Below are 115,343 nucleotides of genomic sequence, written 5' to 3' on the forward strand. Positions count from 1 at the left end.
GGCCGTCATCGGTCCCACATACGTCACCACCGGCAGAATACCGTTCCGGATCACGTGACGAAGCATGATAGCCAGCCCGTTCAGCCCCTTGGCCCTGGCCGTCTTGATGTAATCCGAGTGCAGCACCTCCAGCATGCTGGAGCGCGTCAGGCGGGCGATAAAGGCCACGGGCTGGGCGGAAAGTGCAATGACCGGCAGCACGTAATCGAGAGGGCCGTCAAAGCCCATAACGTTAAACAGTCCTGCTTTTTCCGCGAGAACATATTGCAGCAGTGATGCCAGCACGAAGCTGGGAACGGCAATGCCCAGCACCGAGAGAATCATCGCTGTGTTATCAATAAGCCTCCGGTGATAGAGGGCAGCCAGCATGCCCAGCAGTACGCCGACGAGGACAGAGAGGACAATCGCAGCCAGCCCCAGCCGCAGGGATGGACCGAACGTATCGACAATGATCTCTGTCACACTTTGGTTCTGCTGCTTCATGGACAAGCCGAAATCTCCGGCGGCGATATTGCTTAAGTATTTTGTATATTGCTGAAAGACCGGCTTGTCCAGATCATACTGCTCCATCAGCCTTGCCAGGATTTCAGGGGAAGGCTTCTTCTCCCCCATAAACGGGTCTCCCGGTATAGCCTTCATCAGAAAAAAAGTGGCGGAGATCAGAATGAACAACGAAACCAGCATATACAAAAACTTGCTCCCTACGTATTTCAATTCTGTACCCTCCTTGACATCAGCATCACTCTACATAGGCGCGTGTAAAATCAATATCACCCTTGAAGTCAATGCCGATGCCCTTCATCCAAGGCTTGATCAAGGAGACGCTGGAGTAATAGTAGATTGGCATCACGATCTGCTGCTCCTGGACCAATATTTTTTCAGCCTGAGCCATCAAGTCCATACGCTGGGTATGATCATCCGTGGCATAAGCATCCTCTACCAGCTGATCATAGACTGCGTTCGAGAAGCCGGTATCATTGTTGCCGCTGCCTGTTTTCCAGATATCAATATAGGTCATGGGGTCATTGTAATCTGCGCCCCACCCTGCCCGGGCGATCTGGTAGTTGAGATCGGTCCGGTTCTTGAGAAACACACCCCACTCCTGATTCTGAACCGAGACGTTGACGCCGAGATTTTTCTTCCACATATCGACGATCGCAAGGGCGATTTTCTTGTGATTATCATCGGAGTTATAGATCAGGGTGACCGCGGGCAGCTCCGTATAGCCCTTCTCCTTCATGCCCTGCTCTAACAGCTGTTTGGCCTCTTCTATATTTTCTTCGAAATAGTTCTCCGAGACCTCTGTGCGGAACTCCTCCTCCTTCCCCTTGATCCCCGGCGGAACGAAGCCATAGGCCGGAAGCTGTCCGCCCTGCGTGATCTTGTCCACAATGGCCTGCCGGTCAATGGCCATGGAGAACGCTTTTCGGATATTCACATTATCAAAAGGCTCCTGAGTCGTATTGAACACATAAAAATAGGTGGACGAAATCCCCTTGATGTTCAGCTCGTCCGGCATCTGCTCCTTGACCGCCGCCAGCTGGTCTGTCGGGATATTTCCTACGGGATGACCGGCATAATCCAGCTCATTGTTGCGGTAGCTGGACAGCTCGGTGGCCGAGCTGTTGACGATGCTCATCTGCACTTTTTCAAGCTTGATGTTATCCTGATCCCAATACTGGTCATTCTTTACCATCTCAATCTTCTGTCCCTTGGTCATGGAAGCCAGCTTGAACGGTCCGTTGCCAATCAGCGTCTCGGGCTGGGTAGCCCATTTCTCATTGTCCTTGACAGAGGCGTGAAGCGGGAAGTAGGTCTGAAACGACATCAGGCTTAGAAAATACGGCGTCGGGTTCTCCAGTGTAACCTCCAGCGTATAATCATCGGTCGCCTTGACGCCGACGTCTTCGGCTTGATCAAGCTCTCCCAGATTGTAGGCTTCGGCATTTTTGATATAGTACAGCTGGTAAGCATACGGAGGAGCAGGCGCAAAGGAAGGATCCAGCACCCGTTTCCAGGCATATTCGAAATCCTTCGCCGTGACAGGATCACCGTTGCTCCATTTGGCATCCTGTCGCAGGGAAAATACATACGTCAAGCCGTCCTCTGAGATCGTCCAAGACTCCGCAGTACCGGGAACTTCTTCACCGTCCGGCCCTTTGCGTGTCAGTCCCTCAAAAATGGCATTAATGATCGTATTAGAGTTATTGTCCTGCGCTTGTCCGGGGTCCAGCGTTGGCGGCTCGGATGCAATATTCATCCGGAATACCTGCTCCAGGGGCTTGTCGCCTGCAGCCTCCTCCTGATTGCCTGCTCCGCAGGCGCCAAGCAGGGATCCACAAGCAAGCAGGGCTGTCATGAGCAGCAGGTGATACGTACGCTTTTTCATCTTATACGCTCCTTTTTCTAATTCCTGATCGTTCAAGCTGAAGCTGAAGTTCATCAAAAAAAGCCCTGCAGGATGCTCCCTGCAGGACTTGCTTGAGATGATGCCGGGGTGACATAAGCCTATCTTCCCCTCACATCACCTGGAATATGTATTGAACCACGCCAATAAATGTAAACAATATGTAGCTGATGCTCATCGTTACAAACGCCAGTCTCCAGACGACACGGAACAGGCGCCGGCCATCCACCCTGCCCTTCCAGCGGTTCTGCGCTCCGCCAATAATCCCGGCTGTAATAAGCAGCAGCAGCAGCGTCAGGTAGAATCCCCATCTGGATTCAAACAAAATGTTAAACAGCGCAGACACAGATATTAATAGGAATAGGGTCGTAACGTCCATAGAGACTCGAATCGCCTGCTTCTTATCCCGGGTTCGGTAGTAGGCGATTCCATAAGCAAGTCCGCCGGGTATAAACGGCACCGCACTCATTGCGATGAGAATGTTCATGACGCATACCTCCTTTAATGGTGTAAGCCTTCGATCAGCCGCCAAATGAGACGATGGGCCGCAGCCTGTACCCCGCATCCCTCAGCCAGATGCACAATGCTTCCGTTAATAGCAGCAATTTCCGTTTCCTTCCCCTCCTCCACATCCCTCAGCATGGAGGAGGTGTTGCCCGAGGTGGCGCGGCAGACACCGAGAATGCGCTCCCATAAATCCTCGTCATAGGAGATTCCACAGGCGCGGTACACCGCCGTCCCCTCCTCATACAGCAATCTCATGAAGGCAATCCGTTCGTCTGAGGCCAGCAGCTCTCCATTTGTGACACGCCAAAGTGCAGTTAACGGATTAATGACGGCATTGATCAGCAGCTTCCGGTACATGAATTTATCCAATGAATTCGACAGAAAGGTCTTAAATCCTGCTTGATGCATCAGATTCTTCAGCTCCAGCTCCCCGTTACCGCTATGATTCCCAGGTGCCCCTTGTAATGCAGGCTCCTGTGGATGCAAAGCCTTCATCAGGCCCAGATGCGTTTCCCCAGAGCCCGCATGCACGACCTCTGCGAGCCCCGCTCTGCTAGCCCCTTCTGTCGTCACTGCCGTGTACACCTGCCAGGCAGGGAGAAGCTTGTTCAGTCGTTGAACATGTCCCGTACCATTCTGCAGACAGACCAGGCGGTGTCCTTGATAGGGCACAAAGAGCTGTTCCGCAGTCTCCTTAACAGCTCCCTGCTTCACAGTCAGCAGGGTAAAGTCTGCATCTTGCGGCCCTCCCCGCCCATGATACTCATCAATAGAGCTTACTGTAAGCCGCTCCTGATCTGCGGCCTGGATGGCTACCTGTCCCTCCAGATTCCGGATTACGATTCCGCTGTGCTGAATGACTTCCTTCTGCTCCCGAGTCCGGCACCACAGCGTCACCCGCGCTCCCGCATATGCCAGCCGGCCTGCGAACAGCAGGCCTAGCGAGCCTGCTCCGACAATATGTATACTCAGCATTACTGCACTCCGCCTATCTTTAGGTTTTTGCTGTATAGTATATATGAAATGCCACACCCCTGCCCATGCAGGCACGAAATTTCTGTACAATAAAACAAGGAAACAACGGCTCAGGCTCAACTCCTGTACCGCTATTTCCTTGCTGGCTGGATCTGCATTATCACTGCGGGGCGCTATTCGATCCGCTCCAGATTGCCGTTGGCATCCATCTTGAATCGAGTCTTCAGCTCTTCCTCTTCCTCGCTCAAAAAAGCGAGTCTTCTGGCCCGGTCCATAATCTGAATTAATGCCTTGTAATCATCATTCACGACATGATAATCCGTCTTGACCAGGCTAACCTCCTGGGACAGACGCGCATTTTCACTCCGCAAGCGGGCAAGCTCCTCGTCCTTCTCCCGAAGTGTACGCTCCAGCGCGCGATGCTGCTTTCCGCTTTCCTGCAGCCCGCCCTTCCATTGCCGCAGAAAACGGATGACCGCATCAATGGACAGCGATTCCTCGCTGGCCGTTTCTCCTTTGTAGCCCTCTGGCGCAAAATCTGCCTCAGTCAGGCCTGCCACCTGAGCTCCGCCTGCCGCCGGCTGCTTCTTGTAATAGCTTCGCTTTTGCCGCTGGGATTTCGCGATGGCGATGGCTTCCTCATACTTTTTACGGACACAGCTATTCCACCGGAACCCGCAGGCTGCCGATGTCCGGCCAATCCGTTCGCCAACCTCCTCAAACGCTGCCAGCTGTGTGCTTCCTTCCCGAATATGCCGTAAAGTCACCTCGGCCAATATTAAATCGTCTTCCTCGCTCCATGCATCCTGTCTCACTGCCGACATATTATAAACCCTCCTAACAACATCCTAAAGTAACCGTCTTCACGTCCGCTTCCTGCGGCTGATGAATAGGGTATAAAAGCTGGTTTATTCATTCCTATGCTTCTCATAGAGTTCATAGAATCTATTTGATACTAAATTGTATTTCCACTTTGGGGACAGAACATACGCCAGCAGGCTTTTTTAAAAAAATGAACAAGCCGCTGCACTTAGGCGTTTACACGTTTTTGCCATGGCGGTATAATGTACATAGCAATAAGGGTCCTTACATATGAGAGGAGGATATGAATCGTGGCACGCATGTTCCGAGTGCTCGGCTTTTTTACGTTAACAATCGGTTTAATGGCATTTGCCGGCGAATTGGTTGAAATGGCTCTGCTCTTCTTCCTGCAGACGGCCTTCTTTGTAATTCTGGGATATCTTAAATTCACGGAGAGAACGTATATTACGCTCTTCTGGGCTTATATGCTCGTAACCTTCACGGGTTTCAGCTATTGGACGATCTTCCATATGGATATGCCGCTTTAATATCCCGGCGTAAACAAAGTAAGAAAGCGATCAGGCATTGCCGGTCGCTTTTTTTACTTTGTCATCGACTTAGGCTAATCGTGGATGAAGAAGCCGCTGTACAAGCATTTCTATTTGCGTCGAGATCATCATATGCTGGTTAAATAGTGGAGAACTTCCGAAATGGCGTTTATTCTCTCAAGGGGGTAATTGAGGTGTACATACGTTTCTTGAAGCCTTGCTTCCTAATATGCTGCTGCCTGGCCTTGATATTCTCCCCGGCTGGCTCTTCTCCCATCGCAGCATCCCCCCTTCCGATGACCGTGGACTCTGAAGAAGCGCGACAGCTGCTGCAGGACAGCCTGTCCATCGTTGAGATCGATAAAGAAATCCAGCGTATCGAGCTCCGGCAGCAGGAGCTGCGGCAGGATCAGACATCACTGGAGAAGCAGATCCGTCAGCTGGAGCAGGATATCGACGTCAGGCGCGAGCAGGCCGGGCAAATCCTGAGAGAGTATTATATGGGTGAGCGCAGCAAGCTGTACACGCTGCTTCTGTCGGCCAGCAGCATTTCGGGATTTTTTAGAATTATGGAATTTTATGAGCTGGTGATCCAGAATGATCGTCAGGTGCTGGGGGATTATGAAAGGCAGTACAAGGCGCTGAGTCAGGCCCAGAGAGAGTCCAGTCTTAACGCCATACAGCTGGAAGAGGTGAAGGACAGCCTGATCCGACAGCGCTCGCGCATTGTTTTGCTGGAGGAGCAGGTGAACAGCACCCTTGAAGGAAGCAGCAATCCGGAGGCCATGACCCGGCTTATGGAGGAGTTTACGATGTATTGGGAGAATGTCGGCTTGTACGAGGTCAAGCGGCATTTCCGGGCCCTTGCGGATGCCATGCAGCAGCTGCCGGATTTCATCCAGAGCGGGGAGAGCATTCTAAAGACCAATGGCCGTACTTATACCATCGATTTGCACGAGGAGCAGCTGAACCGCTTCCTGCGCGCTCAGAACGAGGTGTTTGAGGCGTTTGCGTTTCAGTTTGATGGCGGAAAGGTCATCGCGGCAGGAGAAAGCGGCAGTCTGTCACTGCGGATTGAAGGGCAATATTCCATCGTCAACGAACCGGAGAATGCAATTATGTTCGAGGTGGAGAAGCTTGTATTTAATGAGCTGGAGCTGCCGGATACGACCCGTCAAGAGCTTCAGAAGGAATTTGATATGAACTTCTATCCCAAGATGCTGGTCTCGTTCCTGAAGGCGACAGAGGTGACCAGCGATGACCAGCGGCTGCTGGTCAAGCTGCAGCTGGATCTCTAATTCAAAAAGAGGATGCCTCACCGGTTAAAGCCCCGGGGGTGCATCCTCTTGCTCTATCTGCTGTCTTTACCGAAAAAGCGCCGGGCACTCCTTCTTGCTAAGCTCATTCGGAAAGCAGCTGCTGGATACTGGATTCATAGACCGGGAAGCCTTCCGGCTCACCAAAGGTTAGCTGTGCGGACGCCCCCTGCTGCAAATAAGTGTCCAGGGACTCAAACGCGAGTGGCGCAGGCAGCGGAGTAATCGCGCTGTCATCCATCACAGTTCCGGAGGATAATAAGGAATAACGCCCGGTCACGCTCAGCCATTCATCACTTCGGGCAGCGGCTTGGGTCATTGCCCCAACCCACGTAAGAGCGGTGCTGGAGGTCTCCCGTCCTCCTGTTAATGCAAAGCTTCGCGACTGGATAACTGGTGCGAAGCCGGAGTTGTCCGGAGCAAGCAGCATAACCTCGTAGCCTTCTGGCCAATCCTGGTTCACGTCAGAGGCGGCGGCGATGCGCAAAGGGGCCAGCTCCGCTGAACCCTCAGCTATCCGCTTCTGATACTCTTCCGTGCTTTCCTGGAGCAGCAGCTTACTAAAGGACGGTATATCCAGCTTCGCTGTCTCCTCTTCTCCTGGCTGCTCGGGATTGCCTCCGGCCGCAAATACGGCGGCAGCAAAGGCGTAGGGATCCGCTGGGTCGATGGAGAACAGCGGGCTGCGCTGCTCCCGATACGCTGCAGGCTCCGGCGGCTCCTTCCCTGCTTCATATACCATAACGTAAGGATCAGCATCCAGTGGAATGCCCCACTGATAGCCGTTCCACTGTAGCAAGGGCAGCAGCCCGGCAGGAAGAGCCGATTCCGGGATTCCGGATGGCACCGCCTCCAGAGGAAACAGCAGGCCTTTGATGGCCAGCGGCTTAATATAATGACTGTCCAGCAGCAGTATATCCGGTCCTTCACCCAGCCGGAGACGCTCTGTCATGCTGCCTTCATCCCAGTCTTCCATATTCTCAATGTTGACCTCAATGGAATTCAGCTCCATAAACTGCTCATTCCACTGGTTCAGCTGGGCCAGCTCCTTCTCCCCCATGCTGACACCGACCGTAATGGGCCCGGGATCGGGCTTCTCGAGCCCCGGCGACGGATCCGCCGGGAGTAGAGCTTCACCGGGAAGCTCCCGCACACCACTAGGAGTGATATCGAAGCTTGGTGATAAGCTGGTTAATGACAACAGCAGCACTGCGAACAAGAAACCGTATTTTCGGCGCCTCACGGCTTGAATCACTCCCTTTTTCAGATTTCTGCCCTTATATTACCAGACTTGCATCATGCTTGTCCTACCTTTTTTTGTTAATTGTCACTTCATCACGCCACCTTATCCAGAAAATAAAGAGGCTGTCCCACAAGATCTAGGGCCTCCCTGACCAGCGAAAAGCTTGAGAGTGCTGTGTGCAGAGAACAACCGAGGGTTTAGACGTTTTCTGCTTCGAGGCCTGTCCAAAGTGAGCCTTGAGGTCGGATGGCTTTCGCTTCCCCATAACCTGTTGAAGAAGGCGGCAATAGACCACAATAAAGACATGGCGGTGCTGGGATCACCTCCCTGACTCCACCATGTCTTTATGTTTTGCTCCAAATCTCACTCAAGTGAGCTGCCTCGTTAAACAAGAATCTACTTGGGGGACAGCTTCTTTAATCATTTCCCGGAAAATATAGTTAGAGCAAATCCGCAGCAAGCTGAGCCAGCTTGGACCGTTCCCCTTTTGTCAGGGTAATATGGCCGCTAAGCCCTTCTTTCTTGAAGGTATCGACGACGTAGCTCAGGCCGTTGCTCACGGCATCCAGATACGGATGGTCAATCTGCTCCGGATCACCCATCAGAATGACCTTGCTGCCTTCACCCGCCCGTGAAATAATCGTCTTCACCTCATGACGGGTCAAATTCTGGGCTTCGTCGATAATAATGAACTGGGACGGGATCGAACGTCCCCGGATATAGGTCAGGGCCTCTACCTGGATACTGCCCAGCCCCATTAAGATCTTATCGATGTCCCCAGACTTTTTGGTATCGAACAGAAACTCCAGGTTATCATAGATTGGCTGCATCCAGGGCCGAAGCTTCTCATCCTTCTCCCCGGGTAAATAGCCAATGTCCTTTCCCATCGGAACGACGGGACGGGCGATAAGCAGCTTCTTATACTTATGGTCATCCTCCACCTTGCACAGCCCAGCAGCCAGCGCGAGCAGCGTCTTGCCGGTGCCGGCTTTGCCGGTAATGGTCACGAGCGGGATGTCATCATGAAGCAGGAGCTCCAGCGCCATCCGCTGCTGAACATTTCGTGCAGATATGCCCCATACTGGGTCATTGCTCAAGTAGAGCGGCTCCAGGCGGGCTGCTTCCGCATCTACCTTCAGCAGGGCTGACTTGCCGCTTCCCATCTCATCCTTTAGAATGACAAATTCATGCGGATTTAAGCTGTAGCTCAGTCCCAGCTGGGAAATCGGCAGGTAACGGTAGCTGTAGAACTCATCAATCACAGATGGATGCACCTTTAATGTGCAATGCCCACCGTACAGCTCGCTGGGATCTGCGGTCCGGTCAGATAAATAATCCTCAGCGGTCAGGCCCAGGACATCGGCTTTGATGCGGACCAGCACATCTTTACTAACCAGCACCACCGAGCGTGGCGCGGCCTTCTCATCCTCTTCCAATTTATAATTCAAGGCAACGGCCAGAATGCGGTTATCATTTGTAGCCTCGCTGAACATCTCCTGAACCTTAACAAAGCTGCGATGATTCAGCTCTACCTTCAAACTTCCTCCATGTTGAAGCGGTACGCCGTCGTGAAGCTGTCCCTGCTGCCTAAGACTATCGAGAAGGCGGGATACAGAGCGTGCGTTACGGCCGAGCTCATCCGCATTTCGCTTTTTGGAATCGATCTCCTCCAGAACCACGGCCGGGATAATGACCTCATGCTCTTCAAAAGCGAAGATCGCTTTGGGATCGTGCAGTAGAACATTAGTATCCAGTACAAATATTTTCTTCATCGATATCCCCTCCACAGCTTCTTCATAACAAGATAGGAACCCTTTTGAATGCGGCTGAATTAAGCTGAATTAAAGCTGCTGAATCTAAAAAGCAATCACCTCCTCTCCATGACTATGAATCTCCCAATCCAACAAAAAAAGCCTGATGATCATAGATCATCAGACTTCAAGCTCATAGCAAAACAACATAGCGCACGGCTTCAGCAGAGCCTGCTGAAGTACACAGCCGCACACCGGTGAAAAGACAGGCTCTTCACAGGCCGACTGCCGGACCATCTCAATAACTGCTTTAGACATCACAGTGTGGGACATCCGCGTACGCCTCCTGTAGTTTGGATGTGGATATGCTTTATTGTATTATACAACCTCTGAAAACTTGACTGCAAATCTTAAGATCCGGAAGCGGAATTCTCTGCAGCTTCCTCCGATGCCTTGCTGTGCTTGCCGGCCAGCTCGTCCTGCAGAGCCTGCTTGGCAGCCTGCAGCTCATCCCCGTTAATGTACACGAACGGACTGCGCCACTGTCCCGTAATCGGCACAAACCGGACATCCTTCTTATTGATATCATAGTAGGTCTTCATGATGTTTTTCATCTGGTCGTTCTCCAGATCCGTCGTCATATTACCACCTACAGCATCCAGCACCTTATACGCCTTGACCGCACCCCCGAACGATTTCATCTGGTCAATCAGGGAATGCAGCACCTCGCTCTGACGGGCATTCCGGTCAAAGTCATTGGATTCCTTAGTCTTGACCTCACAGTTCATCGACTTGCGGTAGCGGACATAATCCAGCGCTTCCTTGCCATCCAGGCTTTGCGGGCCGGCTTTCAGATTGATATGGGTGCCATCCTGGGAGTCTTTGTGACACATATTGTACTGCACGTTAACATCCACGCCTCCAAGAGCGTCCACAACATCCCGGAAGCCCTGGAAATCCAGCACGGTTACATAGTCAATCGGAATATCAAAATATTGACCCAGCATGTCCTTCATTCTTTCTTCCGCCGGAGCCTCTCCCTGCTTCTCCAAATTTCTAAAGGTTGTATAAAATGAGTTCAGCTTCCGGTCCGAGCGGTAGCCTTTCAGCTGGAGTGAAGTGTCCCGCGGCAGTGATACAAGGGTGGCCGTGTTCGTCTCAGGATTCATCGCAGCGACCATGACAACGTCGGTCAAGTAGGTTTGATGCTCCGGCCTGTAATCTGTTCCCAGAATGAGCATCGTCAGCGGCTTGACACTCGCCGACTTCTCCGGTGGGACCGGATTATTATTGCCTGTACTCAGGATCGTGTCCTCTGCCTTCAGGTACAGCGACCCTACATAGGCTGCTCCGCCGAGAATGACCAGAATGCATACGATCAAGAACCATCTGGCCAACGTCGCAATGGGACTGCGCTTTTTCCTGGACGATGCTTTCTTCTTCTGCCCCGCTGCATTGGAACGGGCTCTTGGTGGAAGATTGGGTTGACCTGTACTCATAACTAAACACCTTTTCTTTCCATTAAGATCATTGAGGCGTATAACCATTCACCTTCTTAGTTATAAACGCCTCACAGGTAAAAAAGTTGCCGGCATATGCCGGCAAACGGTCGTGGAACTATGGAGTTTTGGGCTGACCTTCGTTCTTCTTTCTCTGACGATCCTCTACGAAATAACGGATGCGTACCATGAGCATCAAGCCGACGGCAACGAGCAGGCACTGAATAATCGGCAGCTTGTCAATTTGAAAAATCAACAGCATGCCGCAGCCTAATGCCATCAGCAGATACAGCAGCACCTCTTTCAGAAGAGGCATCTTCTGCTTGACGCGAAACACTTTATTATACACATAAGCGACAAGCGCAAAAATAATGATATAGGAAATCAGCGGATGCTCTGCAAACCAGACCTGCACGGTGATCATTCACTCCTTTATCCAGAGACCTGAAGCGGCCAAGCCGCAGAGAGCAGGCACGTGGTGCTACAGGTTGGCTTGAGCCATTTTGCGGTGCTTCTCAGCACGTTCCCGCTCACTCTTGTTCAGAATTTTCTTGCGGAGACGGACAGACTTTGGCGTAATTTCGCAATACTCGTCATCATTCAGGTATTCCAGCGCCTGCTCCAGCGAGAAGATCCGCGGCGTCTTCATCTTCACCGTGTCATCCTTCGTCGCCGAGCGTACATTCGTCAGCTGCTTCTCTTTACAGATGTTGACGACAATGTCGTTGTCACGAGTATGCTCACCAACGATCATGCCCTCATACACCTCGGTGCCCGGCTCCAGGAACAGAGTTCCGCGGTCTTCAACACCAATCATGCCGTAGAATGTCGTGTTGCCATTCTCTGTAGAGATCAGCACGCCCTGATGACGTCCGCCCACTTGGCCGCCATGCAGCGGTCCATAGCTGTCGAAAGCATGGTTCATCACGCCATAGCCACGGGTCAGAGTCAGGAAATGCGTCCGGTAGCCGATCAGGCCACGGGCCGGGATCAGGAATTCCAGGCGAACCTGGCCGCTGCCGCTGTTGATCATGTTCACCATTTCGGCTTTGCGAGTTCCCAGGCTTTCCATGACAGCACCCATGCTGTCCTCAGGTACATCAATAATCAGGCGTTCAATCGGCTCCATCTTCGCGCCGTCGATCTCTTTCACAATGACCTCTGGCTTGGATACCTGCAGCTCGTAGCCTTCACGGCGCATGTTCTCAATCAGAATGCCCAGATGAAGCTCACCGCGTCCGGATACGACATACGCGTCCGGGCTGTCGGTCTCCTCGACCCTCAAGCTGACATCGGTTTCCAGCTCTTTAAAGAGACGGTCACGCAGCTTACGGGAGGTTACCCACTTGCCTTCACGGCCTGCAAACGGGCTGTTGTTCACGAGGAACGTCATTTGCAAAGTCGGCTCGTCAATCTTCAAGACCGGCAGCGCTTCCGGGTGCTGTGGATCTGCAATCGTCTCTCCGATATTAATATCCTTAATTCCGGCGATGGCAACAATATCGCCCGCGCCGGCTTCTGCAACCTCCACCCGCTTCAGGCCCTGGAAGCCGAACAGCTTCTCGATTCTTGCCGTCTTGCTGGAGCCGTCACGCATAATGACCGTTACGGATTGTCCCTGCTTGATTACACCGCGGTTCACGCGTCCTACGGCAATCCGTCCCAGGTATTCGTTATAGTCCATCAGGGTTACCAGGAACTGCAGCGGCTCTTCTACGCTTTCCGTCGGGGACGGAATATGGTCTACAATCGTTTCGTACAGTGCAAGCATGTTATCATCCTGCTGCGCTGCATCCAGGCTGGAGGTTCCGTTCAGCGCCGAAGCGTAAACGACCGGGAACTCCAGCTGATCGTCATTCGCGCCAAGCTCGATGAACAGATCCAGAACCTCGTCAATAACCTCAGCCGGACGGGCAGCCGGACGGTCAATCTTGTTCACCACAACGATCGGTGTCAGATTGTGCGCCAGCGCCTTGCCGAGAACGAATTTCGTCTGCGGCATGCAGCCTTCGTAAGCGTCTACCACGAGCAGGACGCCGTCAACCATTTTCATAATACGCTCTACTTCGCCGCCGAAATCCGCGTGGCCTGGAGTGTCTACGATATTAATGAGAAAGTCTTTATACGTAATAGCCGTATTCTTGGCCAGGATGGTAATACCGCGTTCCCGCTCCAGGTCATTGGAATCCATAGCTCGTTCCTGCAGAGTTTCGTGCTGCTGGAAAATACCGGACTGCTGCAGCAGCTGATCTACCAGGGTAGTTTTGCCATGGTCAACGTGGGCGATGATGGCAATATTGCGAATTTGGTCTCTCGATTGCATAAATTTATCTCAAATCCTCTCTTTTCGTATGGGCCACAAAGAAAGCGCCGGACATTAGATCCATCCCGACGCGCCTCAACAATACATCTTATTCTATCGTTTAAGTCCTTCAAAAATCAAGTCTTTTCAGAAAACTTCCACCGTGATTACCAGCCCCGGCTCCACCGGCTGTTCTTTTTGCGGCTGCGACCGTAGATCATCCACACCCCAGCTATAATCAAACCGAGAGCCACCACATAAATGACACTCGTGCCCCACCATGTAAATACGAGCAGCAGCAGGGATAAAGCAATCAGCCCGGAAGATACGAGAAAGGCTCCTCGGGATCGTGGAGATTCAAAAAAATCGTATTCGTAAATGCCGACGCCTACTCCCAGAATCAGAATCGGCCACAGGGCGTTCAGCAGATGCCAGCCCCCGAGGCTGCAGATCAGAAACAGCACGCCATACACCGTTAAAATGCCGGCAGGGATTAACAGCTCTGCAGACCTTCTTCTTGTAAAGTACCACAGATGCAGCAATACTCCGGGAACAAGCAGCAGCAGCGGCCACAGGTTACGGCCCAGGAACGCAAAGAAGCCCAGCTTTCCGAGGAGAATAAACAAGCCTGCTGCGATAATGAACAAGCCCAGTGCCAAATCCTTTTTGGAGGACATTCCATCACCCTCTCTTGTCTGATGTATCTTCTCATTGTGAAGCTCTAGTCAAAGCCAATGATGCCATGCTCTTAATATTATCGGAAAACGACAAAAAAAACCATAACCGCGACGATGCGGTCATGGTCTTCCTTCCTGGTATACCGGGTTCTTGAGCTAGGCTTTTTTGTGCCGCAGGCCGTGCATTCCTCCCGCGGCAATGACAGCACAGGCAAGCAGTAAGGGCACCAGAGCATGAAACGCGGGCAGCCAGTACAGGATCAGCACGCCGGTTTTGGAATCATTCAGCAGCATCTCCCCGGCTGTATAAGCGAGGACTCCGGCACCCAAGTACAGCAGCAGTGGAAACCGGGCCAGCAGACTGGAGATGATGCCACTGCCCCACACGACAATGGGAATGCTGAGCACAATGCCAATGACCATCAGGGCCAGATCGCCCTTGGCCAGTCCGGCAATGGCAATAACATTGTCCAGGCTCATTACAAAGTCGGCCGCAAGTATCGTGTAGACGGCTCCCCACATGGAGGCCGGCTCGCGCAGGTCACTATGCTCCTGCTGCTGATCCTTGATCAGCTTGAACGCAATCCAGAGCAGCAGCAGCGCACCGGCAGCCTGCAAATACGGAATGTTAAGGAGCAGAACTGCCACAAAGGTGAGCAGGCATCGCAGAATGACAGCACCGGCTGTACCGATCCATATCGCCTGCCGCCGCTCCTGCTCCGGCAGATCCCGGCTGGCCATCGCAATGACCAGAGCATTATCTCCACTAAGCACCAGATTGATCATTAAGATTTGTCCGAGCAGCAGCATTGTATCCATGTTGCACCTCCCTCATAACTGATATGAGGGACTTGTCTCTTCTAGAACCACTCCTCCCGGATCACGGATTCCTTCCCTTGCGTATGCGTGGACGCCCATTGGTCCGGAGTGATGACCAGGGTTTCCGTCTGCTCTACGGCCTGCTCCAGCTTGTCAGACAGGCCCGGGAGCGTCGCTTCCACCTTCTGTACGATACGCAGGTTGGGATTGGTGGTCGGTGATTTCGGGATAAACAGCGTGCAGCAGTCCTCAAAGGGCTGAATGGACGTGTCATAGGTTCCGATTTCCTTGGACAGCGCTATAATCTCATGCTTGTCGGCCGTAATGAGCGGCCGCAGCAGCGGCAGCTCGGTCGCCCGGCCGATAACGTTCATACTGGGCAGTGTCTGACTGGCCACTTGACCCAGGCTCTCGCCTGTAACCAGGGCAAGTGCACCTTCCCGTTCCGCAAGCCTTGTGGCAATGCGCAGCATGGCCCGGCGCATAAACGTAATAATGAGATTATCCTGTCCAATGCCGGTGAACGAGGTCTGCACCTCGGTGAACGGCACGAGATGCAGCTTCAACGTGCCAGAGTACTGAGATAGAATGCCTGCCAGCTCAATGACCTTTTCCTTGGCCTGCTGGCTTGTGAATGGATAGCTGTAGAAATGGACGCATTCCACCTCCAGCCCTCTTCGCATGGCGGAGTAGGCGGCCACCGGACTGTCGATGCCCCCTGACAGCAGCAGCATCGCCTTGCCGTTTGTGCCCAGTGGAAAGCCCCCTGCGCCCTGAATGGACTCATGGAACAAATAGGTGCGATCCTCTCGGATTTCGACCCGCAGCTCCAGCTCCGGCTCCTTCACATTGACGCTGAGCTGCGGAAAGGCACGAAGCAGCGGCGAGCCGACAAGATGATTCATGTCCTGGGAGGAATGCGGGAAGGCCTTCCATACCCGCCTGGCGTTTACCTTGAAGGTTGTTGAAGGCGCAAGGCTAGTCTCGCTCATAAATTGGAGCGCGCTGGACACGATGGACTCCAGCTCGGATGGACAAACCTTAACCGGACTGATGGAGACAATGCCGAACACTTTTTTTAGATCAGCCAGCACCGGCTCAAAGGGGTGACCGTTCAACCGGACATATAAACGTCCGTATTCCTTCAGGATATTCACGTCCGGATATGGCTTCAGCAAGGCCCGTACATGCTGCAGGATGCTTTTCTCAAACCGGTTCCGGTTCTTACCCTTTAAGGTGAACTCTCCAAAGCGGAGGAGAAGCATATCATAGGTTGGTTTCACCGTCATTTACCCCTTTCTGCCCGTCATTGGGGCCAGCTGTGCTACAGCGCTCTTGAGTGCAGCTCCCAGCTCTCGAACCTCAGCCTCTGTATGCTCCCAGCCCAGACTAATCCGGATGCCGCTTGCCGCTTCATCCGCATTTCGTCCCATTTCTATCAGCGTCCGGCTCGGCTCGCTGCTCTTGGAGGAGCAGGCCGACTTGGTGGAAACTAAGAAGCCTCCCTCCTCCAAGGTATGGACCAGCACCTCCGGCTTGAGCCCCGGAAAGGAGAAATGAACAATATGCGGAGCCCCATGCTCACTGCTGTTCAGCATCAGCTCCGGCATGTCCGCAATATGGTGCACCAGGATGTCTCTGAGCCGTCTGGCCCGTTCGTAGAACTCCGCTTGCCGCTCTGCCGAGAGTCTCATCGCTTTCGCGACTGCCGCTGCGGCAGCCACATTCTCCGTGCCCCCGCGATACCCGCCTTCCTGTGATCCTCCTGCGATAAGCGGATAAAGCTGGACGCCCTGCTTGACATACATAATTCCGGCTCCTTTGGGACCCTTGAATTTATGAGCAGACAGCGTGTACAGATCTGCCTGCCAGTTCTGTAGAGAGACAGGCAGCTTGCCAAAGCCCTGCACGCCATCCACATGGAACAGTACGCGGCTGTTCTTCTCCTTGATCCGTCGTCCGATGTCTTCCAGCGGCTGCACCGCTCCGGTTTCATTGTTCACATGCATGATGCTGACGAGCACGGTATCCTTACGGACGTGCTCCGCCAGCGCTGCAGGATCGACAGTTCCGTCACCAGCGACAGGCATCCAGGTTACTTCCCATCCCAGCTCCTCCAATTGCCGAAACGCTTGATATACGGAGGGGTGCTCCGTTACAGCTGTGATCAGATGCCGGCCCCGGGACTGATAATGCATCGCAGCTCCCTTAATTGCCATATTGTTGCCTTCTGTGGCTCCGGAAGTGAAGACGATCTCGGACGGCAAGGCTGACAGGGCCGCGGCGCACACCTCTCTCGCTTTTTTCAGAAGCTTGGCTGCATCCTCTCCAGCCCGGTGCAGTGCAGATGGATTGCCATAATAAAGGCTCATGATGTCCGTCAAGGTCTGAATAACCTCCGGATAAGGCGGCGTAGTTGCCGCATGGTCGAAATAATGCACAGTGAATCCTCCTTTAACCTCACAAACGAAAAAAGATCAAACGAACGGCTGAGCGGCCTTTAAGCCTGCAACAACCTTCCCCGTTTGACCTGGTATGAATTTGTGGTATCTGTGTGATGGCTCACGAAACCTCATATTTGGTACGAGACTGCAAGACTTTATAAATATAGGACTGTGTTTCGGCAGGCAATAGCTCCAATCGGTTCAGCAGCTCCTTATCGGACGTAATTCCAAGCCTGGATACCCGTCCCGGGCCGGCATTATAAGCGGCCAGCGCCATGCCGGTTTCCCCGTTGAAACGGTCCAGCTGATACGCTAAATATTTGGTCCCACCGTCAATATTCTGTGCCGGATCAAAGGAATCCTGAACTCCCAGCCCGCGGGCAGTCGCATCCATTAGCTGCATCAGCCCCTTGGCGCCTGCAGAGGAAACGGCCTGAGGATTAAAGGATGATTCCGTATCAATCACGGCTTTGATCAGATCTGCCGGCACTCCATACCGCTGCGCAGCAGCCTGAATCAGCCCATCATAGGATGCGGATGTCCCGGTTGTATGCTCTTTAGCAGCTGTCACGCCGGAATTATATGGTAATGACGCCTGTTGAATTCCGCTAGCACTCTGCGCAATAGCAGACACCTCATTGTCAGTATTCAGCTGCTGCCACAATAGTCCATCCTTCCAGATGACTCCGGGAGCGAGCTGAACCGGCTGTTCCGGCATGGGCATACTGGAGGCATCCATGGATTGGCTCAGTATGGCAGCGAACTCCGCAGTCTGTCCACTCTGCCTCGGGAGCGTGGTGTTCTGCGTCTGTAAGCTAGATTTGTCTGCATTATGGGCGCTGAAGGAATACACGGCCGTCATATCACTTTGAAGCGGGATCACGTGCATAGCTTGTATCACATCTTTCTTCAAGGTCTGGTTCCATTTTACATCCTTTTGTCACCGGGAACCAGAGGTCAATGACAAAAAAACTAAAAAGTGTTGATTTCAGCACAACAGGCCGTTTTGCATGGACTGCAAAAGACGGCCTGTGGTTGACTTTTTTGCGATGAGTTACCGGGCAAACGGAATTAATACAAAGTAGCTTACCGTCGCGATCAGACCGAGGCCAATCCCCCAGGCGCCCAGTGTCCGGCTGCCTTGGGCAAAAGAATAATAGCCGGTTACCGCGGCAATGGGACCCAGAATAACGGACCACATAAACAGGGCGAAGATCCCGATGACGAGCCCCACATAGCCGACGGCTTTGCCGGTGTTCACATCCTTGGCTGCTGTGTAGCCACTTTGCTCACTGCGATCCTCTTGGGTAGTATTCATGCTGTACGGCGGCATAATTTCTGTGCCGTATTCTTCCTGATGCTCACGCCGCGGATAATCGGTGCGGCTGCGCTGCGATTCCACGACCTTAAACTGAGTTTCTTTGCGCCGACTGCGGCTGTCGTGCTTTTTCATGAATGAGACCTCCCTGAAGTCATGCTTGCTTCCATGGTCTGTTATCTCTGTACCTGAACGAGAGGGGCTCTTTGCTTACTCTTTTGGCCTGAAGGTTAAGCAGCAGGTGGACGACGAGGTGTCAGCAACAACCCGGTGGTTGTCCACAAACGCCTCACCGGCAAATTCATCATTTAGATGTACATCGGAATGCTTGTCAATTTCAATCATGATCATGTCGGCCTGACAGACATTTTGTTCTCCCCAATAATTGCAGTTACTCACACTGCATTTCACATATGGCTTGGCTCCATTGGCCATTTGTCATCACCTCATCAACATTTTCTCCTTTCCACGAAAGGCGTATACACCCTGCGGCATGTTAGATGGTGTTAAACCATACAAAAAAAGAGATGCCACTATCGGCATCCCCTGTTCACAGTATAAGGTTAAGCGTGTTTACGTTCAGATTGAAGACGGCGTTCTGTAAGGTAGTCGCTTTCGTAATAAGCCAGATCGTCACGCAGCTCTTCATAGGTTCGGGTAATGTTCAAAATGACATCTCTTACCGGACGAACCGGCTTCTTGCGGAAACGAATCGCGTCCTGACCTGTGTAAGCATAGCGTCCATCCTCGGAATAGCTCTCGTTCTTCGGGTAGAAGAAGACGTTTACACAGCGATGGTACACGTTATACAACGCCTTGTGTGCGAAATCCTCATCGAAGTTCGAACGGCGCTGCACAACACCCAGCTTCTCGTAAGAAACCTCAGAGAACGCAAGCAGATGGCGGAGATCGGAAAGAAATCCCTTGTAAAATTGAACAGTCTCTTCATCCTGGTCTGCGGCTAGCTGAGACAGGGTGTGTTCATTTAGAAATGGCTCGATCATGCTTATGGCGGATTTCAGTTTTTCCCTTGTCTCCGCACACAGATTCTGAAGATTGTCAGCTGGCATTACGGTTGCTCCCCCTTAATGTTACTGGCCGGTTGAGAGTAGAATTCTGCGGCCAATGTCATGTACTATCCTATCATAAATATGTCCATTTTTAAAATGCTTTCACGCCTAAATGTTGTCACTTGCTCAGCATGCTTATCCTTGTAGTAACCGCCTTCCGCCGCTCTGACGCATAAAATTGCCTCTCAATCGTTACGCTAAAGGAAAAATGATGCCTGCGAGGTGACCTAAAGACCATGAAATCAAGCCGGATCTGGAGCTATGTAATGGCCGCTTCACTGCTGGGCCTGTCCCTCTTTTTTCTGCTTAGTCCTGATCCCGAACCTTCACAATCACAGCCGCATATGGAAAAAGCAGCGCAGCATGAGGAGGCCTCTCCTGCACAGGAAAAGACGATAAAGCTGTCTGCCCTAGATGGAGATCTGGAGGTGACCGACCAGCTTAGCCGGATGGATACGAAGCAGCATCTCCAGTCGATGCTGAGCCATACACAGCTGCGAACTCCCCGGGCTGTGCGCGCCTTCCTGTCGGAGCATCAGCGCTCTCACCGCCGCTACGAAAGCCTGATCTGGGTTAACCTGAACAGCGGCCATTCCGAGGAGGTGCTGCGTGACGGCTCCAGCCTCAAGCAAAGCAGCACCTCTTATCTCAAGTATATGAAGGAGGCCCGGCAGCAGCTGAAGCTGAACAAAGCCTATCAGTCCCCTTTATTTACTTCGGGACAAGACAGCTTTTACATTACAGCAGAGCCTTCTACAGATGGGTCCTTCGGAGCCATTGCCACGGTCAATCATATTGTCATGTCCCAGGTCAAGGATCATCAGCGTAAGAACCTGCGCCTGATTCCTTATCCGAAGGAGGGGATGTACAAAGTGGAATCCGTTCATAGTGATACCCTCCGGGACTTGACCGTAAAGACCGGTCATGACAACGAGAAGGCAAGCCATTATTACGAGAATGAAATTGTAGTTTCCTTCCGGGAGGACCTGGATCAGGGAGACATGCAGCAAATGATGAAGGATATTTCGGGGAAATCTCCTCGAAAGCTAGGATACGCTTATGTATTTCAGTCTGCAAATATGACCTATCCTCAGCTGAAATCCTATTTTACAGAGAAGTGGACTCCGCTTTATGCCGAGCCCCATTATCTGTACCTGACCAACACGACGTCCAGTGCAGCGCCGAGCCAGAGAACCGAGAACAGCAATCTCCCGAATGACCTTCTCTTCTCCCAGTACCAGTGGAATCTCCCGGCCATCCAAACCCAGCAGGGCTGGGAGCTGTCCAAGGGAAGCGAGGATGTTGTCATTGCTGTGATCGACACGGGCGTTGACCTCCAGCATACCGATTTAAACGGGCGTCTCGTGGACGGCTATAACGTCGTTAACCCGGATCAATCTCCGAATGATGATGTCGGTCATGGCACACATGTAGCCGGCATCATCGGCGCCTTGATCAACAATGGCGAAGGCGTCGCCGGCATGAGCTGGTATAACAAGATCATGCCGATCAAAGCGCTGGACAGCAGCGGCTCGGGTACGACCTACGCAGTGGCTGAGGGGATAATCTGGGCCGTCGACCATGGTGCGAAAGTGATTAATATGAGCCTCGGCAACTATGCCGATTCTCAGTTTCTGCATGACGCCATCAAGTATGCTTATGACCGTGACTGCCTGCTCGTCGCGGCATCCGGCAATGACAATACAGAGCGCCCCGGCTTCCCTGCGGCATATCCCGAGGTGCTCGCGGTAGCAGCAACCAATCCGGATATGACGAGGGCTGAATATTCCAATTACGGCGACTACATTGACGTGACCGCGCCGGGTACGAACATTGCAAGCACCTATCCCGATAACCAGTATGCCGCCCTCTCCGGCACCTCCATGGCCAGTCCGCATGTGGCAGCCATAGCGGGCCTGATCCGATCGCTAAATCCGGAGCTGACGAACCGGGAGGTCATGGACCTGATGATTTCCCAGGCTCATGATCTGGGCGATCCCGGCAAAGACATATATTTTGGAAATGGTCAGGTTGATGTATTTCGATCCCTTCAGGCTGCGGACAGCAGTGAAGTGCCGCTGCAGCTATGGCCGCATCATGTCCTGAACCGGATGCAGGAAGAGATCAAGCGGCTGAACGGCTCTGTCAAGCGAACGGAATAACCCGTGCACACAGCAGCAGATGCCGTGATAAGATGATATGGCAGGTAGCCGCAATCTCCATCTGGAAGCAGCCTGGACCCCGCTCCTGTTATGGAGGGTTCCAGGCTGCTTTGTGTACATCTTTATCTCTTGCTGCGGGACTTGGATTTGAGTGACTTCCGGGAAGCTTTACCGGACACTGCTGCAGCGGCAACTGCCTCTCCTTCTGTATACGTATAAATATGCTGTTCTACAGGGACACAGTGAACTTTGTCAATAACCTGGATCGGGTGAATGACCGGTACAATCTGCGGGACATAATGGTCTCTGACGATGACAATCGGTTCACACACAATGGGAGATACCGGAGGACATACCGGCGGGCATGGTCTTGCCAGTGACATGCGGTTCAACTCCTTTCGATTGATGATACCAGCATATGCACGCAGGACAAAAGGGTATGGACACCTGTCCTTTACCAGCACGAAAAAGCGCTTGATCCTCCATGCAAGGATCAAGCGCTTCGTACATACATCAATCAGGCCGTTGCAGTTAGAAAAGTTTGCCGTAAGCCGGGTTCTGTGCTCTTCGTGGTCATAACGGGAACTACCCTGCCACCATAAGCGACAATCATCTATCTAGGCCGGTCATTACTGAACGGCTCCAGCGACCAACCTGAACGCGCCTCGGGCTAAGGCTGCCTTCTCGAAGAAGGCTGCGCTCCATTAGGTCTTGCTCCAGGTGGGGTTTACCAGGAATGAAGTCACCAGCATTCCTCGGGGTCTCTTACACCTCGGTTCCATCCTTGCCTGTGCCGCTGACGCGGCCATCGGCGGTCCATTTCTGTGGCACTATCCTTCAGCTCGCGCTGACTGGACGTTATCCAGCACCCTGCCCTGTGGAGCCCGGACTTTCCTCTCGCGGTTCTCACCGCCAGCGATTGTCTGTCAAACTTTTCGGACAACACTACATAGTATACAGCCTGGATGTGAGGGTTACAACCCTTAAAATCTCCCAATGTTTGCGGGAGTCAAACGCCATATCCAGATTACATGAAGCGGAACGGCTCGGTATTGATCCTGGACGCAGTTACCTTCGTGGCGGCGCCCTGCTGCTTCAGCTTCTCACTCAGCCAGAGGGCGACCTTCTCCTTCATAATCTTCTCTGCATTATGTCCGGGGTCAATGAGGCACAGACCGGCCGCGAGCGCGTCCAGGGCTGTATGGTAGTCCACATCGCCGGTGACGAGCACATCGGCGCCCTTGAACATCGCCGCATGCATAAACTTGCCGCCGGACCCGCCAATTACAGCCGCCTTCCGGATCACCCTGCCCGGTTTCCCCACAACTCTGACATGAGGAACGTCTAACTGCTGCTTCACCACCTCGGCAAAATCCTCCAGGGTCATTTCCTGCCGCAGCTTTCCGGTACGGCCAAGGCCTAATGTGCGGCCCTTCAGCTCCAGCGGGTACAGATCATAAGCAACCTCCTCGTATGGGTGGTGCTTTAGCAAGGCCTGAACCACTTTTTTATGGATTCCGTCAGGAACAATGGTCTCCACTCTGACCTCGTCGACCCGCTCCAGCTTTCCCGGAGCTCCGATGAACGGAGAGCTGTCGGCTAAAGGCATAAAGGTACCAAAGCCCTCTGTATTGAAGCTGCAGTGGCTGTACTCACCAAGATGACCGGCGCCGGCGTTCAGGACAGCATCCAGCACCTCCTGATGATGGCTCTTGGGGACAAAGGTTACCAGCTTGTACAGCGTTTCCGTATGCACCTCATGAATACTGACCGGATTTTGGATACCGAGCGCCTCGGCCATCCAGTCGTTCATCCCGCCTTCGGTAATGTCCAGATTCGTGTGGCTGATGTACACGGCAATATCATGCTTGATCAGCTTTTCGTAGATCCGCCCCATAGGGGTATCTGTCTGCAAGCCCTTCAACGGTCTGTAAATGATGGCATGATGCGCAATGATCAGATCTACACCCGCTGCCACAGCCTCATCCACCACTTCTTCTGTCACATCCAGAGCGATGAGAACATGAGAGATTTCCTTATTTAGACTTCCCAGCTGCAGCCCAATCCGGTCATCGGGCTCGGCTGCAGATTTCGGAGCCAGCTGCTCCATATGCTGAATTACGGTTTGTCCTTTCGCAAGCATGACAGCACCTCCTTGATCATGTGAATATGGTCCTTCAGCTCCTTAGCCTTGACCTCGGCTGTAGGTAACTGAGACTGCTCCACCATCGCCAGCACCCCTTCTGTCTTGCGCAGCTCCGAGCTCCATTTCTCAGCAAACACCGAGGTTGGTTGCTTGATCAAAATAGGCCCGAAGCGCAGCAGCCAATCGGCTGACAAGAGAATGCCGCAGTCCAGCGTATATTCCTGATACAGCATCCCGTTAGAGGACTCTGATCCTTCCTCAGGTACAGCCGTCAGCACTTCGTAGATTTTCCCATCTTCTTCAAGAATACACTCATCCACCAGTACCCAGCCATGTGCCAGAAGCCATTTTCGCAAAATATCCTCACCCACGTTCGGCTGCAGCACGAGACGGCTGACACCCGTCAGCTTATCCCGGCCGTTGTTCAGAATGGCCGCAATCAGGCTTCCGCCCATACCTGCAATCGTGATGACATCGGCTTCGCCAGGCTCAAGAACCTGAAGCCCGTCTCCTTTTCGAACAGATATGGAGCCGGCAAGGCCTTCCTGACGCACCTGTCTTTGAGCCGCCTCATAGGGACCCTGATTAACCTCGCCCGCAATAGCGGAGAGGCACACACCTGCCTGAACGGCTGCCGATGGCAGCAGCGCATGATCCGAACCGATATCGGCCATTCTGGAGCCTGGCGGAATCCGGTTCAGTATAGCTTGTAAACGATTTGAAAGTTTCATCGTGGACTCCCTTTGCAATATGGTTTGCAATCATCCATGAAAAGAGCTAAAATTAATTCAAGTAAATCAAGGAATTAATTCCAAAAGAAGCAAGAAAAAACTTCTCAGACAACTCACCCCAGGATGAAAAAAAGACCTGCTGCAACAATGCAGAAGGCCTCAAAGAACAGCGTTACTCGAGAAAATCCTTCAGACGCTTACTGCGGCTGGGATGACGAAGCTTGCGCAGTGCCTTCGCTTCAATCTGACGAATGCGCTCCCGCGTAACGCCAAACACCTTGCCCACTTCCTCCAGCGTCCGGGTACGGCCGTCATCCAGCCCGAAGCGAAGACGCAGCACGTTCTCTTCCCGCTCGGTCAACGTATCTAAGACATCCTCCAGCTGCTCCTTTAATAGCTCATAAGCCGCCGCGTCGGCTGGTGCCAGCGCTTCCTGATCCTCGATGAAGTCTCCCAGATGGGAATCGTCCTCTTCACCAATCGGCGTTTCCAAAGACACCGGCTCCTGCGCGATTTTCATAATCTCCCGAACCTTCTCGACGCTCAATTCCATCTCAGCCGCAATCTCCTCCGGAGACGGCTCACGGCCCAGCTCCTGCAGCAGCTGTCTCGAGACACGAATCAGCTTATTAATCGTTTCCACCATATGAACAGGAATACGAATGGTACGAGCCTGGTCGGCAATCGCCCGGGTAATCGCCTGACGAATCCACCAGGTTGCGTACGTACTGAATTTAAAGCCTTTTTCGTAATCGAATTTCTCAACGGCTTTAATCAAGCCCATATTGCCCTCCTGAATCAGATCCAGGAACAGCATGCCACGTCCTACATACCGCTTGGCGATACTGACTACGAGGCGAAGGTTAGCTTCGGCCAGACGGCGCTTGGCTTCCTCGTCTCCTTGATTAATGCGCTTCGCCAGCTCCACCTCATCATCTGCGGATAGCAGCGGTACCCGGCCGATCTCCTTGAGGTACATCCGCACGGGATCGTTGATTTTGATGCCAGGTGGCAGCGACAGATCCTCGTCAAACCCGAAATCCTCAGTATGGTTATCTTCCGCGTCATCAGACTGGCGGCGCTCCCGGTCATCGTCATTTTCATTAACCACTTCAATCCCCAGGTCGCCGAGCTGCTCGTAGAATTCCTCCATCTGTTCCGGGTCCTGATCAAATGGAGACAGCTTCTCCATAATATCTTTATAGCTAAGTACGGATCTCTTTTTACCCTGTTCAATCAATTGGTCCTTGACTTGATCCAGCGTAAATTCCGTTTCTAGTTCAGTATGCTGATCCTTCGCCATTCTTTCGACTCCCTCCTCCCTAGAAACAATCAAGCATAGCCGTCACTGTCTCTCTAGGGCAATAATCTCACTTGCTATTTGGGCGGCTCGCAAAAAATCACCGGACCGTTCCGCTTTCATCATTTCTTCTTTCTTCTCGGCGATCTGTTTCTGCTTCGGATATTTGAGAACCTCGCGGATGCAGTCATCCAGCACCTGAACATTCCACTCCTGCGGATTTTCCATCATCGAAATCGAGCTTACCGTTTTCTCTAATCGGTCGTCATGAAGTGAAGACATAAACCGGCTGGGATCCGGCGGCTTGTTCTGCGCGTAATAAGCATATAGATAAGCAGCAATCGCCGCATGATCTTCAATGTTAAAAGCTTCGCCGAGATGCTCGCCCACATACCTGGCCGCTTCCTCATCCTGCAGCATTAAGGAGAGCAGCCTCCGTTCCGCGGCATGATAGGCTGGCAGCAGCGCCGGTGCGGCGATCTGCCCTTTTTTATGCCTACCATTATTCCACCTTTTGTCCGGATTATCCCCATGCTCGTTCATTTTTTGCATGGATTGGCGCAGCAAATTGCAATCCTGCTTCAAGCTTTCATAAGACAGCTGAAGCTCGGTAGCCAATTCCCGCAAATATACCTCCCTCTCTGTTGAGGAGCTGAGCTCCGCAATGACCGGGAGCGCTTCACGGGTATAAGCGATTTTGCCCTGTTCTTCTAGCAGTATATGGTTTTTTTTCAGATATATAAGCTTGAATTTCGTGGAGGCCGCTGCGTTCTCCAGCACATGGCGGTAACGATCCCCGCCGTACTTCCGGTAATAATCATCCGGGTCCAGTCCATCACCCAGCAGAGCAATCCTGACCTTCAGCCCGGCGTTCTCCAGCATAGGCAGCACCTTCATCGCCGCATTGAGTCCTGCCCGGTCTCCGTCATACGAAACAATGACTTCTTCAGCCATCGATTTCATCACCGAAATCTGCTGCTCTGTCAGGGAAGTGCCCATTGTAGCGACGACGTTCTGAAACCCCGCTTCCCAGGTCGAGATGACATCTCCATATCCCTCGCACAGAATAATCTGACGCTGCTTGCGGACAGACGTCTTGGCCTGATGTAAATTGTACAGCGTACGGCTCTTGTTAAACAGCAGGCTCTCGGGAGAGTTCAGGTACTTCGGCTGACCCTCTCCAAGGATCCGCCCCGCAAAAGCAATCACCCGTCCGTTGCGGTCATGAATCGGAAACATAATCCGGTTGCGGAACTTGTCTACATAGCCGTCACGGTCCTGACGGGCAGAGAGCAGTCCGCCCTTCTCCATTTCCAGCAGGTCAAATTCCCGTTTCCCCAGAAACTGAACCAGTGTATCCCAGCGGTCAGGTGCAAAGCCGAGTCCGAATTGGTCAATCAGCTTGTCGTTGAAGCCCCGGGACCGAAGGTATGCCATGGCTTCTTGACCGTGCTGTGTATTCTTGAGCAAAAAATGATACAGCTTCGAGCACAGCTCGTACGCCTCATACAGCCTTTCCTTCTCCGGATTTACAGGTACCGCATGTGATGGAGAGCCCTGCCCCTCCGGCAGTGCAATATCGCTTTCCTCCGCCATAATCCGAACGGCTTCCGGAAAGGAATAGCCTTCTATCTCCATTCTGAACTTAATGGAATTACCGCCCTTTCCGCAGCCATAGCAGTAAAAAATCTGCCGATCCGGCGTCACGGTAAAGGATGGCGTCTTCTCCGAATGAAAGGGACATAAGCCCTTCATGTATTTCCCTTGCTTGGACAACTGCACATATTTGCTTACCGTATCGACAATATCATTCCTGGCCAGTACCGACTCAATTACATCATCCGGAATACCGCCCTGTCCGGTAACCATTTGCAATCACCTTCATCTCTTTTAGCACGTAAATAATATTCGCTGTGCTTATACATTCTCCTGCAATGCCTTTAAAAGTTTTGTCAGTTTATGTTGAAAAATTTTTCGATCCTCTTCGGTCAGCCTGCGAGGCCCCTTGCCATAGTGTCCGGATTTTCTCGCTTTTGCCTTCTGATACCGCGTATCCAGCAGGAAATCAATATCCTGATCGCTGTATGCTCTCCCGCGAAAGGAGATCACATAACAGGACTTAGATAATGCCAGGGCGGCAAGCCCGTAATCCTGGGTCACGACCACATCACCGCGGCGGATATGATTGGCAATATAAAGATCGGCACTCTGATCACTGCGGTCTACCTGGATGACCGTGATGCCTTCTCCCGGCTCCTGCCGATGATCAAAGGAAGAGACCAGCAGCACGGGAAGTCCATGCTGCCGCGCGGTTTCGGCGATCTCCTTCTTTACGGGACAGGCGTCCCCGTCCACAACGATGCTTCTGGTTTCAGATATGCTCATTAGTCCTCACCAAGCCTCTATTCATCGTCCATGCTGCAATATATTATATACGTCTTGGCCAGATAAAAATCCTTCTTCCCGAGAGAGCCGACTGATTCTTCCAGAATCTATGGTCTCCCCTGAATAACGACAAGCGGCCGCCCCTTTAGCAGGACCCCGCTTATCGCCACGCATTATTGAAGATCTGTTCAAGATCGCCTGATGGCTACCAGACCAGCTTCGTAAAGTCTGCGAATTGCTTCACATCGCCGTCAATGCCGGAGAGCAGTGCCAGACGATTCGTTTTGACAGCCTCATCCTCTGCCATAACCATAACATGATCAAAAAATCCGGTGATCGGCTTCTCCAGCCCGCCCAGCAGCTTCAATGCAGCTTCACCGTCGGATTGCTGGATCGCATCCAGATACTGCTCTCTGACGCTCTGCCAGGCCTCGTACAGCTCGCTTTCCTGGGTCTCTGCGAACAGCTCCGGATTTACTGCAAATTTGCCTGCCTTGGCAGCCAGATTGCTGACCCGGTTGAAGGATTCCACTGTAGATTTGAAGCTGCTGTTCTCCTGTACCTCTGTCATCAGCGCCTGACCGCGGGAAACGGCGGAGACGACCCCATCAAAGCCTGCCGAAATGACCGCATCCACGACATCATAGCGCTGATCCTCAGACAGCAGCTTTTTGACACGAAGGCCGAAGAAGTCCGTTAGATCCTTGCGGATTTCCTTCTCGGAGCGCTTCAGATCATGACGCTCTGCGTGCACGGCCAGCGCAATATCGAACACCTCCGACAGGGAGAGTGAAAGCTTGTGCTCCAGCACGATCTGCACAATACCTTGGGCCTGGCGGCGAAGTGCGTAAGGGTCCTGCGAGCCTGTCGGGATGATGCCGATGGAGAAGCAGCCCGCAATCGTATCCATTTTGTCAGCGATGCTGACTACAGCTCCAATCATGCTGGCCGGTGCCTGATCGCCTGCAAAGCGAGGCTGATAATGCTGGAACACCGCTTTGGCTACAGCCTCCTGCTCCCCGGCCTTGCGGGCATAATCCTCGCCCATCACGCCCTGCAGCTCCGGAAACTCATACACCATTTGTGTCACGAGATCGAACTTGCAAATATCAGCAGCGCGGCTGACCTGGTCGCAGGAATCTGCTGTCAAGGACAGCCTGGATGCCAGCTGATCAGCAATACGGCGAATCCGTCTGACCTTATCACCAATCGTTCCCAGCTCCTCATGGAAGACGATGCTTTCCAGCTTGGAGAGCGCATCCTTGATGTTCAGCTTCTGATCTTCTTCGTAGAAAAACTTAGCATCGGACAGACGTGCACGCAGCACCTTCTCGTTCCCTTTGGCGATGACATCCAGCGAACGGCTGTCGCCGCTGCGAACGGTGACGAAATAAGGCAGCAGGCTGCCTTCCTGATCCAGCACCGGGAAATAGCGCTGATGCTCTCTCATGGAGGTAATCAGCACATCCTGCGGAATGTTCAGGAAGGAAGGGTCAAAGCTTCCGTACAGCACCGTCGGCGTTTCAACCAGAAACAGCACTTCCTCCAGCAAATCCTCCTTCACAGCAATGTTCCAGCCCTTTTCGTCCGCCAGTGCCTCAATTTGCTCGGTAATCATCTGCTTGCGCTCTTCTACATCGACAATGACATGCTCCGCCCGAAGGACGTCGATATATTGTGATGCCTCGCTGATGACCGCTTCTTTCCCAAGGAAACGATGACCGCGGGTCGTATTTCCTGCCTTCACTCCGGTTATTTCAAGCTCGATGATGTCCGAGCCGTACAGGGCAGCCATCCATTTGATAGGACGGACAAACTTGAATTCATGCGTGCCCCACTTCATATTTTTGGGGAAGGTCATGGAGGTTAGAATGCCGAGCAGGCCCTCTGGCAGCAGCTCCGCCGTCTCCACACCGATGCTGTTCTTGGTTACGTAAATGTATTCCACACCGCCAAGCTCTTTGAATGTGAAGCTGTCCGGATCCACGCCTTGGCTGCGGGCGAAGCCGAGTGCTGCCTTGCTCCACGCTCCCTGATCATCCAGGGCGATCTTCTTGGAAGGACCTTTGACCTCCTCGCTCATATCGCTCTGACGGTCCTGTGCCTCGTGAATAATCACAGCAAGACGCCTTGGTGTGGCATAGGCGGTGACTTCAGTGAAGCCGATGCGGGAAGCCTCCAGCCATTTCTGCGTCTTGTCCTTCAGTTGGTCCATAGCACTGCGCAGGAAGCGGGCAGGCACCTCTTCAAGCCCAATTTCAAACAGAATATTTCTAGGCATGGTCAGCCCCTCCTTTCTTGATTAACGGGAACCCGAGCTTCTCGCGCTCCTCGAGATACGTAGCCGCCACCTGACGGGCCAAGTTACGGACTCGCATAATATATCCGGTACGCTCCGTCACACTGATCGCCCCGCGTGCATCCAGCAGATTGAACGTATGGGAGCATTTCAGCACATAGTCATATGCAGGAAATACGAGCTGCTGACTCATCGCCTTGTTGGCCTCTTCCTCATACATGTTAAAGAGAGTGAACAGCATTTTTACGTCAGACACTTCAAAAGTATATTTGGAATGCTCGAATTCCGGCTGATGGAAGACATCGCCATACGTAATGCCATGAACCCATTCCAGCTCGAATACATTCTCTTTGTCCTGAATATAAGAGGCAAGGCGCTCCAGGCCATATGTAATCTCGACCGCTACCGGATTGGCATCAATGCCGCCTACCTGCTGGAAATAGGTAAACTGCGTAATTTCCATACCATCCAGCCATACTTCCCAGCCCAGTCCCCAGGCTCCCAGAGTTGGGGCTTCCCAGTTGTCTTCAACAAAGCGGATGTCGTGGTCCAGCGGATTGATGCCCAGCCGCTCCAGGCTCTCCAGGTACAGCTCTTGAATATTGTCCGGAGACGGCTTGATAATAACCTGAAACTGGTGATGCTGATACAGCCGGTTCGGATTCTCGCCATAGCGGCCATCGGCCGGGCGGCGTGAAGGCTCTACATAGGCAACATTCCAGGGCTCGGGTCCGATTGAGCGCAGGTATGTCATGGGATTCATCGTCCCTGCACCCTTTTCCGTGTCATACGGCTGTACGATAATGCAGTTCTGCTCTGCCCAAAATTGCTGCAGCGTCAAAATCATTTGCTGAAAATTCATTCTCCACACTCCTTGTCTCATTGGATACGTCTCACTCATTTCTAGCCTCTGCACAACAAAAAGCTCCCGCCCTACGTCTGTTGTACAGACATAGGGACGAGAGCATCAGCTTCCCGCGGTTCCACCCTACTTGGTTCCTGCATGAGGAACCCACTTTATCCCTTCAAGATGCTCCCGGAATGCCATTTCATGAAGACGATTCTGCCGGACTTTCACTGCCACCGGCTCGCTAAGAGGATCGTGATCCACTACTTTTCCGATCAACGCATACACTATTGTGTGAAACTAAAATATAACATATGATAACCAATTTTAATGATTTCGTCAAATATCATATTTGTCCATCTGGTCCAGAAAGCCTCTGGATTTCAATTTGAGCCCCAGCTGAATATCCATAAACGCGCGCATGGCCTCTTTGAGCTCAGCCTTAGTCTCCTCCTTGATGTCTATGCTGCCCAGCCTGCGAAGATCCAGCTGCGCAAACAGGCGAAGCACTCGGAGCGTTCTTGGCGCAATCGGCATGGCGGGAGGATCCAAATGCTTGCAATAGCGGCAGATGACTCCGCCAAGAGTAGGACTGAGCAGCAAATCCTCGTCCTTTCTTTCGTTCCCGCAGGATATGCACACCGAGAGCTCGGGGCCGTATCCTGCGGCCTGCAGTATTTTCATCTCATACAGATTCAATATGACCTGTGGATCCTTATCCTCCTCCAGCGCCGACAAGCAGGCCTTCAGCTGATGGAACCAGAACGCCCCGGTCTCATCATCCTGCAGCACCCGGTCAAGCAGCTCGCAGGCGTAGGAGGAGTATGCTGCCTTGATGAGATCGGCACGCAGCTTGTGATGGGACTCAATCAGCTCCCCGGCGTTCAAGGTCGCAAGGCCTGTACCATTTCGAAAATATACATATTCACCGTACGTAAAAAGCTGGGTCAAGGCAGCATGGCGGCTCTTCACTTTTTTTGCGCCGCGGACTAAAACCCCTACCTTACCCGCGACTTCGGTGCAAAGCGTAATAATTTTGTTCCCCTCGCCGTAATCCATGCTGCGGATGACGATGCCTTCCGCCCTGTGTAGCATGCCTGATCACCTAACCATTCCTGACGCAGCCAGAAATTATTCATGCTCCTCAAGCCCATCTGCCTCTTCACCTGAAAGAGCGTCCTCCGGCTCTTCCGGTATGCCGGTCTCCTTATACAACAGATAAGCATCGACATCTCCTGTCATTGCAAAATACTTCCACGAAAAATCTCGCATTCGTATTCATCCTTTCCTCGGAAATGACGTCTCCCATCTACGAGGTTAGGATGTGCGCTGGACATCGTTTTATGATTAACAGTTGTTGGCAGGCTGCTCTATGATGAGTGAGGCTTCGGCAGAGGAGATGAACGCATCATTATTGTCCGCGGTGAAATCCGAGATCCCGGAGCACCCGATCCTGGTTGCGCCAATCTTTTTTAACCTTAACCCACAGCTCCAGGAATATCTTTGAGCCGAGCAGCTTTTGAATGTCCTGACGGGCCTGCTTGCCGACTTCCTTCAGCAGCGACCCCTGTTTACCGATAATAATCCCCTTCTGCGAATCCCTCTCCACAAAAATGACTGCCGAGATGTGAACGGTCCCATTGCTCTCTACCTTCATATCTTCGATTGTCACCGCAATAGAGTGCGGAACCTCTTCCCTTGTCATATGCAGAATTTTCTCGCGAATCAGCTCGGCACAGACGAACTGCTCCGGATGGTCGGTTATCTGATCCTCAGGATAATACTGCGGTCCCGGCGGAAGATATTTCTGAAGCTGATCCAGCAGCGTGTTCACATTGTTGCCCTGCATGGCGGAGATCGGAATAATCTCGGCAAAATCATGCAGCTTGCGATACTCCTCAATAAGCGGCAAAAGCGCCTCCGGCTCAATCTTGTCGATCTTGTTCATAACCAGAATGACAGGCGTCTTTACCTTCTTCAGCTGCTCGGCGATAAACCGGTCACCGCCGCCAAAGCCCTCTGAGGCATCAATCAGAAACAGAACCGCCTCTACCTCTCCCAGCGTACCCAGCGCCGTCTGGTTCATGAAATCACCCAGCTTGGACTGACGCTTGTGAATACCCGGCGTGTCCAGAAAGACAATCTGAGAGCTGTTGGTTGTGTATACCCCGTGAATCTTGTTCCGGGTCGTCTGCGGCTTGTCGGACATAATGGCAATTTTCTGCCCAATAACCTGGTTCATCAAGGTCGATTTCCCCACATTGGGCCTGCCGATTATGGCCACGAAGCCGGATTTAAACTGACTTTTATTCATAACTTCCTCCAGTAAAAAAACATTGTTGTTCAGGTCATCCGCGCAAAGCCCGGTCCGCCGCCGACTCCATCATTACCAGGATGAGAGCCAGTCTGTGACAGGAATATAGAAAATGATGCAGCCTGTCACCACGGCGAAGCCTGCCGTGACCAGCACCGCACCCGCCGCTGCATCCTTGGCCCGCTTCGCCAAAGGATGTGCCTCTGGAGAGACCAGATCCACCACAGCTTCCACCGCAGTATTTAACAGCTCGGCGGCCATGACCAGGCTCACTGCCAGCACCAGAAACAGCCACTGCACGGTCCCTACATTCAGCAAGGCCGCAGCAAGAAATACAATCGCTGCGGCGGCCAAATGGATTTTCATATGGGTCTCTGTTCTGATGGTTTGAAGAATACCCTCCAATGCATAGCGAAAGCTGGCTTTCAGGGAATACCTCGCCGGCTTCACTGCCGCGCCAGGCCGACCTTCTCCAGCACGGCCTCCTGCTTCGACATCATTTCCGCCTCACTGGCCTCATCCTGATGGTCATAGCCCAGCAGATGAAGAAATCCGTGCACGAACAGGAATCCGAGCTCGCGCTCCAGCGAGTGGCCGTATTCTTCGCTCTGCAGCTTGGCCTGGGTGACAGAGATGATAATATCGCCGAGCGAATCAGGAATCATCTGCTGCTCGTTCTCTTCATCCAGCTCGTAGATGATATGCAGCTCCTCATCGGTTTCCTCGTGCATGGCGAAGGACAATACGTCAGTAGGACGGTCAATGCCGCGGTATTCCTTGTTCAGCGCATGGATCTGCTCATTGTCTACAAAGGTCAGATCAACCTCCCCATCACTCACGCCCTCAGACAGCCCCGCCTGCTCCAAAATGCTCTCTAGCAGCGCAATCAGCTCATCATGGATGTCAAACTCATCCTGCTCATTATTCCAAACCAGCTGCAAGCTCATTCTCTGCAACGCTCCTTCACCTTGATGATCATTCCTGCTCCGCAGCCGGCTTGCCAGACTGTGCCTCGGCCGATTCCGGCTTGCTCTTCTTCATTTCCTCAGGATACTCAATCCGGGAATGGAAAATTCCCATGACGGTGGCCTTCAGCGTCTTCGCAATCACATCCAGCTCTTTCATCGTCAGATCACATTCATTAAACTGATTGTCATCCACCCGGCCCTTGATGATCTTCTCGATCATCGTCTCCACCTGCTCCACCGTAGGCTTCCGCAAAGAACGCACCGCAGCCTCGACGCTGTCGGCGATACCGACAATCGCGGCTTCCTTCGACTGCGCCTTCGGACCGGGATATCTGAAATCATCCTCAGTGAAATCCGGCTCGGTCCCCTGCTCCTGTGCCTGCTTCAACGCCTTGTGGTAGAAAAAATGCAGGAAGCTGGTTCCGTGATGCTGCTCTGCAATGTCGCGGATCGGCTTGGGCAGATTGTAATCCTTCTGCATTTCCACGCCATCCCGGGCATGGGCGACAATAATAGATTTGCTGAGCTTAGGCTCCAGCGAATCATGGGGATTCTCCATGTTGCTCTGATTCTCAATAAAATACATCGGGCGCTTTGTCTTGCCGACATCGTGGTAGTAAGACCCCACCCGGCACAGCAGCCCGTCTGCGCCAATGGCCTCTGCCGCAGCCTCGGACAAATTGCCCACCATTACGCTATGGTGATAGGTTCCCGGCGTTTCGGTCAGAAGCTTGCGCAGCAGCGGATGATTCGGATTGGACAGCTCCACCAGCTTTAGGGCGGACAAGATTCCGAAGGTCACTTCAAAAAATGGCATGAGGCCAATCACCAGCACAGCCGTTAAAATTCCGCTCGCCACAGCAAATGCCAGGGCGTACATGCTCTCGCTCCGGCTCCAGTCCGAATCGTGGACAAGCAGCAGGATAAGCACGGACAGCGCACCGAACAGAGATACCATAATACCGCCCTTCAGAAGAGCCGAGCGCTGACTGGCGCGGTGGATTGCGAACAACGCCACACAGGATGTGATGACCGCAAAAAAGCCAAACCGAAAATCAAACATCTGACTCTTGTCCACATTCAAAATTACACTGGACAGAATGCTGAATATAATGACGCTGAAATACGCAAGTCTCATATCCATCAGCAGCGTAACCAGAATGACCCCGATCGCTACTGGGGCCAGATAGCCGACATATACCCGTTCCTCGCTTTGCAGAAATCCGGCCAGATGCATACATATCAACGTAATGACATAGATCAGAACAAGCATCAAAATTTGTGAGTTGTTGTATTTGAATATATTAACATCAGACTGGCGGATGAACATGAGCAGACCCAGTGATAACAGGATGCTGAATAGCAGCAGGCCTACCTCCGGCCAGTAGGTAACCTCGTCCTTGAGCAGTCCGTTCTTACCCAGCAGGTCATACAGCTCCGGCGTAATCAGCTGCCCCTTCTGTACGAGGATATCTCCTTGCTTGATATAGACAGGAGGCGTATTCTCACGAGCCTCGACCTTGGCCTCCTTCGTGGCGACCTCATTGTAGAACTTATTCGCCGTAATCACGAGGCGGGCAAGCTCCTGCACAACCTCTCTGGAGGTTCTGTCGCTGAGCGAGCTCGTGCTGACCAGCTCCGCTACTTTTGCTCTCGCTGTTTGCGCATCGACAATTTCATTCATCAGCCGGGACACAATGTCTCTGGCTACCGTCTTCATCTTCGATATTTCTTCAGGCTCCAGCCTCGGAATCTTGATGAACGTTTCCTCGGGCACCCGGTAGGCCTGCTGCTCGATCACAGTCTTCATCTCATCCAGCAGCTCATCCGGGTACCCTTCCGAGCCCTGGTTGCTGGAAATAAAGCTGTCTACAAAATCATCCACCCGCTGCGGAATTTCCTCGCGGTAGATAGAAATTTTATCTTGAACCGAGACCTCGTCCTGATTCAGCCGATCAATCCGCTCGAACAGTTGCTGCACAAGAATATCGTTACGAAGCGGGATATACGTATAGATCGGCTGAACCCTCTCCGCCGCTTCCTCCTGTGCCTTCAGCGTGGCCTTGCTGTCTTCAATCTGAGCCGGCGCCGGGATGCTCTTCTCGCTTCGCGTCCCGACCTGGATATCATATCGCTCCGGCAGCAGCTTGAGTGACAGACTGATATAAATCAGGAGTGCCAGCAGCAAAAATAGAATATAGCGTGTTGCCACGCTATATTTCCAGCCGTTATGACGATTAGACATGGACTTGTCCGTCGATGGTTTATTAGGAGCCATAGCGACAATCCCCTTTAAACTTGGTTTTCTGCAGCTTGATCATAGGCAACGATAATTTTTTGAACTAAAGAGTGCCGTACCACGTCCTGCTCCGCAAAATACACAAAGCCGATATCCTCAATCTCCGAAAGGATGATCTTGGCTTCCACAAGTCCTGATTTCTTGCCCCGGGGCAGGTCAATCTGGGTAACGTCACCCGTAATGACCATCTTCGAGCCGAAGCCAAGCCGCGTCAGAAACATTTTCATCTGCTCCGGTGTTGTGTTCTGGGCTTCATCCAAAATAATAAAAGAATCGTCCAGCGTCCGACCGCGCATGTAGGCAAGCGGTGCAATCTCAATCAGACCTCTCTCCAGCGCCTTCGCTGTCTGATCCGGTCCCATCACATCATACAGTGCGTCATAAAGCGGCCTCAGGTAAGGATCTACCTTCTCCTGCAGGTCTCCGGGCAGAAAGCCCAGGCTTTCACCTGCTTCAACAGCAGGGCGGGTCAGCACAATACGCTTTACTGTCCCCTCCTTCAGCGCGGAAACCGCAAGCACAACGGCAAGATAGGTCTTGCCTGTACCGGCAGGGCCTACACCGAAGACGATGTCCTTCTTCTTGATCGTGGTGACATAATGCTTCTGGCCGATCGTCTTGACGCGAATAGGCTTGCCGCGGAACGTCGTTGTGATCTCGCCTTTATAAAGATCCAGCAGCTGGTCCGCACGCAAATCCATGGCAAGCTCAACGGCATACAGGACATCTCTCTCTGTCAGAATGTATCCGTTGCGGACGAGCTGCAGCAATACCTCAAACAGCTGCTGCAGGCTTTCCACATGGGCAGGCTCACCGGAAATCGTAATAACAGCCTCCCGTGAAGCGATTCTGGCAGGAATCCTGGATTCAATCATTTTTAGAAATGCATCCTGCGGCCCGAACAACGAAAGTCCTTCAGACGCGCTGTGCAAATGAATCTGAGTGCTGGTCGTTTGCTGTGACAAATAGCCTCAATCTCCTTGGTTATATACTATGGGAAGTTCTTTCGCGATGACCTCTTCCACCTCGAAAAGCACTTTCATATAAACTTTACCATTCTCTTTCTGATCATGCAAAATTTTTTGGCTCACCAAGCGGCTATCCGGCCCATATTTTGCCAAAATATCCCGAAACGCGCTGGCCAGCCCTTCCTTCTTGGCCTCCTGCTCCGTCACAGTCTCCGTATTCTGAGAAACCTCCATCTCTTTCTCTGTCATCCAACCCAGCGGAAGCGGATGATTGCGCCAGGTCAACGGATCGTAAAGCGTCAATACCCTGCTGGCTTCAAAAGGCATCTCGCCGTAGCCCCATAGCTGCACCGCCCGGTTGCCCAGCACCAGATAGGATCTTTTTTTGAATTCCCCGGTCAGCACATGACTTTTCTTCTCAAGGGGAACTTCAATTTCATATTCATGCCATACCAGGCCCTTAACCTCTCCCTTGGCGACCACCTGCTGCTGATTCTCTTCATCGCCGAGCAGCCCGGAGATCAGAATATCTCCTTTCTTGACGCGGCTGTTGACCGCTACCTGAGGCAGTCCTTTTTCTGCATAAATTGACGTAACCACAGCATCGGCCGTGCTGACCAGATGACGGGGGCTTTGCAGCGGAGACTTCTTGGGTACCGAGGCCTCCACCACCTGAATTGTAATGCTCGTCCCGTCTCTTTCAACCCCGACCCAGGAGGTACCGGGCAGCTGAGCCGCCAGACTGGCTGAGAGCTTGTCCATGGACTTCAACCGGAAGATCCACTGATATGTGTACAGTCCCTCCTGCTTCGCAGCCTGCAGCACATCCTCTGTAGCCACCTTTTCATTCCCTTCCACCCGGATGCTCCAAACCATAGAGGACATAAGCAGCAAGAGCGCGAAGAACACCACGATGCCAGCCGCAAAAATTTTGCGCCGCAGCAGGCGAGCTGCCCGAAACGGCAGCCCATGGCGTTCCAGGATGCGTGTTCGACAGCCTGTCCCTTTCAAAATCGGACGCAGCTCTTTAAAGTCAGAAAGCAGCAGCTTGAACGATGCCGACGCTGAGCCGGTGGGCTTCATCTCCCAGACCGGAATGCCCGCTTCGGTAATGGCATTAATAAAGGCAGACAGCTGCTCCCCCCGCACACTTACTTTCAAATATCCGCGGATTTGTATCATAGTCGGAATATTCAAGGCTTTTCCCCTCTTTCTATGTACTGAATACGCTCTACCCTACCTTGCAGGGTAACCTCTGTGCTTTGGATCGACCGAATGGACAGCTCCGTTCCTGTGATCTCTAAAGCACCCTGCGCCAGGGACAGGACAAGCTTATCGGATGAAAAGTGAATGACGCCTTTATGATTCTCGATATGAAGCTCATGATTGCCTATCAGGGTCAACCGCGGCAAGTCATACAGCAGATCCTGCGGCAAATCAAGAATTTCCTGGGTCCATCTCTGCAGCTTGCGGCTGATGCGGGACATAGGATGCCCTTCCCCCTTCCTGTACGTTACACCTTATGCCCGCTCAGCCCTGATTATGCTACCGGACGCGGTTCCGCTCCTATCACCACGAACAAAAGCCGCTTGAGAAGTAGCTTCTCAAGCGGCTTGTTCATAACCTGTCGATATGTTTAGACTTATGGATTACCGGCGGCGGCCCAAGGGCCTCTTGGCCCGCGGAGGACCGAGAATTTCGGACCAGATCACGCCCTGCGTGGCGCGCTCTTGCAGCTGAGACTTGCTCAGACCACGTTCCTCCTGCATGCTGTCTTCCTCTTTCAAGGGCGACGGCCGCCGTGAAGCCGTTTGATCCAGCTCGGCGAATACGCCCTCAAGATCTCTCTGCATTTGGCGTTTTCTGTCGTCCAAGCCTTCGCTGACCTTCTGCGGGGACAGCTCCCTTGCAGCAGATTCCATTCTGGAAGCGGAATCCTCATACGGATTACGGTACTCCTGCTGCTCATGGTATGGAGATACATACTCCTCTTCCCGGGTCTCCCGCCGAGATCTGCTGTCGTTCGTACTCTCGGCAACCTTCCCCGGCCCGGCATGCTGATCCGCTGGCTCCGCCCTCTTGGAAGGCTGACGCTCATTGCGGCGTTCATTGCCAAACGTTGGCATGCGGGTCGGCTTGTCATCACTCTTGCCAGACCTGCCGAGAAAGCTGAAGAGGAAATACCCTGCAATGGCAACGAGGTATAATTTATCCAGGATCCATTCCATCAGGGCTCGCCTTCTTCCTACTTGTTATTGTTGGGGTCATTCTGAGAGTCAGAGCTTTCGCCGGTCTTACCGAGCTGGCTCCGCATTTGCGTGTCGGCTTCAATGTTCTTCAGGTTCATGTAATCCATCACGCCCAGCTGTCCGCTGCGAAGCGCTTCAGACATAGCCAGCGGCACCTCGGACTCGGATTCGACCACGCGGGCTCTCATTTCGACAACCTTCGCCTTCATCTCCTGCTCCTGTGCAACCGCCATCGCCCGGCGTTCCTCAGCCTTGGCCTGGGCAATCCGCTTGTCGGCCTCTGCCTGCTCTGTCTGCAGGAAAGCACCAATATTCTTGCCTACATCCACGTCTGCAATATCAATAGAAAGAATCTCGAATGCCGTACCGGCATCCAGGCCCTTCGACAGAACCGTACGGGAGATCAGGTCCGGATTCTCCAGAACGTCCTTATGGGTCGAAGAAGAACCGACAGTCGTTACGATACCTTCACCGACACGGGCAATGATGGTTTCTTCGCCTGCACCACCGACGAGGCGGTCGATATTGGCGCGCACCGTTACCCGAGCTTTTACCTTCACTTCAATACCATCTTTTGCGACTGCCGCGACAATCGGAGTCTCAATGACTCGCGGATTAACGCTCATTTGCACGGCCTGCAGTACATCGCGGCCGGCCAAGTCAATGGCAGCTGCCCGTTCAAACTCCAGCGGAATGTTCGCGCGCTGGGCTGCGATCAAGGCATTAACCACCCGGTCCACATTACCGCCGGCAAGATAATGACTCTCCAGCTGATTGATATTAAGGCCAAGTCCCGCCTTGGTTGCTTTAATCTGAGGGTTCACAATTCGGCTCGGTGTTACCCGGCGAAGCCGCATAGCCACGAGGGTAATGATGCTGATCCGCACACCGGATGCAATCGCCGAGATCCAAAGCATGAGCGGGAAGAAGCTGAAGAACACGCTCAGTAAAATAATCGCGACCACGCCGATAAAGATAACAGGGATGAAAGAATCGCTCCAATTCAAAGTGCATCTGCCTCCATACGTTATATTTGTTTGTTGATGGTTACCATTTTACCAAATTACAGCAGGTTATCAACCGCACCTCGTCAGGTTCCCCATAAACCTGGCACTAGATCGATTACTCTGGAACCTGCTCCACGACAATCCGGGTACCGTCTGTTTTTAGAACACGGATGCTGCTGCCGGAAGGAATAAAGCCGCCGGCCGTAACTACGTCCATCCGTTGTCCGCCGATATCCGCGGTTCCGGAAGGGCGAAGCGGGGTGAGCGTAATCCCTGTCAGCCCTATCAATATATCCCGTTCCTGAACGGGAATATACCCGTTCTCCCGGGACAGGCTGTCGCTCAAAATAAACTTGTTCCAGATGCCGCGCTCCTTGAACACGAGTGCAACCACCACAATAGCAATCAGCGCACATACCGCTGCAATGCCTAAAGACCATGCGACATGAGTCGTTGTATAGGCAGCCTGCACCACCCCGAATATAAGGCTGATCGAGCCAATGACGCCCAGTATGCCGAAGCTTGGCACGAACAGCTCCATGGCCAGCAGCGCAATTCCGATGACGAAGAGCAGCCACGTCTCCATCCCGGCAAAGCCGGCAACCGAATTTCCGAAGAAATAGAGCACGAAGCCGGTAATGCCCAGAACGCCCGGGATTCCAAAGCCAGGCACGATCAGTTCAATCAAAACGCCTGCAATGCCCATAAATAAGAGCAGCGTCATGACGAAGGGGTTCGTCAGAAAGCTCGCCAGCTTCTCGGAAAAGGTCAGCTCCATTTCGAACACCTCATTGCCGGAGAACCCCATGAACTCTATAACCTCATTCACAGTTCCGGCCATGGTATCGGAGTAGCCCACCTTCAATGCTTCCTCTGCCGACAGCGCAACAATGTCTCCAGCCTCCACAGTTCTTCCCAGCTCGGTTAATTCAACCGCCACCTTGGGATCCGCCATACCGGCAGCGATCTGCTCATTTCTCCCGCTGGATTCGGCAGCACTGACCATCTGGGCCTTCCACCAGGATACAAGCTTGGCATCTTCTACAGGATTTCCCATACCGTCTACCATGGATGCCGAGCCGATCATGCTGCCAGGAGCCATGGCTATTTTATCCGCGTTGAGCGCAATATAGCTGCCGGCAGAAGCCGCATCTCCCCGGATAAATGCAACCGTGGGAATATCCGTCTCTTGAAGCAGCGTACCGATCTCGCCCGCCGTGTCCACCCGGCCTCCCGGTGTGTCAATCTCCAGAACAATCAAGCCAGCATTCATCTCTTTAGCTTCTTGAAATGCCCGCTCCAGAAAGCTGCCGAGCCCCTGCTCGATCTGCTGCTTCACCGGAATGACATAAACAGCGCCGCTCTGGGCTGCAGCTTTGGCAGTCGCTGGACTCAGAAGCATGACACCGAAGACCAGGCTCCACAGCAATGACATTGCCAGCAGGCCTAAGCGCCGTTTTAGCACAGTCATTCTCATTAACTCCCCCTCCTCGTCAAATTTGCTTGCCTCTTCCTTATTAACCTATATTGTGAACGGACACTTATGTTTATGTATAAGTCTCCAGGCACATTATACCTTACATACGTATGAACGCTCTTGAGGGTTTCACAAAATGCCCGATCAGGTCTCCGGGCTTACCTCTCTCAAAAAGAAAAAACATCCCTTGAATATTCAAGGGATGTTTACCTTATGTTATGACAGAAATTGCTGAACCACTTGATTCACTAGTTTTCCATCCGCGCGCCCTTTTACTTTAGGCATCAGGGCGCTCATCACTTTACCCATCTCGGCTTTTGAAGAAGCACCGGTTTCCTGGATGGTCTGCTGTACAATGACTTTAATTTCTTCTTCAGTAAGCTGATCCGGAAGGTAGGCGGTGAGGAGTTCAATTTCTGCTTTAGCATCGGCTGCAAGATCGTCACGACCCGCTTGTTCAAATTCCTGGAGGGCATCTTTGCGCTGTTTGATTTCACGACTTAAAATATCAAGCACTTCGTTGTCATCCAAACTTCTTTTCAAATCTATTTCAAGATTTTTAATCGTTGAACGAACCATTCGAATAGTGGAGAGCTTGAACTTGTCCTTGCTCTTCATCGCTTGCTTCATATCTTCGTTCAATCGTTCGCTAAGATTCATGCTAAGTTATATCCTCCTAAAACTTTCTCTTACGAGCAGCCTCGGACTTTTTCTTGCGCTTTACGCTTGGCTTTTCATAATGCTTGCGTTTCTTCACTTCAGCCAAGACGCCATCTTTCGCGATGGAACGCTTGAAGCGACGAAGTGCAGCATCAATTGTCTCGTTTTTGCGAACTTTCGTTTCAGACACCAGTTTTCCCTCCCTCCGACCAGACCGTCCAAGAGCAATAACACGGTTCATCATTCTTCATTATAAAGTAAACTTAAATATGGTGTCAACCTCATTGCCCTTTTTTTAAGCAAAATCTGCAGACGGTTCATTTTCTCTAACCGGACTGCAGGAAAAGCTAGGCGTGAGAGGAAGAGCCTGCTACTAATGCACCCAGCCGGGTGCCTCCCAGCAGATGGTAGTGAAGATGGTGCACGGTCTGCTCTCCATCCCGGCCGCAATTGTTAATAAGACGGTAGCCGGAAGCATCCACACCCAGCTCCTTCGCAGCCTGCTGCGCCGCCTGGTGAATATCGGCGATCAGCGGCAGATCCTCCTCCAGCACCTCGTTCATGGACGAAATGTGCTTTTTAGGGATGATGAGCACATGCACCGGCGCTGCTGGCTGAATATCATGAAACACCAGCACCCGGTCGTTCTCCAGCACTTTTTTGGAAGGAATGTCACCGTTCACTATTTTACAAAACAGGCAGTCCATACAACCCTTGCCTCCTCCAAAGAATATGATCTATTCATCATACAAAAATCGAGGGAGCTCGTCCACTGATGACACGGATCGCTTTGCACGCTGCTACATCGTTTCAAGCATAATCTGAGAGCCGCCGCCGACATGTCCTGCCGGGCGAATGACCAGCTTGCGGGGAAGCCTCGCCCTCAGCTCAGGCACATGGCTGATGATTCCGACCGTCAGCTTGTCACTATGCAGCCGTTCCAGCGAGGTAATGACCGTATCCAGCAGCTCCGGGTCCAGGGTGCCGAACCCTTCATCCAGGAAGAAAAACTGCAGCGGATACTGCCCTCTGAGCTGAATTTGGGCCGACAGCGCAAGCGCGAGCGACAATGAGGTCAGAAAGGTTTCCCCGCCGGAGAGTGTGGATACCGGTCTGCGGATTCCACCGTTGGCATCATCTCGAATGACGAATCCTCCGCCGGAATCCACCTCAAGGGCATACCGCTGATTCGTCAGGCTGCGCAGCCGCTGTGAAGCAGACTGGCTGACCTGCATAAGCTGCTCTTCAGCAATATACTCTACAAATGCATTCCCTCTCAGCGAGACTTGCAGCTTGGCAAGCCTTTCTCCCTCCTCCTGATGAAGGACCCGGCTCTCCTCCAGCTCCATAAAGCGGCTGTGGCGCCTCTTTAAATCCTCCAGGTCACGCTCGGCACGGGCATGCTGCTGCAGCGCTGCTTCATCACCCTGCCGGCTCTCCTGAAGATCACGGCAGCACTGCTCCCAATCTTCTTCCTGGAACCTCGTGCCGCCGAGCTTCAATGTCACATCACTCAGCCGCAGATTCCATTCCTTCTGGGCATCCCGGTGCTGCTGCAGCGCCTCACGAGAGCGCTCCATGTCCTCGGCAGGCATACCGGCTGCGGCCAGATCTTCCTCTGTTTCAAAGGGTGATTCCGACAGCGCCTGCTTCCAGCGCTCCTGTGCACCCCCGGCATGCTCTCCGGCAGATTCCGCAGCCTGTCCGGCGACAGCCGCCTGCTTGGCGGCATGTCCCTTCACCTCCGCAGCTTGTTTACTTTGATCAGCCGTGCGGGCAGCCGACTCTCTCAAGCTGCTCAGCCGCTGCTTGCAGCCTTGAAGCAGCTCCTCAGCGGAGTGGTCACCGACCCAGCTTGCCAAGCGCTCCTCCTTCTCCTTCAGGAGCTCCTGCTTGCCCTGCCGCTGAGCTTCCCACTGGATCAGCTGCTTTTCTAATTCCCGAAGCTTTCCTTCCAGCTCCTGGATAACCTTCTGCTTCTCCTCAAGGAACGGAACACTTCGCTCCAACCCTTCCCGTACAGCTTCAGCCTGAGCGTCCTTTTCCCGCAGAGCAGCCAGCTCGGCTTCCACGGTATCGAAGTTGACCCTGGAAACACCCGTAGACCAGGCTTCTCTTAAAGCTATTAGACTGTCCTTGGCGAAGGCTAGACGCGCCTCCACCTGCTGCAGCTGTGATGCACTGTGCTCCAATGCAGTTTCTTTGCGGGCCAGCTCCTGAGATAAAGACTGCAGCTGGTTCTGGAGATCAACACTCTTTAAGCGGCAAAGCTGCAGCTGCTCTTCCAGCTGTAATGTCAGCTTGTGAAGATGTGCCGCGGATTTCTGCAGCTGGGACAGCTGCGGTGCGTCGGGATGGATATCTGATCCTGCGGCCGCCTCTGCCAGAGCAGCTTGAATTTCCGCAGCCTGGTAGAGGGCTGTTTCCCCCTCCGGGCTGGAATGGGCAAGCTGCCCATGGCGAACCTCTTCACTAAGATCAGGAAGAGCGACTCCCTCATGCTGAAGCTGTCGCAGCTTGAGCCGCAGCTCCTGCAGCTCCTCCTGCAAGGCCGCAAGCTGCTGTGCCTGCTCTGTCCCCTCATGCTTATCTAACTCCTCCAGGGCTGGCTGCGGGTGCTCCAGGCTGCCGCATACCGGGCATGGCTTGCCGTCCGACAGCGCAGCTGCCAGAGACCGTGACAGGTCATGCAGCTCCTGAAGCCTGACATTCTCCTGAAGCTGACGGTACAGAGCAAATACCTGATTGGAGGTTCTCTCTACGAGCTCAATGACGTCAGTGCCTGAGCTTCGCAGCGCCTGAGCCTGAGCAGCCAGCACCTGCATGTCCTGTTGAGCCAAAGAGGTCGCTTTCTGGGTATCATTAACGGCTTGCTCTGCCTGGCGGCAGCGCTCAGCCTGTGCTGCGGCTTCAGCTTCCTGCTGCTTCAGCTGCTCTTCCGCCGCAAGGATGGCCTGCTTCCGGTTCATCGCCTCGGACAGCGCCTCGCGGTCCGACAGACGAACCTCCAGCAGCTTCAGCTTCTCCTGCAGCTCTTCTCTCCGTTTCAGACCCTTATCCAGCAGCTGCCGCTCTTTGTCCAGCTGCTCACTGCCTGCAGTGTAGGAGCGCTGAGCCCCCTCTGCCTGAGAGCTCAGCCGGGTAAGCTCTGCCGAAAGCAGTCGCCGCTCTTGCTGCAGCGCTACGGCCTGCTCCAGCTGCTCCAGCCTGGACATCAGCCCCGGTTCCTCAGCGGACAGCTCCTGCTTGGCGGTATGCTCAGCTTCCTGCAGCCGGTTCGCTTCTTGGTCTGCTGCTTCCGCGGCCGCCTTCAGCTTCTGAGCTGTCAGTAACAGCTCCTCATAGCGTTGTACAGCAGCCCGCATATCTCTCAAAGAGGGAAGCAGCTGCATAGCGGATGCAGACAGCGTGAGCCGCTGCTCCAAGCTGTTCATTTCCTGCTCCCGCTCGGACAGCTCATTCAGCCGGGCTTGAAGCCGGCGGCGCTCGGAATCAAGCTCCCGAGCCCTGGACAGCTCTTCGTACTTTTTCTCGACTGCTGTTAGCACAGCGCGGCTTTCCTTGGCTGCAGACACGGCCTCCTTCAGGCTGCGCTCCGCCTTGGCAACGTCGTCCTTTCCCGCGCTTCCCAGGCCTTGCTGTTCAGCTTCCACGGCACGCAGCGACCCGGCATTCTCCTTTACCCTGCGGCTCAGCTTCTGCGCCAGAACATCACCGTAGCGCTCCAAATGAAATAGGCGCTGCAGCATTTGCCTGCGCTCACTGCCCTTCAGTGACAGAAACTCAGCAAATTTACCTTGAGGGAGCACGACTGCTCGGGTGAAATCGTCCATTTTCAGTCCGATTTTCTCTTCCACACATCGCGTGACGTCTGCCAGCTTGTCTGCGATTACACACTCCTCATCCTGCTGCACCTCAACAAATCGGCTGAGTGTATTGCTTACAGACAGTTCGTTCATCCGCTTGAAACGGCGCTCCACCCGATAACGCTCCGGGCCGCTTGATGAGGACAGCTCGAAGGTAAAGGATACGTAGAGCGTATCCTCCGAATGGTTCATAATGCCCTGGGTCCCGTTCTGCGCCCGCTCAACCTTGCCGTACATAGCCAGGGTAATGGCATCCAGCAGCGTGGACTTCCCGCTGCCCGTAGGACCAAAAATACCGAACAGACCGGTTTCGCACAGCTGTGTAAAATCAATTTCCTGCGGCTCCCGGTAGCTCTGCAGACCTGAGACCTTTAACGATACCGGCTTCATTCCGTCACCTCCGTCACGGGGGCTTCTTCCTCATCGACCAGCTCCAGAAACAGCTGAACCAAGCTGTCATCAGGCTCGGCACCACCGGTCTGCCTTTGATAAAATTTACGGAACAGCTCCGGCAGCGGCAGGCTGGTCCGTGCAGCCTCCAGCTCCAGCGCCGCCATTTCAGGGTACACAGGCCGAATATGCACAATGCCCTCCCGGCTCTTGCGGAGCCGTTGAATGTCGGAGAGTCCCATCGCTTCCGTCAGGTGGACCTCCAGGTCGATAAATGCGGACGGATCCCGTTCTTCATCCAGCCAGCGGTACACCTCCTCCAGCCCGCCCCGGGCTTTCCAGCGGACCAGCGGCCGGCCACAGCTCAGAAACAGCTCTTCTACGACCGGAACCCCTCCGGGAGACGCCTCGATCAGCGTTACCGATTTGGCCTGCCCGGCTTCCGAAAAGCTATAGGCGAGCGGAGAACCGCTATATCGGATGATGCCATCTCCTTTGACCGCCTGCGGACGATGAAGGTGACCCAGTGCCGTATAACAGGCACCCGTGCTCAAAGCGGAAGGATCAACCGTATAAGCGCCGCCCACCTGAATAGGGCGCTCCGAGTCCGTCTCCAGCCCCCCCAGCACGTAGATATGGCTCATTGCCAAATTCACCGTCTGAGGCGAGAAATGACCCCCCATTCTCCTCATGAGGCTGCCAACCCTTTCACTATAGGCTCGGCGCAGCTCATCCTCTTCCCCGCCGATCGCCAGCAGCTCGTTCAGCCGGGACTCCGAAGGATATGGCAGGGCGGCGATGATCGCCGTTTCGCCGGTACGAGCAGCCTGAACCTGAACCGGCTCAGCACTTGGCAGCCCTACTAAAGTAATCCCTCTCCGCTGCACCAGAGGCGTTACCGAAGCTACCCGCTCCGGCTGATCATGGTTCCCTGCAACCGCAACCAGCTGCCGTCCTCCCTCACTCAGCCGGGCCGCTGCTTCGTAGAACAGCTGCTCGGCTGCAGCCGGAGGGTTCACGGAATCGTAGACGTCACCCGCCATCAGAATCAGGTCCGCCTGCTGGTCCTTTGCGAGCTGCACCAGCTCGTCAATGAACTGCTCCTGCTCTGCGAGCCGGCTTCTTCCCTCCAGCGACCGGCCCAAATGCCAGTCGCCGGTATGCAGTATCCGCATATCTAGCACTCCTCCCCCATTAAACACTTTACATCTATCGCACAGAACTGAACGCATTCCTCTCGGCTAGAGCTGAACCGCCTGTCCTGCATCAAAAAAGTACAGCCATTTCTCCTGAATCGGTTCGCCCAGAATTTCCTCCAGCGCCTTGGCGTACAGCTCCAGCTGGAATCTGTACTGCTCCTTCAGAGCTTCGATCCCGCCCCGCTGCTCAAGGACCTTGTCTGTTTTGTAATCCAGCAGGATAAGCCGCTCATCCTGCCGGAACAGGCAGTCCACAACCCCTTGAATCAGGACACATTCTTCCTGAAGCAGCTCCTGTACGTGAAGAGCATCCTTGACAGGCCCTGATGCCGGATCCGGGAGCAGATACGCCTCCGTCGCGGGGAGCGCATAAGAAAACGGCATCTCCCGCCACACCTGGCTGGCCTGAAGCAGCATTTCTCCTGCCGAAGAGGCAAGCATGTCCACAATATCCTGCGGTTGAACTGCCTCCGCCTGCTCCCGGGTAATCAGCTCCTTGTCTGTGAGCTGATTCAGCAACTCTTCCACGCCAGCTGAATCCAGTCCAGCTACCAGCGGGACATGCTGCATGACAGTATGGTACACCGTCCCCCGCTCGGTAGGCGTCAATTTGTAATCCTCCATGAATTTAGGACGTCTCAAGCTTAAGGTAAAGCTTCCGGCCTGATTTCCGTTAGAGCCTTCCTGCTGCAGTGCTTCCTCCGCCCATTCCCGCGGTGGATGCTCCTGCATCGCCAACTGCTTCTTCATTTCGGTTACTGACGTTTTGGCGGCAATGCCGGACGCCGCCAGATATGGATACTTCCAGCTAATCCGGCGATACAGCTCCTCTCTCATCTCTTGAGGACTCTGGCCGCTCTCCCATGGAATGTCCTGTACCGGCTCCAGTCTGTTCAGAGCCGCCTCAATCCCTTCCCGGCGCTCCTGCTCTGCACTGCCCGGACCCTCTGCTGCATGACTCTGGTGCCGGGGTGCGCCGGTCATAAGATACTCATCCGATTTCACGGTGATGCTCCAGGAGTCAGCACCTGGAAACAGGTCGGCATGCCCCGTTTCCGGCAGCTCCGCCGCCTCCCTCAGTATGGCTGCCGACGGATGCCGAAGAATTGCAGGTCCAATCCAATCCATGTAGCTGCGGCCTCTGGCCAGCATATAATCCGGAAGAAGCATACCATGGACGCTGTCCACCTGAGACCAGTCCTTGATTTTGTTCAGCAGCTTCTTCACGGTACCGATCAGTATGAGCTTCTCTTTCGGGCGCGTCAGCGCCACATAGAGCACGCGCATCTCTTCAGCCAGCAGCTCTAAATGCGATCGGCGCCGGATGGCCAGATTAGGCAGCGTAGGATATGAAACCCGAAGCTTGCCATCCACATACTTCGGCCCGAAGCCCAGCTCCTTGTGCATCAGGAAGGCGGCATTCAAATCCTGCTGATTAAAGTTCTTGGAAAGCCCGGCCACGAAAACAACCGGAAACTCCAGCCCTTTGCTTTTATGAATGGTCATGAATCGAACTGCGTTACCTTGGCCTTCATCCTTGCTGCCAGCCCCTAAATCTCCGCCGTTATCGCGCATCCGGGAAATAAAGGTCAGAAAGCGGAACAGCCCTCTGGAGGAGGTATCCTGCTCATACTGCACCGCCCGGTCATAGAGCGCCGTCAGGTTACTCTGGCGCTGGCTTCCTCCCGGGAGTCCTCCCAGCCAGTCAAGATACCCGGTTTCACTGTAAATTCTCCAGATTAAATCACTCAAGCTGCCATGCCGCGCATCCAGCCTCCAGCTTTCCAGCCGATCCCGGAAAGAGATCAGCTTGGCAGCGAGTCCGGCCGACAGCTCCGGCTGCGGTGCCGGTTGTCCCGGACCTGGCTTCACGCCTTCCGCCGGCTGCGCACCGGACAAGCTCTGGCCAGCCGCCGCTTCAGCCGTACCGGACAGCTCCAGCCCAAGATTCCAGCGCCCTGCCGCAAGCCCTGCTGTGCCTCCCGGCGCTGCCTCCATCGTCGCCTGCTCTAAGGCTGCGCTCAACGCATCATAATAAGAGCCGGCTGCAAAGAGTCGCACCTGGGCCAGCTCTTCCTCTGTCAAGCCTACGATGGGTGAGCGAAGCACCGAAGCCAGCGGTATATCCTGCCGGGGATTGTCGATCACCCGCAGCAGCGACAGCATAATTTCGACCTCGATGGCCTGAAAATACCCCCGATTCTGCTCTCCTGAAGCCGGGATGCCCTCCTGAACCAGCTCCTCCATCATGAGCGGCGCCCACACGCTTGCAGAACGGAGCAGAATGACGATATCCCCGTACTCCACAGGTCTCATCGCTTTTTTCACTTTGTCAAATACTAGCAGCGGCTTTCCGGTGTCTCCCATCATCTCCCGGATGCGTACAGCGATGGCTCGCGCTTCCAGCTGCGCGGTTTCCATCTCCTGACGCTCACTTTCTTGCGCAGGCATGCCTTCACCGGCATCACTCCCCGCAGCATCCTCTAATCCCCTAGAGGAGCCCGAAGAGTCCGCATTCTCCCTGTCAATCAGGAGCAGCTCAGGCGTATGCATCCCGGAGGGAGACGCGGCATTCTCTGATTCTTTTTCCACTGCGGGAAAAGCAGCGCCACAGACGAGCTCGGCACGGGAATCATATTGAATCTCCGCCACCGATTCGTTCATAATCTGCCTGAACAGCATATTGACTGCATCCACAACCTCCATCCGGCTGCGGAAATTTCGAGCCAGATCAATGCGGGCTCCCTGTCTTAATTCAGCTTCATCCGCCTCGTTTACCGAAGCATAGGTTTTGTATTTATCCAGAAATAGTCCCGGCTCTGCAAGCCGGAATCGATAGTAGGTAAGCCCCTCGCGCCTGATTTCATCTCGGAAACAGGTTTCAAAGAACTCCCCTCCGAACCGCACGTACTTGTCTCCAAGTATACGGCTCTCCACTTGTCATGTTGACCAGATATCCAGTGACGTTTAACGCGCAGCATCAGACCAGCCGGGGTCCAAATCCGGGTCAGCAGCAAGATATGGTGAATGAGTCCGGGGAAATCCTCCCCTATGAAAATACAAGACTCTTCTCTCCCCATTCCTGCTCTGAACCGGGACCCCCCAGGATCTTCCTTCTTTAAGCTTCTCCTTCACCCGGGAGGTGCTGGACTGATATTTATGAGCCAATGTCGCCAAGCAGCTATACTCCATTACATAGCTCAGCTGCTGCAGGTACGTGCTCACGTTGACCGCCATTTGGTAAAAATGGTACAGCCCGCGCAATCGCACATTGTACCATGCCACAATCTGAGCGTCCGGACGATGAAGAAGTGCTGGAGCATGAAGCATCCTCCAGGATTTATCGTCTATATTCTTTACCAGCTTGTGTTTGGAGACAAAGCGCCGGACTGTGTCCTGCGGCATATAAAGCTCTATGGTTCCACGGTCTGTGCTGTATGCATTTTTGAAGCCTGTTTGAGAGTTCCAGCCATTCTTCAGCCTTAGAATATGCCCTAGAAAACAAACGCCGTCCGAGGCATGAGCCACCTGCGTTACTCCGCCTGGAAGCTTCAGCTCGCGGGAGATGAACGCCTTCATCTCTGCTGCAAGCGCTGTGCAAGACTCCTTGCTGCCCCACACAGCAGTGACGAAGGTATCCCCGTACCGGATGCAGTAGATGCGGCCCGGACCCGGGTTTGGATTGGAGCTGATCCATTGGTCAAACGGATGCCAATAAATATTGGCAAGCACGGAGCTGAGCGCACCGCCCAGCGGGGTACCGCTATAGGTCCTGCCATGCTTCCAATCCTCCAGGTACCCGGCTCTCAATAGCTTCCAGATTAGCCGGATGAACTTCGCATCGTCGATTTTGTCCTGCAGCAGCGAGATCAGCTTATGGCGGGAGAAGTCTGTGCAGTAACCCCGGATCTCCCCTTGAATGAGCCACGGTGCATCCTTGAAATGCAGCTTCGCTTCCTGCAGTGCCGTATGGCAGCTGCGGTTCGGTCTGAAGCCATGGCTGGAATCCTCAAATAGAGGCTCATATATTGCGGTCAGCAGCAGCCTGCAAATTTCCACAATCAGCCGGTCCGCATAGGCAGAGGTGACTAGAAACTCCGGTTTGCTGTTCTTGTTGGCACCCCCAGCTCGATTTACCGGCTGCGGCTGATACGATTCATCTCTCATTCCTTCGATGATCCCGTTAATGTCTTCTATGCGGGGCCGGACAGCTCCGTTACCCCCGCGGCCTGCGACCTGGTCCTCCTTCGCATGAAGGAGATCATAGGCTCGCACATAGAAATCGGGATTATAGAAATGACGATACAATCGTTTATATACATAGTCAGGCTTTTCACTGGATATTTTGGTCAATAGGTATAAAGCTTCGCCAGAATTCATGGAGCCTTGCGCTCCTTTCCGCAAAATGTTATACCGACAAGCTGCCTTCCTTCGCCATGTAACAGGCTTTCCCTGTCGCGGACTACTACGAAGGCTCCGTTGCCTTATGGGATATTCCATCCTCTGCAGGATATAGCCGTCTCTGGCATTCCCACTTAGGCAATCCCCATTTAGTCACATCGGTCCAAGCTTGATAAGTTGCCGGATGGTCCTTTCGTCCGTTCCACCTGTTCAGGTGTGCGCCAGCGCTTGAGTAGCTCTCGGGTATTTCCTCGAATTATAGCATTTATGAATTCGAAGTGCAGGGCAGCGGCTTGGTTTTTCGCTGTCCATAGCGCTGGGGCAGGCAGCTAACATTCCTGCCGGGAAGCATGGCCCCGCTGAGACTAGACTTGAAGCAGTATAGCTTTCATCCTCATACTTATCTTAATGTCTCGCCGCTCAGTCGTGACGGGTTAGCTCGTCAACTTGCGACTTTCCCAACATGCTGCACTCCCCTTCCGGTTTCCCTTCCGGATGAGTTGGGTGACATGGCCTTCATACCCTCGAAGACCCCCCGGCTTAACGGGGAAAACCGATGCCCCTTATGGGCGCACAATGCTCTGCTTTACATCACCGACCATAAATCGGTTGCCAGGCCCCTCTCTTGAAATCAGGCGAACGATTTCCTCCTGAACGCTGTTCGTATCCTGATATTCATCCAGCAGCACCTCGTCGAACTGGCTCTGATATTCCAGCGCCGCGTCGGAGGGCTGGGTATGCCCGGGTGTGGAAGCCTCGTGTCTGAGAATTTGCAGACAATAATGCTCCAAATCGTTGAAATCCACCGTGCTCTTAGACGCCTTGGCGTGCCTGTACCGCTCCGCAAAAGCAATGACGGTATCCACGAGCTCCTCCATCACTGGCGCCGAAGCATGCAGCTCCTCCAAGAACTGCTCTGCCGTGCGGCCGAACAAGGAGGTTTTGAGCTCTGTCACGATCTTTTTAACAAGGTCTCTCAGATTCTTGACCCGCTCCTGCAGCTCCGGCAGCACCTCGCTCTTCTTGACCGCCTTCAGCTTCCCGAACACTCCCTGCTGAAACACCGCATACAGCTCTTCCCACGGAGTGCTGTGCAGCGCATCGGACAAAGCATGAACCAGCTGCAGATCATCTTCCAGCGTACTCATATACGCTGCCGGACCACCGGGCGCGGATGCCGCCTCCTTGGCTTGTTCCAGCAAGCTCGCCGCTCCGGCGAGGGCCAGCCTGGCATCCGCCAGGATGCTTTTCACCCAAGGCGTCGCTCCCAGCGCCGCTGTGTCCTTCAGGGAGAACGCTGCAGCTGTGTCCCGCAGCCACTCATCCGGCCACGGATGGCTCCGCGAGAAATCATACAGACGCTGAACAAGCTGATAGAGGGCGTCATCGCTTCGCTCTCCACTGAACCAGTCAGCCAGCCGGAGAAACTCTCCCCCGTGCTCGGCATCGCCGTATTTCTCCTCAAACAGCTCCTCCAGTACGTCCTGACGGAGTAAATCCGCCTCATGCTCGTTCAGAATCCGAAAGCCCGGATCCAGCGGTATGAGCTGATAATAACGGCGGATCACCTCCATACAGAAGGAATGCAGCGTAGTAATGGATGCCCGGCCCAGCATGGCCAGCTGGCGGCGAAGATGCTCACGATCCGGAGCCTTCTCCAGCTCCCGCTCCAGCGCCTCGCGGATCCGCTGCCGCATTTCGGCCGCAGCGGCCTTCGTAAACGTTGCTACGAGAAGACGATCTACGCTGAAGCCGGCCTCCTCGTTGATGACTTTTTTAATAATGCGTTCAACCAGTACTGCCGTCTTGCCGGAGCCTGCTGCAGCGGCAACCAGAATGTCATTCCCGCTCCTCATAATCGCCTGCCACTGATCATCGCTCCACATGCTGCCTTCCGGCTTGCTCATCACTGCATTCACTGTGCATCTGCTCCCTTCTCATGGCCCAGCCATTCCCAGATTTGATCCTTGCCCGGCTTCTTCAGCAGCTGATATTGATTGCCTTCCATGCTTTCATCAAACTGGCAAACCGGCCGGTAAGAGCAGTACGTGCAAGCCGTTTCCTGCTGAATCCGGTAAGGCTCAATCTTTACTTCGCCGCCTGTAATCCTTGAGCCAATGCTGACGATATTTTGCCGGACTGTCTTCAGCAGGCTTTGCCATTGCTCTGGATCTGCGACAGCAGCGCTGCTATAGAAGCTTCCATCGGCTTTGACGGCGACCGGGATGATGGAGGAGTGACCCTTCTCCAGTCCTGCATCCATGAGCGAGACCGCCTCCCGGTCAGCCAGCAGCAGCCCCTTCATCTTGAAACGCTTCAAAAGCTCCTCGGCCGCCTGATCCGCAGTCAGCCCGTTAGGAGACTGCAGAACCGGATCATGGACGTGGAAATACAGTGTCCCGGCGGGCAGTGCGCTCTCCCCCAGCCAATCCTCGGCAAAAGTAAGAAGAACATCGAGGTAGGTGAGCATCTGCAGAGAAAGGCCGTAATACACCTCGTGCAGCTTCAGGTCCTTCTGGCTGGATTTATAGTCAATCACCCGCAGCAGCAGTCCGTTCTCACTGCGCGCCATATCGACACGGTCAATCCGGCCAATAATTTCCATTTCGACGCCTCCCGGCAGCTCAAAACGAAGCGGAGGAATGTCCTTGCCCGGTCCGAAATCCAGCTCCAGCCCGACCGGTTCAAAGCTCCCCCGTCTGGATTGCTCGCCCAGAATGATGGAGGCCCGCCCCACAATGCTCTTCAGCTTTCGGGAAATATAGCCGTAGCGCTTGGAGCTGAGCAGAATTTCGCCCTGCAGCTTCGGTGCCAGACGGTCAACGGTCGCTTCTGCTTCCCGCAGACATTCCTCCGGACTCAGATCGCCCCAGCTTCGCTTCTGCTCCCGAAACCGGGAAGCCATATCGCTGAGCGCCGCATGAAAGAGCTGGCCAATATCAGGCGCCTGAAGCCGGTATGTCTGCCTCTCGGCAAGCTTCAAGCCGTGAGAAGCAAAGTGGGAAAATGGACAAGCCACAAACCGCTCCATGCGGGAGACGCTTGAACGAATACGGCTGCCATACAGTCTGCGGCTCGTTTCGGCCTCCAGCTGGGCGGTCTCATTCCTGTAGGAGAGCGAGGAGAGCTGCTGGTCCAGCTGGCTGCGCCAGGCCGGACTTCTCGCATACCAGTTATATACCTCCCACCAGAGCGGCGGGAGCGGCTCCCCGTGTTTCCAGTCCCGCAGCCGTGCGGTCAGGAAGGCAAGAGATCGCATCTCTCCTGCTACGAAGCCGGACTGCTCCTGCGATGACATTCCGCCATGCGGTCTTAACGGCAGCACGGCCTCCTTTAATGGGAACATGCCCTTGATATGCCGGATCAGCTCGGATGGCAGCAGGGTCTTTCCTTCCTGATCAGCAGATGGATAGCTGATCCACAGCTGCCGGCTGGCCGTTGTCAGCGCCGAGTAAATAACAAATCGCTCATCCAGCAGCCGGCGTGAAATATTGGGTGCAAGCTCCATCCCGGATGCCTCCAGCGTCACCCGCTCCTGCTCGGACAAAATGCCGTCATCCTGGAACTGCGCCGGGATCACACCATCGTTCACACCCAGCAGAAACACATATTTGACATCTCCGGTCCGCGTCCGGTCCATCGTGCCCACGAGCACTTGATCTAAAGCCGGCGGCACGAGGGCCAGCTCCAGCTCCGACAGACCGGTATCCAGGATGCCGGCAAAGGCCTCGGCGCTAAATCTTTCGCCCCCCATCATCTCCACAATCTGATCCAGCACCTCCAGCACTGCGCTCCATACCTGGCGATGCTCCCGGGCAGCTTCCGGCCTTCCCTCATTCAGTGCGGCGCGGCTCATCAGCTCCAGCTTCTCGGGAATCATGGCCTCCTCCAGCAGGCGGAATACCGCTGTACATTTGTCCTTCGCGGTGGCGCCCTGCTTCAGCCTCTTGTCAAAAGCTTGCAGCGGAACGGTAACGGCCAATCGGCACTGCTCAATGAGCTGCAGACCTTCCTCCCGGCGCGACCGTCCTTCATCCTCCAGCGAAAGGCTCGGCATGCCTCGCCACGGCTTTCCGTCCGTCCACCGCGTGCCATGAATACCGCTGGCCAGAACGTGATTCTCCAGCCGGTCCATATCCTCGCGTGACAGGCTGCCATCCAAAGGCAGCAGCAAATCCGTCTTTATGCAGCGGAACACATCCTCGTACCGCCATCGCCGCACCGCAACCTCCAGCGCGGAACGGATAAACTCTACGAGCGGATGATGCAGCTCATTTCGCTTCTGATCCAGGAAATAAGGAATGCCGTAATCACGGAACAAGGGACCGATGAGAAATTGATAATCTCCCGGATTGCGGGTCAGAACAGCCATATCCCGATAGCGGGCACCTTGCCGTGCAAGCCGGAGCATTTCCCGGAGCGCCCCTTCCACTTCGGCCCGGCGGTTCCCCGCAGCATAGAGCTTGATGCCCTCTGGCGGGCTGCTTCCGCTCCACTTTAGCCTGCGGTCAAAGCCCCGTTCCAGATGCGCCAGCGCGGGGCTGTCCTTGAAGCGGGGGAGCTGCTCTGCGTCCAGCACCGTATGCTCCACGTCCAGCCCTGCCTCGCCCGCCGCTCCCCGCAGCTTGCTGTACGTTACCGCCGTGGGATGAAACAGATCCAGCTCATGAGGAGTCATTCCTTCCGGGTAAGGCTTGTCCAGCGTCAAGGCGATGGTCACCGAGCGGGCATGGTTCATCAGCTCCCGCAGTACAATATATTCCTGGGGAGTAAATCCGTTAAAGCCGTCAATCCACAGGTCCGCGTCCCGGATATAGGAGGATTCCCGGACACAGTCTGCAAGTGCAGCCAGCGTATCCTCATCGTCCTTGTACAGCGGAGCCATCTCTTGCTCGAAATCCCGATACACCGCCAAAATATCCTCCAGCTTGCGCCTTAGCAGCGGCGGGCTGGTACTTGTGGACGCCATCTGCTCCAGCTGCTCCTGCACACAGGAGGCATCTACGCAGTAGCGCTTCATCTCGGTATACAGCTGGCTGAGCTTGCCAACAAAGCCGAGCTGCTCCCCGGAGGCGCCGAACAGGTTGAGCTCATCCTTGCGCCTTTGAATAATTTTGTACAAGAGCATGCGTTTGCCCTCTTCACCGATCACCACTTTCGCCGCTCCGCCAGTTTCCTGCATGACCCGATACGCCAGGCGGCGGAAGCTGAGCACCTGCGCCCGAAGCGAGCCCCGAACGCCCGGAGCAGTCACGAGCGCATGCTCTGCATCAAATGAGCCCTGCTCGGGCACGAGCAGAATCAAGGGGTTGCCCTGCGGAGCTTCAGCAAGGCGGCTGGCTATTTCCTCTCTCATCCGGGTGCTCTTGCCGCTCCCGGAACGGCCGATCAAAAAACGAACTGACACAGGCAAGCCTCCCATTCTATACTGTCTGTTTTCCTCGTAAAATACTGTCTATCATTATAGCATACATGCCTCTATCAAGAACATGTGTTTGGATAACACTGGCAGCTTTGAAATGATAGGAAGTCTAGGGGGACCGTATGCATAACAGTATCGCAAGGAAGCCCAAAAAGCCGGAAGGGACTGCTCCCTACCGGCCTGAACGCAGGTCTTATCTATGCATTGAAATTGCTGAGCAATTATACGTGACAGCGAGACTACTTGCTGCGAACCTCAAAGACGGCAAATTTCAGGTAATGCCCTTCCTCCACGCCGAGAATTTGCGGGTGGTCCTTGCCGGCGGCGCGCCATTCCACCAGACGCAGCTGCTTGCCCGCATCCTGCGCGGCTTCGTGGATCGTCTCCAGAAACAGCTCCGGCTTCATATGATAGGAGCAGCTTGCCGTCACCAGATAGCCTCCCTCGTTCACCAGCTTCATCCCGTGAAGATTGATATCCTTATAGCCGCGGCAGGCCCCTTTAACCGCTCCGCGCGTCTTGGCGAATGCAGGCGGGTCCAGAATGACCACATCCCACGTTCGTCCTCCCCCGGCCGTCAGCGGCTTCGAGGTATCCACCTTGCTTCCTTTTGCAGCCCGCTCATGGCGTTCCTCGCTCCCCTTTACCTGATTACGCAAGTATTGAAAGGCATCATCCACGACGAATTCCACGCGGTCCTCAAAGCCGTTCAACTCTACATTTTCACGGGCGCTCTGGATGGCATGCTCGGAAATATCAAGGCAGGTCACCTTCTTGGCCCCGTACTGACAAGCATTCAGCGTGAAGCTCCCGGTATGTGAGAAGCACTCCAGCACCGTTGCTCCGTCCCAATACGGAAACGTCACTTCTTTTCCACTTCTGTTTACGGGCACCAGCGTCTCTTGTCCATCTATGTCTCGACTCTGAAGCTGAATGCCGCTCCGCTCTCCCCAGCCTGTCATCAGCGGTGCGATCGAAGCCCGGTTCTCACGCTGATCAAAGAAATATCCCGTCTTCTGACCTTCCTCAATGTCGACCTTGATCTGAAGTCCGTTCTCCAGGACGGTGACATAACGCGGACATTCCCCGTACAATGCGCCCTTACGCTGCTCCAGCCCCTCCAGCTCCCGCACGGATACATCGCTGCGCTCATAGATGCCCTTTGGCTGCATAACCTCGATCAGTGCCTCTGTAATGGCTTCCCGGCAGCGATCCATTCCGAGTGTCAGCAGCTGTACCACCAGCACCTGATCAAAACGGTCCACAATAAGACCCGGCAGATAATCCGCCTCTCCATACACCAAGCGGTACGCATGATCTCCCTTCAGGAAGCGCTCCCGATGCTTCAGACAGTCCTGAAAGCGGGAAATGAAAAACTCCTTGTCCATAGCCTCCAGCGGCTGGTAGGACAAGAGGCGTACGGTAATTTGCGAGCTCGGGTTGTAATACCCGCTACCCAGGAATCGTCCCTGGTGGTTCAGCACCTGTACGACGTCACCGGCGGACGGAGACCCTTCTACCGAGGCAATCTCACTTTTGAATATCCACGGATGTCCCTGCTCCAGCCTTTTTTTTCGATTACGATCCAAGATCACGCTTGGCATGCTTGATTCACTCCCTGATTTCCTGAATTCATAGTCATTCCTTGAGCTAGAAGACCGCACCGGACAAACCCTGCATGTCTCCCCGCCATTGTTCATATATTCTCAGTACTTACTCTATAAAAAAGGAGAGCTCTCTGTTGCTTCATTCCCTGTGGTTTCCCATGCTGTATGGGCTCGCGCTGTTCTTGTTCGGCATGAAGGTGATGGAGGCCGCCTTGCAGCGCTGGACCGGCCCGCGCCTTCACCAGTGGCTCCATTATGCCGCAGCCACGCCGCTCAAAGGCATGCTGACCAGCGCCGGGCTGACGGCTTTGCTGCAAAGCAGCACCGCTGTCACCGTGATTACGATTGGCTTCGCCAATGCCGGCCTGCTTGGTCAGGCCGGCATTCTCGGCATCATTCTCGGCACGAACATCGGCACAACGCTGACCACAGAGCTGATCAGCCTGAACATCGGTGCGGCTGCCTTCCCCCTGCTTCTGATCTCCCTGCTCATTTGGGCAGGAAGCATCATCTGGAACGAGATGGTTCTATCACGCAGCTCTTCTCCCTGGCTCGGTCGCCTGGAGCAGCTGCAATTTCTGTGCCTGGCCGTTGCCGGCTTCGCCATGGTACTGCTTGGCATTACGGTTATGCAGTCCATCGGCAAGCCGCTTCAGGAGATGGGCGTCTTCGCCTGGTTTCTGGAGCAGGCAGAGCGAAGCAGCGGCTGGGGGATTCTGGCCGGCGCCATGCTGACTGCACTGATGCATAGCAGCGCCGCCGTTGTGGCTATGACCATGAGCCTTTGCCTCAGCGGGGCATTGCCGCCTGAGCTTGGTGTCGCCATGGTGCTCGGCTCTAATGTCGGCACCTGCGTGACCGCGATCCTAGCTGCAGCAGGAAGCACTCCGGCCGGCAGGTTCGTTGCCGGCTCCCATCTTGCCTTAAATATCGGGGGCGTTATATTGTTCGCTCCCTTGCTGCCGCTGCTGACACAGGTCTCCGGTCAGCTTGCAGGCGACCCGGCGGGGCAGATTGCCCATGCCCAGACGATCTTCAACGTGGTCTGCTCCCTGCTCGCTCTGCCGCTTTGCTATCTTCCGGTCTGGAAGAAAGCAGCAGCCTCTTGACCTATACCTCGATGTTCAGAAGAGACAAGGCTCTCCGCAGAATAGGATCATTGTTCCTGTAGCCGTTGCTCTGCTGCCTGCTCCAGGCCTGCAGCGGCTCGTACCATTCCACACCGTTGATCTCTTCCAGCTGGGGCTTCAGCGCCCCTCCCGAAGCCTCTACCAGATAATAGTGGACTTCTTTATCCACCCGGCCATACTGGGGATGATTATACGTATAAGCAATAATATCGACCGGCGACACGATTCTCCCCGAAATTCCGGTTTCCTCCAAAATTTCGCGCAAAGCCGTCTCCTCTACGGTTTCTCCTGCTTCCATTTTGCCCTTGGGCAAAGATATTTTGCTGTAGCGGTCCTGAATAAGCTGAATTTGCAGATAGCCGTCTACCCGGCGATACACCACGCCTCCCGCAGAAATTTCCTTCCGGTTCATGTCTGATTCCTCCTTCATGTGCAACAAGGATTCCACTTCCTATTCGGAAATGAAATCCTTGTGATCAGGCTGTTGCTTACTAGGCTACAAGGCTGCTGCCAATCCGTTCTCGTGGACGCTGATCAGCTCACCCTGGCACTCATTAACACCGGCTTGAGTAATTTGAACCCGGCACAGTTTCCCTTCCAGCTCTGGTCCACCGTCGAACACGAGCTGCAGGTAATTGTCGCTGTAGCCCTGCATCTTGCCGCCCGGTCCGCCCTTGTATTCACGCTCTGGAATCACCTCAACAATGCGGCCGACAAACTGCTCGGCATAGGCCAGCTGCAGCTGCTCGGACAGATCAATGAGCTCGTGGACTCGGGCGTTCTTCACCTCGTCCTCCACCTGATCCTCCATCCGCGCCGCCGGCGTACCGGTACGCTTGGAATACGGGAAGACGTGCATTTCCGAGAATCCGATCTCCTTCATGAGATTGTAGCCGTTGCGGAACATCTCATCTGTCTCGCCAGGGAAGCCGACAATCACATCAGTCGTAATAGCCAGCTCTGGCATCGCTTCGCGAATGAGCTTCATTTTGGTCAGGAACTCTTCGGTGGTGTACTTTCTCCGCATCCGTTTCAAGACGGTATCGTCTCCGGCCTGCAGCGGAATGTGCAGATGGCGGCACATTTTGGTGGAACGCTTCAGCACGTCCAGCACCGCATCGTCAATCTGGCTCGCTTCAATGGAGCTGATCCGGATGCGTTCCAGCCCCTCCACCTTGTCGAGATCCCACAGCAGGTCAGACAGGCGGTAGTTGTCGAGATCATCACCGTAGCCGCCCGTATGAATGCCGGTCAATACAATCTCTTTATAGCCGGCATTCACCAGCTGCTTCGCCTGCTTAATAATGCTGTCCGCATCACGGCTGCGCGACAAGCCGCGGGACCATGGAATAATGCAGAACGTACAGAAGTTGTTGCACCCATCCTGGATTTTGAGGAACGCACGGGTCCGGTCAGCGAAGTCCGGCACATCCATCTCCTCAAACACCCGGGTCTTCATAATATTGCGCACGGCGTTGATCGGCTGGCGGGTCTGCTCGATTTCATGCACAAACTGCATGATCTTGTCGCGATCCTGGTTGCCGATGACAAGGTCTACACCAGGAATGTCGAGAATTTCAGCCGGCGAGGTCTGGGCATAGCAGCCCGTAACCGCGACAATGGCATCCGGATTGCGACGGACCGCCCGCCGGATCATTTGCCGGCTTTTCTTATCTCCGGTATTTGTAACATGGCAAGTATTGATCAAATAAACATCAGCGGTTTGTTCGAAGTCCACTTGCTCGTAGCCTTCATTTTTGAAAAGCTGCCAGATGGCTTCGGTATCGTAAAAATTGACTTTGCAACCCAACGTATAAAACGCTACGGATGGCATATTCAAACTCCCCCCATTTCACCAAATTCATACAGCGCACAGGCCAGTGCGGTCATCCCCGCGGTCTCCGTGCGTAAAATCCGCCGGCCAAGGCCGACGGTCGATGCTCCCGCCCCCTCGGCCTCCCGGCATTCCTCTTCCGTAAAGCCGCCCTCGGGACCGACCACGATCAGCAGGCTGACAGGCTCATCCCCGATCAGCTTCTGCTCTGCAAAAGGCAGGAGCACGTCCCGCAGCTGCAGGCCCTCCTCCTTCTCATAGCAGAAGCAGACCAGACTGTAGCTGGAGAACGCTTGAAGCAGCTTCTTCCAGCCCACAGGCTGCTCTACTCCGGGAACCCTGTTCCGATGAGCCTGCTCCGCAGCCTCCTTCGCAATCTTGCCCCAGCGCTCCAGGCGCTTCTGCTCTTTCTTAGCATCGTATTGAACGATGGTCCGGCTGGACAGAAAAGGCAGAAATGACACGGCCCCGAGCTCGGTGCATTTCTGGATCACCAGCTCCATTTTGTCGCCTTTAGGCAGGCTCTGGGCAATGGTCACCTTCAGTCGAGGCTCGCGGGTCATCGCCAGCTCCTCTACTACCCTTGCTCTTACACCGTCCTGCTCCAGGCTCTCGATGGCAACGCGCGCTTCACGGGAAATCCCGTCACTGACAATCAGGACATCCCCCGGCTTGCCTCTCATCACTTTTGAAATATGTCTCGCATCCTCACCCGTAATCCATACCTGCTCTTGCTGGAACTGCGCGGGTGAAATGAAATATCGCTGCATCGTAAACCTACCTTTATGGATTCATATTCAGGTCCATTGCTTCAGGCCAAAACGCCAAACTTCATCATACCTCTTTTGCCCCGTCATGACCAGTGAAATCTATGAGATTTTAGCCGCCGAACAACGCTGTAAACAGATTCAGGAAGAACACAGACAAGCTGTACGCTGTCTCATACATCGGGCGGATCGTGTAGTTTTGAAACCCGGGAATCAGAATAATTAATAAAAAGACCAGAATCGACCATTGCTCCACGCTTTGCAGCTTTGCCCCCACCCGCCGCGGAACAAGCTCTACCAGGATCCGGTATCCATCCAGCGGAGGAAGCGGAATCAGGTTAAACAGAAACAGAAAGAAATTCAGCACAATAAAGGTGTCAAAAAAGATATGCACCGCATCCACTGCCCGTTCATTGCTCATTGCATCAATGGCACCAAGCTGATACAGCGCTCCGTAGATCAAGCAGCCGGCGATGGCGAGCAGCAGATTACTGAGCGGCCCTGCCGCCGATACGATGACGCTATCCCGGCGCGGGTTCGAGAAGTTCGCCCGGTTTACCGGAACCGGTCTGGCCCAGCCGAAGCCGGCAATCAGCAGCAGGAAGATGCCAAGAAAGTCGAAATGCACCGCCGGGTTCAGTGTCACCCTCCCCAACAGCTTGGCGGTAGGGTCACCCAGTTTATTAGCGAAGTAAGCGTGAGAAAATTCATGCACCGTAAATGCAATGATCAGGGCAATCAGGAAAAAGGGCAGCCTTTCCAGCGGATAAAACAGCAGTTGATCGAGAAATTCCATCGCTACCTCTTCCTCGCTACGAACGCAACCCAGTCATCCTCGCGGTTCATATCCGCAATGTCAAACCCGGCCTGAATCAGCGCTTTCTCTACAATTTCAACCTTGTTCTTGTAAATTCCGGAGGCGATGTAGATCCCGCCCGGCTTCAGTGCTGCGTAGACATCGTCCACGAATAACAGAATCACCTCTGCCAAAATGTTCGCAACCACAACCTCCACCGGAGGCTTTACCGCAAAGCCCTCTGCCATTTCGCTGCGCTGAAGTACAGAGAGCAGATCGCTTTCCACGACCGTAATCTGGTCCTGCATTTTGTTCAGCTGCGAATTCTCCTTCGCGCTGGATACCGCAACAGGATCCAGATCCAGGGCCAGGACGTTCCTGGCGCCCAAATGCACAGCACCGATTGCCAGAATTCCGGAGCCAGTGCCCACGTCGATGACGGATTCTCCGCCTTGAATGACCTGCTCCAGTGTACGCAGGCACAGTGCGGTGGTCGGATGCGCTCCCGTTCCAAAGGCCATGCCGGGATCCAGCTCAATAATGCGCTCCTGCGGGGCTGGCGTATACTCTTCCCAGGTGGGCTTGATCACCAGGCGCTCTGACACAGCGATGGGCTTGAAATACTGCTTCCAGGCTGTAGCCCATTCATCCTCGTGGACGCTCCGGTGTTCAAAGGCCGCCGGCCCGGCATCAATACCGAACTGCGCCAGCTCATGGATCCGCGGCTCCAGCTCCTGCTGAACCGTTTCCAGACTGACGTCCTGTGAGAAATACCCTTTAATCACAGCTTGTCCTTCCGGGATATTATTAAACGGAATGACCTCATCATACCATTGCCCAAAGGTGGTATCCCGCTTGCGTTTGGTAACGGCAGACTCTTCAATCGAGACCCCTCCCGCTCCCGCTTCATGCATAAAATTCGAAATCATCTCCACGGCCTGCTCCGTGGTATGTATAGTCAATTCGTGCCACAGCATATTTAACAGAGTCCTCCTCATATTTACATAAATTATATTGTACTATATGAAGGACCCTGTGCACAAAGGCAGCTTTACCCGTATGAATCCATAAGCAGCAACAGCAAAAGGCTGCTCCGCCAGGAACAGCCTCTTGCTGTCGAAGACAATGTGTTGCTTTACTTCAAGCCGTGCTCGTGATGATCAAACATTTCTTTAACCTGGCGCTTGTCTGCTGCCTCACTTCGACGAATCGCTTCCACATCATCCCGGTCCGCTTCCAGCGCCGAAAACTCTACATCCTCATATTTTGCCGATTGCAATGCAATTCTTTTCTGTGTCTGGTCTGCGATTCTTCCCAGCTTGACCCTTCTCATCATGCCATGCCTCCTGTGCTTGGAATATAAGTGTGATTCTTGGTGATCCACAGCAGCTTTCCGCAGCTATACGTAGCCCCCGGCATCCTCAACGATTTTAAGTGCCTGATGATGGACGCCCTCATCGACCACAACTGTAAGTAAAATATCCCGGCCGCGAAGCCCATCCTGCTCGCCGGCGCTCATGCCGCTCTCGGAAGGTCCTGCTGCACCCAGGATGCCGGCAGACAAATTGCTCAGTGCCGCATCCGGGGTATACGCGTTCAGGCCGGACAGCCCGCCGCCGATCGCATTCGTCATGCCGCCCATCTCTTCACCGGGCTCTGTGCTGAACCGGTCGATTGACAGATCAGCGACACGCAGAGCGTGCAGCTTCGCCGCGGCTCCTTGGGCCTGTTCCGGGGTATTAAAGTACGCCAGAATGTTTTTTTCAGCCATGAGTATTCACCTGCTTGTTCTATGATTGTTCCTTTCTAGATTGTGTAAGCGGGTCTTCAATTATTCGATGAGGAAGAGCATTTCTCTCCCCGGTTCAGCACCAAAAGAGCCGTTCCCTGCAGCCAGGCTGCCTTGGAAACGGCTCTTCACAAGATCAATGATAGGACTTTGACTTCCATCCCGGCCGCTAAATGGCCTTAGTCCCCTCTAAACGCTCTCTTCACACGGTCAAAAAAAGACTGCTCATGCTCATGGGTCTGCTCCCCGTCAAGCGAAGCAAATTGACGCAGCAGCTCCTTCTGGTCGTCACTGAGCTTGCTTGGCGTTACGACCACGACCTTGACATGCTGATCGCCCTGGCCCATGCCGCGCAAACGCGGAACTCCCTTGCCCTTCAGGCGGAAATACGTGCCGGTCTGGGTTCCGGCTGGAATTTTCAGCTTGACCTTTTCCGTTAAGGTAGGGATTTCCATCTCGTCTCCCAGTGCCGCCTGCGCAAAGGTGAGCGGAATCTCGCAGTAGATGTCGTCGCCCTCACGCTCAAAGAAATCATGCGGCTTGACGCGGATTACGATGTACAGGTCTCCGGCAGGTCCGCCGCGCAAACCGCCCTCCCCTTCACCGCTCATCCGCAGCTGAGCGCCATCATCTACACCGGCCGGAATACGCACGTGAATCTTGCGCTGCTTCTTCAGCTTGCCGCTGCCGCTGCAGGTGCTGCATTTTTCCTTGATGATCTGGCCGCTGCCGCTACAGTTCGAGCAGGCACGGCGGTTCACCATCCGCCCGAACGGCGTATTCTGAACCACCTCCTGCTGACCCGAGCCATGACACACGCCGCAGGTCTGCGGCTTCGTACCCGGCTTCGCGCCGGAGCCATGACAGGTATCACAGGACTCGGTACGCGGAATGGTAATGTCGCTTTCTTTACCAAACACCGCTTCCTTGAATTCAACCGTCATCGTATATTGAAGATCATTCCCCCGCTGCGGAGCATTGGGATCACGACGGCCGTTACCGCCGAAGAACATATCGAATATATCTCCGAAGCCGCCAAAGTCGCCGGAGAAGCCGCCCCCGCCCATTCCCTGGTTCGGATCGATATGGCCGTATTGGTCATAGCGTGCGCGATGCTGATCATTGCTCAGCACGTCATACGCTTCTTTAACTTCCTTGAATTTGGTCTCGGCGTCATCTGCCTTGTTCACGTCCGGATGGTACTGGCGCGCCAGCTTCCGGTACGCTTTCTTGATTTCATCCTCCGAGGCATCCTTCCCAACGCCAAGCACCTCGTAATAATCTCGCTTTTCAGCCACGGTTCCACCCCCACTCACGGTTTGTACTGCTGGACATAAGGAAAGTCAAAGTGCGGGACTCGCGCTTTGACTTTCCCAATAGACTCAATTGATCCAGCTTACCCTTTGTTCTTGTCTTCGTCAACAACCTCGTAGTCGGCATCAACAACATGATCCTTCTTCGCAGATCCGGCTCCTTCTTCACCTGGTGCCGCATTGCCCTGCTCTTGAGCTGCCTGCTCATACAGCTTCACGGACAGCTGCTGTACAATTTGAGTCAGCTCCTCGGAAGCAGCATTAATTTCTTCCAGATTGTCGGATTCCAGTGCCTTCTTCACCTTCTCCTTCGCCTCATTGGCTTTATCAATCTCGGAAGCATCGACCTTGTCTCCAAGATCCTTCAGTGTCTTCTCGGTAGTATATACGAGCTGATCCGCACTATTGCGGGCTTCAACAAGCTCTTTACGCTTCTTGTCTTCCTCCGCATGGAGCTCAGCGTCCTTCATCATTTTCTCCACTTCCTCATCGCTCAGGCCGCTGGAGGAAGTAATCGTGATCTTCTGGCTCTTGCCGGTGCCTTTGTCAGTGGCAGACACGTTTACAATCCCGTTGGCATCAATATCGAAGCTAACCTCGATTTGCGGTACGCCGCGCGGAGCCGGAGGAATGTCACCCAGCATGAAGCGTCCCAGCGTCTTGTTGCCCGCTGCCATTTCCCGCTCACCCTGCAGGACGTGAATCTCAACGCTAGGCTGATTGTCAGCATAGGTGGAGAACACTTGGGATTTGCTTGTTGGGATGGTCGTGTTGCGCTCGATCATTTTAGTAAATACGCCGCCGGCTGTTTCGATGCCAAGGGACAATGGCGTTACGTCGAGCAGAACCACGTCTTTCACGTCGCCAGTCAGTACGCCAGCCTGTACGGCAGCACCCAGGGCTACAACCTCGTCCGGATTCACGCCTTTGTGAGGCTCTTGACCCGTCAGCTTCTTGATCGCTTCCTGCACAGCCGGGATCCGTGTAGATCCGCCGACAAGCACGACCTTATTGATGTCACTTGCGCTCAATCCGGCATCGCTCAGCGCCTGGCGTGTAGGTCCCAGGGTACGCTCTACGAGAGAAGCGGACAGCTCTTCAAATTTGGCACGAGTCAGGTTGATCTCCAAGTGCTGCGGTACCCCGTCAGCTACTGTAATGAACGGAAGGGAGATTGTCGTAGTCAGGACACCGGACAGCTCTTTCTTCGCCTTCTCGGCCGCATCCTTAAGACGCTGCACAGCCGCTTTGTCCTTGCTCAGATCAATGCCTTGCTCTTTCTTGAATTCAGCTACGAGGTAGTCAATGATCACCTGGTCGAAATCGTCACCGCCGAGCTGGTTGTCCCCGCTGGTCGCTTTAACTTCGAAGAAGCCGTCGCCAAGCTCCAGGATCGAGACGTCAAAAGTACCGCCGCCCAGGTCATAGACGAGAATCGTCTGGTCTTCTGATTTCTCCATACCGTAAGCCAAAGCTGCTGCTGTCGGCTCGTTGACAATACGCAGCACTTCCAGGCCTGCGATCTTGCCGGCATCCTTCGTAGCCTGACGCTGGCTGTCATTAAAGTATGCAGGAACTGTAATAACGGCTTGAGTCACCGTTTGACCCAGGTAGGCTTCTGCATCGGACTTCAGCTTCTGCAGGATAATTGCAGAGATCTCCTGAGGCGTAAATTCCTTGCCGTCAATGCTTTCCTTGTGGTTTGTACCCATATGGCGCTTGATCGAAATGATCGTGCGATCCGGATTCGTGATTGCCTGGCGCTTCGCAGTGTCTCCGACGATGCGCTCTCCGTCTTTTTTGAAGCCTACAACGGAAGGTGTTGTACGCGCACCCTCAGGGTTAGGAATAACAACGGCTTCGCCGCCCTCCATTACTGCTACGCAGGAGTTAGTGGTACCCAGGTCAATTCCGATAACTTTACTCATGTAAAAAATCCTCCTTATCATTTGGCGCACATTGGTGTGCGGATGTTCTATGTGTTTTGTATGAATACAACCGGCGGGTCTGGCAAGCCTGATCTAGCCGCTGACCTTAACCATCGCCGGGCGGAGCACCTTGTCTTTCAGCATGTAACCCTTTTGAATCTCTTCGACAACGACACCCTCTTCATGCTCCTCGCTCTCCACCTGCATAATCGCTTGATGGAATTCAGGATTAAATGGCTGTCCGACACTGTTCATCGGCTGCAGTCCTTCTGCATTCAGAATGCCCTCCAGCTGGCGGAAAATCATATTGACGCCCTTAACCAGAGAATCCGATTCCGGATCGACCGTGGAAGCCGCCATCGCCCGCTCGAAGTTGTCAATGACCGGCAGCAGCTCTGTAATCAGCTTGGAGGAAGCATATTTGGCCAGCTCCTCCTTCTCCTTCTGGGTTCTTCTGCGGAAGTTGTCAAAATCCGCTTGGGTACGAAGCACCCGCTGCTGCTGCTCTGACAGCTCGGCCTTCAGCTGCTCGATTTCCTGCTGCCGAGGGTCCTTCGCCTCTTCTGCCCCAGCCTGTTCTACCTGCGGCTCTGCGCCCTCTTGAGCTTCCGCATGTAATGTGTCTCCCTGCTGGGCAGGCTCTTCCTGCATGGTTTCTTCTTGAACGTTTATTTCCTGATCCTTATTCAAGATGAACTCCACCTCCTTATTATATTCACATTGCTAATATGGTTCGTTATCACTGCCTGCTGCATCCCGCATCTTAATCACATGGTGAATACGCAGCACGGCGGCCGCCACTTCTCCAGCAGCGCGCAGGCCATGGAGCTTTACCGGGGCAGGATCGAGAATACCGAGCTCTTCATAATGAATGACCGCTCCGGTATCACAATCCATTCCCATGGCATCACATCCGCTGTTGATCTGGGCGGCCCTTACCTCCTCCATCTTCTCCAGCGGATTATAACCTGCATTGAGGAGAATCTGGGACATCGGCTTTCGCAAAGCCGCAGAGACCGCCTCAATGCCGAATGCCTCCATCCCCTTCTGAGTTTCGCGGCAGCGCTCCAGCTCATAAGAGACCGCGAGCTCGCTTGTCCCTCCGCCCGGCAGAACACCGCCGCGCACAGCAGCCTGCAGTGCGGAAGCCGCATCACCGGCGATGCGCGCAGCTTCGCCGACGACCTCGGAGGTGCTGGCACCGACAATCACTGTCACCGCCTTGCTTCCGTTCTGCCCGGCATTGGCATGAATGCGGACACGCGCCAGAGATTCGTCATAAGAGACGAGAGGCGTGCTGCCCAGCACCGGCATCAGCATCTGCGCTTCCTTGTGCAGTGCAGCCCTGCGGATCGGAACTGCACCGGTCATGCTGCATACCTGCTTCAGGTCAGCGCGGGATACTCTCGGCACGACCATGATTCCATAGTCCAGGCAGAACTGCTCTGCGTCGGGATGAATGCCCTTCTCCAGCACAATCAGCTTGACAGACATATCACGTAAACGCTCCAGATCGGAGGCAAATACCTGTTTCAGATCCATGTACCGGGCAAAGCCGGCTTCGGTCGTCATCACCTCTTCATCCAGCTGGTCCGGCTCCAGTGCATCCATCAGCACCAGCACCTTCGCATCCTTATAGGAGAGGTGATCCCTTGTCATCAGGGGCTTCTGCCGGAGCAGCATCCCTTCAAACACCTCATGCTCGGCATTCTCGAGCGCTGTGATGTCGTCTGCAAGATGATAGGAAGGATCGCGGAGACGCTCCATTCCAGATTTACGGGCAGCTTCCATAATGAGCCGAACAATATCTTGCCGCTCTCGGCCAGCTACATAGACGGTCCGGGCAAGCAGCGGATCTTCCAGGCCTTCAATGCTGCGGATCCGTTCAGACAGCAGCTTCAGCGCCATCTCAATGCCCTGCCGGATGCCTTCTACCACTTTGGAGGCAGGAACGCCCTTTATAATTCGGGCGACCCCCTCCTGCACCAGCGCGCCGGCCAGGACGGTAGCCGTTGTGGTTCCGTCGCCAATCTTCTCCTGCTGGGCTCTTGCAACCTGGATCAGCAGCCGGGCTGCCGGATGACTCACATCCATCTTATCCAGTATAGTCACGCCATCGTTCGTTATAACGACTTCGCCGCGCGGCCCGACCAGCATCACATCAAGCCCCTTGGGGCCCAGGGTCCCCTCCACCGCGGAGGTGACAGCCCTGATTGCATTACTGTTGTTCATCAGCGTCGAATGCCGGTCATCACCGTCTCCGGGAGACTGATTAGCTTGGCTCACAGCGTTACACTCCCCTTACTTGTACCAATGGGTTAACAGCCGGGTCATATCCCCGGACAACACATTCAAGATGCCCATCACGCGGGCGTATTCCATTCGGGTCGGACCCAAAATCCCGATCGTGCCAATGGCCTTGCCGTCAGCGGAATAGGTTGCTGTAATCAGGCTACAGCTTTCGAACGCTGCATGATTGTTCTCTGTGCCAATCCGAACCTGGAGGCCCGTCTCGCCGGAGGCCGGCGCCATCATCTTCATGAGCGTCGGTGTCTGCTCCAGCAGCTCAAAAATGGTTCTCACCTTGTCTACATCCCGGAATTCCGGCTGGCTCAGCATGTTCGTCGTTCCGCTGAGATATACCTTGTGCTCCTGCTCTCCGTTGCTCAGCGCAATGTCCAGCATCTTCATGAGCTCTTCGTAATGATCAATATGCCGCTGCATCTCCTGACCAATTTCTGTATACAGCCGGGACTTGAGCTTGTAGAGCGGAACGTGAGACAGCTTGCTGTTCAAGAGATTCACCACCTGCTCCATATCCGAGAGAGACACGCCAGGCGGAATACTAACCGTCTTGTTCTCCACATGGCCCGTGCTGGTCACAATAATCGCGACAGCGGTATCCTCATTCAGCGGCAGCAGCTGGAAATGGCGCAGAGACGTATGAAAAACTTCCGGTCCCAGCAGGATGGAAGTGTAGTTCGTCATTTGGGACAAAATCCCCGCTGCATGCTGGATCATTTGCTCCATAGCATTCAGCTTCTCAGCGAAAAAGGCTTTCATTACCTTCAGCTCGGAAGGCTGGAGTGAAAACGACGATGTCAAATGATCCACATAATAGCGGTAGCCCTTATGCGAAGGAATGCGGCCTGCTGAGGTATGGGGCTGCTCCAGAAAGCCAAGCTCCTCCAGATCAGCCATTTCATTGCGGATGGTCGCCGGGCTGTAGCCCACGTCACCGCGCTTGGAAATGCTTCGGGAGCCAACCGGCTCGGCCGAGCGGATATAGTCATCGACGATCGCGCTTAATATCATTCGCTGCCGATCTGTTAACATCATGTTCCCTCCTTGCTGACTGAGACTTGATCTTGTCGTTAGCACTCATCAGCTTCGAGTGCTAACCGATATAACAAAAATACCAAACCAACCGGAGCATTGTCAAGTCAGATCCTCAATCCAAAATGCTTATTTTATCCCCCTGCCGGAGGCGTTCTGGAACGAGATAAGGGGCTGCCTGGAGACCTTGTCTCCAAACAGCCCCTCACCGCATTCTTGCTCTGAAGCCTTACATGACTTGCTGCATTAATTCAGCACTTTCAAGACTGCAATTTCGTCACAGGCATGCTGCTTGCTGCAATGGATGCAGTCCGTCCATACCTTTTCGGGAAAAATTTCTTTATCAACAATGGAAAATCCATTCTTCAGGAAAAAAGATACCTCATAGGTTAACGCCATCACCTTGGGAAGCTCGCGTTCCCGAGCCTCTTCAATCAGCCGGTCCACAAGCATGGATCCGATCCCCTGACCTTTGTGGCCCTCGGAAATGCCTAGCGAACGAATCTCGACCAGATCGCTGCCCAGCTGGCATAATGAACCGCAGCCGATCACATGGCCCTGTGACTCAGCGACTACAAATTCATGAATTTGTCGTTCCAGCACTTTTCTCGACCGGGGAAGCATGATGCCTCTCTCGGCGTAACCCTGAATCATCTGATACAGCGGCTCCACATCTTCTAATGTGGCTTTTCTGCATACGGCTGACATTCTACCGTCTCTCCTTTACGCGCTCCGTCATATATGTATGAATAAATATACAACAGGACGTATACAAGTTCAATAGATTAATTCCCGGTTATACTGCCGATAAATTCGCCAAAAACATCGTTTCCGAACAAAATCCCCTTCTGACTCAGCTTATAACCTTCATGACTCTTATCCAGCAAGCCTGCATGAACCAGCTTGTTCAGCGGACGCGCAAACACCTCTTCAAGGGTCATACCGAACTGCTCCTGGAACCGGCTTGCAGAAATTCCATCCAGTACACGCAGGCCTACCATCAGAAAGTCCTCCATCGCCTCCTCCTGGGGAATATCCAGCGTGCTCAGATACGGCAGCCCTTGCTGCACCGCCTCAATATAAGGGTTTACCCCCTTTACATTAATGTGACGCCGGCGCCCGATGTAACCGTGGGCTCCAGCACCCAGGCCGTAGTAATCCTCATTTCGCCAATACGCCATATTATGCCGGCTTTCAAAGCCCGGTTTCGAAAAATTACTAATTTCGTATTGCTTGTATCCGGCTTCAGCCATCCGGTTCATGAGCAGCAAGTACATGTTCAGCTCATCCTCCTCGTCCGGAAGCGGCAGCTGATTTTTTTGGTACATGGTATGAAAGAGCGTATTCTCCTCCACCTTCAGACTGTAAATGGAGTAATGCGGCAGGCCCAGAGCAAGCGCCTTGCTCACGCTTTCCGAGAGCATCTCTACTGTTTGATTCGGCAGGCCGAACATCAGGTCAATGGACATATTGTGAAAGCCCGCTGCCCGCGCATTTTCGAGGCTTCGATAGACGTCGTCTGTATTATGGATCCGGCCGATGCCGCTCAGCAGCTCATTTTGAAACGCCTGCACTCCGAAGCTTACCCGGTTCACGCCGCCCTCCCGCATCACCGACAGCTTCTCAAGATCTGTTGTGCCGGGATTGGCTTCCATGGAAAATTCAATATGCTCGTCCCACTCCGGAAAATGCTTCTTCACCGATTTTAAAAAAAAGTCCATTTCATCCGGCTTCAGCACGGTCGGCGTGCCTCCCCCTACAAAAATACTTTTGATGACGCCGGGCGGATGAGCCTTCACCGTCATTTCCATTTCTTTGTCCAATGCCCGTAAATAATCCATCACCGGCTGGTCCTTTAGAACGTAAGAATTAAAGTCACAGTAAAAGCATTTATTCGTGCAAAACGGAATGTGAATATACACGACCTCAGTGAGAGGCCCCTGTTTCCGTTGAATGTTACTCATCGTAGTTATTACCTCCCTGGCGGCACGCAGTCCGCGGCTGTGCTTGCTTATCTCCAGCGTGAGTCACGCAGTTCTATTCATAGAACGAAAAAGAAAGCCGTATACTATCGGCTTTCCCTCTCGCTCTTGCATCATCGGTTTAGTTATCGTCAATCTTCAGCACCGCCATAAAGGCCTCCTGAGGCACCTCGACGCTGCCGACCTGCTTCATGCGCTTCTTGCCTTCCTTCTGCTTCTCCAGCAGCTTTCTCTTCCGGGAAATATCACCGCCATAGCACTTGGCAAGGACGTTCTTGCGCATCGCCTTTACGGTCTCCCGGGCTACAACCTTCGTCCCGACAGAAGCCTGAATCGGCACCTCGAACATCTGGCGCGGAATCAGCTCCCGCAGCTTCTCACAAATCAGCCGGCCGCGGTGGTAAGCGCGGTCACGGTGTACGATGAAGGACAACGCATCCACCTGCTCGCCATTCAGCAAAATATCCATTTTGACAAGGTTGGAGGTGCGGTAGCCTGACAATTCATAATCAAAGGACGCATAGCCCTTCGTGCTGGATTTCAGCTGGTCAAAGAAATCATACACAATTTCAGACAGCGGAATTTGGTACGTAATGGTTACCCGAGTCGTATCCAGATATTCCATGTTCACGAATTCACCGCGCTTGCCCTGACACAGCTCCATAATGGCGCCTACATAATCATTGGGCACAATAATCGCCGCTTTGACATAAGGCTCCTCTACAAAATCAATCTTGCCAATCTCCGGATAGTGAGACGGGTTATCAATCTGCATCTGCTCACCGTTAGTCAGTGTAATACGGTAAATTACGCTCGGTGCAGTGGTAATGAGCGGAATATTGAATTCCCGCTCGATCCGCTCCTGGATGATCTCCATATGGAGCAGACCCAGGAAGCCGCAGCGGAAGCCGAAGCCCAGTGCGCTCGACGTCTCCGGCTCAAAGCTCAGTGATGCATCATTCAGCTGCAGCTTCTCCAGCGCCTCACGCAGATCGTTATAATCGGAGGTCTCGATCGGATACAGTCCGCAGAATACCATCGGATTAATCTTCCGGTAGCCGGGAAGCGCCTGAACGGTCGGTCGTTTGGCGTCGGTGACCGTGTCGCCGACACGGGTGTCGCCCACAGACTTAATGCCCGCCACGATAAATCCAACGTCTCCGACATTCAGCTCGTCCACAATGGACATGCGGGGCTTGAACGCGCCTACCTCAATAACCTCAAAGGTCTTCCCGGTCGCCATCATCTTGATCTTGGAGCCGGATTTAATGCTGCCGTCAATGACACGCACATACACAATGACCCCCTTGTAAGGATCATAGTGCGAGTCAAAGATTAACGCTTTCAAGGGCTCGCTGGCATCGCCCGACGGTGCCGGAACCTTCTGGACCACCTGCTCCAGAATTTCCTTGATGCCGATGCCTGCCTTCGCAGAAGCCAATACGGCGTCGCTGGCGTCGAGGCCGATGACGTCCTCCACTTCCTGCTTCACCCGCTCCGGGTCCGCGCTGGGCAGGTCGATCTTGTTGATCACCGGCAAAATTTCGAGATTGTTATCCAGCGCCAGGTATACGTTCGCCAGCGTCTGTGCCTCGATGCCTTGAGCCGCGTCCACCACCAGCAGTGCTCCCTCGCAAGCCGCGAGGCTTCGGGAGACTTCATAGGTGAAGTCGACGTGTCCCGGGGTGTCGATGAGATTCAGGATATATTCCTCACCGTCATTACCCCTGTAATTCAGGCGTACGGCCTGCAGCTTGATCGTAATGCCGCGCTCGCGCTCCAGATCCATCTGATCCAGAACCTGCTCCTGCATTTCCCGGGAGGAAAGTGCGCCGGTAAATTCCAAAATCCGGTCGGCCAGCGTTGATTTTCCATGGTCTATATGTGCAATGATACAAAAATTACGAATTTTTCGTTGTCTTGCTACTACGTCTGTCATGCCTTACCCCCAACAACCACAGATGTTTGAATCAACTTATTATAACAGTTGAAGGGGTGCTCAGCAATGCTGTGTCATCTTCATTTTCAATCAGTGATGGATCCGAACAAAGAGACGACCCACCGAATGCTCTGATTGGAGAGCCGCTGCAGAAGTCCTCCAGTTTTGTCGGCCAGCACATCTGCAGGCGGACTGGAAGCTCCCGGAAGCAGGATGTCACGCGGCACCGGCTCAAATTTCGGCCTCGCCGGCTCGGGTGCTTTGCCGTAGCCGGCCTCTTGTTCCGGCCCAGCGATGTTTCCCTGCAGGCTTGGTGCCGGCTGCTCGACCGCCGGATATCCCTGCATCTGCGCCGGCAGACCCGCCGCCGTATCCTGCACGGCTCTGCCCTCACCTCCAAGCTGCAATCCGATCAATATGCCGACTCCCGCCCAGAGCAGGAACGCAGCCAGCTTTTTTCCTGATTTCGACAATGCTGCTCAGCTCCTTCCTCATGGTATACATCTGCTTGGCCACGCTCTTCCTTATGGCTGCTTGGCGCTGCCATCCTTTGAGGCGTTTACCTTCTCAGCCTGCTGCTCTTCCCAAATGACCTCGGCCAGCATATCAGCCAGCACCTCGGACGTGCGCTGCAGCTCTTCCTTCGTATTATCAATCCCGCCGATCTCTACCAGAATGCTGTTCGGTGAGAGAGACTGGTTGTATTCCCCGTTGCCCTGATCTGCGGATTTTCCCCAGATGCCTCGTGAAATTCCCGGATAGCTTTTCTCCAGCTTTTGATTGATCCGGTTCGCGAGCTCTTCATTTTTGCGCCAGTTTTGATTGCCATGACCGATGATAAAATAAACCTGCGCGTAGCCTTCACCATTGATTGTCGTCGTCGTTTTGCCGTGACGCTGGGAGTCGCGGTGAATATCTATCAGATACGTAAGCTCCTCATTCTCCGCCATAGCTGTCTTGACCGTCTGCCTGGAGTATTTATAGGAATAATTCCAGTTATAATCCGGCACCGTGCTCTGATAGTCGCTTTGGTCGTGCACCGTCCCGATGCCTTTGGATTCCAGCCGCTTGGCTACCATACTGCCTACCAGCATGATGTTTTTGGACGGAGAGGTCGAGCCAGGATTGCTGCTCTGCTTGGATAATAGCGGGTTGAACGCCTCCTGGGGGTGGGAATGGTAGATCAGCACCGTTTTCTTCAGCTCCTGGGGAGGCGCTTTGGGATCCTGCGGTGATGGAGATGGCGAGGAGCCTCCGCTGTTTTGGCCTTTTCCTGCAGAGCCGCTGCCTTCGGCAGGCTTGTCCGGGGTTTCGTTGGCGTCAGGGTCGCCGGGATTCCCAGGGCTTCTGCCTGGGCTTTCTTCAGGAGGCTCCTCCGAATCCAGCACCTCGGGCCGGTAATCAGCCGGGGCCTCGCCCTGCTCATTGCCAGAGCCGCTTCGCAGCGGTACCGGCTGGTTGCTCTTCATCCCCGGAATCTCACTCGCGATCAGGCTCTTGGGATCCCGCGGATTCACATTCGTCAGAAATTCAAATACGAACGGCGCCACCTTCTCGCTGGAAAGCGCCGAAGCTTCCTGCTCCGGTGCAAGCTGCGGCATCTCCATCCCGATCATATCCATGAAGAAACGGCTGGAGAGGGAAGCGGCAAGTCCCTTCATCGTCGATACCGGTGAAGTATTCAGGCCCTTCTCAGCCATCCCTCCGAGACCTAGCAGCAGGAAAAATAGCAGCGAGCCCAGCATTAGCAGCGCCAGCGTCCGGCCCATGCTCAAGCCTTCCATCAATTTTCTCTTTAATCGGGCCATATTCCAGATTCGGAATTTACGGTTGTTCATCCTATTGCCTCCTCTGTCATCCGCGGAAGAGCCGGTCCCGCCAGCCTGTCCGCCCTTCTCTTATACTCCCAATCTATGAGAGCCGCGGATTCGATAGAACCGGAAGACAATCATATTCTTCTATGTTTTAATAGAACACCAAAAAACCGCCTTCACCCTGCCTGTTCGGCAGCATAAAGACGGTCTCTATATAAATTAAGAACAACTTAGTGGGTATACGCCCCAGCGTTTCCCGGATCTACCGCTTCATGCAGCGCCGCATTGAGACCCGTTGCTACAATATTGGCAATATCCTCAATGAATTCATCAATTTCCTTCGGCGTTACAATCAGATCATGACCCAGCGGCTCCAGCACCTCTTTCACGAGTGCCAGCCGCTCCTGCTCCGGAATGTCATGCAGCATTCCCATAATATGACCGCTTTGCTTCGTTTCCTGGGCAAAATGGGATTTCATCATCTCAATCGCATTATTAACGATGGTAGAGGCATAGCACACCGTTGGTACGCCGATCGCGATGCAGGGCACCCCCAGAATTTCCTTCGTGAGCCCGCGCCGCTTGTTACCGATGCCCGAGCCGGGATGAATGCCGATGTCCGCAATCTGTATCGTGGTGTTGACTCTCTCCAGCGAACGGGAGGCCAGCGCGTCTATGGCAACAATCGCATCTGGACGCGTCCGCTCCACGATGCCCTGAACAATTTCGCTGGATTCAATGCCAGTCAAGCCGAGCACGCCCGGTGCGACCGCACTGATCTGGCGGTAGCCCGGTGCGACCCGATCTGGCATCAGCTCGAAATAATGTCGCGTGACCATTACATTTTCCACAACGAGAGGACCTAGAGAGTCCGGGGTTACATTCCAGTTCCCCAAGCCCACAATGAGCACCGAGGATTTGGGGCCAAGGCCAATATGCTGCATAAACTGCTCGAACTCTCTGGCGAACACAGCCGCCACCTGCTCCTGCAGCCCGGTATCTCCCTTGCGGAGCTCCGGTACCTCCAGCGTAATATAATGTCCCTTCACACGTCCGATGCGCTCTGCTCCTGCTTCATTCTGGACATCCAGCCGGGTGATGCGAATGCCTTCCTCCTGCTGGATATTCTCTACGACTCCCGGTATTTGCACAGGCTCCTGACCTGCTAGCATTTCCCTTGATTCTACGGCAAGATCGGTCCTGACTGAATACCGCTGCAGATCAAGCTCCATGTCTGAATCACTCTCCTCTTTTTATTGAGGCTAGTGTGCGGGAGTTCCGTCCAGATTATGCGTAACTCCCTGTTTTTGAAAGTCATAACTTCTGCTCGTACATCCTATTGCTTTTTGTACCCCCCCGTGCTAAACTATTTTAAGTTGTGAACCATTTCGCGCTATTGAAATGCCTTACAGGAGGTGAATGTAATGCCAAACATTAAATCCGCGGTTAAACGCGTTAAGACAACTGAGAAACGCAACGCTCTCAACGTATCCCAGAAATCCGCTCTGCGCACAGCTGTTAAGAATGCTGACGTGGCGCTGGCCGGTACGGAGGTTGAAGCTGCGAAAGCTGCTTTCCAAGCCGCTTCCCAGAAGCTGGATAAAGCTGTTACTAAGGGTCTGATTCACAAAAATGCGGCGAACCGCAAAAAGTCCCGTCTGGCTAAAAGACTGAACGCACTTTCTTCCCAAGCGTAAGAATGCGATTCATTTATACGTAAATGAAAAACCCTGACAAGCCCTCGGCTGATCAGGGTTTTTAGTATGCTTGCATTCCGGCGTGACTCGCCTCTGGTGTCCACTGTGGACTCAGGCACCCAGCCGCAGCAGAAACAGCTCCAGCCCCAGCACCTTATCCATAGCCCCGGATTTCATCTTGTAGTCCAGCTCTCCCAGCTCGTTCAGAATACTCTCCAGCCTGGCGGCCTGAAACTTGCGGGCCTGCTCACCGGCAATCTTGACGGCATAGGGATGCAGACCGAGCTGGGATGCGATTTGCTGCTGGGAATAGCTTTGCCTCGACAAGGTCTTGACCTGCAGAATAATCCGAAACTGTCTCGTAATGAGTGCCGCAATCTTGATGGGCTCCTCCCGCTGCTTCAACAGCTCGTAAAAGATCGAAAGCGCCTGATTCAGCCGCAGATTCGCAATATCCTCCACGAGAGCAAATACACTTTGCTCTGTACTGCGGGCCACCAGCTGATGAACGACAGCGCCGGTGATGACACATCCCCGGCCGGCAAACAGACACAGCTTGTCCACTTCACCAGCAAGTGTCTGAAGACCGGTGCCTGCATTTCGGACCAGCATCTCCGCAGCGCCGGACTCAAAGCGGCATTCCTCCTTGGCCGCCTGCTTCTCAATCCATTTCAGCAGATCCTCACCGCCAAGCGGCGTAAAGGCGAGCGCCGTGCCTGACTTTTTTACCGCCTTGACAATTTTCTTGCGTTCATCCAGCTTTTCCTGCGGTACCAGAAACACAATAACACTGTACTCCGCTGGAGCATCCAGATACGTCAGCAGCGTTTCCGGACGATGCTCGACCTTGGCGCTTTCTTTCCCCGCGGTAAACAGCGACGCATCCCTCACGATGATCAGCTTCCGCGGCACCATAAACGGCACCGTCTCCGCTTCCTCGACTACCGCCTGAATCGGGGATTCTCCCAGATCCATGTGAATAAGCGCAAAATCCCGGTCCTCTTTACTCACCAGCTGCGCTTCCAGAAATGATAGAAACTCATTCATTTGATATTTCTCACTGCCATACAGCAGATAGACGGGAGAAACCTCCCCCTGCTTGACGGCTTTAGCCGCCGCTTTGGCATCCACCTTGCAATCCACCCCTTTTTGTTCTGTGTACACTATACCAGAAAAGACAGAGACCGCAAAGGAGCCCTGCGCCTTCATGGCACAGAGCTCCTTTGTCCCAGACACATCTATATAAACGAACAGCGAGGCGTGCTCTAGAAACCGCCCGCTGTCGGTCATACGACGAGGTGAGATTGTACATTTGCTTTAATATCATTCTATTCCGAGTCTCGTAAAATGTGCATACTTTTGAAAAAAAGCTTCCGTGATACGGAGTAATACGGATTGTTACGGCGTTCCCCTCTGTCCCTCACGCTGAGAAGGCTTCTCTGCCGGCGCCTTGGTTTCCGGTGCCGTTTCGGATTCAGGTCTCGGCTCTTTAACAGCCGGGAGACTGTCGAGCGAGAACACTCGCTTCTTCTCGGTCCCCTCCGCCGTAATATAGTACACAAAGGATTTTCCGTCCTCAGACCATTGTCCGCTAATCCATTCCCCAGGCACAATCAGCTCCTGCACCTTGACCGGAGCCGACTCGGCACCCGCTGCCGGAACACTGTATATGACCAAGCGGTCGCCTTCCAGCAGCACCCGGTACCTTCCATCCGGTGACAGCCATTGCACCGGCATCATACTAATGCCGTATTTTGGACTCGCGGGCGGGACCATCTCCTCCGCGATCATATCCTCTTCTACCGGAGGCAGCGGCTCCTCATCCATGGTTCCCAGCATTTCGCGCTCCTGTGGCGGGGCCGTTTCGGATAAGGACTGATCTGAAAGTCCCTGCGATAAAGCGGGGTCCTCTGGCATGTCTTGCTCCTCTGGACTGCTAGGCGGACTGCTCTCTGCAGAGCCGGAGCTGCCGCTTCCCTCAGGGCTGGACGCTTGGGAGTCTGCTGCCGGCGGCTGGCTATTAGCCCCGGCTCCGTTCCCTGCGGAGCCCGTACCCTCTGCATCCATCGGCGGCTGGCTCTGCGGCGCACGCTGGAATTCACTCTGCTGCGGAAGCTCTTCCTGAGCAGGGCTCTCGCCAGGCTCCTCATCAGACTTCAGCTTCTGAGAGAACATCTCAGCTTCCATCGCAGGAGCCTCCGTCCCGCCCTCTTCGGGGCTGTTCTGATTCTCAGCCGGCATACTTCCGGAGCTCTCACTAACCGCCTCCGGCACGCTTGAAGCGTAAGGAATGTCTGCATCTGAAAGCTGCTTCGGCTCGTAGCTCAGCACCGACGCCGTAAGTACGAGCAGAGCTGCTGCCGCTCCGACTGCGGTACGGCCTGCCATGGAGCTCCACCAGGAGCTCCGAGCTGCACGGCGAGGCGGCTGAAGCACCTCTGCCGGCTTTCCGGCCGCTTCGGCGAGCCTGTGATCTCTTGCTTGATCTATTGCATCCAGCTGAGGCAGTATGGAATCCACCAGACTGAACGGAGGCGTGACCGCAGGCAAATCCTCAAGCTCGCGGGATAGCAGCTTCAGCATCTGAAACTCCTCCGCGCAGCCGGGACAGACCGCGATATGACGGTATAGTGCTGCCGTCTCCTCCGGTGTCAGATCCTGGTCGAGATGGCGCTGCATGTCTTCCCTCACCTGCTGGCAATTCATCCTGATACACCACCTTTCTGATGCTCCTGAAGCATGTTCTGCAGCTGCTGTCTCGCCCTGAACAGATACGATTTCACCGTGTTTAGCGGCAGATTCAGACAGTCTGCGATTTCACTATAAGATAAGTCCTGTAAATAACGAAGGACGATGACCGTTCGATGGTGATCGGGAAGCTGGTTGATGGCCTCCTGAATGTCCTGGGCCAAATATCCCGACATTACTTCCCGCTCCACATTGTGGCGGTCCTCGAACACCAGATCATGCTCATCCATCGACACCGTAGGCTTGGCGCGACGGAACTTGTCAATACAAATATTCGTAACAATCCGCTGTACCCAGGTCTTGAACTGAGCCTTCTCTTCATAGGAATTGATCTTGGTGTATACCCGAATGAGCGCTTCCTGGGAAGCATCCAGTGCATCCTGCTCGTTCTTCAAAATATAGTAAGCTGTGCGGTACACATGTTGTTCTATTTCTCGCAATAGGGTGATTAGAGCGTCGCGATCGCCCGATTGAGCGGCTCTGATGAGTCCCTGCTCCACCACAGTGGATCCCCCTCTCCCTGCATAAATACAGACGTATCCTCTCTACAAATTGTTGCAGCATATTGTGCGTTTTTTTTTAGGAAACATCATCTAACTATACCAAAAATAATAAGGTCCGTCACCAGACACTTGAGTCCTCTGGCGCCAGTCGTGTCCTTACATGAATGGCTCCGTCCCGCTTGATCCTCATCTGGATTTCTCCCTGCTGATCCGTCCGGTAGAGCGCGGCCTGAAACTGCGCCAGCCGGCTGACAACGTCTGGATGCGGATGGTTGTACCGGTTGTTCACACCGGCAGAAACGACAGCAGCACGCGGCATCCAGGCACTCAGCCAGGCTGACGAGGTTGACGTCTTGCTGCCATGATGCCCGGCTTTCAGCACATCCACCTTCACAGGCTTATTGCTGTCATCCTGCAGCCATCCCTCTCGATCCAGCATCGCCAGCTCCGCTGCCTCATCCGCATCACCGGTAAACAAAAAGCGCGCCCCGTTCATGTCCATGACAAATACCACTGAATGGTGGTTTTGATCCTTGACCTGCTTCAGTCTCTCCTCCATCCCGTCTGCTGCAGGATTCAGGAACTGGATCCTCGTATCACGATCCAGCTGCACTTCGGTATCCCGAACCTTCAATATCGGAATGCCGCGGGCTAACGCTGTTCCCAGCAGCGCAGCTTCATTGGGTGAATGCGAGAAGGTCCCGTTGAACCAAAAGGATTTGACCGGAATGTTCTCCAGCACCGCCTGCAGACCGCCGGCATGGTCCTGATCATTGTGAGTAAGAATGACCATATCCAGCGCCTGAACCCCTTCCTTTTTGAGCAGCGGCACAACAACCTTGCTCCCGACCTCAAAGGGGTCCTTGCGAATTTTCCAGGTCTCCTTCTGTCCGAAGCTGATCGTGCCGCCGCCGTCTAGCAAAATGTATTTTCCCTGCGGCGTACGAATAAGCATGCAGTCTCCCTGTCCGACGTCCAGAAAGCGCACCATCCCCACACCTTGCTGCGACGGCCCCTGATACCCGCAGTAAAGCAGCACGAGCCAGGCCGCGCTGACTGACAGCAGCGCCGGAACAGCCGCGGCCTCCAGTGTCAGCGCCAGCCTATACCACCCTCGCCTCCGCAGGACCATCGCCACAGACTGGATGGCAGGATGGACAGCCCAAGAGCTGGACCCCGATGCTTTCGCTTCAACAGCTTCATAACGAGGAGAAATTCCCGCCAGCGGCATGGTTTCATCCTGTTGAAGCAGGGAGCCGGGGTTTTCTTTGAGCTTGTTGGCAAGCTGAAGCAGCAGAAACAGCAGCACATAGTAAGCCATGATCCAGCCTAGCGTTGGAGATGGCCAGATCGTCTGAAAGAGCAGAGACTCGTTCAATGCTTCAACGATCTTGAAGGTGATGCCATTCAGCAGCTTGATCCAGGAAGCCAGCCATTCCCCGCCGCGGCTCCACAGCAGCCCCAGCAGCACGCATACCATCCCGGCAGGAAGTACAACAAGACTGATCACAGGGACCAGAAGCAAATTGGCCGGCAGGGACAGCAGGGAAAACTGATTGAAATAGTAAATCGTCAGCGGAAAAGAAATGAGCTGCGCCGCGGTTGTGACCGCAGCTGCGCCTGCCAGCCATTTGGGCAGCCAGGACAGGAGCGGCATGAGCCGGGGCACGAATAGCATCAAGCCGGCCGTGACCAGAAAGGACAGCTGAAAGCTGATGTTCATCAGGAAGTACGGATTGTACCACAGCATGATCAGCGCGGCAGCACTGAGAATGTGCAGGCCGTCCTTCAGTATTTTTTTTCGCGCGGCATAAAAGCCAATCATCCCCATCATCCCTGCCCGCACTACGGAGGGACTTGCTCCCGTGAGCAGGACGTAGAGCGGCAGTGCTAGAATGATAGCATTCAGGGAAGCCTCCCTCGTCATGGAAAGCCTGGAGAACAGGAACAGCAGACAGCCTGCAAATACCGCCACGTGCATTCCCGAGATCGCCAGGATATGGGTCAGACCCAGCCGGGAAAATTCCGCGAATGTATCCGGATCCAGATCGCCCCGCTCCCCAATGATGAGCCCCTTCATATAACCGCCGTGAAAAGATCCGAAAAGGGAATCGATATGCTGCCCGAGATAAGCTCTGATCTCGTTATTCCCCCGCAGCACCCAGTCGAGAGACCAGCCGCTCAGCAGCTGGACATCGAAAGCCGCCGCTCCTTCCGCTTTAACGATCCAGTGGATTTCCTGATAGTACAGATACTGCCGGTAATCAAAGCCTCCAAAGTTCCGGGCTGCTCCCGGCTTCTCCAGACTCCCGGTAAAGCTCAAGGAATCACCGCGCCGCCAGGACGCAGCAATGTCCTGCTCCTCCTCCGAGACCAGCTTCACCTGCACACTCACCTTCTCTTGCAGTGAGGTATGCGTATCCAGCCGTTCTAGCCGCAGCGTAAACCGAGCCCGGTCCCCGTCAATCTCCACTGGAGTGAGCACTTTACCGCTTAAAGAAGCAGACGCCGGAATGAGTGCACCGTCTTCCTCAGAAGCGCTGTATGTAAGCAAGGGATCCAGCCCGCTTATGTTGCGGCTGTCATTCCACTCCCAGCTCGCGGCAGACAGCACTATACTCAGCAGCAGAATGCCGCTCAAGATCACAGAGGATTGACCGAACAGCACGGGAATGACAAGCAGCATGGCCAGACCCCCGAGAATCATGACCTGCTGCATACCTGCAGACATCGCAGCACAGCTGCTGCCGGCTACCCAGCAAATGGCAAACCACAGCAAAGGGCGCTGCAGCATAAGCGCACCTCCTTTCAGCGTCATTAAAAAAGAACCCTTGGCAGCTTGAGCCAAAGGTTCTTCCTTTGCAGAGATTGTATGTCAGCGCCAGGCGCAGTTCATCTGCTCCCGAAGCGCTTTATAGATGTTAATTCTGAATCGTCATCAGCGTCTCCTGCGGCGGCTGGTAATCCTCCAGCAGACGGAACTGAATGCCTTTTTGTGCCATCATAACACTGACCTTTAGGCTGTCCTTCGGATAAGCCCGGTGAAAGACCACTTCGGTAATTCCGCTGTTTGCCAGCATATTGGCACACGTCCAGCACGGCTCGTCCGTCACATACACCGTGCTGCCCTCGCGGTCAATCCGGTCTGTAAACAGCAGCAGATTCTGTTCAGCATGGATGGTGCGGATACATCGCTGCTTCTTCACCATCTCCTCTTTACCGGCAGCAGTAACCAGCTCATAATCCTCTACAATCATGCAGCCCGCCTCCGAGCAGTCCGGCACGCCCATCGGGGCGCCGTTATAGGCGGTTCCCAGCAGCTTCTTCCCCTGGACCAGCACCGCTCCGACATGCCTTCGATGGCACTGAGAGCGGGTGGAGACCATAAATGCAATATCCATAAAATACGTATCCCAGTCTTTACGACGATCCTGGCTCATCTGTATGCTCACCTGTCTCTATATATTAAAGTTGATTTTATTGTAGCACAGGGTTAAAGCGTGATGTAAGACTGCATTTTCTCCAGCATTTTGGGCCCGATGCCCTTGACCTCCATCAACTCGGCTGCACTTTTGAAGGGTCCATTTGAGCTGCGATAATCGATGATCGCCTGCCCCTTCGCCTCCCCGATGCCCGGAAGCTCCATTAAGGCGTTCAGATCCGCCGTGTTAATGTTGATTTTGCCGGCTGCAGCATCTCCTGAACGGGCTGCTTCCGGCTCCTGAGATGGCTTCACCTCTATGCTGGCCTCAACATTTCCCGCAGTCGGCTGCGCCTTCCCGCCTGACACCTCTGCCGGGGAGCTGTTCCCAGCGGATTCCTGCTTGAGTGTAAGGGCAGCCGGTTCCTCATGCTTCTCAGCGCCGGATGGAGCGGGGGCAGAAGCCTCCAGGACCTCCTGCACCTGATCATTCAGCGGCTTCCAGCCTTCCGGTACCGCATCCCCTTCCCCGCCGTACAGAATCAAACCGCAGCCCAGGAGCGTAAGGATGACACTTGCAGCCATGTGGCTCTTTCTCATTTCTTCATTCCTTTCTGAACTTCATCAATTTATCGGCATGGTCCAACCCTGGCTCTGCATACGTTATCTGTAATACACAGCACTTCTGTGCTGTAATGACGTGAAAGGAGGGAAATCCATATGTTGAAAGTCGGTTTTATCGGGGCAGGAAGCATGGGCAGTCTATTAATTACCTCCCTCATCCGCTATGGAGCCCTTCAGCCGGAGCAGGTCTACATCAGCACTCGTACACCGGAGAGAGCCAAGCAGCTGCTGCTGCAATATCCGGAAATCCGGCTGTGTGAACGAAATAGTGACCTCGCCTCGCAGGTTCAGCTTCTGTTTCTGTGTGTAAAGCCGGGGGAGTTCAAGACGGTGATTGATGACATCGCGGACGCCCTGGCCTCCGAGCACATGATCGTTTCCATTACAAGTCCGGTCCAAATTTCTCATCTGGAGTCTGCACTGCCCTGCAAAATCGCCAAAATCATTCCCAGCCTGACGAATCAGACCGGCGGCGGTGCCACACTGTGCATGTATGGCTCCAGAATCAAAGAAAAAGACAGGCTGCTTTTGGAAAGCCTCCTGTCTTGTATTAGCAGGCCCATCCAGGTACTGGAATCGCACACAAGGATTACATCCGATTTTTCCAGCTGCGGGCCTGCTTTTTTAGGTTATTTTCTGGAAAAATGGATTACCGCCGCCATCGAGCTGACCGGAGCCGACCGTCCCTCTCTTAACCGCCTTGCCGGTGAGATGCTGCTAGGCACCGGCAAGCTGCTGACCGAGGAAGGCTTTACCCCGGAGCAGCTTCAAAAGCGGATCGCTGTCCCGGGAGGCATTACCGCCCAGGCGCTGTCCCTGTTCGAGGAGCGGCTGGATGGCCTCTTCCATGAGCTCATCACCACGACGCATGACAAGTATGAGGAAGAGCTGGAGAAGCTGGGTACGGTATTCGGCACCGCGCTTAACCGGCCACGATATTGACCAGCTTGCCCGGTACGGCAATCACCTTGCGTACACTCTTTCCTTCCAGCGCCTGCTTGACATTTGGAAGGGAGAGGCTATGTTCTTTCATGGCGTCCTGATCCAAATCCTTGGATATTCTGGCACGATCCACGATTTTGCCATTCACTTGCACTACAATTTCTACTTCCGCATCTACCGTAAAGGCCTCATCATACTCCGGCCATGGCTCGTAAGTGATCGTGCCGGCATATCCCAGACGGCTCCATAGCTCCTCTGCCAAATGCGGCGCCAGCGGAGACAGCAGCTTCACGAAGCCTTCCATCGCTTTACGGGGCAGCTCTTCCGTCTTGTAGCCTTCATTGATGAAGATCATCAGCTGGCTGACCGCGGTATTAAAGCGAAGATGCTCAAAGTCCTCGGTCACCTTCTTGACCGTCTTGTGCCAGCTCCGCTTGAATTCATCCGACCCTTCACCGTCCACCAGCTTGGTGCTCAGCTCGCCATTCTCTCCGACAAACAAGCGCCAGACACGGGAGAGGAAACGATGAATGCCTTCGGCGCCGTTCGTATTCCAAGGCTTCGTAGCCTCCAAGGGTCCCATGAACATCTCATATACACGCAGCGTGTCCGCTCCGTACTCGTTGACAATGTCATCAGGGTTGATGACGTTGCCGCGTGATTTGCTCATCTTCTCGTTGTTCGTGCCAAGAATCATACCTTGATTGACCAGCTTCTGGAAAGGCTCCTTCGTGTCTACAACACCCAGATCATACAGCACCTTGTGCCAGAAACGGGCATACAGCAGGTGAAGCACCGCATGCTCTACCCCGCCGATGTACAAATCGACCGGCAGCCAGGCCTTCTGCTTCTCCTTGGAGCAAATTTCATCGTCGTTGTTCGGATCAATGTAGCGCAGGTAATACCAGCTGCTGCCTGCCCATTGCGGCATCGTATTGGTCTCCCGGCGGGCCTTCATGCCGCTCTCCGGGTCTACCGTCTCTACCCACTCCGTTACGTTAGCAAGCGGGGATTCTCCAGTGCCTGACGGCTTGATCTGATCGACGTCCGGCAGCAGCAGGGGCAGCTGGTCCTCCGGCACCGTCTTCATTGATCCGTCCTCCAGATGAAGAATCGGAATCGGCTCTCCCCAATACCGCTGACGGCTGAACAGCCAGTCGCGAAGACGATAAGTAATCTTCTTGCGTCCCTTTCCGTTCTCCTCCAGCCAGGCGGACATTTTCTCAATAGCCTCTTCGTTCTGGAGCCCATTCAGGAACTCGGAATTGGTATGCTCGCCCGCTCCGGTGTAAGCTTCTTCCTCCACGTTACCGCCCTTTACAACCTCGATAATATCCAGGCCAAATTTCTTCGCAAATTCCCAGTCACGGCTGTCATGTCCCGGAACGGCCATAATGGCACCGGTGCCATAGCCTGCCAGCACATAATCTGCAATCCAGATCGGCAGGCGCGCCCCGTTCGCGGGATTCACTGCATAAGCGCCTGTAAACACCCCGCTCTTGTCTTTGGCAAGGTCTGTCCGCTCCAGGTCGCTCTTGTGAGCCGCCTGCTCCTGATATTGCCGGACTGCTTCCTTCTGCGCTGCCGTTGTAATGTCCTCCACCATCTCATGCTCCGGAGCAACGACGCAGTAGCTGGCTCCAAACAAGGTGTCGGGACGGGTGGTGAATACAGTCAGCTGCCGGTCATGACCTTCGATATCAAACACGACCTCAGCACCTGTGGACTTACCGATCCAGTTACGCTGCATATCCTTAATGCTCTCGGACCAGTCCAGTTCCTCCAGATCCTCCAGCAGCCGCTCGGCGTAATCCGTAATCTTCAGAATCCACTGCCGCATCGGCTTGCGGATGACCGGATGTCCTCCCCGCTCAGACTTGCCATCAATGACCTCTTCGTTCGCCAATACTGTGCCGAGTGCAGGACACCAGTTCACAGGTACCTCGGCTACATAAGCAAGGCCTCTCTTGTACAGCTGAATAAAGATCCACTGGGTCCATTTATAGTATTCCGGATCGGTGGTGCTAATCTCGCGGTCCCAATCGTAGGAGAAGCCGAGAGATTTGATCTGTCTGCGGAAATTGTTAATATTCGCAATTGTAAAATCACGCGGGTGCTTGCCTGTATCCATCGCATACTGCTCTGCAGGGAGGCCAAAAGCGTCCCAGCCCATGGGATGAAGCACATTATAGCCGCGCATCCGCTTGAAGCGGGAAACGATGTCTGTTGCCGTGTATCCTTCCGGATGGCCTACGTGAAGCCCGGCGCCGGAAGGATAAGGGAACATATCCAGCGCATAAAACTTCGGCTTGCTGTCATCCTCTTCCGTCTTGAATGTCTTGTTCTGATCCCAGAACTCCTGCCATTTCGGCTCGATCGCCTGGGGCTGATAGCCATGGCCCGTCTGTTGATTGTCACTCATCTTTGCCAGCTCCTTCTCTACGTTCACACTAACCTGTGAGATCAAGGGATTGTAGCCAAAAAAACCTCCCGTCTCCAGCGTATAACGCTAGGGACGAGAGGTTGTTTCCCGTGGTACCACCCTAGTTAGTGTAAGGCATGCTTTGCCTTAGACTCACTTTGCACCTCTAACGCAGGTGAGACGACGATAATTATCGGCTAGCTTACGCCGAATAGTCACCGTTACTCCGAGGTGAGTTCACTTCTGCTGTCAACCGGCTTGCACCTGACGCCGGCTCTCTGAGTGACAGGGATGAAATGATAGTCCTCATCATCGCATTGCTTTTTTTAAATTGAATGTCGATATTATAACCGAATATTCCCTGCTAAGTCAATGTAGAAATGCGGCTACTGCGATACTCTTCCGGGCTGGCGCCTACCATTTCCTTGAACATGCGGCTGAAATGGGCCAGATGGTTAAAGCCTGCCGCCCGTCCCGCCTCCGTGACGGTCATGTCCGGATGCAGCCACAGCAGGATCTTGGCCTGGTTAATGCGCCGACTGTACACATATTTCAGTACCGTTGTCCCCGTCACCTCTTTAAAGATGGCAGACAGATACGGCTTGGAAAGGTGAACCGCCTTGGCGATCTCGTCCAAGGTAAGCGGTTCATCATAATGCTGCTCTACAAACGTGATCACATGCTGGACATGCCGCTCCTTCTCGGAGTGAGAACCCTGCTCCACCACCGTTTCCGTACAGAGCTCGGCCACGAACAGAAGCAGCTCCGCAAGGCGCAGTCCCTTCCGGTCTGCAGCCCACGCTCCTTCCAGACAGGAAAGACGCTGCATTTCCTTCAGCAGAACCTCGAATTCCTCCCGCTCTGCCCCTGCAAGTCTCAGCCGATAATTACTGAGCTGCTGAAACGGCCGCAATGCAGCAGAGGACAGCTCCTTGCTCAGCCACTGATCCAGAATGTCCGGTTCAAAATGAATGATGCTGCGGACATATTGATCACCCTGCTCAAGGTGAGGACAATGCAGCGTCAGACCGTTCATGAGCAGCAGGTCACCTGGCTTCAGCGCATAGAACCGGTCCCCGATCAGATACGTGCAGGCTCCTTCATGAAAATAAAACATTTCATATTTAGTGTGAGAGTGGAATATACCGCTTGGAATGCGACGATCGTTCATGTATGTAAATTCATAGGGCTGCCCCTGCCGGGCAGGCTCACCGTGAATCTGGAATCCCGCTTTCATAAAGCTTCTGCCCCTTTACGCACCATGGATTCCTTACATTATAAACGAAAGCGCTAAGGAATACGAACCGCCTGCTGCTGGGCGATAACACAGAGCTCCCCGGCTTTAAGTGCATGCTCCTGCGTCATCGCCTTCTCCGTGCGCTCCAGGCAATCCAGAATCAGCTCCCCAAAAAAAGGATACCCGACCTTGCCACTCAGCTCCAGATGATGCTCTCCGGTTCCATTGACAAGATAGAGATGATCGCCTTGGGAACTGCGGGCAATGTCAATATATTTACGCAGCTCAATATACCCTTCGGTCCCGAGAATGATCGTTCTGCCATCTCCCCAGGTACCCAGCCCGTTCGGCGTAAACCAGTCTACCCGGAAATAGTTCGTTGCCCCGTTGTCTCCGATGAGGGTTGCATCCCCGAAATCCTCCAGCTCCGGATATTCCGGGTGTCCATAATTCGCCACCTTGCTGCTGACAACCTCTGCATTCTTGCAGCCGGCAAAGAACAGAAACTGCTCGATCTGATGGGAGCCAATATCGCATAAAATGCCGCCATACTGTGCCCGCTTGAAAAACCAGTCCGGACGGTTTCCTGCATCCAGCCGGTGCGGTCCTGTCCCCATGACTTGAATGACCCGCCCGATGGCGCCGTCCTGAATGAGATGGCCTGCATGAATTGCACTTTCTACATGCAGCCGCTCACTGTAGTAGACCATATATTTTCGTCCGGTCTCCGCCGCCTTGATTCTTGCCGCTTCCACCTGCTCCAGGGAGGTGAACGGCGTTTTGTCCGTAAAGTAGTCCTTTCCGTGGGACATCACCTGCAGGCCAAGCTCACAGCGAAGGGATGGAATCGCTGCCGCTGCAACCAGCTGCACCTCCTTGTCCTGCAGGATTTCCATCGCAGAGGACGCCACCGACACCTGAGGATACGCCTTGCAAAAGGCCTCTACCTTGGCAGGATCGGGATCATACACCCATTTCAGTACAGCGCCGGCCTCGACAAGACCGTTACACATCCCATAAATATGCCCGTGATCCAGCGACATAGCTCCAAATACGAATTCACCCGGCTTTACCACCGGCTTGGGCTTGCCCGAAGGGGCATAGTTCATCCCATTGCTCCGATCCATACTTCATCCTCCTTTATTTGCTCTATCCATCATCAGGATCTAAAGCTTCTGAACTAGATGAAAGAGTTGGACATATCTACCTCTGGTCCGGTGTCCCGCACCGTCTTCTCGTAGGTGGAGTGCTGAATACGCTCCTGCAGCTTCTCTAAATAAAGCTCCTCGTCCAGCGGCAGCTCCACCCAATCATCCAGCCAGGTAGACAAATGCATCGCATTCGAGAGCGTCAAGCCCTTAATTCCTTCTTCTCCCGGTGCAATTAATGGTGCATTGCTGTTAATAGCGTCGCTGAAATTTTGCAAAATCCCTTCATGCTGAGCGTTGCTGCCCGTAATCGGCACCTCACACTTCCAGCTTTCCGGCTGACCGAATTTGCCTTTAAAATCCCGGTTAAACTCCGGCTCACTAACCCGCAGCCTCCAGAAACTCAGCTTCTCATCCTCAATGACGATTTTGCCGCGCGTTCCGGTCACCTCCAGCCGGTTCGTTCCCGGCGCTTCCCCCGTCGTTGTGATGAACACCGCTGTGGCACCATTCTCATATTCAGCGTATGCCGTCACATCATCCTCCACCTCGATGTTGCGGTATTTACCGAATGAGCAAAAAGCCCGGACTCGTACAGGCATCATCCCCGTAACCCATTGCCACAGGTCCAGCTGATGCGGAGACTGGTTCACCAGCACACCGCCGCCTTCCCCTGCCCAGGTTGCGCGCCAGCCTCCGGAATCATAATAGCTTTGAGAGCGATACCATGAGGTAACAATATAATTGATGCGCCGAACCTCTCCAAGCTCGCCGGATTGAATCATCTCCCGCAGCTTTTGATACAGTGGATTACAGCGCTGATTGTACATAATGGAGAATACTTTCCCGCTCTTGGCCGCCGCTTCATTCATTTCCCGCACCTGCTTCGTATACACACCGGCCGGCTTTTCAATCAGCACATGCAGGCCATGCTTGAACGCTGTCATCGCTTCCTGCGGATGACCGTAATGCGGGGTCGCAATGACCACGGCATCCACTTCGCCGGAGGACATCATAGCCTCGGCATCACTCCAGATCGTAACCTCTGGCGGCAGCTCTGCCCGCGCCATCTCTTGCTTAGCCGGCTGAAGATCACAGATCGCTGCCAGGCAAGCTCCTTTGATCTTTCCTTGTGCCAGGGACTGGGCATGGCTGTATCCCATACCCAGTCCAATTACGCCTACTCTTACCTTTTCCATATGCTTCCCCTCCATATTTAATTTTAGCGCGCCCATTCTTTCATGAGTCTAACAAATGATTGCAGCATATCCTTTGAGCCGAGCACACCGCTAAAGTCTTCTACGCCAAAATATCCCTCATAGCCGACCGCCTTCAGATCTGCAAGCACCTGCGGCCAGGACGCAACGCCCTCCGCCAGCGGCGCCCATTCCGGTCTCCATTCTGTACGGCCATCCGCTGCTTGCTCACTCACAAGCCATGCATTCTTGACATGGACATGTGCAAGATAAGGGCCGAGCAGCTCCAGGCCCATTCGGTAGTTCTCATATCCCTCGTGCACCATGTTGCCAGGATCGTACAGCACGCCGATATGCTTGGAGTCAAACCGGGAAACCAGACGATGTGCCAGCGATGCGCTCGGAGCAATCGTCTTCTGGTGCGTCTCTACGAGGGCCTTCACCCCGTATTCTGCAGCCAGCTCCTCGACCTGAGCCAAATACGCTACGCCTTGTTCAAAAAGTGTGTTGTAATTGGTGCTTCGGTCATATCCCGGCACCCCGGCGCGGATGAAGGAAGCGCCAAGCAGCTTTGCTGCCTGCATGACCTTTCGTGTGCTTTCTATGTCACCACATTTTAAATAGGGAACGACGGCAAGGGATTGGATCTGCTGTTCCTCGGCGGCCCGCTTGAATCTGAGCCAGTCCTCCTGCCCCCCCTCCGGGTCCATGGAGCACCGGTTATGCTTCCAGAAAGAGGGCTGCTCATGCTTCGCCTCTGGTGGAATGCCCTTGAATCTCCATTCTATACCGTGGATTCCAGCTTCCTTCGCCGCAGCGGCCAGCTCCTCCGGCGTCAGATCTGGAACGGATACTGTAAATACTGAAAACTTCATATTGATAACTCCTCCCGGGAATAAATTCTTAGGTTGTGTTTGTGTCCTGGACTGTAATCGCTTACGATACCTTACGGCTACAGTCTACCACAGCACCTGAGATGCTTCCTACGGATTACAGAGAGTACCTTAATCTCAGTCAAACAGAGCAGGCAATTCGGGATTTACAGGCAAACGGGAAGGGTCTCTTTGTCCGGAAAGCCGCCGTGGTCTGACAAGATGAGAGAATGCAAAAAAAAGCTGTTCCCCTCAGGATTTCACAATCCGCAGGAAACAGCTCCTTTATTTTACAGCGACATAAAATAATCTTCGGGCGTCTTCTGTCGCTTCCACCCATTCAAAATCCGCGTAGCATTTCACGTCGCGGAAGCCGGCCTTCGTCAGCTCCACCTTCATCCATTCGGGGTCGTACCCCCGCTGAATGTGGGTTTCTTCAAAGCGCCGGTATATGGTGACGTCATTCTCATCTCTTGCAAAAATCGATAGATGATGCTCAATCTCACACCGGGGTGCGTCGAGCTCACAGGTCCAGATGTAGGATACGTCCGGCTCATCCAGCACAAAGGGCTGCTCTTCATCGTACCGGATCAAGGTCAGCGGGTGGTGAACATCAAATAGAAATGTTCCGCCCTCCTTTAATCCGCTGTATGTACGGGCAAACGCAGCCTGAATATCCTCTTCCTCCAGCAGGTAGTTCAAGCAATCGCAAAAGGAGATGACGGAATCCACCGGCTCCGGCAGCTCCCACTCCCGCATATCCTGCTGAACCCAGCGGACACTGCCATCCCGGTATAGCCGGCTTCCGTTCGGTGTTTCCTCCAGCTTCCGCCGGGCGATCGAGAGCATGTCTGCTGACAGATCAATCCCGGTCACCTCAAAGCCGGATTTCACAAGCGGGATCGTAATGGTGCCCGTTCCGCAGCCCAGCTCTGCCACGCTCTTCGGCATGCCATGCTTCTCCCAGGCTGTCCGGGCGAATCGCAGCCACTGCGGATAGGGCATATCCTCCATCAATTGATCATAGACATAGGCAAACTTGCGGTATGACAACATGCTGACACCACTTTCCTAACGCTTATCGTGATTATGGTCATCTCCGGCCGGGGCGTCTTCCCGCGTTGCAAGATAGGTCCAGCTTTCCTTCTGCGTAATCAGGCCGTCCTTCATCAGCTTGCCCAGGGCACGCTTGAAGGCGGATTTACTGATGCCGAAGCGCTGCTTGATAATGTCCGGCGGAGTAGCATCCGAGTAAGGCATTGCGCCGCCCGGGCGCTCCTTCAGGAAAGCAAGAAGGCGATCCGCATCATCGGTTCGTCCCACTTCCTTACGCGGCACCATCGACAGGTTGACCCGTCCGTCCTCGCGGATATGGCTGACACGAACCTTGACCTCTTCTCCAAGACGCAGCAATCGCGTACGCTCCGAGGAATGAACCATGCCAATCGCCCCGAAGCCAAGCACGCCTCCGTCGATGATAACGAAGGTGCCCATTTGCAGCGGCTTGTACACACGGGCATTGAACCACTCGTTCAGCCAGGAGTCAGGCGCATGGAACGCCAGCGGGGCCAGCTCCTGTTCTCCGGCAAGCCTTGCTCTGAGACGCCCCTGCTTGTCGTGCTCCATCATGACATACACATAGTCCCCGATCTGCGGATGCAGCTCCTTCAGCTCCGGCAGCTCACGGATGGGCAGCAGCAGCTGTCTTCCGAGCCCCATTTCGAGGAAGCAGCCCAGACGTGGATGCACGTCTGCCACCATCAGCAGCGCGGTTTCACCGAGCGTCAGATAAGGCTTTTTCATCGTAGCTGCAATCCGGTCCTCGGTATCGAAGAAAATAAACACTTCCACCGTGTCGCCCGGCTTGATTTCAGACGTCAGCTCCGAATAATGAAGCAGCACATCCCGGTCGCCGCCATCCAGAAAAAATCCGTACGGTGACACCTCCCGGGATACTTCGAGCTTCGTCATTGTTCCGGCAATCAGACTCATACGTTCTCCACCACTTTAGCGTCCGACCAAAGGCGCTCGATGTTGTAATATTCGCGCTCGTCCCGGTGGAAGATGTGAACCACAACATCCCCCAGGTCCATCAGGACCCAGCGTGCTGCATCCATGCCCTCCAGCTTGACAGGAACGCCTGCATCATGGACTCTTTTGCGGATTTCGGTCGCAATGGCCTGCACCTGGGTGTCCGAGTTCCCGTGGCAGATCACAAAATAATCAGCAACCAGCGAGATGCCCTTCAGATCCAGCGCGACAAGATTCATCGCTTTTTTATCCTCTGCGGCCGCAACGGCCATATTTAACAATTCATTCGGTGTTATGGTCATGAATTCCCCTCCATTATTGGCATTTGCTTCATTAAATCATTTCGGGCCTGTACGGTCAGCACGTAAATGGCTTTATTCTTCTCTACCAAGTGGCTGATCGTCGTTCCCAGCCCGGCGGCAAGCGCCTCTTCCAGGCTATGGTTGGCCAGTTTGCGTAATTTATTCACTCCCGGAAAATCCCTTCCGGGCTCAATATAGTCAGCCAGACAAACCACTTTCTCCAGCAGGCTCATGCCCTCACGCCCGGAGGTGTGATAGCGGATCGCATCCAGAATGTCCAGATCCTCAATTCCATATTCCTGCTGCGCTACAAACGCACCGACCTCGGCGTGCCATAGCTGCTTGTCCTCCTGCAGCAGGCCGGGATTCAGATGATTCTCTCTCAGCACCTGCTCCAGCCGATCTGTGGGCCAATATTTGGCAACATCATGCAAAATGGAGGCGAGCTCGGCTTTCACCGGGTCTGCGCCGTACTGCTCTGCCAGCTTCACCGCTGTTTCCATGACGCCGAGGGTGTGCTGCCAGCGCTTTGCAGGCATTTGAGACGACACCGCTTCCATTAGCTGCTCCCGGTTATACACGATAGATCCCGCTCCTTGTAATATAATCATAGACCGGTTCAGGCACCATATAACGTATGGATTTCCCGGCCGCCATTCTTTCACGAATGACCGTGGACGATATGTCCATCATGGGCATGTCGCAAAGATGGACACGCTGGCTAAGGAATTCAGGAAGCAGCTCCAGCTCCAGCCTGGATCCGGGACGGTTGACACCAATAAAGCTCAGCAGGCCGGACAGCTCTTCAATACGATGCCATTTCGGGAGATAGTTAACCATATCGGCTCCGATAATGAAATACAGCTCACTGTTCGGCTGCTGCTGCTTGAGCGCGGAGATCGTATCGATGGTGTAGGACACTCCTTCACGCCGGATTTCAAGATCCAGGGCCTTGAAATCCGGATGAGAGGAAATGGCCAGACAGGTCATTTCATATCTCATCTCTGCCGTCACTCCGGCCAGCACCTTATGCGGCGGCGTATGGCTCGGCATAAACCACACCTCGTCCAGTCCATAGGCCTCTCTGGCGGACTCTGCCGCCATCAGATGACCCATGTGAATGGGATCAAATGTCCCTCCCATGATCCCTGCCTTCATCGGCTTCGCCTCCTCTTATTGTAGGGTCAAGGAAGCTCGATGGTCTTATGGTCCTTGGATTCCTTGTACAGCACAATCGTTTTGCCGATAACCTGTACGATGTCTGCATCGGTTCCTTCGGCAAGCTCCGCTGCGATATCACGCGGCTCCTCCATGCAGTTATTCAGCACCGACACCTTGAGCAGCTCTCTCTTCTCGATCGCTTCGTTGATGTGACGGATCAAGTGCTCATTGCTGCCTCCCTTGCCTACCTGAAATACCGGATCCAAATGGTGGGCGAGTGCCCGTAAATGTCTTTTTTGCTTTCCAGTCAACATGCTATCTCATTACTCCCTTATCCATTTCAAATGTGATGCTATTCTTGGCTGCTGCCAGCTCTCAGAAGCTGCCCAGTACAGCCTGCCTCATAACTTCTACCGGTGCGGGCAACCCCGTCCAGTACTCCAGAGCATACGCCCCCTGATAAACAAACATCCCGAGCCCGCTGTGGACCTTACAGCCCTTAGCTTCACTGACTTCCAGCAGCTTCGTCTTCAGCGGATTGTAGATGAGGTCGCTGACCACGATTCCTTCTGGAATCCAGTCGGCACGAATCGGCAGCTCATCTACATGCGGATGCATTCCGACAGAGGTCGTGTTGATGATGACTTCTGCAGAAGCCATCACTGTCTCCGACTCTGCCTCTCCGTACCCTTGGGCCGCGCTGCCAAGCCCGGCATCCTCAGCCAGCTGCACCGCTCTTGAAGCCGTACGGTTGATGATAGATATCCGGGCCGGTGATTCCAGAGAGAGCGCATGGACGATACCCCGCGCAGCTCCGCCCGCCCCCAATACGACGACATGCTTGCCGCTGAGGTGTGGAACAGCCTCTTCCTTCAGAGATCTCACATACCCGATACCATCGGTATTGTAGCCCTTCAGGCGGCCCTGATCATTCACGATGGTGTTGACCGCCCCGATCATTCTTGCGCTCTCATCAATCTCATCCAAGTACTTCATGACCTCAACCTTGTGCGGAATCGTCACATTCACTCCGCGAAAGCCGAGCGTCCGGATCGCCTCCATAGTCTGCTGCAGCTGCTCCGGCTTCACATGAAGCGGCACATAGTGACCCGCTGCCCCCAATGCCGCTAATGCCGCATTATGCATCGCCGGCGATTTGGAATGGGCGATCGGGTCCCCCAATACCCCCAGCAGTAAAGCCCCGCTGTATTGTTCCAGCTGTTCGCTCCCCGTCATTTCCCTTCTCCCCATTTCGTTAGCTTGAGCTTGTCCGTAAAGCCCTGCTTAAATCATAGACGGGCGTGTCAGTACCCTCACGCCTTTCGGCGCATGCACAGCGGTTAAAGCGCCTTGATCCCCATTCACTTTGATCCAGCCCAGGCCCGAGATAAAGATATCCCAATTGGAGCCCTTCGGTATTCTCAGCTCATGACGCGTCCAGTCTGGCATGTGCTCCAGAGATTTCTTGGAGGGTGGTGAGAGCAGCTCGCCCGCATGATCTGCGTAAAGTGCATCTGCCCGCTCCAGCTTCGTACGGTGAATCTTCAAGCTTCCGCTGATAAAGGCAGTAAACGACTGGTGTGCTCCCTGAATGAAATCAAACCGGCACATTCCGCCGAAGAACAAGGTCTGTCCTTCATCCAGCTGATAGACCAGCGGCTTGAGCGGATTCTCTGGCATCACCACGCCCAAGTCCTCCCGAACCACCAACTCACTGAATCTCCATGGGTAAACGATTCCCGGAGTATCAATAATCGCACGTCCGTCATCCAGCGGAATATGAACCATATCCAGGGTCGTACCGGGATAACGGGAGGTGGTGAGCTCTTCATCGAGATCACTGTAATCGCGGATCAAACGATTGATCAGGGTCGATTTGCCGACATTGGTCGCGCCAACTACATATACGTCCCGGTCTCCCCGCGTTTCAGCGATCGTTTCCAGAAGCCGGTCAAAGCCCTGGTTCTTCTTGGCACTGCAGAGAACAATCTCGCTCGTCCGCAGCCCATGCTCCTTGCACTGTCTTTGCACCCAGTTGCGCAGCTTGTTCCAATTCGTCACTTTGGGGAGCAGGTCAATCTTGTTCACAGCCAGAATAACAGGGTTGTTGCCTACAAAGCGCTGCAAGCCCGATATCAGGCTGCCTTCAAAATCAAAAATATCCACGATATGAATGACAAGCGCCTCTTGATTACCGATTTGTCCCAGAAGCCGCAGAAATTCATCCTGGTCCACAGCGACCGCGGCCGCTTCGTTGTAGTTCTTAATTCGGAAGCAGCGCTGGCAAATGACCGGCTCCCGGCCGGCTGCCTTCTCTGGCAAATACCCCGGCTTGTCCTGTGATTCATGCTGAAGTGCAGCACCGCACCCCCTGCATTTCTTGATGTCTTGTCCGCCTGCCGGCTCAATCATTCCTTGTCCTCCTCTTTCCATAATCCCAGTCTGCGCAAACGGGTTAGCGCAATGCGCTCTACACGGCGATTGAAAAAACGCGTAACCCATCCCTCATCATGCAGCGCAATCGGCAGCACCAAAATGGTGAATAAGCCCAGCCGGTTTCCGCCGTACACGTCTGTAAGCATCTGATCTCCGACCACGATCGTTTGATCCGCTGTCAGATTCATCATCTTCATCGCTTTACGGAAGGGCAGATTACTCGGCTTGCGGGCTTCATGCACATATTGAATATCCAGCGGAGTGGCAAATTTCGATACGCGCTCCAGCTGGTTATTGGATACGATAATTAATTGAAATCCGATTTCCTTCACCTTTTTGAACCATTCCAGCAGCTCCGGTGTCGCGAGAGGCGCCTTGGCTCCCACCAGGGTATTATCCAAATCCGTAATAATTCCTCGGTAGCCCTGCTCGTATAGCCCCTCCAGATCAATATCGAATACGGTACTGACTCTTTCCTTGGGAATAAGCATCTTAAACAATGGATTCACCTCAATTTCATAGGAAAAACTATACCATATTCCAGAAGCTTAGTCTAAATAAACAGCTCCTGGATTTAGGATAGCCCCATTCATGAATTTGCATCAGTTTTTTTGGGTTAAAGGCCCCGTCCTTCATGAAAAAGCCGCCCGCCGTTCCGTAAAAGGAAGGCGAACGGCAGCAATCATACGGTCTTTGCCTTTTTTATACCCTTTTTCAGCCGAACTGCATCTTCATGAACAGCCCGCCACGCCTCCGGCTCCACCTGAACCGGGCTGTACCTCGCATGCTCAAAGCGGCGAAGCAGCGGCTCAAGCAGCGGCGTCAGCGCCGGCTGCTGCTCCCTCCACCGGAGCACGGATTCCCGGAGCGTTTCATTATGTCCCTGCTGCAGGCCCTTCCTGCGGACAGACCGGAGCCAGCGCTCCGTCTCTGCCACTACCTTATCCGCTGGAGTGAGCGGCTTGCCAGTCGACAGCCGGGCTCTCAGGAAACGGAAGCTCCAGCGTCTTCTCCAAATAACATAACCGAGCCACAGCAGCAGAACGATGCCAGCGGCAGTTCCAAGCAGCGCAGTCAAGCTGCCAGAGTCCTCTGAAGCCGAGGCTGCAGGAGCAGCAGCCTGCTCCTCTTCCTCCTCTTCTTCTGCAGGCGTCTCCTCTTCCGGCTCCTCTTCAGCAACAGGCTCCTGGGGCTCTGCCCCTGCCAGAATCGGCATCGTGAAGCCTGGCGTCGCTTCGACCGGAATCCAGCCGTATTCCCCGAAATAAATCTCCGCCCAGGAGTGGGCATCGGCATTGGTTACCGTATAGCTGCCCGAGGCTGTTCTGGTGCCATCCGGCGACATATACTGCTCATTCGGGACGTTGCCGGGAGCGTAGCCCTTCACCCATCGGGCGGGAATATCCAGAGAACGGGCCATCATGACCATCGAGGTGGAGAAATAATCACAATAGCCTTCCTGGATCTCAAACAAGAAGCTGTCTACAAAATCATCGCTGCGTTTGTTAGACAGATCCGGAGCATTCGTATAGGAGAATTCACTGCTTTGCAAATATTGCTGCAGCAGCAATACCTTCTCATACGGGGTGTCTCCGTTCTGTGTCACTTCCTCGGCCAGCCCGCGGACCCGGTCCGGGAAATCGGAAGGGATCTGGTAATAGCTCACATCCATCGGAGCATTAGCATACAGCTCATCTGCGGATTTCTCCTTCAGCTCCTCCCACGAAATCATCGGAATCTCCGAGGTAACGGTATACTGCTTCGGATAGGCGGGCTGTCTGGACTCGGATGTGAAATGAAGCTCAGCGCCCTCCCTCTTCCAGCGGAGCTCACTGTCTTGTGGCAGCTCCACCTCATCGACGCGGGACATGGAGTACGCTCCGAACAGAACCGGATAAACCTCATCATTCAGCATCGTTACGCTCTGCTCCACCGTTGTGGACGGCACGCTGCCCTGTCCTTCTGATGGAAGCTGCTGACCGGGATCAATCGACTGGCTCCCGCGAGTTCTCTGTCTGTTAGTCCAGCCTGTACCGGAGTAGGTAGAGCGGGTCTCGCCGCGCCAATAGCTTCGCTCCTCCGAGGCAATCGACATAACCGGAGAATAGTCGAAGTTAAAGCCGCCTCCCAGGTTGTTATCCTCCCGCCCATAGCCGGAGGTGCTCTCTCCCCCCGGATTCAGCAGGGTTCCAAGGCCCCCGAGGCCGCCAGAACCGCTGGAAAGAGGCATACCTCTCCATTCTCTCCAGGCCGTATAAGGGTCTGTTAACGAGGGCTGAACCGTCGGCATATTAACGCCGGCAAATATAATCAGCGAGAAGATGACCAGAATGTTACCCAATATTTTCAGCGGATTTCTTCGCAGAAGTGCCCAGCCCTGCGGAAAACGGCGGCGAAACCGGTTGAAATGCTCGGTCACCAGCCAAGCCATCCCGATACCGGCAACCCAAGCCGTTTCCTTCCACAGCTCCGTGGCGGTGAAGGAATCCAGAATACCAAAGGCCACAATATTCAGGCCGACGACCAGTAAAACCTTGCGCTTGCTGTTCACCCATACCGCTATAAAGTTAAAGATCGCCCAGGCCGCAAGCGCAAACCATATATAAGGAAGCACATGCTGGTACTGATCATCTCGGAAGATCTCACCCAGTCGGTCAGGGACCGGAATACTGTAGCTGGACAGCGTCTGGAAGACGGCATACACAATAAGTGCCAGCTGCAGCGGTACCCGAATGATTCGCTTGAGGAATACCATCGCCTCAATGACGGCTGTAATAGCTAACGCTGTCATGATGCCAGCGGTAGTCTCTTCAAACAGCAGCGGCTCCGTGAAAGACACCCATTGCTGCAGCAGCAGCCAAATCCATAAGAGCTTGAGGATATGGAGCAGCCAGGAGGAATGATGCTTATGTGTCATGATGCCCTCCCTCCTAACGCAAGCGGCAGCTCTTCCAGAGAAGAGACTGTGTATAGCAGCAGTCCTCGGGATTGCAGATAAGAAGTGTAATCTCCGGGCTCTGCAGACTTCTCTGCAGCTGCAATCTTCAACAAACACGGATTCATGCCACGGTTCTCCGCCCATCGGATACATGACACCGCTTCTTCTCCTACTTCCGGAGTAATGATCAGCAGCAGGCAGCCTTTGGGAAGCTCACGCCCTGACCTTTCCAGCGAGGACAGCAGGCTCTCCTTCCGGTCAGCATCTACATCGACCAGATGCTGCAGCATGGACATCCGCTCCCCTTGGGACGTGCTGGGCATAAACAGCTTGTTCTCCTTGCCTGCGGTAAACAATCCGATGCCGGCCTGCTCCCGAGCGCCGGATTCCAGCAAAGATGCTGCCGCAGACACCGCCGTTTCAAACTGTGCGGTGCTGCGGTACCCCTGGGCTTTGCAGTCCAGGAGGATCAGGGTCTGCGGAAAAGATTCATGCTCAAACTCCTTCGATTTCCAGGAGCCGGTCTTCGCTGTAGCGTTCCAATGAATCCGGGAAATCCGGTCACCGTACACATAATCACGAACTCCATTAATTTGTGTTGTTTCCCGCCGGGAGGCTGCGGTGGTTGTCTGAGCCCCGCCGCCGCGAACATTGCGAAGCTGACGCTGCCATCCCAATAGCGGAATCGTTCTCGGGAGTACGCGGAAGGAGGTGTTCAGCTCGAAGCCTCCGCGATGCTCCATCAGTCCGAAGATATCCTCACTAACGCACTCTGTACGCTGAAAGGTATAGTGGCCACGCTCCAGAGCAGGTGTCTGGAACAGCAGTTCTCCCGTGCCGCGCAGGTTCGGGATTACACTTTCCTCAAAGGACCAGGAATCCCCGTTATGCCGCTTTAGTACCTCCCGCACAATCAAATACGGCATGGGCAGCAGGCCCGGAACGGTAACCTGAATGCTGACCTGAACCTGCTCCCCGGCATGAAGCACACCCTCCTGCTGGTCTGACGCCGTTACCGTTCGAGCCGCTTTGACCCGGTTGACTCCCCCCATGCCAAAGCCGATCAGATAGATGGCCAGCAGGCTGACCATGGAGAAGAGCATAAGCGAGGTTTTGCCGCCTTGAAAAAGAACATATAGCAGCACCATGCACCAAACAGTAAGGATCGCTGCGAGATTTCCCGGCTTGATGCCTTTCATGGACATGGATCGTTGATGGCGCATGGCCTATCTCCCCATCTGAACCGGCACTTTGACCTGCCGCAGAATAAATTCCAGTACGGACAGCGTCGTCGTCTTATCCAGCCGGGCTTCCGGACGCAGCATGATCCGGTGGGACAGCACATATGGCGCAAGAATTTTCACATCATCGGGCAGCACATAATCTCTCTCCTGCAAAAAAGCGTAGGCCTTCACGGCATTCATGAAGGAGATCGTCGCCCGAGGGCTCGCCCCCAGCAGAACTGCCGGATGCTCCCGCGTCGATCTGGTAATGCCGAGCAGGTAGTCCGCAACCGGCTCTCCAAGAAACACATCCTGGATTTCGCGCTGTATGGAAGCGATGGTCTCCATGGAGGTGACCGGCTGCAGCTTGTCCGTCATCTGGCCGTGACGGGAGCGGAAGAGCAGCTCCTTCTCGGTATTGGCATCGGGATACCCCAGGCTAAGCTTCAGCATGAAGCGGTCCAGCTGGGCCTCCGGCAGCATGTAGGTGCCTTCGAAGTCAATCGGATTCTGTGTCGCACAAAGCATAAAGGGATGCGGCAGCTCATGCGTCTCGCCATCCACCGTTACACTTCGCTCCTCCATGACCTCCAGCAGCGCAGACTGCGTCTTCGTGGTCGCCCGGTTGATTTCGTCAGCCAGCAAAATATGAGTCATGACAGGACCCGGACGGAAGTAAAACTGCTCGTCCCGGGGATGAAACACAGAAACTCCGGTAATATCACTCGGCAAAATGTCGGGGTTACATTGAATCCGGCGGTAATCCCCCTGCATCGTTCGGGCAAGAGCCTTGATCAGCTGGGTTTTCCCGGTTCCCGGTACATCCTCTATCAATACGTGTCCGCCGGCAAGCATGGCGGTAAGCAGCAGCTGAATTTCAAACTCCTTACCGAGCAGGCACGATTCCAGGTTGGATCGCACGGATGAGATGATGCGGATCGATTCTTGGCTTACGGGCATGTATGATAAACCTCCTGTTAGGGAATAAATAGTTGATTTACAACTATTGTACATGATCCCGGGCGCAGAGTACATTCGCCCCCTTGAACCCGCCCTTTTTTTCTGCCGTAGCCCCCCTTATAAACAACAAGAAGCACGGCAGTGACCGGAGAATGCCTCCGATCCCGCCATGCTTCTATTGGAATAGTTATGGACTTAGCCCTTTGGCCGGACAAACAGCGCCGCCAGAAACGAGAATATAATGGCTGACGAAATACCGGCACTCGTCACCTCGAAAATACCCGTGACAACACCAATCCAGCCATCCCGCTCCAGCTCGGTGAGCGCCCCATGAACCAGAGCGTTTCCGAAGCTTGTAATAGGAACTGAGGCTCCCGCCCCCGCGAATTTAACCAAAGGATCGTACAGTCCAAAGGCTTCAACAACCGCACCCGACACCACCAGGGTACTCATCGTATGGGCGGGGGTCAGCTTGGCTCCGTCCATGAGCAGCTGTCCAATGACACAAATCAGGCCCCCGATCAGAAATGCCCAGAGAAACTGCATGGTCTTTAACCTCCCATCTCCAGTGATACGGCATGTGCAATGCAGGGGATGCTTTCTCCCTGCTGATATGAAATCGGCGACAGCAGTGCTCCCGTGGCGACAACCAGCACCTTCTGCAGCTTCCCGCTGTTCATTTGCTTCAAAATATGACCGTAGGTCACGACAGCAGAGCAGCCGCAGCCACTTCCGCCCGCCAGGGCGTATTTCTGCTTGTCGCGGTCGTAAATCATGAGGCCGCAGTCCATGAAGTTCGTTTGATCCATGGCGATGCCCTCCTGCAGCAGCAGCTCCCGGGTAATAGGATGCCCGACAGAAGCCAGGTCTCCTGTGACGATCAAATCGTAATAATCCGGGGTGCGCCCGGTGTCCTTCAGGTGCGCCGAGATCGTGTCGGCCGCTGCCGGGGCCATGGCCGTGCCCATGTTAAAAGGGTCCTTGACACCCAGGTCCATGACCTTGCCAATGGTGGCATGTGTAACGCGCGGTCCCTTCCCTTGGTTCGTGACGACAGAGCACCCTGCACCTGTTACGGTGTACTGGGCGTACGGCGGCTTCTGCGAGCCGTATTCCGTCGGATACCGGAACTGCTTCTCTACGGTGCAGTTATGGCTGGCGGTCCCTGCCATCGCATACCGGGCTGCGCCGGAATCCACCAGAAGCGAGGCCACCGCCAGACTCTCCATGGAGGTTGAGCAGGCCCCGAACACGCCGAGATAAGGAACGCCCATCTGGCGGGCAGCAAAGGAGCTGCTAATAATCTGATTCATCAGATCTCCCCCGACATAGAACTGCAGCTGCTCCTCCTGAATCCCCGCAAGCTCCAGTGCTTTTCGGGCCGCATCCTCCAGAAGGCGGCGTTCGCCCTTCTCCCAGGTTTTTTCATTAATTTCAAGGTTGTCGTAGATGAAGTCAAAATCCTCGGCAAGCGGTCCCTCGCCCTCTTCCGGGCCGACAATGGAGGAGGACCCAATAATGACAGGCCGATGCTCATACTCCCAGGTTTGTCCGTTAACCTTCATACGTCACTGGCCTCCTCCGGCACCCAGCAGGGCATATATAATTCCGATCACAAAAGCAGCCACCGTACCGAACACAATGACCGAGCCCGCGAGCTTGAACATGCTGGCTCCTACCCCCAGCACCAGCCCCTCTGCTCGATGCTCAAGCGCGGCAGAGCACATGGAGTTGGCAAAGCCGGTGACCGGGACAGCCGTCCCCGCCCCTGCCCATTGAGCAATCTTGTCGTACACCCCGAAGGAGGTCAAAATGACAGAGATCAGGATCATGACCGCTACGGTCGGGTTAGAGGCTTCTTTCGTGCTCATATCAAAAAACGTCATAAAAAACTGCTGAATGGCTTGTCCGATAATGCAGATGAAGCCGCCGACAACAAAGGCCTTTAGGCAGTTTTTCATAATCTGACCCGGCGGCTGATGCTTCTGAGCGACCGCTTTGTATTCCTCTGCACTCATGGAGCTGACCTTGGAGCCGGTATTAGAGCTGGACTTGGAGTCTGGCAATGTAAAAGCACCTCCGCTGTAAATTCAAACCTAAATCTGTGCCGGTTATATCCCGGCGCTGTTAATAACATTATGGATTGTAAAGACTTGCTTTATGTTTGGGTAAATCATCCATGCCCGCGGCGGCATCGCTGCAGCCGCCGCGGACAAGGACATTATAAGAGAAGCACGATGACCAGCAGCACAAACAGCAGCAGGATCATAAGCCTGCTCTGCCAAAGCCGCCGGCATGGATCACGCTCCCAAGGCCGGCATCTCATTGCTCTCCCTCCCTGTGCCCTAGAGGATATGAAATTAAGATATGGTATTCAGTGCTGCATGGATATGTACCTGACTGCAAGGAGAGCTATGTGCGTGGACTTTTGTGTCGGAACAGCGCATACTAAAGAGTGCAATATTAAAATTTACAGCGAACAAAGGAGTTTATAGCATGAAACAATCAACCCTGGATCTGCTCCGCACCTTAACAGAATTTCCGGCTGCTCCCGGCTTTGAGCGTGACCTCCGTGCCTTGGTCAAGGAGAAGCTGTCCCCGTACACTGACGAATTTGTCCAGGACCGGCTTGGCAGCATCTTTGGCGTGCTGCGCGGCAAGAAGAAGGGTCCAAAGGTCATGGTTGCCGGACATATGGATGAGGTCGGGTTTATGGTTACTGGCATTACAGAAGCGGGTATGGTGAAATTCCAGCCGCTGGGCGGCTGGTGGAGCCAGACTGTACTGGCCCAGCGCCTGCAGATTATAACCAAGCAGGGGCCGGTCGTCGGGGTTGTCGGCTCTGTACCGACTCATCTGCTGGATGATGCCCAGCGCAGCAAGCCTGTGGACATGAAGAGTATGTATATTGATATTGGCGCTGATAACAAGAGTGAGGCGGAAGCCTTCGGAATTACACCGGGACAGCAGATTCTTCCGATCTGTGATTTCACACCACTGGCCAACCCTAAAAAAATCATGGCCAAGGCCTGGGACAACCGGTACGGCGTTGGGCTTGCCATTGAGCTGGTTGAGGCTCTTCATGGCGAAGAGCTTCCAAATACACTGTATGCCGGAGCCACTGTTCAGGAAGAGCTGGGCCTGCGGGGTGCACGGACCTCAGCGAACCTGATTCAGCCTGACGTCTTCTTTGGGCTGGATGCCAGCGCGGCCAATGATATGACCGGTGACAAGAGCCAGTTTGGTCAACTGGGCCAGGGTGCCCTGCTGCGTATTTTTGATCCTACCATGCTGACACATCGCGGGATGGTAGAGTATGTACAGGACACAGCAGACACTCACCGGATCAAGTACCAGTACTTCGTATCTCCCGGCGGAACGGATGCGGGCCAGGTCCATCTCAGCGGCATCGGTGTTCCTTCTACCATTATTGGCATCTGCTCCCGCTACATTCACACCTCCTCCTCCATCATCCATACCGATGACTACGAGGCGGCCAAGGAACTGCTGATCAAGCTCGTTAAAGGATTAGACGAGACGACGCTGAACACCATTCTCGAACGCTCCTGACCATATAAAAGGCTGGGCACCTGATTCATCGGCGCCCAGCCTTTTGATTTATAATTTGCATAAAAAAAGAGCCTCCTGACGGTCTGAGAGGGGGTGTTTCTCACCGACAGGCAGGCCAGGACGAAAATCAACAATAGAAAGCTGCAGAGCAGACACGCCTGAGACTGGGGAATTGCGGGTTTAGCCCTGCAACAAATGAGTCCCACCATTTAACCGCTGAATAAACCAGCAATTCACCATTGACTGTCGGCAGCCTGCTCCAGCATCTTCTGTGTTAGTATCATTAACACAGATTCGGGTAGATGGGAGTGGCCTTCACTTATCTTTCGTCCTTGATGATCATTATATGCAGAGATCCAGCAAATATCAACGCATTTATGTTATTTAATTTAACATAATACTTTTAAAAGTCAGATTATTTGACACATACATAACACAAACCTAGCGAAAGAAGACCGCAGCTGAAGGATTGGATCATCAATTTCCCTTTGAAGCATCGAACATGACCGGCCATGCGTCACCCTCAAACCGCTCGCCTTCTCGGCCCTGCATCATCTGGGCGTTAAAATGGTGATCCCCTTTCGGGCTGTAACGGTAGGTGGTGTCTCCGGTCATCATATGCACCGCCATGGATTTACGCGGCGAGGAGGAATTATTGGCTCCGCTCCCGTGAATCGTGAGCGCGTGATGGAAGCTGACCTGACCCGCTTTCATGATCATCGGCACCGGAGCAAACCTCTCGTTCTCCGGAATCTCCATCTCCTCTTCCTGCTTCTCCATATTCTGCTCAAAAAAATCATTAATGTTCAGCATGCCCCACTTGTGGCTGCGAGGAACCATCTGCAGGCTTCCATTCGATAAGTCTGTATCTTGAAACGCAACCCAGGCCGTGATAAGCGTCGGCTCACTGCAGCACTGCCAGTATACATAATCCTGATGCCAGCCTACATTCACGGACTCTTTTCCCGTTCCCCGGCCCGGCTTGTACAGCAGCTGATCATGGAACAGCCGGATCTGATCCGCCTTCATCAACCGACCGGCGATGGACCCGATGACAGGATCGGTAGCGAGCTTGCGCAGCGTCAGGTCAGCCCAATGGCTGTTGTCTGTCTTGCGCAGTGCCCCGGGACGGTCACGCCCCTCAATCCAATTCGACGCCGGCTCCCTTCCGGTTTCATATTCCCCACGATACAAACGGTCCTGGTGCTCCATCATTTCTTTTAATTCCTCATCCGAGAAAATAACCGGTGACAGCCAGTACCCGTTCTCTTCAAAGAAAGAAATATCCTGTTCCTTTGGCAGTACATCCTCCAGCACGTTACGTGTGTTCATAAGATCACGCTCCTGTCGTTACTTGGTTTGTTTTTTAAATCTAGGTCTATCATATTGAACAATGACCGACTTGTATTTAGAATAGAGACGTGTAAATTTAAACTTGCTGATCATGTGATGAAGGAGAAGGGGGAATGAATGTGAAGGGGCCTACCTTACAGCATCCCAAGCCGGCGGTCCGCCAGATGCTGCAGAGTGATACAGAATACCGTCTGGAGCTGCCGTACGGCACTGAAAGCCTCATTTACTATATTGGCATCAATCACAAGCAGAACTGGCATACGGCTGTGCATTCTCATGATCATTACGAGCTGTGCTATGTAGTCCGTGGAAGCAGCTCTTACATTATCGACAACACGCTGTATCGGATGGACCACGGTGAGTTTTTGATCACCAAGCCGGGAGAAGCACACTATGGTCTTGCCGAAGAGCAGTCGCCCTTTACTCTTTATTATTTAGGATTTAAGCCGTCCCTGCTCCCCGCGCTCCAGCGTGAGCTGATTCATCTTGGGCCTGGCCGGGTCGCAAAGGATGCCACCGGCAGCATGAGAGCTCTCTTTGAGCAATTGTTTACGGAAATGAAAGAGCCGCAGCTGCTCGATCGAGAAATGACCGGCGCCCTGCTGCAGCAGCTGCTAATTATCCTGCTGCGTTTATGCCGGAATCCGGACCCGGCGACCGGCATTTCTCAACCGGGTCCCCTGCACCCTGCAGTCATTCAAACGCTTGACTACCTGCATGCGGAAATACGCTATGACCACTCCCCTGAGGAGCTTGCTACACAGTTTAATATTAGCCGCTCCCACTTATCCCGGGAGTTCCGGCAGGCAGCCGGTATGCCGCTGGCCTCTTATATCCGGCTGCTCTGCCTGGACAAAGCAAGGCATGAGCTGCTGCACTCTACCAAGCCGGTGACGGAAATTGCGGAGGAGCTGTGTTTTTCGTCCATTCATACGTTCAGTATTTTTTTCAAGCGGTTTACCGGTTTGTCCCCTTCAGAGTTTCGAAGAAAACAGGGGTCTCCGTAATGCCGCTGCTATATCGCCATGACATGAAAGCATCATCATTAAAGCTTGACGGAGGTTGTTATGCGCAGCAAAATCACAATTCAAAACATTGCAGACCATTTAGGCCTGTCCAAATATGCAGTGTCCCGGGCGCTTTCCGGCAAATCGGGGGTCAGCCCCCAGACTCGGGATCTTATTATTCAGACCGCAGAGCACATGGGCTACCGGACGGCTTCGATGCGGACGCCGGTTCCCGCCAGGCCTGCCACAGATCAGGCTCTGCCTGCTGGCGGAACCGTACTGGTGCTGTTTCCGAACCTGAGGCACCAGAACGATGAATCACCGTACTGGGGTCCGCTGTTTGAAGGGCTGTCTGCAGCTCTGCAGGCGAAATCAATCCGGGTGTTGACCTTGACCGATGTAAGCGGTGATTCTCTGGACTCCCTGCTCCACCCGAAAGCGATCACGGGAGTCATCACGATTGGCAATATCTCCACCTCCGCGCTGCGGGAGGTTCAGCGCTTTCACCTTCCTCTGGTTATGGTAGATCATGTGGATCCGCACATTTCGTGTGATCATATCTTTACAGACAATTGGTCCGCGATGGAGACCCTCGTGAGAGGCATGACAGAAAGAGGCTACACCTCATTTCAATTCATCGGCTTCTCCTCTGAAGCGCAGAGCTACCGGGAACGCTGGCTAAGCTTTCGCACGACAGTGGAGGAGCTGGGGCTGAAGCAGGAACAGATCCCGGAGCTGCTCTCCGCAGATTTGTCATCATTCCCTCAGCTGCTGGAGGAGGTATTCCGTCAGCACGAACTGCCCGAGGTGCTCGTATGCGTGAATGATTTCTACGCTGCTTATACCCTGGATGCACTGCGCAGCCTCTCCATGGAGGGACTGGAGGAATGCGTCTTTACCGGCTTTGATCAAACTCACGCTTTTCCGGCTTTGAAGGCAACCGTCCGGGTGGATCAGGAAACCCTCGGCCAGAGAGCCGTTGACCAGCTGCTATGGCGTATCCAGCATCCGGCGGCACAGCCGGAGAAGCGCCTGATTCAAGGACAGGTCATCTTCAGATCCTGATCCGCTGGCAGAAAGGGAGCACAGACCTCATGATGACGCAGCTGCCTGCTGGTATAGAGCGGCTGCGAATGACTTTGGCCTGTTATTCCACTTACCCTTGATTACGCTTACAATTAAGTGGATGCTGTCTTCATCAGGCTGCTTGAAGAAAGTGAGGCTCTCCCTAATGAGATTATATAAAAAAGCCCTGCAGCTCCGGCAATGGTTTAGCAATCGGAAAATACGGACCAAAATTATGCTGGTCTATCTTCCCCTGCTGCTGCTCCCGCTCCTGATCGTCGGTTATACTGCCAATACGATCTACTCCAGTGCCATCATCAGCAAGTCAACCCAGAGCTTTACGCAAAATTCAGCATTGACGATCAGTCGAATTGACGGCATGCTTCGCAATACCGCCAGCGCCGCCAACATGCTGGCCTTAAACCTGAACCGGGTGCTGGAGGAGGGGCGGAAATCGGGCCAGAATGAGCTGGGACGTTACAACGCGATTAACACGCAGCTAAGCCTCGCGCTGCTCGTATTTCCAGATGTAGACTCCATCGTATTTATTGATGCCGGAGGCAAGGTGTATGGGACCCATCCGGAGCTGGAGCATCGCAGCCTCAGCATCCAGAGCCAGGATGCATACCGCAGCGTCATGAAGACGAACGGCGTTAACTTCTGGCTGCCCATGCAGCGCCGGGAATATTTGACGACCGATCCGGATGCCGCCCTGCTTACCCTGGGCAAGAAAATTATTAACATTCAGACCGGCGATTCTCTCGGTCTGCTCTTTCTTCTCATTCGCGAGGAGCAGCTGTCCGAGGTGCTGCAGAAGCTGAACGCCGAGCCGTCTGGACGCTATTTCATCTCGGATGGACAGGGCAAGGTAATTTCTGCTTCAGATCCGCAGCTTCTGCTCACCGTAATCCCGGAGGACGAAATCCGCTCCTGGGTAAGCTCAACTCCCCAGGGGGCCAGCACACGAATGATAGAGGGTGAGCGCTCTCTGCTCGCCGCCAGCAGCTTTCCGGAGCTGGGATGGAAGCTGGTCAGCATCACGCCCCTGCAAGCTCTGACCAATGGACTGGAGCAGCTGCAATGGACACTGCTGGCGGTCGCGGCACTCTGCAGCCTCTTCGCCCTCCTCGGAGCTGGCTTCCTGTCCAAAATCATTGCCAGGCCGATCGTGGAGCTGGCCCGCAGCATGAAAGGATTTCAGGAGGGGCATCTGGATGTCCAGCTGGAGGTCAAGTCACGCGATGAGCTTGGCTACTTTGTCCTCGGCTTTAATCAAATGCGGCGCCGGATCAAGGAGCTTCTGCGCAATGTGATGCAGGAGCAGAAGAAAAAGCGTGAAGTGGAGCTGGCACTGATTCAGGCCCAGATCAAGCCGCATTTTTTGTACAATACTCTGGATGTGATTTATGCCCTTTCCCAGATGAACCGGACGAGAGAGGTGCAGTATACAACCAAGGCGCTGGCGGACTTCTACCGTGCTGCGCT

General features: G+C 54.0%; 103 protein-coding genes, 1 other RNA gene, 1 pseudogene and 1 other annotated feature (2 of these 106 cut by a window edge). Of the genes and pseudogenes, 10 read left to right on the forward strand and 95 right to left on the reverse strand.

Annotated elements, in window-relative coordinates:
* The 5 genes from JJQ72_RS04405 to JJQ72_RS04425 all read right to left on the reverse strand — a co-directional run.
* Positions 1 to 714, reverse strand: the 5' portion of a protein-coding gene (locus JJQ72_RS04405) for an ABC transporter permease (protein ID WP_279591685.1). Its footprint begins 219 nt before the window's first position; 714 of the gene's 933 nt are visible here — the first part of the coding sequence; it begins with the start codon at positions 712 to 714; its stop codon lies beyond the left edge, outside the window.
* Between the two features lie 25 nt (positions 715 to 739).
* A complete protein-coding gene (locus JJQ72_RS04410; protein WP_208202907.1) occupies positions 740 to 2,389 on the reverse strand; it encodes a peptide ABC transporter substrate-binding protein in 1,650 nt (549 codons plus the stop codon).
* 130 nt (positions 2,390 to 2,519) lie between these two features.
* Positions 2,520 to 2,894 carry a DUF3397 domain-containing protein gene (locus JJQ72_RS04415; RefSeq protein ID WP_208202908.1) on the reverse strand — a complete coding sequence of 125 codons (375 nt, stop codon included), beginning with the start codon at positions 2,892 to 2,894 and terminating at the stop codon, positions 2,520 to 2,522.
* A gap of 14 nt (positions 2,895 to 2,908) precedes the next feature.
* Positions 2,909 to 3,889, reverse strand: a complete 981-nt coding sequence (locus tag JJQ72_RS04420; RefSeq protein WP_138225276.1) for a ketopantoate reductase family protein — start codon at positions 3,887 to 3,889, stop codon at positions 2,909 to 2,911.
* Positions 3,890 to 4,062: 173 nt separating this feature from the next.
* Positions 4,063 to 4,713 (reverse strand): RsfA family transcriptional regulator, encoded by a 651-nt coding sequence (locus tag JJQ72_RS04425; RefSeq protein ID WP_208202909.1) that lies wholly within the window; start codon positions 4,711 to 4,713, stop codon positions 4,063 to 4,065.
* Between the two features lie 288 nt (positions 4,714 to 5,001).
* On the opposite strand from JJQ72_RS04425, the gene JJQ72_RS04430 reads away from it, so the two are divergent.
* Both JJQ72_RS04430 and JJQ72_RS04435 read left to right on the forward strand, forming a co-directional pair.
* Positions 5,002 to 5,238, forward strand: a complete 237-nt coding sequence (locus JJQ72_RS04430; protein WP_208202910.1) for a DUF2626 family protein — start codon at positions 5,002 to 5,004, stop codon at positions 5,236 to 5,238.
* A gap of 194 nt (positions 5,239 to 5,432) precedes the next feature.
* Positions 5,433 to 6,536, forward strand: coding sequence for a hypothetical protein (locus JJQ72_RS04435; protein WP_208202911.1), 1,104 nt, complete (start codon positions 5,433 to 5,435; stop codon positions 6,534 to 6,536).
* A gap of 103 nt (positions 6,537 to 6,639) precedes the next feature.
* On the opposite strand, the gene JJQ72_RS04440 is transcribed toward JJQ72_RS04435, so the two are convergent.
* From JJQ72_RS04440 to JJQ72_RS04505, 14 genes are all read right to left on the reverse strand, one after another.
* Positions 6,640 to 7,797, reverse strand: coding sequence for a type 2 periplasmic-binding domain-containing protein (locus JJQ72_RS04440; RefSeq protein WP_208202912.1), 1,158 nt, complete (start codon positions 7,795 to 7,797; stop codon positions 6,640 to 6,642).
* 440 nt (positions 7,798 to 8,237) lie between these two features.
* Positions 8,238 to 9,569: a PhoH family protein gene (locus JJQ72_RS04445; RefSeq protein ID WP_138225271.1), complete on the reverse strand. Its 1,332-nt coding sequence runs from the start codon at positions 9,567 to 9,569 to the stop codon at positions 8,238 to 8,240.
* Positions 9,570 to 9,728: 159 nt separating this feature from the next.
* Complete coding sequence (locus JJQ72_RS04450; protein ID WP_175415240.1) at positions 9,729 to 9,881, reverse strand: hypothetical protein; 153 nt, start codon at positions 9,879 to 9,881, stop codon at positions 9,729 to 9,731.
* Between the two features lie 77 nt (positions 9,882 to 9,958).
* Positions 9,959 to 11,047: an LCP family protein gene (locus JJQ72_RS04455; protein WP_138225270.1), complete on the reverse strand. Its 1,089-nt coding sequence runs from the start codon at positions 11,045 to 11,047 to the stop codon at positions 9,959 to 9,961.
* 118 nt (positions 11,048 to 11,165) lie between these two features.
* Positions 11,166 to 11,462 carry a YlaH-like family protein gene (locus tag JJQ72_RS04460; protein WP_138227681.1) on the reverse strand — a complete coding sequence of 99 codons (297 nt, stop codon included), beginning with the start codon at positions 11,460 to 11,462 and terminating at the stop codon, positions 11,166 to 11,168.
* 66 nt (positions 11,463 to 11,528) lie between these two features.
* Positions 11,529 to 13,370, reverse strand: coding sequence for a translational GTPase TypA (typA, locus tag JJQ72_RS04465; RefSeq protein WP_138225269.1), 1,842 nt, complete (start codon positions 13,368 to 13,370; stop codon positions 11,529 to 11,531).
* A gap of 146 nt (positions 13,371 to 13,516) precedes the next feature.
* Positions 13,517 to 14,026 carry a LiaF transmembrane domain-containing protein gene (locus JJQ72_RS04470; protein WP_138225268.1) on the reverse strand — a complete coding sequence of 170 codons (510 nt, stop codon included), beginning with the start codon at positions 14,024 to 14,026 and terminating at the stop codon, positions 13,517 to 13,519.
* 156 nt (positions 14,027 to 14,182) lie between these two features.
* A complete protein-coding gene (locus JJQ72_RS04475; RefSeq protein ID WP_208202913.1) occupies positions 14,183 to 14,845 on the reverse strand; it encodes a TerC family protein in 663 nt (220 codons plus the stop codon).
* Between the two features lie 41 nt (positions 14,846 to 14,886).
* Positions 14,887 to 16,110, reverse strand: coding sequence for a tRNA uracil 4-sulfurtransferase ThiI (gene thiI, locus JJQ72_RS04480; RefSeq protein WP_481856823.1), 1,224 nt, complete (start codon positions 16,108 to 16,110; stop codon positions 14,887 to 14,889).
* 24 nt (positions 16,111 to 16,134) lie between these two features.
* Entirely contained in the window at positions 16,135 to 17,286 is a 1,152-nt protein-coding gene (locus tag JJQ72_RS04485) for a cysteine desulfurase family protein (RefSeq protein WP_208202914.1), read from the reverse strand.
* Positions 17,287 to 17,407: 121 nt separating this feature from the next.
* Complete coding sequence (locus tag JJQ72_RS04490) at positions 17,408 to 18,151, reverse strand: lytic transglycosylase domain-containing protein (RefSeq protein WP_481856824.1); 744 nt, start codon at positions 18,149 to 18,151, stop codon at positions 17,408 to 17,410.
* Between the two features lie 192 nt (positions 18,152 to 18,343).
* Positions 18,344 to 18,742 carry a hypothetical protein gene (locus tag JJQ72_RS04495; RefSeq protein ID WP_138225263.1) on the reverse strand — a complete coding sequence of 133 codons (399 nt, stop codon included), beginning with the start codon at positions 18,740 to 18,742 and terminating at the stop codon, positions 18,344 to 18,346.
* A 75-nt stretch (positions 18,743 to 18,817) separates the two neighbouring features.
* Positions 18,818 to 19,042 (reverse strand): DUF1540 domain-containing protein, encoded by a 225-nt coding sequence (locus JJQ72_RS04500; RefSeq protein ID WP_138225262.1) that lies wholly within the window; start codon positions 19,040 to 19,042, stop codon positions 18,818 to 18,820.
* Positions 19,043 to 19,170: 128 nt separating this feature from the next.
* Positions 19,171 to 19,677 (reverse strand): YpuI family protein, encoded by a 507-nt coding sequence (locus tag JJQ72_RS04505; protein WP_138225261.1) that lies wholly within the window; start codon positions 19,675 to 19,677, stop codon positions 19,171 to 19,173.
* 236 nt (positions 19,678 to 19,913) lie between these two features.
* On the opposite strand from JJQ72_RS04505, the gene JJQ72_RS04510 reads away from it, so the two are divergent.
* The gene (locus tag JJQ72_RS04510; RefSeq protein ID WP_208202915.1) at positions 19,914 to 21,839 is read left to right on the forward strand and encodes a S8 family peptidase; all 1,926 of its coding nucleotides are present in this window, start codon (positions 19,914 to 19,916) and stop codon (positions 21,837 to 21,839) included.
* Between the two features lie 122 nt (positions 21,840 to 21,961).
* On the opposite strand, the gene JJQ72_RS04515 is transcribed toward JJQ72_RS04510, so the two are convergent.
* From JJQ72_RS04515 to JJQ72_RS04665, 31 genes and pseudogenes are all read right to left on the reverse strand, one after another.
* Positions 21,962 to 22,222: a hypothetical protein gene (locus tag JJQ72_RS04515; protein WP_208202916.1), complete on the reverse strand. Its 261-nt coding sequence runs from the start codon at positions 22,220 to 22,222 to the stop codon at positions 21,962 to 21,964.
* 149 nt (positions 22,223 to 22,371) lie between these two features.
* Positions 22,372 to 22,774: RNase P RNA component class A (gene rnpB, locus JJQ72_RS04520), an RNA gene on the reverse strand.
* Between the two features lie 92 nt (positions 22,775 to 22,866).
* Positions 22,867 to 23,982 (reverse strand): Nif3-like dinuclear metal center hexameric protein, encoded by a 1,116-nt coding sequence (locus JJQ72_RS04525; protein WP_208202917.1) that lies wholly within the window; start codon positions 23,980 to 23,982, stop codon positions 22,867 to 22,869.
* Positions 23,958 to 24,716, reverse strand: a complete 759-nt coding sequence (locus JJQ72_RS04530; protein ID WP_208202918.1) for a tRNA (adenine(22)-N(1))-methyltransferase — start codon at positions 24,714 to 24,716, stop codon at positions 23,958 to 23,960. The genes JJQ72_RS04525 and JJQ72_RS04530 overlap by 25 nt, the downstream gene beginning before the upstream one ends.
* Before the next feature lie 172 nt (positions 24,717 to 24,888).
* Positions 24,889 to 26,019, reverse strand: coding sequence for an RNA polymerase sigma factor RpoD (gene rpoD, locus JJQ72_RS04535; protein ID WP_138225256.1), 1,131 nt, complete (start codon positions 26,017 to 26,019; stop codon positions 24,889 to 24,891).
* Between the two features lie 42 nt (positions 26,020 to 26,061).
* Positions 26,062 to 27,885, reverse strand: coding sequence for a DNA primase (dnaG, locus tag JJQ72_RS04540; protein WP_138225255.1), 1,824 nt, complete (start codon positions 27,883 to 27,885; stop codon positions 26,062 to 26,064).
* 48 nt (positions 27,886 to 27,933) lie between these two features.
* Positions 27,934 to 28,401, reverse strand: a complete 468-nt coding sequence (locus tag JJQ72_RS04545) for a YaiI/YqxD family protein (protein ID WP_208202919.1) — start codon at positions 28,399 to 28,401, stop codon at positions 27,934 to 27,936.
* Between the two features lie 205 nt (positions 28,402 to 28,606).
* Positions 28,607 to 30,682 (reverse strand): glycine--tRNA ligase subunit beta, encoded by a 2,076-nt coding sequence (gene glyS / locus JJQ72_RS04550; protein WP_208202920.1) that lies wholly within the window; start codon positions 30,680 to 30,682, stop codon positions 28,607 to 28,609.
* Positions 30,675 to 31,562, reverse strand: a complete 888-nt coding sequence (gene glyQ, locus JJQ72_RS04555; protein WP_138225252.1) for a glycine--tRNA ligase subunit alpha — start codon at positions 31,560 to 31,562, stop codon at positions 30,675 to 30,677. The genes glyS and glyQ overlap by 8 nt, the downstream gene beginning before the upstream one ends.
* 324 nt (positions 31,563 to 31,886) lie before the next feature.
* Positions 31,887 to 32,642, reverse strand: a complete 756-nt coding sequence (gene recO, locus JJQ72_RS04560; protein WP_138225251.1) for a DNA repair protein RecO — start codon at positions 32,640 to 32,642, stop codon at positions 31,887 to 31,889.
* A gap of 36 nt (positions 32,643 to 32,678) precedes the next feature.
* Complete coding sequence (locus JJQ72_RS04565; RefSeq protein WP_138225250.1) at positions 32,679 to 32,819, reverse strand: YqzL family protein; 141 nt, start codon at positions 32,817 to 32,819, stop codon at positions 32,679 to 32,681.
* 139 nt (positions 32,820 to 32,958) lie between these two features.
* On the reverse strand, positions 32,959 to 33,861 hold the full coding sequence (gene era, locus JJQ72_RS04570) for a GTPase Era (protein WP_138225249.1): 903 nt from the start codon (positions 33,859 to 33,861) through the stop codon (positions 32,959 to 32,961).
* A gap of 72 nt (positions 33,862 to 33,933) precedes the next feature.
* Positions 33,934 to 34,311 carry a diacylglycerol kinase gene (locus tag JJQ72_RS04575; protein WP_138225248.1) on the reverse strand — a complete coding sequence of 126 codons (378 nt, stop codon included), beginning with the start codon at positions 34,309 to 34,311 and terminating at the stop codon, positions 33,934 to 33,936.
* Positions 34,308 to 34,808, reverse strand: a complete 501-nt coding sequence (ybeY, locus tag JJQ72_RS04580; RefSeq protein ID WP_208202921.1) for an rRNA maturation RNase YbeY — start codon at positions 34,806 to 34,808, stop codon at positions 34,308 to 34,310. The genes JJQ72_RS04575 and ybeY overlap by 4 nt, the downstream gene beginning before the upstream one ends.
* Positions 34,809 to 34,836: 28 nt before the next feature.
* The gene (locus JJQ72_RS04585; RefSeq protein ID WP_138225246.1) at positions 34,837 to 37,107 is read right to left on the reverse strand and encodes an HD family phosphohydrolase; all 2,271 of its coding nucleotides are present in this window, start codon (positions 37,105 to 37,107) and stop codon (positions 34,837 to 34,839) included.
* 14 nt (positions 37,108 to 37,121) lie between these two features.
* Positions 37,122 to 38,093: a PhoH family protein gene (locus tag JJQ72_RS04590; protein ID WP_138225245.1), complete on the reverse strand. Its 972-nt coding sequence runs from the start codon at positions 38,091 to 38,093 to the stop codon at positions 37,122 to 37,124.
* Positions 38,094 to 38,099: 6 nt separating this feature from the next.
* Positions 38,100 to 39,293: a sporulation protein YqfD gene (yqfD, locus tag JJQ72_RS04595; RefSeq protein WP_138225244.1), complete on the reverse strand. Its 1,194-nt coding sequence runs from the start codon at positions 39,291 to 39,293 to the stop codon at positions 38,100 to 38,102.
* The gene (gene yqfC, locus JJQ72_RS04600; RefSeq protein ID WP_138225243.1) at positions 39,290 to 39,583 is read right to left on the reverse strand and encodes a sporulation protein YqfC; all 294 of its coding nucleotides are present in this window, start codon (positions 39,581 to 39,583) and stop codon (positions 39,290 to 39,292) included. Before yqfC ends, yqfD begins: the two co-directional genes overlap by 4 nt.
* Positions 39,584 to 39,745: 162 nt before the next feature.
* Positions 39,746 to 40,324: a hypothetical protein gene (locus JJQ72_RS04605; protein WP_138225242.1), complete on the reverse strand. Its 579-nt coding sequence runs from the start codon at positions 40,322 to 40,324 to the stop codon at positions 39,746 to 39,748.
* A 17-nt stretch (positions 40,325 to 40,341) separates the two neighbouring features.
* On the reverse strand, positions 40,342 to 41,352 hold the full coding sequence (gene floA / locus JJQ72_RS04610; protein WP_138225241.1) for a flotillin-like protein FloA: 1,011 nt from the start codon (positions 41,350 to 41,352) through the stop codon (positions 40,342 to 40,344).
* A 115-nt stretch (positions 41,353 to 41,467) separates the two neighbouring features.
* Positions 41,468 to 42,829 (reverse strand): NfeD family protein, encoded by a 1,362-nt coding sequence (locus JJQ72_RS04615; protein ID WP_208202922.1) that lies wholly within the window; start codon positions 42,827 to 42,829, stop codon positions 41,468 to 41,470.
* 216 nt (positions 42,830 to 43,045) lie between these two features.
* Positions 43,046 to 43,489 (reverse strand): GatB/YqeY domain-containing protein, encoded by a 444-nt coding sequence (locus tag JJQ72_RS04620; RefSeq protein ID WP_138225239.1) that lies wholly within the window; start codon positions 43,487 to 43,489, stop codon positions 43,046 to 43,048.
* Between the two features lie 16 nt (positions 43,490 to 43,505).
* Positions 43,506 to 43,679 (reverse strand): 30S ribosomal protein S21, encoded by a 174-nt coding sequence (gene rpsU, locus JJQ72_RS04625; protein ID WP_005547957.1) that lies wholly within the window; start codon positions 43,677 to 43,679, stop codon positions 43,506 to 43,508.
* A 157-nt stretch (positions 43,680 to 43,836) separates the two neighbouring features.
* Positions 43,837 to 44,196 (reverse strand): histidine triad nucleotide-binding protein, encoded by a 360-nt coding sequence (locus tag JJQ72_RS04630; RefSeq protein ID WP_138225238.1) that lies wholly within the window; start codon positions 44,194 to 44,196, stop codon positions 43,837 to 43,839.
* Between the two features lie 93 nt (positions 44,197 to 44,289).
* Positions 44,290 to 47,745: an AAA family ATPase gene (locus JJQ72_RS04635; protein ID WP_208202923.1), complete on the reverse strand. Its 3,456-nt coding sequence runs from the start codon at positions 47,743 to 47,745 to the stop codon at positions 44,290 to 44,292.
* Positions 47,742 to 48,920: an exonuclease SbcCD subunit D gene (locus JJQ72_RS04640; protein WP_208202924.1), complete on the reverse strand. Its 1,179-nt coding sequence runs from the start codon at positions 48,918 to 48,920 to the stop codon at positions 47,742 to 47,744. The genes JJQ72_RS04635 and JJQ72_RS04640 overlap by 4 nt, the downstream gene beginning before the upstream one ends.
* Positions 48,921 to 48,986: 66 nt before the next feature.
* Positions 48,987 to 51,851, reverse strand: coding sequence for a 3'-5' exonuclease (locus JJQ72_RS04645; protein ID WP_347880719.1), 2,865 nt, complete (start codon positions 51,849 to 51,851; stop codon positions 48,987 to 48,989).
* A 60-nt stretch (positions 51,852 to 51,911) separates the two neighbouring features.
* The gene (locus tag JJQ72_RS04650; protein WP_208202926.1) at positions 51,912 to 53,324 is read right to left on the reverse strand and encodes a reverse transcriptase/maturase family protein; all 1,413 of its coding nucleotides are present in this window, start codon (positions 53,322 to 53,324) and stop codon (positions 51,912 to 51,914) included.
* Positions 53,325 to 53,914: 590 nt separating this feature from the next.
* Positions 53,915 to 55,252: pseudogene (locus JJQ72_RS04655) on the reverse strand (UvrD-helicase domain-containing protein); the annotation flags it as partial.
* An 8-nt stretch (positions 55,253 to 55,260) separates the two neighbouring features.
* Entirely contained in the window at positions 55,261 to 58,752 is a 3,492-nt protein-coding gene (gene addB, locus JJQ72_RS04660; protein ID WP_208202927.1) for a helicase-exonuclease AddAB subunit AddB, read from the reverse strand.
* Between the two features lie 254 nt (positions 58,753 to 59,006).
* Entirely contained in the window at positions 59,007 to 60,371 is a 1,365-nt protein-coding gene (locus tag JJQ72_RS04665) for a class I SAM-dependent rRNA methyltransferase (protein WP_208202928.1), read from the reverse strand.
* Between the two features lie 137 nt (positions 60,372 to 60,508).
* Between JJQ72_RS04665 and JJQ72_RS04670 the strand changes: the two genes are divergently transcribed.
* Entirely contained in the window at positions 60,509 to 61,483 is a 975-nt protein-coding gene (locus tag JJQ72_RS04670) for a Na/Pi cotransporter family protein (protein ID WP_208202929.1), read from the forward strand.
* 1 nt (position 61,484) lies between these two features.
* Here JJQ72_RS04670 and JJQ72_RS04675 read toward each other — a convergent pair whose 3' ends face one another.
* The 18 genes from JJQ72_RS04675 to gpr all read right to left on the reverse strand — a co-directional run bounded on the left by JJQ72_RS04675 (position 61,485) and on the right by gpr (position 80,234).
* Complete coding sequence (locus JJQ72_RS04675; RefSeq protein WP_208202930.1) at positions 61,485 to 61,916, reverse strand: NUDIX hydrolase; 432 nt, start codon at positions 61,914 to 61,916, stop codon at positions 61,485 to 61,487.
* 84 nt (positions 61,917 to 62,000) lie between these two features.
* The gene (mtaB, locus tag JJQ72_RS04680; RefSeq protein WP_138225229.1) at positions 62,001 to 63,338 is read right to left on the reverse strand and encodes a tRNA (N(6)-L-threonylcarbamoyladenosine(37)-C(2))-methylthiotransferase MtaB; all 1,338 of its coding nucleotides are present in this window, start codon (positions 63,336 to 63,338) and stop codon (positions 62,001 to 62,003) included.
* A gap of 2 nt (positions 63,339 to 63,340) precedes the next feature.
* Positions 63,341 to 64,108 carry an RsmE family RNA methyltransferase gene (locus JJQ72_RS04685; RefSeq protein WP_208202931.1) on the reverse strand — a complete coding sequence of 256 codons (768 nt, stop codon included), beginning with the start codon at positions 64,106 to 64,108 and terminating at the stop codon, positions 63,341 to 63,343.
* A 109-nt stretch (positions 64,109 to 64,217) separates the two neighbouring features.
* Positions 64,218 to 64,901 carry a site-2 protease family protein gene (locus tag JJQ72_RS04690; protein ID WP_138225227.1) on the reverse strand — a complete coding sequence of 228 codons (684 nt, stop codon included), beginning with the start codon at positions 64,899 to 64,901 and terminating at the stop codon, positions 64,218 to 64,220.
* A gap of 2 nt (positions 64,902 to 64,903) precedes the next feature.
* Positions 64,904 to 65,878, reverse strand: a complete 975-nt coding sequence (gene prmA / locus JJQ72_RS04695) for a 50S ribosomal protein L11 methyltransferase (RefSeq protein WP_208202932.1) — start codon at positions 65,876 to 65,878, stop codon at positions 64,904 to 64,906.
* Between the two features lie 158 nt (positions 65,879 to 66,036).
* Positions 66,037 to 66,237: a YfhD family protein gene (locus JJQ72_RS04700; RefSeq protein ID WP_138225225.1), complete on the reverse strand. Its 201-nt coding sequence runs from the start codon at positions 66,235 to 66,237 to the stop codon at positions 66,037 to 66,039.
* A gap of 63 nt (positions 66,238 to 66,300) precedes the next feature.
* On the reverse strand, positions 66,301 to 66,672 hold the full coding sequence (locus tag JJQ72_RS04705; RefSeq protein WP_138225224.1) for a hypothetical protein: 372 nt from the start codon (positions 66,670 to 66,672) through the stop codon (positions 66,301 to 66,303).
* A 197-nt stretch (positions 66,673 to 66,869) separates the two neighbouring features.
* Positions 66,870 to 67,988 (reverse strand): molecular chaperone DnaJ, encoded by a 1,119-nt coding sequence (dnaJ, locus tag JJQ72_RS04710; RefSeq protein WP_138225223.1) that lies wholly within the window; start codon positions 67,986 to 67,988, stop codon positions 66,870 to 66,872.
* A gap of 98 nt (positions 67,989 to 68,086) precedes the next feature.
* Positions 68,087 to 69,931, reverse strand: a complete 1,845-nt coding sequence (dnaK, locus tag JJQ72_RS04715) for a molecular chaperone DnaK (RefSeq protein ID WP_138225222.1) — start codon at positions 69,929 to 69,931, stop codon at positions 68,087 to 68,089.
* Positions 69,932 to 70,024: 93 nt separating this feature from the next.
* Positions 70,025 to 70,621 (reverse strand): nucleotide exchange factor GrpE, encoded by a 597-nt coding sequence (gene grpE / locus JJQ72_RS04720; RefSeq protein ID WP_233281173.1) that lies wholly within the window; start codon positions 70,619 to 70,621, stop codon positions 70,025 to 70,027.
* 33 nt (positions 70,622 to 70,654) lie between these two features.
* Positions 70,655 to 72,163 (reverse strand): TCP-1/cpn60 chaperonin family protein, encoded by a 1,509-nt coding sequence (locus tag JJQ72_RS04725; RefSeq protein WP_138227678.1) that lies wholly within the window; start codon positions 72,161 to 72,163, stop codon positions 70,655 to 70,657.
* Positions 72,164 to 72,232: 69 nt separating this feature from the next.
* Positions 72,233 to 73,267: a heat-inducible transcriptional repressor HrcA gene (gene hrcA / locus JJQ72_RS04730; protein WP_138227677.1), complete on the reverse strand. Its 1,035-nt coding sequence runs from the start codon at positions 73,265 to 73,267 to the stop codon at positions 72,233 to 72,235.
* 246 nt (positions 73,268 to 73,513) lie between these two features.
* Positions 73,514 to 73,975: an N-acetyltransferase gene (locus tag JJQ72_RS04735; RefSeq protein ID WP_138225221.1), complete on the reverse strand. Its 462-nt coding sequence runs from the start codon at positions 73,973 to 73,975 to the stop codon at positions 73,514 to 73,516.
* Between the two features lie 77 nt (positions 73,976 to 74,052).
* Positions 74,053 to 75,231 (reverse strand): radical SAM family heme chaperone HemW, encoded by a 1,179-nt coding sequence (gene hemW / locus JJQ72_RS04740; RefSeq protein ID WP_208202933.1) that lies wholly within the window; start codon positions 75,229 to 75,231, stop codon positions 74,053 to 74,055.
* 139 nt (positions 75,232 to 75,370) lie between these two features.
* Positions 75,371 to 77,188, reverse strand: coding sequence for a translation elongation factor 4 (lepA, locus tag JJQ72_RS04745; protein WP_208202934.1), 1,818 nt, complete (start codon positions 77,186 to 77,188; stop codon positions 75,371 to 75,373).
* A gap of 86 nt (positions 77,189 to 77,274) precedes the next feature.
* Positions 77,275 to 77,661, reverse strand: a complete 387-nt coding sequence (locus tag JJQ72_RS04750; protein ID WP_208202935.1) for a hypothetical protein — start codon at positions 77,659 to 77,661, stop codon at positions 77,275 to 77,277.
* 51 nt (positions 77,662 to 77,712) lie between these two features.
* A complete protein-coding gene (locus JJQ72_RS04755) occupies positions 77,713 to 79,026 on the reverse strand; it encodes a stage II sporulation protein P (RefSeq protein ID WP_208202936.1) in 1,314 nt (437 codons plus the stop codon).
* 206 nt (positions 79,027 to 79,232) lie between these two features.
* Positions 79,233 to 80,234 carry a GPR endopeptidase gene (gpr, locus tag JJQ72_RS04760; protein WP_208202937.1) on the reverse strand — a complete coding sequence of 334 codons (1,002 nt, stop codon included), beginning with the start codon at positions 80,232 to 80,234 and terminating at the stop codon, positions 79,233 to 79,235.
* 192 nt (positions 80,235 to 80,426) lie between these two features.
* Here gpr and rpsT point away from each other — a divergent pair, with 192 nt between their 5' ends.
* Positions 80,427 to 80,699 carry a 30S ribosomal protein S20 gene (gene rpsT / locus JJQ72_RS04765; RefSeq protein WP_138225215.1) on the forward strand — a complete coding sequence of 91 codons (273 nt, stop codon included), beginning with the start codon at positions 80,427 to 80,429 and terminating at the stop codon, positions 80,697 to 80,699.
* 111 nt (positions 80,700 to 80,810) lie between these two features.
* Here the strand turns inward: rpsT and holA are convergent, their stop codons facing one another.
* The 6 genes from holA to JJQ72_RS04795 all read right to left on the reverse strand — a co-directional run bounded on the left by holA (position 80,811) and on the right by JJQ72_RS04795 (position 87,971).
* Entirely contained in the window at positions 80,811 to 81,830 is a 1,020-nt protein-coding gene (gene holA, locus JJQ72_RS04770; RefSeq protein ID WP_208203004.1) for a DNA polymerase III subunit delta, read from the reverse strand.
* 267 nt (positions 81,831 to 82,097) lie between these two features.
* Positions 82,098 to 83,405 (reverse strand): anti-sigma factor family protein, encoded by a 1,308-nt coding sequence (locus JJQ72_RS04775; RefSeq protein ID WP_208202938.1) that lies wholly within the window; start codon positions 83,403 to 83,405, stop codon positions 82,098 to 82,100.
* Positions 83,402 to 83,950, reverse strand: a complete 549-nt coding sequence (locus tag JJQ72_RS04780) for an RNA polymerase sigma factor (RefSeq protein ID WP_138225213.1) — start codon at positions 83,948 to 83,950, stop codon at positions 83,402 to 83,404. The genes JJQ72_RS04775 and JJQ72_RS04780 overlap by 4 nt, the downstream gene beginning before the upstream one ends.
* A gap of 118 nt (positions 83,951 to 84,068) precedes the next feature.
* Positions 84,069 to 86,744 (reverse strand): ComEC/Rec2 family competence protein, encoded by a 2,676-nt coding sequence (locus JJQ72_RS04785; protein WP_243895874.1) that lies wholly within the window; start codon positions 86,742 to 86,744, stop codon positions 84,069 to 84,071.
* 127 nt (positions 86,745 to 86,871) lie between these two features.
* On the reverse strand, positions 86,872 to 87,390 hold the full coding sequence (locus JJQ72_RS04790; protein WP_138225211.1) for a deoxycytidylate deaminase: 519 nt from the start codon (positions 87,388 to 87,390) through the stop codon (positions 86,872 to 86,874).
* 53 nt (positions 87,391 to 87,443) lie between these two features.
* Positions 87,444 to 87,971, reverse strand: a complete 528-nt coding sequence (locus tag JJQ72_RS04795; RefSeq protein ID WP_138225210.1) for a ComEA family DNA-binding protein — start codon at positions 87,969 to 87,971, stop codon at positions 87,444 to 87,446.
* 123 nt (positions 87,972 to 88,094) lie between these two features.
* On the opposite strand from JJQ72_RS04795, the gene comER reads away from it, so the two are divergent.
* Complete coding sequence (comER, locus tag JJQ72_RS04800; RefSeq protein WP_138227675.1) at positions 88,095 to 88,937, forward strand: late competence protein ComER; 843 nt, start codon at positions 88,095 to 88,097, stop codon at positions 88,935 to 88,937.
* Here comER and leuS read toward each other — a convergent pair.
* The 20 genes from leuS to spoVAC form a co-directional block, all read right to left on the reverse strand.
* Entirely contained in the window at positions 88,918 to 91,359 is a 2,442-nt protein-coding gene (gene leuS / locus JJQ72_RS04805; protein ID WP_138225209.1) for a leucine--tRNA ligase, read from the reverse strand. The genes comER and leuS overlap by 20 nt on opposite strands.
* A gap of 86 nt (positions 91,360 to 91,445) precedes the next feature.
* Positions 91,446 to 91,681: a binding site (T-box leader), on the reverse strand.
* A gap of 42 nt (positions 91,682 to 91,723) precedes the next feature.
* Complete coding sequence (locus JJQ72_RS04810; RefSeq protein WP_208202940.1) at positions 91,724 to 92,596, reverse strand: helix-turn-helix transcriptional regulator; 873 nt, start codon at positions 92,594 to 92,596, stop codon at positions 91,724 to 91,726.
* Positions 92,597 to 92,649: 53 nt separating this feature from the next.
* Positions 92,650 to 93,723, reverse strand: coding sequence for a Gfo/Idh/MocA family protein (locus tag JJQ72_RS04815; RefSeq protein ID WP_138225207.1), 1,074 nt, complete (start codon positions 93,721 to 93,723; stop codon positions 92,650 to 92,652).
* Between the two features lie 53 nt (positions 93,724 to 93,776).
* Positions 93,777 to 94,943, reverse strand: coding sequence for a Gfo/Idh/MocA family protein (locus tag JJQ72_RS04820; protein ID WP_138225206.1), 1,167 nt, complete (start codon positions 94,941 to 94,943; stop codon positions 93,777 to 93,779).
* Between the two features lie 23 nt (positions 94,944 to 94,966).
* Positions 94,967 to 95,815 carry a sugar phosphate isomerase/epimerase family protein gene (locus JJQ72_RS04825; protein WP_138225205.1) on the reverse strand — a complete coding sequence of 283 codons (849 nt, stop codon included), beginning with the start codon at positions 95,813 to 95,815 and terminating at the stop codon, positions 94,967 to 94,969.
* A gap of 282 nt (positions 95,816 to 96,097) precedes the next feature.
* Positions 96,098 to 96,868: a class I SAM-dependent DNA methyltransferase gene (locus JJQ72_RS04830; protein ID WP_208202941.1), complete on the reverse strand. Its 771-nt coding sequence runs from the start codon at positions 96,866 to 96,868 to the stop codon at positions 96,098 to 96,100.
* 15 nt (positions 96,869 to 96,883) lie between these two features.
* Positions 96,884 to 97,804 carry a CvfB family protein gene (locus JJQ72_RS04835; protein ID WP_208202942.1) on the reverse strand — a complete coding sequence of 307 codons (921 nt, stop codon included), beginning with the start codon at positions 97,802 to 97,804 and terminating at the stop codon, positions 96,884 to 96,886.
* Positions 97,801 to 98,145 (reverse strand): ribosome silencing factor, encoded by a 345-nt coding sequence (rsfS, locus tag JJQ72_RS04840; RefSeq protein ID WP_208202943.1) that lies wholly within the window; start codon positions 98,143 to 98,145, stop codon positions 97,801 to 97,803. Before rsfS ends, JJQ72_RS04835 begins: the two co-directional genes overlap by 4 nt.
* Positions 98,142 to 98,729, reverse strand: a complete 588-nt coding sequence (yqeK, locus tag JJQ72_RS04845; protein WP_138227674.1) for a bis(5'-nucleosyl)-tetraphosphatase (symmetrical) YqeK — start codon at positions 98,727 to 98,729, stop codon at positions 98,142 to 98,144. Before yqeK ends, rsfS begins: the two co-directional genes overlap by 4 nt.
* Positions 98,719 to 99,303 (reverse strand): nicotinate-nucleotide adenylyltransferase, encoded by a 585-nt coding sequence (gene nadD, locus JJQ72_RS04850; RefSeq protein WP_138225201.1) that lies wholly within the window; start codon positions 99,301 to 99,303, stop codon positions 98,719 to 98,721. Before nadD ends, yqeK begins: the two co-directional genes overlap by 11 nt.
* A gap of 26 nt (positions 99,304 to 99,329) precedes the next feature.
* Positions 99,330 to 99,620 carry a ribosome assembly RNA-binding protein YhbY gene (yhbY, locus tag JJQ72_RS04855; protein ID WP_138225200.1) on the reverse strand — a complete coding sequence of 97 codons (291 nt, stop codon included), beginning with the start codon at positions 99,618 to 99,620 and terminating at the stop codon, positions 99,330 to 99,332.
* 61 nt (positions 99,621 to 99,681) lie between these two features.
* Complete coding sequence (gene aroE / locus JJQ72_RS04860; protein WP_208202944.1) at positions 99,682 to 100,542, reverse strand: shikimate dehydrogenase; 861 nt, start codon at positions 100,540 to 100,542, stop codon at positions 99,682 to 99,684.
* Between the two features lie 48 nt (positions 100,543 to 100,590).
* On the reverse strand, positions 100,591 to 101,718 hold the full coding sequence (gene yqeH / locus JJQ72_RS04865) for a ribosome biogenesis GTPase YqeH (protein WP_138225198.1): 1,128 nt from the start codon (positions 101,716 to 101,718) through the stop codon (positions 100,591 to 100,593).
* Complete coding sequence (locus JJQ72_RS04870; RefSeq protein WP_208202945.1) at positions 101,715 to 102,242, reverse strand: YqeG family HAD IIIA-type phosphatase; 528 nt, start codon at positions 102,240 to 102,242, stop codon at positions 101,715 to 101,717. Before JJQ72_RS04870 ends, yqeH begins: the two co-directional genes overlap by 4 nt.
* Before the next feature lie 182 nt (positions 102,243 to 102,424).
* Positions 102,425 to 104,659 (reverse strand): transglutaminase TgpA family protein, encoded by a 2,235-nt coding sequence (locus tag JJQ72_RS04875; protein WP_208202946.1) that lies wholly within the window; start codon positions 104,657 to 104,659, stop codon positions 102,425 to 102,427.
* A complete protein-coding gene (locus JJQ72_RS04880) occupies positions 104,656 to 105,903 on the reverse strand; it encodes a DUF58 domain-containing protein (RefSeq protein ID WP_138225195.1) in 1,248 nt (415 codons plus the stop codon). The genes JJQ72_RS04875 and JJQ72_RS04880 overlap by 4 nt, the downstream gene beginning before the upstream one ends.
* A gap of 3 nt (positions 105,904 to 105,906) precedes the next feature.
* The gene (locus JJQ72_RS04885; RefSeq protein ID WP_138225194.1) at positions 105,907 to 106,863 is read right to left on the reverse strand and encodes an AAA family ATPase; all 957 of its coding nucleotides are present in this window, start codon (positions 106,861 to 106,863) and stop codon (positions 105,907 to 105,909) included.
* A gap of 195 nt (positions 106,864 to 107,058) precedes the next feature.
* Positions 107,059 to 107,409 carry a stage V sporulation protein AE gene (gene spoVAE, locus JJQ72_RS04890; protein ID WP_138225193.1) on the reverse strand — a complete coding sequence of 117 codons (351 nt, stop codon included), beginning with the start codon at positions 107,407 to 107,409 and terminating at the stop codon, positions 107,059 to 107,061.
* Positions 107,410 to 107,414: 5 nt separating this feature from the next.
* Complete coding sequence (gene spoVAD, locus JJQ72_RS04895) at positions 107,415 to 108,428, reverse strand: stage V sporulation protein AD (RefSeq protein WP_138225192.1); 1,014 nt, start codon at positions 108,426 to 108,428, stop codon at positions 107,415 to 107,417.
* A gap of 3 nt (positions 108,429 to 108,431) precedes the next feature.
* Positions 108,432 to 108,881 carry a stage V sporulation protein AC gene (gene spoVAC / locus JJQ72_RS04900; RefSeq protein WP_138227673.1) on the reverse strand — a complete coding sequence of 150 codons (450 nt, stop codon included), beginning with the start codon at positions 108,879 to 108,881 and terminating at the stop codon, positions 108,432 to 108,434.
* A gap of 478 nt (positions 108,882 to 109,359) precedes the next feature.
* Between spoVAC and JJQ72_RS04905 the strand changes: the two genes are divergently transcribed.
* The gene (locus JJQ72_RS04905; RefSeq protein WP_138225191.1) at positions 109,360 to 110,433 is read left to right on the forward strand and encodes a M42 family metallopeptidase; all 1,074 of its coding nucleotides are present in this window, start codon (positions 109,360 to 109,362) and stop codon (positions 110,431 to 110,433) included.
* A gap of 477 nt (positions 110,434 to 110,910) precedes the next feature.
* On the opposite strand, the gene JJQ72_RS04910 is transcribed toward JJQ72_RS04905, so the two are convergent.
* Positions 110,911 to 111,765, reverse strand: coding sequence for a phytanoyl-CoA dioxygenase family protein (locus tag JJQ72_RS04910; protein WP_138225190.1), 855 nt, complete (start codon positions 111,763 to 111,765; stop codon positions 110,911 to 110,913).
* 134 nt (positions 111,766 to 111,899) lie between these two features.
* On the opposite strand from JJQ72_RS04910, the gene JJQ72_RS20430 reads away from it, so the two are divergent.
* From JJQ72_RS20430 to JJQ72_RS04925, 3 genes are all read left to right on the forward strand, one after another.
* The gene (locus tag JJQ72_RS20430; RefSeq protein WP_279591687.1) at positions 111,900 to 112,793 is read left to right on the forward strand and encodes an AraC family transcriptional regulator; all 894 of its coding nucleotides are present in this window, start codon (positions 111,900 to 111,902) and stop codon (positions 112,791 to 112,793) included.
* A 60-nt stretch (positions 112,794 to 112,853) separates the two neighbouring features.
* Entirely contained in the window at positions 112,854 to 113,858 is a 1,005-nt protein-coding gene (locus tag JJQ72_RS04920) for a LacI family DNA-binding transcriptional regulator (protein ID WP_138225188.1), read from the forward strand.
* A gap of 166 nt (positions 113,859 to 114,024) precedes the next feature.
* Positions 114,025 to 115,343, forward strand: partial view of a cache domain-containing sensor histidine kinase gene (locus JJQ72_RS04925; protein ID WP_208202947.1) — the 5' portion only. Its footprint extends 532 nt past the window's final position; only the first 1,319 of its 1,851 coding nucleotides appear in the window; the start codon lies at positions 114,025 to 114,027; the stop codon falls past the right edge of the window.

Source organism: Paenibacillus sp. F411 (genome assembly GCF_017582705.1).
In the GTDB taxonomy this organism is placed as follows: Bacteria; Bacillota; Bacilli; order Paenibacillales; family Paenibacillaceae; genus Paenibacillus_AQ; species Paenibacillus_AQ algicola.

What these genes read in the sequence shown, in the direction of transcription:
- JJQ72_RS04640 (WP_208202924.1), bottom strand. Translation starts at nt 48,920, where the DNA reads ATGCGGATACTGCATACCGGCGACTGGCATTTGGGCCGGTCGCTGGAG.
- mtaB (WP_138225229.1), bottom strand. Translation starts at nt 63,338, where the DNA reads ATGCCATCCGTAGCGTTTTATACGTTGGGTTGCAAAGTCAATTTTTAC.
- JJQ72_RS04665 (WP_208202928.1), bottom strand. Translation starts at nt 60,371, where the DNA reads ATGCCAAGCGTGATCTTGGATCGTAATCGAAAAAAAAGGCTGGAGCAG.
- rsfS (WP_208202943.1), bottom strand. Translation starts at nt 98,145, where the DNA reads ATGACCATAACACCGAATGAATTGTTAAATATGGCCGTTGCGGCCGCA.
- JJQ72_RS04700 (WP_138225225.1), bottom strand. Translation starts at nt 66,237, where the DNA reads ATGATGAGAAGGGTCAAGCTGGGAAGAATCGCAGACCAGACACAGAAA.
- JJQ72_RS04905 (WP_138225191.1), top strand. Translation starts at nt 109,360, where the DNA reads ATGAAACAATCAACCCTGGATCTGCTCCGCACCTTAACAGAATTTCCG.
- JJQ72_RS04835 (WP_208202942.1), bottom strand. Translation starts at nt 97,804, where the DNA reads ATGAGTCTGATTGCCGGAACAATGACGAAGCTCGAAGTATCCCGGGAG.
- JJQ72_RS04790 (WP_138225211.1), bottom strand. Translation starts at nt 87,390, where the DNA reads ATGAGCCAGGATCGTCGTAAAGACTGGGATACGTATTTTATGGATATT.
- era (WP_138225249.1), bottom strand. Translation starts at nt 33,861, where the DNA reads ATGAATAAAAGTCAGTTTAAATCCGGCTTCGTGGCCATAATCGGCAGG.
- JJQ72_RS04545 (WP_208202919.1), bottom strand. Translation starts at nt 28,401, where the DNA reads ATGAGCATATCTGAAACCAGAAGCATCGTTGTGGACGGGGACGCCTGT.
- yqfC (WP_138225243.1), bottom strand. Translation starts at nt 39,583, where the DNA reads ATGTCCCGCATCAGCCGCAAGCTGCAGAGATGGACCCAGGAAATTCTT.
- JJQ72_RS04410 (WP_208202907.1), bottom strand. Translation starts at nt 2,389, where the DNA reads ATGAAAAAGCGTACGTATCACCTGCTGCTCATGACAGCCCTGCTTGCT.
- JJQ72_RS04685 (WP_208202931.1), bottom strand. Translation starts at nt 64,108, where the DNA reads ATGCAGCGATATTTCATTTCACCCGCGCAGTTCCAGCAAGAGCAGGTA.
- hemW (WP_208202933.1), bottom strand. Translation starts at nt 75,231, where the DNA reads ATGAGTAACATTCAACGGAAACAGGGGCCTCTCACTGAGGTCGTGTAT.
- JJQ72_RS04425 (WP_208202909.1), bottom strand. Translation starts at nt 4,713, where the DNA reads ATGTCGGCAGTGAGACAGGATGCATGGAGCGAGGAAGACGATTTAATA.
- JJQ72_RS04490 (WP_481856824.1), bottom strand. Translation starts at nt 18,151, where the DNA reads ATGACGGCCGTGTATTCCTTCAGCGCCCATAATGCAGACAAATCTAGC.
- JJQ72_RS04455 (WP_138225270.1), bottom strand. Translation starts at nt 11,047, where the DNA reads ATGAGTACAGGTCAACCCAATCTTCCACCAAGAGCCCGTTCCAATGCA.
- JJQ72_RS04885 (WP_138225194.1), bottom strand. Translation starts at nt 106,863, where the DNA reads ATGCCCGTAAGCCAAGAATCGATCCGCATCATCTCATCCGTGCGATCC.
- JJQ72_RS04795 (WP_138225210.1), bottom strand. Translation starts at nt 87,971, where the DNA reads ATGAGAAAGAGCCACATGGCTGCAAGTGTCATCCTTACGCTCCTGGGC.
- JJQ72_RS04755 (WP_208202936.1), bottom strand. Translation starts at nt 79,026, where the DNA reads ATGAACAACCGTAAATTCCGAATCTGGAATATGGCCCGATTAAAGAGA.
- JJQ72_RS04735 (WP_138225221.1), bottom strand. Translation starts at nt 73,975, where the DNA reads ATGTCAGCCGTATGCAGAAAAGCCACATTAGAAGATGTGGAGCCGCTG.
- yhbY (WP_138225200.1), bottom strand. Translation starts at nt 99,620, where the DNA reads ATGTTGACTGGAAAGCAAAAAAGACATTTACGGGCACTCGCCCACCAT.
- rpsT (WP_138225215.1), top strand. Translation starts at nt 80,427, where the DNA reads ATGCCAAACATTAAATCCGCGGTTAAACGCGTTAAGACAACTGAGAAA.
- spoVAD (WP_138225192.1), bottom strand. Translation starts at nt 108,428, where the DNA reads ATGAAGGTTAACGGACAAACCTGGGAGTATGAGCATCGGCCTGTCATT.
- JJQ72_RS04785 (WP_243895874.1), bottom strand. Translation starts at nt 86,744, where the DNA reads ATGCTGCAGCGCCCTTTGCTGTGGTTTGCCATTTGCTGGGTAGCCGGC.
- JJQ72_RS04605 (WP_138225242.1), bottom strand. Translation starts at nt 40,324, where the DNA reads ATGGAATGGATCCTGGATAAATTATACCTCGTTGCCATTGCAGGGTAT.
- JJQ72_RS04820 (WP_138225206.1), bottom strand. Translation starts at nt 94,943, where the DNA reads ATGGAAAAGGTAAGAGTAGGCGTAATTGGACTGGGTATGGGATACAGC.
- JJQ72_RS04875 (WP_208202946.1), bottom strand. Translation starts at nt 104,659, where the DNA reads ATGACACATAAGCATCATTCCTCCTGGCTGCTCCATATCCTCAAGCTC.
- lepA (WP_208202934.1), bottom strand. Translation starts at nt 77,188, where the DNA reads ATGACAGACGTAGTAGCAAGACAACGAAAAATTCGTAATTTTTGTATC.
- JJQ72_RS04775 (WP_208202938.1), bottom strand. Translation starts at nt 83,405, where the DNA reads ATGAATTGCCAGCAGGTGAGGGAAGACATGCAGCGCCATCTCGACCAG.
- JJQ72_RS04635 (WP_208202923.1), bottom strand. Translation starts at nt 47,745, where the DNA reads ATGAAGCCGGTATCGTTAAAGGTCTCAGGTCTGCAGAGCTACCGGGAG.
- typA (WP_138225269.1), bottom strand. Translation starts at nt 13,370, where the DNA reads ATGCAATCGAGAGACCAAATTCGCAATATTGCCATCATCGCCCACGTT.
- JJQ72_RS04495 (WP_138225263.1), bottom strand. Translation starts at nt 18,742, where the DNA reads ATGAAAAAGCACGACAGCCGCAGTCGGCGCAAAGAAACTCAGTTTAAG.
- spoVAE (WP_138225193.1), bottom strand. Translation starts at nt 107,409, where the DNA reads ATGCAGTTTCTCTGGGCATTTCTGATCGGGGGCCTGATTTGTGTCATT.
- JJQ72_RS04815 (WP_138225207.1), bottom strand. Translation starts at nt 93,723, where the DNA reads ATGGATCGGAGCAATGGGATGAACTATGCCCCTTCGGGCAAGCCCAAG.
- JJQ72_RS04585 (WP_138225246.1), bottom strand. Translation starts at nt 37,107, where the DNA reads ATGGCTCCTAATAAACCATCGACGGACAAGTCCATGTCTAATCGTCAT.
- JJQ72_RS04525 (WP_208202917.1), bottom strand. Translation starts at nt 23,982, where the DNA reads ATGCTTGCGAAAGGACAAACCGTAATTCAGCATATGGAGCAGCTGGCT.
- JJQ72_RS04725 (WP_138227678.1), bottom strand. Translation starts at nt 72,163, where the DNA reads ATGAACAACAGTAATGCAATCAGGGCTGTCACCTCCGCGGTGGAGGGG.
- gpr (WP_208202937.1), bottom strand. Translation starts at nt 80,234, where the DNA reads ATGGAGCTTGATCTGCAGCGGTATTCAGTCAGGACCGATCTTGCCGTA.
- hrcA (WP_138227677.1), bottom strand. Translation starts at nt 73,267, where the DNA reads ATGTTAACAGATCGGCAGCGAATGATATTAAGCGCGATCGTCGATGAC.
- JJQ72_RS04675 (WP_208202930.1), bottom strand. Translation starts at nt 61,916, where the DNA reads ATGAACCGGAAGGAAATTTCTGCGGGAGGCGTGGTGTATCGCCGGGTA.
- leuS (WP_138225209.1), bottom strand. Translation starts at nt 91,359, where the DNA reads ATGAGTGACAATCAACAGACGGGCCATGGCTATCAGCCCCAGGCGATC.
- JJQ72_RS20430 (WP_279591687.1), top strand. Translation starts at nt 111,900, where the DNA reads ATGAATGTGAAGGGGCCTACCTTACAGCATCCCAAGCCGGCGGTCCGC.
- nadD (WP_138225201.1), bottom strand. Translation starts at nt 99,303, where the DNA reads ATGAAGGCAGGGATCATGGGAGGGACATTTGATCCCATTCACATGGGT.
- aroE (WP_208202944.1), bottom strand. Translation starts at nt 100,542, where the DNA reads ATGACGGGGAGCGAACAGCTGGAACAATACAGCGGGGCTTTACTGCTG.
- JJQ72_RS04690 (WP_138225227.1), bottom strand. Translation starts at nt 64,901, where the DNA reads ATGGAATTTCTCGATCAACTGCTGTTTTATCCGCTGGAAAGGCTGCCC.
- yqeH (WP_138225198.1), bottom strand. Translation starts at nt 101,718, where the DNA reads ATGATTGAGCCGGCAGGCGGACAAGACATCAAGAAATGCAGGGGGTGC.
- recO (WP_138225251.1), bottom strand. Translation starts at nt 32,642, where the DNA reads ATGCTACACAGGGCGGAAGGCATCGTCATCCGCAGCATGGATTACGGC.
- JJQ72_RS04825 (WP_138225205.1), bottom strand. Translation starts at nt 95,815, where the DNA reads ATGAAGTTTTCAGTATTTACAGTATCCGTTCCAGATCTGACGCCGGAG.
- glyQ (WP_138225252.1), bottom strand. Translation starts at nt 31,562, where the DNA reads ATGAATTTTCAGCAAATGATTTTGACGCTGCAGCAATTTTGGGCAGAG.
- thiI (WP_481856823.1), bottom strand. Translation starts at nt 16,110, where the DNA reads ATGCTTCTCCTCCGCTTTGGAGAGTTCACCTTAAAGGGTAAGAACCGG.
- spoVAC (WP_138227673.1), bottom strand. Translation starts at nt 108,881, where the DNA reads ATGAGTGCAGAGGAATACAAAGCGGTCGCTCAGAAGCATCAGCCGCCG.
- JJQ72_RS04615 (WP_208202922.1), bottom strand. Translation starts at nt 42,829, where the DNA reads ATGAGAATGACTGTGCTAAAACGGCGCTTAGGCCTGCTGGCAATGTCA.
- JJQ72_RS04415 (WP_208202908.1), bottom strand. Translation starts at nt 2,894, where the DNA reads ATGAACATTCTCATCGCAATGAGTGCGGTGCCGTTTATACCCGGCGGA.
- JJQ72_RS04475 (WP_208202913.1), bottom strand. Translation starts at nt 14,845, where the DNA reads ATGGATACAATGCTGCTGCTCGGACAAATCTTAATGATCAATCTGGTG.
- glyS (WP_208202920.1), bottom strand. Translation starts at nt 30,682, where the DNA reads ATGCCTAGAAATATTCTGTTTGAAATTGGGCTTGAAGAGGTGCCTGCC.
- JJQ72_RS04880 (WP_138225195.1), bottom strand. Translation starts at nt 105,903, where the DNA reads ATGCGCCATCAACGATCCATGTCCATGAAAGGCATCAAGCCGGGAAAT.
- ybeY (WP_208202921.1), bottom strand. Translation starts at nt 34,808, where the DNA reads ATGAGCTTGCAGCTGGTTTGGAATAATGAGCAGGATGAGTTTGACATC.
- JJQ72_RS04705 (WP_138225224.1), bottom strand. Translation starts at nt 66,672, where the DNA reads ATGGCTGAAAAAAACATTCTGGCGTACTTTAATACCCCGGAACAGGCC.
- dnaK (WP_138225222.1), bottom strand. Translation starts at nt 69,931, where the DNA reads ATGAGTAAAGTTATCGGAATTGACCTGGGTACCACTAACTCCTGCGTA.
- JJQ72_RS04620 (WP_138225239.1), bottom strand. Translation starts at nt 43,489, where the DNA reads ATGAATCTTAGCGAACGATTGAACGAAGATATGAAGCAAGCGATGAAG.
- JJQ72_RS04445 (WP_138225271.1), bottom strand. Translation starts at nt 9,569, where the DNA reads ATGAAGAAAATATTTGTACTGGATACTAATGTTCTACTGCACGATCCC.
- JJQ72_RS04420 (WP_138225276.1), bottom strand. Translation starts at nt 3,889, where the DNA reads ATGCTGAGTATACATATTGTCGGAGCAGGCTCGCTAGGCCTGCTGTTC.
- JJQ72_RS04910 (WP_138225190.1), bottom strand. Translation starts at nt 111,765, where the DNA reads ATGAACACACGTAACGTGCTGGAGGATGTACTGCCAAAGGAACAGGAT.
- JJQ72_RS04500 (WP_138225262.1), bottom strand. Translation starts at nt 19,042, where the DNA reads ATGGCCAATGGAGCCAAGCCATATGTGAAATGCAGTGTGAGTAACTGC.
- JJQ72_RS04450 (WP_175415240.1), bottom strand. Translation starts at nt 9,881, where the DNA reads ATGTCCCACACTGTGATGTCTAAAGCAGTTATTGAGATGGTCCGGCAG.
- JJQ72_RS04565 (WP_138225250.1), bottom strand. Translation starts at nt 32,819, where the DNA reads ATGCGAGATTTTTCGTGGAAGTATTTTGCAATGACAGGAGATGTCGAT.
- JJQ72_RS04650 (WP_208202926.1), bottom strand. Translation starts at nt 53,324, where the DNA reads ATGAATTCTGGCGAAGCTTTATACCTATTGACCAAAATATCCAGTGAA.
- dnaG (WP_138225255.1), bottom strand. Translation starts at nt 27,885, where the DNA reads ATGGTTACCGGACAGGGCGGTATTCCGGATGATGTAATTGAGTCGGTA.
- JJQ72_RS04810 (WP_208202940.1), bottom strand. Translation starts at nt 92,596, where the DNA reads ATGAAAGCGGGATTCCAGATTCACGGTGAGCCTGCCCGGCAGGGGCAG.
- JJQ72_RS04530 (WP_208202918.1), bottom strand. Translation starts at nt 24,716, where the DNA reads ATGAAACTTTCAAATCGTTTACAAGCTATACTGAACCGGATTCCGCCA.
- JJQ72_RS04830 (WP_208202941.1), bottom strand. Translation starts at nt 96,868, where the DNA reads ATGTTGTCATACCGCAAGTTTGCCTATGTCTATGATCAATTGATGGAG.
- prmA (WP_208202932.1), bottom strand. Translation starts at nt 65,878, where the DNA reads ATGCTGTGGCACGAATTGACTATACATACCACGGAGCAGGCCGTGGAG.
- JJQ72_RS04470 (WP_138225268.1), bottom strand. Translation starts at nt 14,026, where the DNA reads ATGTCCTCCAAAAAGGATTTGGCACTGGGCTTGTTCATTATCGCAGCA.
- JJQ72_RS04510 (WP_208202915.1), top strand. Translation starts at nt 19,914, where the DNA reads ATGAAATCAAGCCGGATCTGGAGCTATGTAATGGCCGCTTCACTGCTG.
- JJQ72_RS04505 (WP_138225261.1), bottom strand. Translation starts at nt 19,677, where the DNA reads ATGCCAGCTGACAATCTTCAGAATCTGTGTGCGGAGACAAGGGAAAAA.
- rpoD (WP_138225256.1), bottom strand. Translation starts at nt 26,019, where the DNA reads ATGGCGAAGGATCAGCATACTGAACTAGAAACGGAATTTACGCTGGAT.
- JJQ72_RS04630 (WP_138225238.1), bottom strand. Translation starts at nt 44,196, where the DNA reads ATGGACTGCCTGTTTTGTAAAATAGTGAACGGTGACATTCCTTCCAAA.
- JJQ72_RS04515 (WP_208202916.1), bottom strand. Translation starts at nt 22,222, where the DNA reads ATGTCACTGGCAAGACCATGCCCGCCGGTATGTCCTCCGGTATCTCCC.
- JJQ72_RS04920 (WP_138225188.1), top strand. Translation starts at nt 112,854, where the DNA reads ATGCGCAGCAAAATCACAATTCAAAACATTGCAGACCATTTAGGCCTG.